This window comes from Achromobacter sp. RT286_PF (assembly GCF_059760425.1).
In genome coordinates this window covers 1-115343 of sequence record NZ_JCBAMR010000012.1, presented here as the reverse complement: position 1 = coordinate 115343, position 115343 = coordinate 1, and the positions used below count along the sequence as shown (strand labels likewise).

General features: G+C 65.2%; 102 protein-coding genes and 1 tRNA gene (1 of these 103 running past the window's edge). 30 read left to right on the top strand and 73 right to left on the bottom strand.

What is annotated here, in order from left to right:
- The 15 genes from AC6LJY_RS12475 to AC6LJY_RS12405 all read right to left on the bottom strand — a co-directional run.
- Positions 1-610 carry the 5' end (the start) of a UvrD-helicase domain-containing protein gene (locus AC6LJY_RS12475; protein ID WP_498136048.1) on the bottom strand. It extends 1454 nt beyond the left edge of the window, so only the first 610 of its 2064 coding nucleotides appear in the window; it begins with the start codon at positions 608-610; the stop codon falls past the left edge of the window.
- A gap of 107 nt (positions 611-717) precedes the next feature.
- Positions 718-2808, bottom strand: a complete 2091-nt coding sequence (locus AC6LJY_RS12470) for a primosomal protein N' (RefSeq protein WP_498136047.1) — start codon at positions 2806-2808, stop codon at positions 718-720.
- Between the two features lie 351 nt (positions 2809-3159).
- A complete protein-coding gene (gene hemE, locus AC6LJY_RS12465; RefSeq protein WP_498136046.1) occupies positions 3160-4233 on the bottom strand; it encodes a uroporphyrinogen decarboxylase in 1074 nt (357 codons plus the stop codon).
- Positions 4234-4343: 110 nt separating this feature from the next.
- On the bottom strand, positions 4344-5207 hold the full coding sequence (locus tag AC6LJY_RS12460; protein ID WP_498136045.1) for a helix-turn-helix domain-containing protein: 864 nt from the start codon (positions 5205-5207) through the stop codon (positions 4344-4346).
- A 196-nt stretch (positions 5208-5403) separates the two neighbouring features.
- Positions 5404-5829: a F0F1 ATP synthase subunit epsilon gene (locus tag AC6LJY_RS12455; protein ID WP_006217064.1), complete on the bottom strand. Its 426-nt coding sequence runs from the start codon at positions 5827-5829 to the stop codon at positions 5404-5406.
- 9 nt (positions 5830-5838) lie between these two features.
- Positions 5839-7242 carry a F0F1 ATP synthase subunit beta gene (gene atpD, locus AC6LJY_RS12450; protein ID WP_046806629.1) on the bottom strand — a complete coding sequence of 468 codons (1404 nt, stop codon included), beginning with the start codon at positions 7240-7242 and terminating at the stop codon, positions 5839-5841.
- Between the two features lie 42 nt (positions 7243-7284).
- Complete coding sequence (gene atpG, locus AC6LJY_RS12445) at positions 7285-8190, bottom strand: F0F1 ATP synthase subunit gamma (protein WP_046806630.1); 906 nt, start codon at positions 8188-8190, stop codon at positions 7285-7287.
- Between the two features lie 98 nt (positions 8191-8288).
- A complete protein-coding gene (gene atpA, locus AC6LJY_RS12440; RefSeq protein ID WP_046806631.1) occupies positions 8289-9830 on the bottom strand; it encodes a F0F1 ATP synthase subunit alpha in 1542 nt (513 codons plus the stop codon).
- Between the two features lie 28 nt (positions 9831-9858).
- Entirely contained in the window at positions 9859-10398 is a 540-nt protein-coding gene (locus tag AC6LJY_RS12435) for a F0F1 ATP synthase subunit delta (protein ID WP_046806632.1), read from the bottom strand.
- A 12-nt stretch (positions 10399-10410) separates the two neighbouring features.
- Positions 10411-10881: a F0F1 ATP synthase subunit B gene (locus AC6LJY_RS12430; protein WP_006227275.1), complete on the bottom strand. Its 471-nt coding sequence runs from the start codon at positions 10879-10881 to the stop codon at positions 10411-10413.
- A gap of 144 nt (positions 10882-11025) precedes the next feature.
- The gene (gene atpE / locus AC6LJY_RS12425; RefSeq protein ID WP_003815363.1) at positions 11026-11268 is read right to left on the bottom strand and encodes a F0F1 ATP synthase subunit C; all 243 of its coding nucleotides are present in this window, start codon (positions 11266-11268) and stop codon (positions 11026-11028) included.
- 118 nt (positions 11269-11386) lie between these two features.
- A complete protein-coding gene (gene atpB / locus AC6LJY_RS12420) occupies positions 11387-12268 on the bottom strand; it encodes a F0F1 ATP synthase subunit A (RefSeq protein WP_046806633.1) in 882 nt (293 codons plus the stop codon).
- Positions 12269-12355: 87 nt separating this feature from the next.
- Positions 12356-12787 (bottom strand): ATP synthase subunit I, encoded by a 432-nt coding sequence (locus tag AC6LJY_RS12415; RefSeq protein WP_104144818.1) that lies wholly within the window; start codon positions 12785-12787, stop codon positions 12356-12358.
- 474 nt (positions 12788-13261) lie between these two features.
- Entirely contained in the window at positions 13262-14818 is a 1557-nt protein-coding gene (locus tag AC6LJY_RS12410) for a DUF1254 domain-containing protein (protein ID WP_219991600.1), read from the bottom strand.
- A gap of 253 nt (positions 14819-15071) precedes the next feature.
- Positions 15072-15848, bottom strand: a complete 777-nt coding sequence (locus AC6LJY_RS12405) for an enoyl-CoA hydratase (RefSeq protein ID WP_008167478.1) — start codon at positions 15846-15848, stop codon at positions 15072-15074.
- Positions 15849-15887: 39 nt separating this feature from the next.
- Here AC6LJY_RS12405 and AC6LJY_RS12400 point away from each other — a divergent pair, with 39 nt between their 5' ends.
- Entirely contained in the window at positions 15888-17660 is a 1773-nt protein-coding gene (locus AC6LJY_RS12400; RefSeq protein ID WP_498136044.1) for a M61 family metallopeptidase, read from the top strand.
- 57 nt (positions 17661-17717) lie between these two features.
- Here the strand turns inward: AC6LJY_RS12400 and AC6LJY_RS12395 are convergent, their stop codons facing one another.
- From AC6LJY_RS12395 to AC6LJY_RS12355, 9 genes are all read right to left on the bottom strand, one after another.
- A complete protein-coding gene (locus AC6LJY_RS12395) occupies positions 17718-18671 on the bottom strand; it encodes a fimbrial protein (protein ID WP_314363177.1) in 954 nt (317 codons plus the stop codon).
- Positions 18668-21277: a fimbria/pilus outer membrane usher protein gene (locus AC6LJY_RS12390; protein ID WP_498136043.1), complete on the bottom strand. Its 2610-nt coding sequence runs from the start codon at positions 21275-21277 to the stop codon at positions 18668-18670. The genes AC6LJY_RS12395 and AC6LJY_RS12390 overlap by 4 nt, the downstream gene beginning before the upstream one ends.
- An 8-nt stretch (positions 21278-21285) precedes the next feature.
- Positions 21286-22083 (bottom strand): fimbria/pilus periplasmic chaperone, encoded by a 798-nt coding sequence (locus AC6LJY_RS12385; RefSeq protein WP_319306452.1) that lies wholly within the window; start codon positions 22081-22083, stop codon positions 21286-21288.
- On the bottom strand, positions 22080-22619 hold the full coding sequence (locus tag AC6LJY_RS12380) for a fimbrial protein (RefSeq protein WP_046805627.1): 540 nt from the start codon (positions 22617-22619) through the stop codon (positions 22080-22082). Before AC6LJY_RS12380 ends, AC6LJY_RS12385 begins: the two co-directional genes overlap by 4 nt.
- 216 nt (positions 22620-22835) lie before the next feature.
- Complete coding sequence (locus tag AC6LJY_RS12375) at positions 22836-23798, bottom strand: tripartite tricarboxylate transporter substrate binding protein (RefSeq protein ID WP_498136042.1); 963 nt, start codon at positions 23796-23798, stop codon at positions 22836-22838.
- A gap of 185 nt (positions 23799-23983) precedes the next feature.
- Positions 23984-24781 (bottom strand): 3-oxoacid CoA-transferase subunit B, encoded by a 798-nt coding sequence (locus tag AC6LJY_RS12370; protein WP_485800992.1) that lies wholly within the window; start codon positions 24779-24781, stop codon positions 23984-23986.
- A gap of 1 nt (position 24782) precedes the next feature.
- Positions 24783-25448 (bottom strand): 3-oxoacid CoA-transferase subunit A, encoded by a 666-nt coding sequence (locus AC6LJY_RS12365; protein ID WP_104144824.1) that lies wholly within the window; start codon positions 25446-25448, stop codon positions 24783-24785.
- Positions 25449-26417 (bottom strand): Bug family tripartite tricarboxylate transporter substrate binding protein, encoded by a 969-nt coding sequence (locus tag AC6LJY_RS12360; protein WP_498136041.1) that lies wholly within the window; start codon positions 26415-26417, stop codon positions 25449-25451. It abuts the gene before it with no gap.
- 228 nt (positions 26418-26645) lie between these two features.
- Positions 26646-27548 carry an NAD(P)/FAD-dependent oxidoreductase gene (locus AC6LJY_RS12355; protein WP_046805623.1) on the bottom strand — a complete coding sequence of 301 codons (903 nt, stop codon included), beginning with the start codon at positions 27546-27548 and terminating at the stop codon, positions 26646-26648.
- Between the two features lie 123 nt (positions 27549-27671).
- Here AC6LJY_RS12355 and folB point away from each other — a divergent pair, with 123 nt between their 5' ends.
- Positions 27672-28031, top strand: a complete 360-nt coding sequence (folB, locus tag AC6LJY_RS12350) for a dihydroneopterin aldolase (protein ID WP_046805622.1) — start codon at positions 27672-27674, stop codon at positions 28029-28031.
- Positions 28032-28033: 2 nt separating this feature from the next.
- A complete protein-coding gene (gene ttcA / locus AC6LJY_RS12345; RefSeq protein ID WP_120153575.1) occupies positions 28034-29023 on the top strand; it encodes a tRNA 2-thiocytidine(32) synthetase TtcA in 990 nt (329 codons plus the stop codon).
- Between the two features lie 46 nt (positions 29024-29069).
- On the opposite strand, the gene AC6LJY_RS12340 is transcribed toward ttcA, so the two are convergent.
- The 5 genes from AC6LJY_RS12340 to apaG all read right to left on the bottom strand — a co-directional run bounded on the left by AC6LJY_RS12340 (position 29070) and on the right by apaG (position 33981).
- On the bottom strand, positions 29070-30038 hold the full coding sequence (locus AC6LJY_RS12340) for a D-2-hydroxyacid dehydrogenase family protein (protein ID WP_046805620.1): 969 nt from the start codon (positions 30036-30038) through the stop codon (positions 29070-29072).
- 64 nt (positions 30039-30102) lie between these two features.
- Positions 30103-30888: a thioredoxin fold domain-containing protein gene (locus tag AC6LJY_RS12335; protein WP_314363197.1), complete on the bottom strand. Its 786-nt coding sequence runs from the start codon at positions 30886-30888 to the stop codon at positions 30103-30105.
- A gap of 209 nt (positions 30889-31097) precedes the next feature.
- Entirely contained in the window at positions 31098-32267 is a 1170-nt protein-coding gene (locus AC6LJY_RS12330) for a UbiH/UbiF family hydroxylase (protein ID WP_219991596.1), read from the bottom strand.
- Entirely contained in the window at positions 32264-33571 is a 1308-nt protein-coding gene (mltA, locus tag AC6LJY_RS12325) for a murein transglycosylase A (protein ID WP_319306440.1), read from the bottom strand. Before mltA ends, AC6LJY_RS12330 begins: the two co-directional genes overlap by 4 nt.
- 35 nt (positions 33572-33606) lie before the next feature.
- Positions 33607-33981: a Co2+/Mg2+ efflux facilitator ApaG/CorD gene (gene apaG / locus AC6LJY_RS12320; RefSeq protein WP_046805616.1), complete on the bottom strand. Its 375-nt coding sequence runs from the start codon at positions 33979-33981 to the stop codon at positions 33607-33609.
- Between the two features lie 139 nt (positions 33982-34120).
- Here apaG and rpe point away from each other — a divergent pair, with 139 nt between their 5' ends.
- From rpe to trpC, 6 genes are all read left to right on the top strand, one after another.
- Positions 34121-34849 (top strand): ribulose-phosphate 3-epimerase, encoded by a 729-nt coding sequence (gene rpe, locus AC6LJY_RS12315; RefSeq protein ID WP_046805615.1) that lies wholly within the window; start codon positions 34121-34123, stop codon positions 34847-34849.
- A 19-nt stretch (positions 34850-34868) separates the two neighbouring features.
- Entirely contained in the window at positions 34869-35576 is a 708-nt protein-coding gene (locus AC6LJY_RS12310; protein ID WP_046805614.1) for a phosphoglycolate phosphatase, read from the top strand.
- Between the two features lie 339 nt (positions 35577-35915).
- Positions 35916-37436, top strand: coding sequence for an anthranilate synthase component I (trpE, locus tag AC6LJY_RS12305; protein ID WP_498136040.1), 1521 nt, complete (start codon positions 35916-35918; stop codon positions 37434-37436).
- A 47-nt stretch (positions 37437-37483) separates the two neighbouring features.
- Positions 37484-38050: an aminodeoxychorismate/anthranilate synthase component II gene (locus AC6LJY_RS12300; protein WP_104144831.1), complete on the top strand. Its 567-nt coding sequence runs from the start codon at positions 37484-37486 to the stop codon at positions 38048-38050.
- 17 nt (positions 38051-38067) lie between these two features.
- Positions 38068-39099 (top strand): anthranilate phosphoribosyltransferase, encoded by a 1032-nt coding sequence (gene trpD, locus AC6LJY_RS12295; protein WP_046805611.1) that lies wholly within the window; start codon positions 38068-38070, stop codon positions 39097-39099.
- Positions 39096-39884: an indole-3-glycerol phosphate synthase TrpC gene (trpC, locus tag AC6LJY_RS12290; RefSeq protein ID WP_314363211.1), complete on the top strand. Its 789-nt coding sequence runs from the start codon at positions 39096-39098 to the stop codon at positions 39882-39884. The genes trpD and trpC overlap by 4 nt, the downstream gene beginning before the upstream one ends.
- A gap of 5 nt (positions 39885-39889) precedes the next feature.
- Here trpC and AC6LJY_RS12285 read toward each other — a convergent pair whose 3' ends face one another.
- Positions 39890-41776 carry a sigma-54-dependent Fis family transcriptional regulator gene (locus tag AC6LJY_RS12285; protein ID WP_498136039.1) on the bottom strand — a complete coding sequence of 629 codons (1887 nt, stop codon included), beginning with the start codon at positions 41774-41776 and terminating at the stop codon, positions 39890-39892.
- A 229-nt stretch (positions 41777-42005) separates the two neighbouring features.
- On the opposite strand from AC6LJY_RS12285, the gene adh reads away from it, so the two are divergent.
- Positions 42006-43535 (top strand): aldehyde dehydrogenase, encoded by a 1530-nt coding sequence (gene adh, locus AC6LJY_RS12280; RefSeq protein ID WP_046805608.1) that lies wholly within the window; start codon positions 42006-42008, stop codon positions 43533-43535.
- 140 nt (positions 43536-43675) lie between these two features.
- Positions 43676-44053, top strand: coding sequence for a DUF779 domain-containing protein (locus AC6LJY_RS12275; protein ID WP_046805607.1), 378 nt, complete (start codon positions 43676-43678; stop codon positions 44051-44053).
- On the opposite strand, the gene AC6LJY_RS12270 is transcribed toward AC6LJY_RS12275, so the two are convergent.
- Positions 44040-44708: a 2-hydroxychromene-2-carboxylate isomerase gene (locus AC6LJY_RS12270; protein WP_046805606.1), complete on the bottom strand. Its 669-nt coding sequence runs from the start codon at positions 44706-44708 to the stop codon at positions 44040-44042. The two genes, AC6LJY_RS12275 and AC6LJY_RS12270, sit on opposite strands and share 14 nt — an antisense overlap.
- A 128-nt stretch (positions 44709-44836) precedes the next feature.
- On the opposite strand from AC6LJY_RS12270, the gene AC6LJY_RS12265 reads away from it, so the two are divergent.
- Both AC6LJY_RS12265 and AC6LJY_RS12260 read left to right on the top strand, forming a co-directional pair.
- Positions 44837-45778 (top strand): LysR substrate-binding domain-containing protein, encoded by a 942-nt coding sequence (locus tag AC6LJY_RS12265; RefSeq protein WP_498136038.1) that lies wholly within the window; start codon positions 44837-44839, stop codon positions 45776-45778.
- Positions 45779-46086: 308 nt separating this feature from the next.
- Positions 46087-48150: an LTA synthase family protein gene (locus AC6LJY_RS12260; protein ID WP_219992580.1), complete on the top strand. Its 2064-nt coding sequence runs from the start codon at positions 46087-46089 to the stop codon at positions 48148-48150.
- A gap of 106 nt (positions 48151-48256) precedes the next feature.
- Here AC6LJY_RS12260 and selD read toward each other — a convergent pair whose 3' ends face one another.
- On the bottom strand, positions 48257-49318 hold the full coding sequence (selD, locus tag AC6LJY_RS12255; RefSeq protein WP_046805603.1) for a selenide, water dikinase SelD: 1062 nt from the start codon (positions 49316-49318) through the stop codon (positions 48257-48259).
- A 158-nt stretch (positions 49319-49476) separates the two neighbouring features.
- On the opposite strand from selD, the gene AC6LJY_RS12250 reads away from it, so the two are divergent.
- Positions 49477-50025 carry a TlpA family protein disulfide reductase gene (locus AC6LJY_RS12250; protein ID WP_498136037.1) on the top strand — a complete coding sequence of 183 codons (549 nt, stop codon included), beginning with the start codon at positions 49477-49479 and terminating at the stop codon, positions 50023-50025.
- A 53-nt stretch (positions 50026-50078) separates the two neighbouring features.
- Here the strand turns inward: AC6LJY_RS12250 and AC6LJY_RS12245 are convergent.
- The 7 genes from AC6LJY_RS12245 to fdnG all read right to left on the bottom strand — a co-directional run bounded on the left by AC6LJY_RS12245 (position 50079) and on the right by fdnG (position 59288).
- Positions 50079-50174: transfer RNA gene (locus AC6LJY_RS12245), tRNA-Sec, on the bottom strand.
- A gap of 13 nt (positions 50175-50187) precedes the next feature.
- Positions 50188-52134: a selenocysteine-specific translation elongation factor gene (selB, locus tag AC6LJY_RS12240; RefSeq protein WP_498136036.1), complete on the bottom strand. Its 1947-nt coding sequence runs from the start codon at positions 52132-52134 to the stop codon at positions 50188-50190.
- Positions 52131-53669 (bottom strand): L-seryl-tRNA(Sec) selenium transferase, encoded by a 1539-nt coding sequence (gene selA, locus AC6LJY_RS12235; RefSeq protein ID WP_498136035.1) that lies wholly within the window; start codon positions 53667-53669, stop codon positions 52131-52133. Before selA ends, selB begins: the two co-directional genes overlap by 4 nt.
- A 4-nt stretch (positions 53670-53673) precedes the next feature.
- Positions 53674-54606, bottom strand: a complete 933-nt coding sequence (fdhE, locus tag AC6LJY_RS12230) for a formate dehydrogenase accessory protein FdhE (RefSeq protein ID WP_104144836.1) — start codon at positions 54604-54606, stop codon at positions 53674-53676.
- 78 nt (positions 54607-54684) lie between these two features.
- Positions 54685-55317 carry a formate dehydrogenase subunit gamma gene (locus tag AC6LJY_RS12225; protein ID WP_046805600.1) on the bottom strand — a complete coding sequence of 211 codons (633 nt, stop codon included), beginning with the start codon at positions 55315-55317 and terminating at the stop codon, positions 54685-54687.
- A complete protein-coding gene (gene fdxH / locus AC6LJY_RS12220; protein WP_046805599.1) occupies positions 55310-56209 on the bottom strand; it encodes a formate dehydrogenase subunit beta in 900 nt (299 codons plus the stop codon). Before fdxH ends, AC6LJY_RS12225 begins: the two co-directional genes overlap by 8 nt.
- A 10-nt stretch (positions 56210-56219) precedes the next feature.
- Complete coding sequence (gene fdnG, locus AC6LJY_RS12215) at positions 56220-59288, bottom strand: formate dehydrogenase-N subunit alpha (protein ID WP_162941140.1); 3069 nt, start codon at positions 59286-59288, stop codon at positions 56220-56222.
- Positions 59289-59516: 228 nt separating this feature from the next.
- On the opposite strand from fdnG, the gene AC6LJY_RS12210 reads away from it, so the two are divergent.
- Both AC6LJY_RS12210 and AC6LJY_RS12205 read left to right on the top strand, forming a co-directional pair.
- Positions 59517-61019, top strand: coding sequence for a DUF1254 domain-containing protein (locus tag AC6LJY_RS12210; protein WP_498136034.1), 1503 nt, complete (start codon positions 59517-59519; stop codon positions 61017-61019).
- Between the two features lie 79 nt (positions 61020-61098).
- Positions 61099-61599 carry an acyl-CoA thioesterase gene (locus AC6LJY_RS12205; RefSeq protein ID WP_046805595.1) on the top strand — a complete coding sequence of 167 codons (501 nt, stop codon included), beginning with the start codon at positions 61099-61101 and terminating at the stop codon, positions 61597-61599.
- Between the two features lie 21 nt (positions 61600-61620).
- Here the strand turns inward: AC6LJY_RS12205 and AC6LJY_RS12200 are convergent, their stop codons facing one another.
- The 8 genes from AC6LJY_RS12200 to AC6LJY_RS12165 all read right to left on the bottom strand — a co-directional run bounded on the left by AC6LJY_RS12200 (position 61621) and on the right by AC6LJY_RS12165 (position 70446).
- The gene (locus tag AC6LJY_RS12200; RefSeq protein WP_498136033.1) at positions 61621-62853 is read right to left on the bottom strand and encodes a T6SS immunity protein Tli4 family protein; all 1233 of its coding nucleotides are present in this window, start codon (positions 62851-62853) and stop codon (positions 61621-61623) included.
- On the bottom strand, positions 62841-64622 hold the full coding sequence (locus tag AC6LJY_RS12195) for an esterase/lipase family protein (RefSeq protein WP_498136032.1): 1782 nt from the start codon (positions 64620-64622) through the stop codon (positions 62841-62843). The genes AC6LJY_RS12200 and AC6LJY_RS12195 overlap by 13 nt, the downstream gene beginning before the upstream one ends.
- A 154-nt stretch (positions 64623-64776) precedes the next feature.
- Positions 64777-65784, bottom strand: a complete 1008-nt coding sequence (locus AC6LJY_RS12190) for a sterol desaturase family protein (RefSeq protein WP_046805594.1) — start codon at positions 65782-65784, stop codon at positions 64777-64779.
- A 2-nt stretch (positions 65785-65786) separates the two neighbouring features.
- Positions 65787-66554 carry a polysaccharide deacetylase family protein gene (locus AC6LJY_RS12185; RefSeq protein WP_046805641.1) on the bottom strand — a complete coding sequence of 256 codons (768 nt, stop codon included), beginning with the start codon at positions 66552-66554 and terminating at the stop codon, positions 65787-65789.
- 58 nt (positions 66555-66612) lie between these two features.
- Positions 66613-67593 carry a YncE family protein gene (locus tag AC6LJY_RS12180; protein WP_082134523.1) on the bottom strand — a complete coding sequence of 327 codons (981 nt, stop codon included), beginning with the start codon at positions 67591-67593 and terminating at the stop codon, positions 66613-66615.
- Between the two features lie 173 nt (positions 67594-67766).
- Positions 67767-68639 carry a DUF2950 family protein gene (locus AC6LJY_RS12175; RefSeq protein WP_082134531.1) on the bottom strand — a complete coding sequence of 291 codons (873 nt, stop codon included), beginning with the start codon at positions 68637-68639 and terminating at the stop codon, positions 67767-67769.
- A 4-nt stretch (positions 68640-68643) separates the two neighbouring features.
- On the bottom strand, positions 68644-70086 hold the full coding sequence (locus AC6LJY_RS12170; protein ID WP_498136031.1) for a DUF3300 domain-containing protein: 1443 nt from the start codon (positions 70084-70086) through the stop codon (positions 68644-68646).
- Positions 70087-70230: 144 nt separating this feature from the next.
- A complete protein-coding gene (locus AC6LJY_RS12165) occupies positions 70231-70446 on the bottom strand; it encodes a TOBE domain-containing protein (RefSeq protein WP_046805592.1) in 216 nt (71 codons plus the stop codon).
- 222 nt (positions 70447-70668) lie between these two features.
- Here AC6LJY_RS12165 and AC6LJY_RS12160 point away from each other — a divergent pair, with 222 nt between their 5' ends.
- On the top strand, positions 70669-71106 hold the full coding sequence (locus AC6LJY_RS12160; protein WP_104144844.1) for a universal stress protein: 438 nt from the start codon (positions 70669-70671) through the stop codon (positions 71104-71106).
- A gap of 64 nt (positions 71107-71170) precedes the next feature.
- Here AC6LJY_RS12160 and AC6LJY_RS12155 read toward each other — a convergent pair whose 3' ends face one another.
- The 4 genes from AC6LJY_RS12155 to AC6LJY_RS12140 all read right to left on the bottom strand — a co-directional run bounded on the left by AC6LJY_RS12155 (position 71171) and on the right by AC6LJY_RS12140 (position 75908).
- Positions 71171-72187 carry a 2Fe-2S iron-sulfur cluster-binding protein gene (locus AC6LJY_RS12155; RefSeq protein ID WP_498136030.1) on the bottom strand — a complete coding sequence of 339 codons (1017 nt, stop codon included), beginning with the start codon at positions 72185-72187 and terminating at the stop codon, positions 71171-71173.
- 12 nt (positions 72188-72199) lie between these two features.
- Complete coding sequence (locus AC6LJY_RS12150; protein WP_104144846.1) at positions 72200-72679, bottom strand: GlcG/HbpS family heme-binding protein; 480 nt, start codon at positions 72677-72679, stop codon at positions 72200-72202.
- A 32-nt stretch (positions 72680-72711) separates the two neighbouring features.
- Positions 72712-74145, bottom strand: coding sequence for an aldehyde dehydrogenase family protein (locus AC6LJY_RS12145; protein ID WP_485858713.1), 1434 nt, complete (start codon positions 74143-74145; stop codon positions 72712-72714).
- A 230-nt stretch (positions 74146-74375) separates the two neighbouring features.
- Complete coding sequence (locus tag AC6LJY_RS12140; RefSeq protein WP_104144848.1) at positions 74376-75908, bottom strand: hypothetical protein; 1533 nt, start codon at positions 75906-75908, stop codon at positions 74376-74378.
- A gap of 224 nt (positions 75909-76132) precedes the next feature.
- On the opposite strand from AC6LJY_RS12140, the gene AC6LJY_RS12135 reads away from it, so the two are divergent.
- Both AC6LJY_RS12135 and AC6LJY_RS12130 read left to right on the top strand, forming a co-directional pair.
- Complete coding sequence (locus AC6LJY_RS12135; protein ID WP_498136029.1) at positions 76133-76876, top strand: sulfite exporter TauE/SafE family protein; 744 nt, start codon at positions 76133-76135, stop codon at positions 76874-76876.
- A gap of 79 nt (positions 76877-76955) precedes the next feature.
- Positions 76956-77681, top strand: a complete 726-nt coding sequence (locus tag AC6LJY_RS12130) for a GntR family transcriptional regulator (RefSeq protein WP_046805637.1) — start codon at positions 76956-76958, stop codon at positions 77679-77681.
- A gap of 114 nt (positions 77682-77795) precedes the next feature.
- Here AC6LJY_RS12130 and AC6LJY_RS12125 read toward each other — a convergent pair whose 3' ends face one another.
- The 4 genes from AC6LJY_RS12125 to AC6LJY_RS12110 form a co-directional block, all read right to left on the bottom strand.
- A complete protein-coding gene (locus AC6LJY_RS12125; RefSeq protein ID WP_104144850.1) occupies positions 77796-78155 on the bottom strand; it encodes a 2Fe-2S iron-sulfur cluster-binding protein in 360 nt (119 codons plus the stop codon).
- Complete coding sequence (locus AC6LJY_RS12120) at positions 78152-78478, bottom strand: ferredoxin (RefSeq protein WP_104144851.1); 327 nt, start codon at positions 78476-78478, stop codon at positions 78152-78154. The genes AC6LJY_RS12125 and AC6LJY_RS12120 overlap by 4 nt, the downstream gene beginning before the upstream one ends.
- A gap of 4 nt (positions 78479-78482) precedes the next feature.
- Positions 78483-78782, bottom strand: coding sequence for a 2Fe-2S iron-sulfur cluster-binding protein (locus AC6LJY_RS12115; RefSeq protein WP_498136028.1), 300 nt, complete (start codon positions 78780-78782; stop codon positions 78483-78485).
- Between the two features lie 73 nt (positions 78783-78855).
- Entirely contained in the window at positions 78856-79587 is a 732-nt protein-coding gene (locus AC6LJY_RS12110) for an iron-containing redox enzyme family protein (RefSeq protein ID WP_006226804.1), read from the bottom strand.
- A gap of 236 nt (positions 79588-79823) precedes the next feature.
- On the opposite strand from AC6LJY_RS12110, the gene AC6LJY_RS12105 reads away from it, so the two are divergent.
- Positions 79824-80039 (top strand): hypothetical protein, encoded by a 216-nt coding sequence (locus AC6LJY_RS12105; protein WP_052946040.1) that lies wholly within the window; start codon positions 79824-79826, stop codon positions 80037-80039.
- 116 nt (positions 80040-80155) lie between these two features.
- On the opposite strand, the gene AC6LJY_RS12100 is transcribed toward AC6LJY_RS12105, so the two are convergent.
- Positions 80156-80587: a ribosomal maturation YjgA family protein gene (locus AC6LJY_RS12100; RefSeq protein ID WP_046805583.1), complete on the bottom strand. Its 432-nt coding sequence runs from the start codon at positions 80585-80587 to the stop codon at positions 80156-80158.
- Between the two features lie 556 nt (positions 80588-81143).
- Between AC6LJY_RS12100 and AC6LJY_RS12095 the strand changes: the two genes are divergently transcribed.
- Positions 81144-82835 (top strand): MFS transporter, encoded by a 1692-nt coding sequence (locus tag AC6LJY_RS12095; RefSeq protein ID WP_498136027.1) that lies wholly within the window; start codon positions 81144-81146, stop codon positions 82833-82835.
- A gap of 16 nt (positions 82836-82851) precedes the next feature.
- Positions 82852-84981 (top strand): site-specific recombinase, encoded by a 2130-nt coding sequence (locus tag AC6LJY_RS12090; protein WP_498136026.1) that lies wholly within the window; start codon positions 82852-82854, stop codon positions 84979-84981.
- Between the two features lie 7 nt (positions 84982-84988).
- On the opposite strand, the gene AC6LJY_RS12085 is transcribed toward AC6LJY_RS12090, so the two are convergent.
- The 4 genes from AC6LJY_RS12085 to AC6LJY_RS12070 form a co-directional block, all read right to left on the bottom strand.
- The gene (locus tag AC6LJY_RS12085) at positions 84989-86026 is read right to left on the bottom strand and encodes a Csu type fimbrial protein (protein WP_223264939.1); all 1038 of its coding nucleotides are present in this window, start codon (positions 86024-86026) and stop codon (positions 84989-84991) included.
- Entirely contained in the window at positions 86026-88335 is a 2310-nt protein-coding gene (locus AC6LJY_RS12080) for a fimbria/pilus outer membrane usher protein (RefSeq protein ID WP_498136025.1), read from the bottom strand. The genes AC6LJY_RS12085 and AC6LJY_RS12080 overlap by 1 nt, the downstream gene beginning before the upstream one ends.
- Before the next feature lie 87 nt (positions 88336-88422).
- Positions 88423-89136: a fimbrial biogenesis chaperone gene (locus tag AC6LJY_RS12075; protein WP_498136024.1), complete on the bottom strand. Its 714-nt coding sequence runs from the start codon at positions 89134-89136 to the stop codon at positions 88423-88425.
- A gap of 11 nt (positions 89137-89147) precedes the next feature.
- Positions 89148-89651: a Csu type fimbrial protein gene (locus tag AC6LJY_RS12070; RefSeq protein ID WP_046805579.1), complete on the bottom strand. Its 504-nt coding sequence runs from the start codon at positions 89649-89651 to the stop codon at positions 89148-89150.
- Between the two features lie 431 nt (positions 89652-90082).
- On the opposite strand from AC6LJY_RS12070, the gene AC6LJY_RS12065 reads away from it, so the two are divergent.
- Complete coding sequence (locus tag AC6LJY_RS12065) at positions 90083-91501, top strand: MFS transporter (protein WP_104144885.1); 1419 nt, start codon at positions 90083-90085, stop codon at positions 91499-91501.
- A gap of 146 nt (positions 91502-91647) precedes the next feature.
- Positions 91648-93246, top strand: coding sequence for a methyl-accepting chemotaxis protein (locus AC6LJY_RS12060; RefSeq protein ID WP_120153536.1), 1599 nt, complete (start codon positions 91648-91650; stop codon positions 93244-93246).
- 56 nt (positions 93247-93302) lie between these two features.
- On the opposite strand, the gene AC6LJY_RS12055 is transcribed toward AC6LJY_RS12060, so the two are convergent.
- The 8 genes from AC6LJY_RS12055 to hutC form a co-directional block, all read right to left on the bottom strand.
- Positions 93303-94067, bottom strand: coding sequence for a carbon-nitrogen hydrolase family protein (locus AC6LJY_RS12055; protein ID WP_498136023.1), 765 nt, complete (start codon positions 94065-94067; stop codon positions 93303-93305).
- A gap of 88 nt (positions 94068-94155) precedes the next feature.
- On the bottom strand, positions 94156-95373 hold the full coding sequence (hutI, locus tag AC6LJY_RS12050) for an imidazolonepropionase (protein WP_498136022.1): 1218 nt from the start codon (positions 95371-95373) through the stop codon (positions 94156-94158).
- Between the two features lie 57 nt (positions 95374-95430).
- Positions 95431-96837, bottom strand: a complete 1407-nt coding sequence (locus AC6LJY_RS12045; RefSeq protein WP_498136021.1) for an amino acid permease — start codon at positions 96835-96837, stop codon at positions 95431-95433.
- Positions 96838-96963: 126 nt separating this feature from the next.
- Positions 96964-98493, bottom strand: a complete 1530-nt coding sequence (hutH, locus tag AC6LJY_RS12040; RefSeq protein WP_046805574.1) for a histidine ammonia-lyase — start codon at positions 98491-98493, stop codon at positions 96964-96966.
- A gap of 44 nt (positions 98494-98537) precedes the next feature.
- Complete coding sequence (locus tag AC6LJY_RS12035; RefSeq protein WP_498136020.1) at positions 98538-99950, bottom strand: purine-cytosine permease family protein; 1413 nt, start codon at positions 99948-99950, stop codon at positions 98538-98540.
- Positions 99951-100046: 96 nt separating this feature from the next.
- A complete protein-coding gene (hutU, locus tag AC6LJY_RS12030; RefSeq protein WP_104144860.1) occupies positions 100047-101726 on the bottom strand; it encodes a urocanate hydratase in 1680 nt (559 codons plus the stop codon).
- 116 nt (positions 101727-101842) lie between these two features.
- Positions 101843-102451: a HutD/Ves family protein gene (locus AC6LJY_RS12025; RefSeq protein ID WP_498136019.1), complete on the bottom strand. Its 609-nt coding sequence runs from the start codon at positions 102449-102451 to the stop codon at positions 101843-101845.
- Positions 102448-103191 (bottom strand): histidine utilization transcriptional repressor HutC, encoded by a 744-nt coding sequence (gene hutC / locus AC6LJY_RS12020; protein WP_046805633.1) that lies wholly within the window; start codon positions 103189-103191, stop codon positions 102448-102450. The genes AC6LJY_RS12025 and hutC overlap by 4 nt, the downstream gene beginning before the upstream one ends.
- 128 nt (positions 103192-103319) lie before the next feature.
- Here hutC and AC6LJY_RS12015 point away from each other — a divergent pair, with 128 nt between their 5' ends.
- Together AC6LJY_RS12015 and AC6LJY_RS12010 are read left to right on the top strand one after the other, a co-directional pair.
- Positions 103320-103610, top strand: coding sequence for a metal/formaldehyde-sensitive transcriptional repressor (locus AC6LJY_RS12015; protein WP_046805570.1), 291 nt, complete (start codon positions 103320-103322; stop codon positions 103608-103610).
- A 27-nt stretch (positions 103611-103637) separates the two neighbouring features.
- Positions 103638-104747 (top strand): S-(hydroxymethyl)glutathione dehydrogenase/class III alcohol dehydrogenase, encoded by a 1110-nt coding sequence (locus AC6LJY_RS12010; protein WP_104144862.1) that lies wholly within the window; start codon positions 103638-103640, stop codon positions 104745-104747.
- 24 nt (positions 104748-104771) lie between these two features.
- Here AC6LJY_RS12010 and AC6LJY_RS12005 read toward each other — a convergent pair whose 3' ends face one another.
- The 4 genes from AC6LJY_RS12005 to AC6LJY_RS11990 all read right to left on the bottom strand — a co-directional run bounded on the left by AC6LJY_RS12005 (position 104772) and on the right by AC6LJY_RS11990 (position 109758).
- Positions 104772-105914 (bottom strand): glycosyltransferase, encoded by a 1143-nt coding sequence (locus AC6LJY_RS12005; protein ID WP_046805568.1) that lies wholly within the window; start codon positions 105912-105914, stop codon positions 104772-104774.
- Positions 105911-106930, bottom strand: a complete 1020-nt coding sequence (locus AC6LJY_RS12000) for a WaaZ-like lipopolysaccharide core biosynthesis protein (RefSeq protein ID WP_498136018.1) — start codon at positions 106928-106930, stop codon at positions 105911-105913. Before AC6LJY_RS12000 ends, AC6LJY_RS12005 begins: the two co-directional genes overlap by 4 nt.
- Positions 106931-107284: 354 nt before the next feature.
- Positions 107285-108331, bottom strand: a complete 1047-nt coding sequence (speB, locus tag AC6LJY_RS11995; RefSeq protein ID WP_485858695.1) for an agmatinase — start codon at positions 108329-108331, stop codon at positions 107285-107287.
- A 23-nt stretch (positions 108332-108354) separates the two neighbouring features.
- A complete protein-coding gene (locus tag AC6LJY_RS11990) occupies positions 108355-109758 on the bottom strand; it encodes a sodium:solute symporter family protein (RefSeq protein WP_120153521.1) in 1404 nt (467 codons plus the stop codon).
- Positions 109759-109939: 181 nt separating this feature from the next.
- Here AC6LJY_RS11990 and AC6LJY_RS11985 point away from each other — a divergent pair, with 181 nt between their 5' ends.
- From AC6LJY_RS11985 to AC6LJY_RS11975, 3 genes are all read left to right on the top strand, one after another.
- On the top strand, positions 109940-111049 hold the full coding sequence (locus AC6LJY_RS11985; protein ID WP_046805565.1) for a YcjF family protein: 1110 nt from the start codon (positions 109940-109942) through the stop codon (positions 111047-111049).
- 198 nt (positions 111050-111247) lie between these two features.
- Complete coding sequence (locus AC6LJY_RS11980) at positions 111248-113332, top strand: putative bifunctional diguanylate cyclase/phosphodiesterase (protein WP_498136017.1); 2085 nt, start codon at positions 111248-111250, stop codon at positions 113330-113332.
- A 127-nt stretch (positions 113333-113459) separates the two neighbouring features.
- The gene (locus AC6LJY_RS11975; protein ID WP_046805564.1) at positions 113460-113672 is read left to right on the top strand and encodes a DUF1059 domain-containing protein; all 213 of its coding nucleotides are present in this window, start codon (positions 113460-113462) and stop codon (positions 113670-113672) included.
- A gap of 27 nt (positions 113673-113699) precedes the next feature.
- Here AC6LJY_RS11975 and ocd read toward each other — a convergent pair whose 3' ends face one another.
- Complete coding sequence (gene ocd / locus AC6LJY_RS11970; protein ID WP_498136016.1) at positions 113700-114752, bottom strand: ornithine cyclodeaminase; 1053 nt, start codon at positions 114750-114752, stop codon at positions 113700-113702.
- A 124-nt stretch (positions 114753-114876) separates the two neighbouring features.
- Here ocd and AC6LJY_RS11965 point away from each other — a divergent pair, with 124 nt between their 5' ends.
- Positions 114877-115302, top strand: a complete 426-nt coding sequence (locus AC6LJY_RS11965) for an Lrp/AsnC family transcriptional regulator (protein WP_498136015.1) — start codon at positions 114877-114879, stop codon at positions 115300-115302.
- The last annotated feature ends 41 nt before the right edge of the window (positions 115303-115343 follow it).

Genomic DNA, 115343 nt, shown 5'->3' with positions numbered 1-115343 from the left:
CTTCGTTGCTGGACAGCAGCAGCGCGGGGATACGGATCAGGTCGTCGAAGTCCACCGCCTGATACGCGGCCAGCGTGGCGGCGTAGCTGCGGTAGATGTTGGCGGCTTCCACGTCGCCCGGCGTGACGGCTTCGCGCGCCGCGTCGTCCGGCTCCAGCAGTGCGTTCTTCCACAGCGAAATGATGCCCTGCACGTGCCGCAGCCGGGCCTTGTCGGTGGTGGCCAGCAGCTCCTGGATGATCGACATGGCGTCGTCGGCGTCCAGGATGGAAAACGTGGGCTTGAGCCCGGCGTTGCGCGCTTCCTCGCGCAGCATCTTCACGCCCAGCGAGTGGAACGTGCTGATGATCAAACCCTTGGAGAGCTTGCGGTCCACCAGCGTCTTGACGCGCTCGTCCATTTCGCGCGCCGCCTTGTTGGTGAAGGTCAGCGCCACCACGTTGCGGCCCATGTAGCCGCATTCACGCAGCAGATACGCGATTTTCTGAGTAATCACCCGCGTCTTGCCGCTGCCGGCGCCGGCCAGCACCAGACACGGGCCGTCCAGGTACAGCACCGCCTCGCGTTGAGCGGGGTTCATACCTTGGGCAATGGATTCGCTAGCGGACATGTTGAGCTTTAAAACGGGCGCAGGCGCCAGGCGCCTGCCGCGCCAGCGCGATAGAGGAAGAAGATCATAGAACAATCGCCTGCATGGCGCATCGGTGTCGGCCGCCTTCAGATCTCAAGCGGATCGACTTCCAGTTGCCAGCGCACGCGCGCCTCGTTGGCGATGTACGGCAGGTGGTGCGACCACGACGCCAGGAATGCTTGCAAGGCCGGCCGGCTGCTGCTTTCGACCAGCAACTGCGCGCGTTCGATGTTCGCCACGCGCACCACGCGCAGCGGCACCGGGTCATACAGCATGATGGCGTCCAGGCCGGGGAAGTCGGCCGCCCACTCGCCTTCGGGCAATACGCGGGCGCGCTCCAGGAACGCTTGGGCGACTTTGAGTTCGCGTGCCTCGGCGGTCAGCAGGGCTTGATAGACAAAGGGCGGCAAGCCGGTGCTTTCGCGTTCGTGCAAGGCGTGGCGCGCAAAGCCCGCGTAGTCGTGGCGCAACAGCGCCTGGTACACGGGCTGCTCGGGGTAACCGGTCTGGATCAGCACTTCGCCGTTGCCCTGATGGCGGCCCGCGCGGCCGGCCACCTGCATCAGCTGGGCGAACAGGCGTTCGGGCGCGCGAAAATCGTGCGCGAACAGCATCGAGTCGGAATTAAGCACCCCCACCAGCCCCAGCCGCGCGAAATCGTGGCCCTTGGCCACCATCTGCGTGCCGACCAGAATGTCGACCTCGCCCGCGTGCACGGACGCGAACAGCGCCTCGGCACTGCCCTTCTTGCGCGTGCTGTCGGCGTCGATACGCAGGATGCGCGCCTCGGGAAACAGTTCAGCCAGATGCTCTTCAACGCGCTGGGTACCCCGGCCCATGGGCGCCAGATCCTGGTCGCCGCATTCCGGGCACGCGCGCGGCACCGGAGCCTGGTAGCCGCAATGGTGGCACTGCAAGCGATGGCCGCGTCCGTCCGTGCGATGCAGCACGGTAAACGCGGTGCAGCGCGGGCAATTGCTGACCCACGCGCACGACTGGCAATGCAGCACGGGGGAATAGCCGCGCCGGTTCAGGAAGATCAGCGACTGTTCCTTGCGTTCCAGCCGCTGTCCGATGGCATCGAGCAGTTGCGGCGACATGCCGTGCTTCATTTGCAACCGGCGCGTGTCCACCAACCGCATGGACGGCAGCGTGCTGGAACGCGCGCGCCCGGGCAGCGTCAGGCGCAGGTAGCGGCCGCGTTCGGCGTGCTGCCAGGTTTCCAGGGACGGGGTGGCAGAGCCCAGCACCACGGGGATGTCCAGATCGTGCGCGCGCCATACGGCCAGGTCACGCGCCGAATAGCGCAGGCCGTCCTGCTGCTTGTAGGACGCGTCGTGTTCCTCGTCCACCACGATCAGACCAAGCTTGCCAAGCGGCGCGAAGATCGACATGCGCGTGCCAAGCAGCATGCGCGCTTCGCCTCGCTGGGCGCGCGCCCAGGCCTGCAAGCGTTCGCCGTCGGACAGCCCGCTGTGCATGACCGCCAGCCCGTCCGGCCCCACCACCACTTCCAGCCGCGCGCGCAGCGCCCCTTCCAACTGGGGCGTGAGGTTGATTTCGGGCACCATCAGCAACACCTGGCGGCCCTGAGCCAGCACCTGTTCGGCGGCGCGCAGGTAGACCTCGGTCTTGCCGCTTCCCGTCACGCCATGCAGCAGCACGGGTTTGAAAGACGTCAGTGCGCCGATGGCGTCCACGGCGGCAAGCTGCGCGTCATTCAATTCGGGGGGCTGGTCAGCCTTGGCCGGCGTGCGCACCGGTTTGCGCTTGCGGTTGTCCAGACGGGTCACGGGGCCACCGGCCGAGCGCTTGCCTTGATACGCCGTGGGCTTGCGCAGCGGCGGCGGCAAGGTCGGCAACATGACCTCGCCCAGCGGCCGCTGGTAGTAGTCCGCCGCAAAGCGCGCCAGCCGCAGCCAGTCCTCGTCAAAGGGGGGCAGGTCGTCCAGCACCTGTTCAATCGGGCGGATCTGCTTGGGGTCGTAGGACGGCTCGGCCGGGTTGTCCACCACCACCCCGATCATCTTGCGCCGGCCAAACGGCACGATCACCCGCAAGCCCACAGCGACGGGCGCATCACTGCGGTAGTCGAACGGGCCGGGCAACGGCACATCCAGCGCCACGCGCACCCAGCAAACGGCTTCGGCGGGCGGGCTTGGCAGCAAATCAGACATGGAGGCGGGTGGGCGTCACGGAGAGGGATTAATCCAAAGGGATGAGGACCAACGGTGGAAGCGGCGTGCGGGCAATGGTGGCCCGGATGCGCCAAGCGACTCCATGGGCGCCTGTGGATAACTTTGGGGAAAAGGCTGGGGCAACATCAACTTTCGGAATAAGCCTGGATTGCCCGGTCGGGACCAATCCAGTGGAAAACTCGCTTTTTCCTTTTTAAATCAACAATCTATGCAATGTTCCAAGATTGTAAACTAGCTTCTAAAGGGTTTTCCCCAAGCAAATTCCTGCTGTGCACAAGTCCTTGCCGGGGCCCTCGAACTTCGGCCCTTGGGACCGAAGCGTCCACTCACTTACCCGCGCAGCGAGCGGCTATGTTGGTGGACTTCTTCAACCAGTTCGGCTACGGCTTCGGGCGGAGTAAAGCGCGAAATCCCGTGTCCCAGGTTGAACACGTGGCCGCCCTTGCCCACCGGGCCGAACGCGTCCAGCACCCGGCGTGCTTCAGCGCGAATGGCGGGGCCGCCGCCAAACAATGCCATCGGGTCCAGGTTGCCCTGGAAGGCCACGGAATCCCCGGTGCGGCGGCGCGCCGCGGCCAGGTCAACCGTCCAGTCCAGCCCCACCGCGTCGCAGCCACACGCTGCGATCTGCTCAAGCCATTGGCCACCGCCCTTGGTAAACACAATGACCGGCACGCGCCGACCTTCGTGTTCGCGAGTCAGGCCGTCGACGACGCGCTTGGTATAGGCCAGCGAAAACTGCTGGAACAGGCCGTCCGCCAGTACACCGCCCCAGCTGTCGAACAACATGACCGCTTGCGCGCCCGCGGCGATCTGCGCGTTCAGGTATTGCAGCGTGGCCTCGGCGTTGATCTCCAGGATGCGGTGCAGCAGATCGGGCCGCGAATACAGCATCGTCTTGATCAGGCGGTAGTCGTCGCTGCCCTTGCCCTCGACCATATAACAGGCAATGGTGAACGGGCTGCCCGCAAAGCCGATCAACGGCACCTTGCCGTCCAGCTCGCGGCGGATCACGCTGACCGCGTCGAACACGTAGCGCAGCTTGTCCATGTCGGGCACCGCCAGGCGGGCCACGTCCTGCTCGTCGCGCACCGGGTGCGCAAAGCGCGGGCCTTCGCCTTCCGCGAAATCCAGGCCCAGGCCCATGGCGTGCGGCACGGTCAGGATGTCGGAGAACAGGATGGCCGCGTCCAGGTCAAAGCGCGCAAGCGGCTGCAACGTGACTTCCATGGCGTAGTCCGGGTTCTGAGCCAGGCCCATGAAAGAGCCTGCGCGAGCCCGCGTGGCGCGGTACTCGGGCAGGTAGCGACCCGCCTGGCGCATCAGCCAGATCGGGGTATAGGGCACGGACTCGCGCAAAAGCGAGCGCAAGAACACATCGTTCTTCAAGCTGGAAGCAGACACGACTATCCTCGTTGATCGGAAGCCGTGATTTTACTTCCCTTGGGCGGCAAGTAGCGGCAAGCCCGCACACAGTGCTTGCCAAGGCGCAAAAGGAGGCACTGGCGCGCCGCTCAGCCACGCAGGCTGCGCAACTGCGCCGCCTGGCGAAACGGGGCGGCGTCGATGCCGTGCTTGCGCATCAGCGCCCAGAAGGCCCGCCGATGCTTGGCGGATGCCCGCGCCGCCTGCGCCACATTACCGCCGTGGCGCGACAGCGCATGGTGGATGTAATCGCGCTCGAACCCGGCCACCACCCGCGACTTCGCCAGGCGAAACGCTTCGTGCGCGGGTAGCCGCCGGGGGTCGCGCAGGTTGGCCAGGCCCTGTTCCAGCACGTCGGGTGCCACGCGCGGCCGCGGCGCATGCGGCGGCACGCCCGCGCCGTCGCCGCGCGCCTGATAGTGGGCGGCCGGTTCCTGCACCTCGGACGCGCCTCGTTGCGACCAAGGCGGCGGCCGGCCGGCCACCGGTCGGCGCAGGCGTCCCAGCCGCACTCGCATGCTTTCCAGGCAGGCAGGCTGCGCCATGAAGTCGGTGGCGCCCAGGCCCAGCAAGTCTTCGATGGCGGGCGCCTTCATATCGTCCATCAGCAGCAGCAATGGCGTCGTCAGGTCCGCGCCTGCCATCGACAGCGCCGTGCGGGCCCACGCTACCGACGAGGGGGCCACCGGCAGGACGCAGCTGTCGTAGCGGCGCAAAGACACCGCCATGCGCGCCAGCACCTGGACGTCCGGCGTCCCGTCGCACGGCAGCGCCGTGATGCACGCCGCTGCGGTTTGCGTGGCGTTTGTGCGCGCGGCGGCAGGCGTGGCATCCATGGGCACCAGATGCAGGCGTATGCGGGGCAAGCCGCTTTGATGACGCGCCACCCAGTCCCGCATGGCGGCCTCGTGGCCGGGCGCCAGCAGCACCCCGCAATCCAGCACTTGTCGCACCGCTTTCCCCTTGGCTTGTCAGGCAAAGTTGAAGGCTACTGTTGCGGATGCGGCCCAGCTATTCGTATCGAACGCATTGCGGTCGCCCCGTCGGCGGCATTGCGGCAAGCCGCTGCCTGCCGCGGCGGGCATGAAAAAAGCGGCCAAGGGCCGCTTTTTTCGATCCGGGCGAACCCGGCGTGTACTGCTTTGCCGCTTAGTGCGAACGACCGCCTTGGCGCAGCTTGCGCGCCGCGATGGCTTGCGCAGCCAGCATGGCGAGTTCAGCTTCGACAACTGCGATGTCAGCCTTGTCCTTGGCGTTCGCCAGGGCCTCTTCGGCCTTCTTGCGAGCTTCCACGGCGCGGGCTTCGTCCAGGTCGGAAGCACGGATAGCGGTGTCGGCCAAAACCGTCACGCTGCCCGGCTGCACTTCCAGAATGCCCCCGGCGACGAAGATGTTTTCCTCGCCTTGGTCGGCACGAACGATCTTGACCGTACCGGGGCGTATGCGCGAAATCAGCGGGGTGTGGCCGGGCAAGATGCCCAGTTCACCCGCTTCGCCAGGCAGCACCACGAACTTCGCCTCACCGGAGAAGATCGCTTCCTCTGCGCTGACGACATCCACATGCAGGGTAGCCATATCGGTTCCTTATTGCAGTTTCTTGGCCTTCTCGAAGGCCTCGTCGATCGAACCGACCATGTAGAAGGCCTGTTCCGGCAGGGCATCGCACTCGCCGTTCACGATCATCTTGAAACCACGGATGGTTTCGGCCAGCGGAACGTACTTGCCGGGCGAGCCGGTGAACACTTCAGCAACGTGGAACGGCTGCGACAGGAAGCGCTGGATCTTACGCGCGCGGGCCACGGCCTGCTTGTCTTCCGGCGACAGTTCGTCCATGCCCAGAATCGCGATGATGTCGCGCAGTTCCTTGTAGCGTTGCAGCGTTTGCTGCACGCCACGCGCAACGGCGTAGTGCTCTTCGCCGACGACTTGCGGGTCGAGCTGGCGGCTGGACGAATCCAGCGGGTCCACGGCCGGGTAGATACCCAGCGAAGCGATGTCACGCGACAGCACGACGGTGGAGTCCAAATGCTGGAAGGTCGTGGCAGGCGACGGATCGGTCAAGTCATCCGCAGGGACGTACACGGCCTGGATGGACGTGATCGAGCCCGTCTTGGTCGACGTGATGCGCTCTTGCAGCTTGCCCATTTCTTCAGCCAGCGTGGGCTGGTAGCCCACGGCCGACGGCATACGGCCCAGCAGTGCGGACACTTCGGTACCGGCCAACGTGTAGCGGTAGATGTTGTCCACGAAGAACAGGATGTCGCGGCCTTCGTCACGGAACTTCTCGGCCATCGTCAGGCCGGTCAGCGCCACGCGCAGACGGTTGCCCGGGGGTTCGTTCATCTGGCCGAACACCATGGCGACCTTGTCCAGAACGTTCGACTCTTCCATTTCGTGGTAGAAGTCGTTGCCTTCGCGGGTACGCTCACCCACGCCGGCAAACACCGACAAACCGCTGTGCTGCTTGGCGATGTTGTTGATGAGTTCCATCATGTTCACGGTCTTGCCCACGCCGGCGCCGCCGAACAGGCCGACCTTGCCGCCCTTTGCGAACGGGCAGACCAAGTCAATAACCTTGATGCCGGTTTCCAGCAGTTCCACCGACGGCGACAGTTCGTCGAAACGGGGAGCCGCTTGGTGAATGCCACGCTTTTCTTCGTGCTGGATCGGGCCGGCTTCGTCGATGGGACGACCCAGCACGTCCATGATGCGGCCCAGCGTGCCGGTGCCGACCGGCACCGAGATCGGAGCGCCCGTGCCCGTGACCTTCATGCCGCGACGCAGACCGTCGCTGGAGCCCAGCGCAATGGTACGCACCACGCCGTCGCCCAGCTGTTGCTGCACTTCCAGCGTCAGGCCCTTTTCAGCGAACGACGAAGACTCGTCGTCAGCCAGGGTAAGCGCTTCATAGATCTTGGGCATGTGATCGCGGGGGAACTGAATATCCACCACGGCGCCGATGCACTGAACGATGGTTCCGTTGCTCATGTCGATTCCTTGCTTGATAGCTTTAGACGGGAGCTGCCTGCCTTAAACGGCGGCAGCGCCCCCTACGATTTCCGAAATTTCTTTGGTGATCGCGGCCTGGCGGGTCTTGTTGTAGACCAGTTGCAGCTCTCCGATGACCTTCTTGGCGTTGTCCGACGCCGCCTTCATGGCGACCATCCGGGCCGACTGCTCCGAAGCCATGTTCTCGGCCACGGCTTGATACAGCAGGCCTTCAACGTAACGCTGCAGCAGGTCGTCGATCACGCTACGGGCGTCGGGTTCGTAGATGTAATCCCAGCTGTAGTCCGACTTCACTTCCGACGTCTTGGCCAGGCTTTCGGCACCCGATTGGTACGGATCATCCAAACCACTGGCCAACGGCAGCAGGCGCAGGAACAGCGGCTCCTGCTTCATCGTGTTGACGAAGCGGGTCGAAGCCACGTACAGCGCGTCGATGCGGCCGTCCAGGTAGGCGTCCAGCTGCACCTTGATCGCGCCCAGCAGGCGGTCCAGTTGCGGCTTGTCGCCCAGTTGCACTTCCTGGGAAACCAGTTTGGCGCCGATACGGGTCAGCACACCCACGCCCTTGTTGCCGAAAGCGGTCGCTTGCACGGCGATGCCGTTTTTCTCGAACTCTTTCAGCTTGCCCAACGTCACGCGAGTGATGTTGGTGTTCAAGCCGCCGCACAAACCCTTGTCAGTCGTCACCATGACCACGCCGACCGCTTTGATTTCGCGTTCGACCAGGTACGGGTGGCTGTACTCGGGGTTGGCTTGCATCAGGTGCGCAGCAATCTCGCGCACCTTGGTGGCGTACGGACGACCAGCACGCATCCGTTCCTGCGCCTTGCGCATTTTGGATGCGGCGACCATTTCCATCGCCTTGGTGATCTTGCGCGTGTTTTGCACGCTCTTGATCTTGGTTCGGATTTCCTTAATTCCGGGCATTGCGCTTTCCTGTGAAGACTGGCCGATGGGTTCCGCTCACGCCTCAACCATCCGGTAAGGACGGGTGAGGCGTTGCAGACGCCTAACCCATCACTTTCTTAAAAAGCACCGTGCTTCTTGAATTCCTGAACGGCGGTGGCCAGTTCGGCCTCGTCGTCCTTGGACAGTTCCTTGGTGTCTTCGATGCGCTGGATCATGGCCGCATGCTTGGCCTTCAACTGATCCTTCAGCGACTTCTCGAACGACAGCACTTGGGCCACGTCCACGTCATCCAGGTAGCCGTTGTTGACCGCGTACAGCGTGACGGCCAGTTCCCACACTTGCAGCGGCTGGTATTGCGGCTGCTTGAGCAGTTCGACCACGCGCTTGCCGCGTTCCAGCTGGCGACGGGTGGCGTCGTCCAGGTCGGAGGCGAATTGCGCGAAGGCGGCCAGTTCACGGTACTGCGCCAAGTCGGTACGGATACCGCCGGACAGCTTCTTGACGACCTTGGTCTGAGCAGCGCCACCCACACGCGACACCGAGATACCGGCGTTGATTGCGGGGCGGACACCGGCGTTGAACAGGTCGGTTTCCAGGAAGATCTGGCCGTCGGTGATCGAGATCACGTTGGTCGGAACGAAGGCGGACACGTCGCCAGCCTGCGTTTCGATGATCGGCAGTGCGGTCAGCGAACCGGTCTTGCCCTTGACGGCGCCGTTGGTGAACTTTTCGACGTAGTCTTCGTTCACGCGGGCAGCACGTTCCAGCAGACGCGAGTGCAGGTAGAACACGTCGCCCGGGTAAGCTTCGCGGCCCGGCGGACGGCGCAGCAGCAGCGACACCTGGCGGTAGGCCCAGGCTTGCTTGGTCAGATCGTCATAAACGATCAGGGCGTCTTCGCCACGATCGCGGAAGTATTCGCCCATGGTGCAACCGGCGTAGGCGGCCAGGTATTGCATGGCGGCCGAGTCCGAAGCCGAAGCGGCCACGACGATGGTGTATTCCATCGCGCCGTGCTCTTCCAGCTTGCGCACCACGTTGTTGATCGTGGAAGCCTTCTGGCCGATAGCGACGTACACGCAGGTGACGCCCTTGCCCTTCTGGCTGATGATCGTGTCGACGGCGACAGCGGTCTTGCCGGTTTGGCGGTCGCCAATGATCAGCTCGCGCTGGCCACGGCCGATCGGCACCATCGAGTCGATAGCCTTGACGCCGGTTTGCAGCGGCTGCGACACCGAGCGGCGGGCGATAACGCCAGGCGCCACTTTTTCAATGATGTCGGTTTCTTTGGCGTTGACCGGGCCCTTGCCGTCGATCGGCTCGCCCAGCGTGTTGACCACGCGGCCTTTCAGTTCCGGACCGACCGGGACTTCCAGAATGCGGCCGGTCGTCTTGACCTGGTCGCCTTCGGAGATGCCGGTGTAGTCGCCCAGAATAACGGCGCCGACGGAATCGCGCTCAAGGTTGAGCGCCAGACCGAAAACATTGTTGGGAAATTCGAGCATTTCGCCCTGCATCACGTCGGACAAGCCGTGGATGCGGGTAATACCGTCGGTCACGGACACGACGGTGCCCTGAGTACGGACATCAGCCGAAGCGCCCAGGCCCTCGATGCGGCTCTTGAGCAGTTCGCTGATCTCGGAGGGATTGAGTTGCATATTGACTCCTGGAATCCTGTTAGTTGCCTTAAGCGGCGAGCTGATCGCGCATGCGGACCAATTGAGCTTGTACGGAAGTATCGAGCACTTGGTCGCCGACAGCCACGCGCACGCCGCCGATCAACGACTGGTCGACGGTGACGTTGGGCTTGAGCTTGAGGCCGAATTTTTGTTCAAGGGCGGCAACCAGGTCTTTGACCTGGGCGTCGCTCAGCTCGAACGCGCTGGTGATTTCCGCCTGCGCCGTGCCCTCGTGACGATTGCGCAGCACCACGAATTGCGAGGCGATGTCGGGCAGCAGCAGCAGCCGGTCGTTTTCAACCAGCAACTCGATGAAATTACGGGCGGCCTGCGGCAATTCGGCCTTGATCAGGCCGGAGAACAGCTCGACGCGCTGCTTATCGCCCAGACGCGGGTCGGCCATGGCCTCGCGCACGTCGGGGTTGGAGGCGACCTGCGACATTTCGCTGACCAGGTCGGCCCAAGCCGGCAAGCCGGCCTTGTCGTCGCGCGCTGCGCTGAAGAGCGCTTCAGCGTAGGGCCGGGCAACAGTGGAAAGTTCAGCCATGACGGTCCCGGATTAAAGCTGCGCGCGAAGCTGGTTGAGCAGCTCGGCGTGGGCGCGGGCGTCAACCTCGCGCTTGAGGATCTGTTCAGCACCCTTGACAGCCAACGCGGCAACATCGTCGCGCAGCGAGTCACGAGCGCGCTGGACTTCCTGCGCGGCATCCTGAGCAGCCTGAGCCACGATACGGGCGCGTTCAGCTTCCGCTTCACGGCGGGCTTGCTCGATCAAGGAGGCGGCTTGCTTCTCGGCCTCGATGATGCGGGCGTGGTTTTCGGACTTGGCAGAAGCCTCGATCAGACTGACGCGCGCCTGGGCTTGAGCCAAGTCGGCTTTGCCCTTCTCGGCGGCGGCAAGGCCGTCGGCGATTTTTTGGCGGCGCTCGTCCATCGCCTTCGTCAGAGGAGGCCACACGAATTTCATCGTGAACCAGCCCAGAACGAAGAACACGAGCATCTGGAAAATGATCGTCGCGTTCAGATTCACGGTCGTTCCTTTAACACCTTGCGGCTCCGACCGCACCCGGAAAGGGGCGTCACGGAGCACTCGATACTTTGCTGGCCGGCGACGGGGCTGTTGCCCACATCGCCGCCAACGTCATGACCCGCCTATTCGCCGGCGGGCGCTGCCTTAACCGACGAACGGGTTGGCGAAGGCGAACAGCATGGCAATACCCACGCCGATCAGGAATGCCGCGTCGATCAGGCCGGCCAGCAGGAACATCTTCGTTTGCAGAGCGTTCATCAGCTCAGGCTGACGAGCCGAAGCTTCCAGATACTTGCCGCCCATCAATGCGATGCCGATGCAAGCGCCGATAGCACCCAAACCGATGATGAGACCGCAAGCGAGGGCAACGAAAGCGACGTTGGTCATGACAACTCCTTGGTTAGAAATCTGAAGTCAAAAATTGAAAAATAAGGGGTACAGCTCAATGCAAGATAATCTTGCTATCCCACGCTGGCCGGGTGGCCAGCGCAGGAAATTCGGGGGATCAGTGGCCTTCGTGTGCCTGGCCGAGATACACCAGCGTCAGCATCATGAAGATGAAGGCCTGCAGAAGAACGATCAGGATGTGGAAGATCGCCCAGATGGAGCCGGCCAGGATGTGGCCGATTCCCAAGCCGATGCTGGCGCCGTTAAAGCCGGTCCAGGCGCCGCCCAGCAGGGCGATCAGCATGAAAATCAGTTCGCCGGCGAACATGTTGCCGAACAACCGCATGCCCAGCGACACGGACTTGGCGGCGTATTCGATCAGGTTCAGCAGCAGGTTGAACGGGGCCAGCACAACGGCGCCCAGGCCATGCGCATGGAACGGCGCGGTGAACAGTTCTTTGACGAAGCCGCCCGGGTGCTTGATCTTGATGCCGTAATAGAACATCAGCAGCAGCACGCCCAGCGACATGCCCATCGGCACGTTCAAGTCGGCCGTCGGCAAAATGCGGTGGTAATAGAGGGGGTCGCCGTGATGCGCACCCAGGCCGGTCAGGCGCCAGATGGAGGGCAACAGATCAACCGGCAGCAAGTCCAGCGCGTTCATCAGGATGATCCAGAGGAACACGGTGAGCGCCAGCGGGGCGATGAAAAGACGGCTTTTGGCGTTGTGGACGATGCCCTTGGCCTGGTCGTCGACCATGTCGACGATCATTTCCACGAAAGCCTGGAAGCGGGTCGGCACGCCACTGGTGGCGCGGCGAGCAGCGCGCCACAGAAAGAAAATGACGATCAGACCCATCAGGCCGGACCAGAACAACGAGTCGTAATTGATGACGTCGAACTGAGCAATTGCGCTCTGTTTTTCACCGGTATTGTTCAGATGCACCAGGTGATGCTGAATATACGCGGACTGAGGCGACACATCGCTGGCAGCAGCCATTTGAATCCTACCCTATTTGCTGTATGCCCGAACCCTTGCGAGCCGGACGATTCCACGATCACGTTTGCCGCTACTTACTGCTCGGCGCTAAGACAACTTGCGGAACATCAAGAGCAGGAGGTAGCCCTTCAATGTGAGTATCAAACCCAGCAGTGCGGCAGGCCAAACCAGACTGTCCTGTGCCACACGCGAAAGCATCCACAACAACAATGCCGTTGCGAATAACTTGATCAACTCACCAGAGAGAAAGGTAAAAGGGTTGGCGCGACCAGCCCGAACGCTGACAACCAGGCGCAATGCAAACAATGCATTGGGTATGAAATACGCTCCCGCCCCCGCCAGCGCCGACCAACCCGCCGCCGCCCCTCCGACAACTCCCGCAATTACTGCCGCTGCGAGCCCCATGGCGCCCTGCGCCGCCAATGCCAACAGGAGACCTCGGCTTGCTTGAGCATTCAGCGCGGCGCGATCCGCGTCGCTAAGCACCAGAACTTTTACTTCATCATCCTGGTCCAACAAATCTCGCTGCTGGTGCAGTTGCGGTTTTTCACCGGGTTTTTCGCCCGTTTTTTCACCATACAACGCGCCTTGCATCGAGCCTTGTGCTGAGCTTTGCGCTGCCTCTACTTCTGACCCGCGCATCTTTTGCATCAAGCATCCCCGCTGCACTACTACCCTGTCAGAACCGGCTTGCCCATGCATGTCAGTGCTTTTCAGCCCCGCTTTTGCATACCCGGCCGCCACGTGTTCTTATCCCGCAAGCGTCAAACCCGCAGAGTATAGCGTGAATCTTTTTGCCCAAGCAAATGAACTTTCGGCCGTTTGTAAGGTGGATGCAACGGCCGCGCAAAGGTGAAATTAGGGACGCGAGCAATGCTTGCTCAACGGCCCCGCAAGCCTTGCCCCACGCGGCCCGCGATAAAAAATCGGCCCTTGTTCAAAGGGCCGATTTTAGTTTCGACAAGCGGTGCTAATACACCGACACCGCGCAGATCAATCTTCCTTGACCGGCGGCGGCGCCCACAGGCCGTCCAGCGCGGTGTCCTGCGGCCAGTACAAACGCATGCTTAACAGGAACGGGCCGTCGGCGGCCGGCGAGCTGATCCAGTTGGAACGCTTCTTCTCACCCGGGTCGCGTCGCTGGATGTAGATGTCCAGCGAACCGTCCGCGTTGTACTTCAGGCCATCGGTGCTGCGCAGCGCGTAGCGGTTGGCCGGGTTCTCGCCAAAGCCGTGCTTGTCGTTATAGACGTGCAGCGACCAAAACGCATTGGCCGGCGGCAGCTGGCCCTTGTCGAAGTGCAGCACGTAGTCTTCATCGGACTTGAGCTGGCGGCCCTTCGAGTCAGACACGGTCACCGGATACAGCACGTCTTCCGGCGTCGGCGCGCCCAAGCCTGCGTAGGCGATGGCGGCGCGGCGCGAATAGTCGGTTCCATAGGTGCCGATGCCGGACAGCACGGTATTCCAGCCGTTGATCGGCGTACCCAGGCGCGCCACGCCATCGGCGATACGGCGACCCGCCAGCGGTTGCGCGTCGGCCAGCGCCTGTTGCACCGTCGGGCTCAGGCGACCATACGAGAACGGTTGACGGCTATCCAGGCCGATGCGGCGCATGCGATCCAGGATGGGCGTGTCGTTGGCGTGCGGCGGGTTGTTGCGCAGCACGTCGAAGAACACCGTGAAGAACGACGCGGCGTCCATGCTGGCGGCTTGTTCGGCGGGCGTGCCGTCCGGAACATTCACCGGCGTCGGCATAGGCAAGCCGCTGCCAATTGGCGCCGAGCCCACGCGCGAACCGGTTTGCGGATACGCGTTGCCGGCGTTGCGGTTGCGGGACGGGGTGGTGGCAGACGCTGCCGGGGCGAGCAGCGGCGACGCGGTCATGCCGGCCTGGATCTGATTCACGGCAGCATAGTCTTGCGGGCCACCGGTTTGGGTCCAGCCGATCAGCCAACCCGTCGAGGTCGGGCTGTGGATGACGTCCATGCCCGTGGGCAGGGTCCCTTGCCAGTTCGGGCCGACGATCGCAAACGACTGCGCGCCGCGGCCGTTGGTGCGCGTGCCGCGCGAGGCGAACACGTCGCTCCACATGTCCAGCGCCGACAGCACCGAGTAACGGCCGCCGGTATCGGGCAGGTTCACGATCAGCGGCGCTTGCGACACGTCGAACCACAGGCTGGAGTACAGCGCATCGGCGCTGGGCCACGGCGTATCGGAGGCGCGCGGGTCCGGGAACGCGGTCTTGTGGCCGAACTGGTTGACGGGCGCGCGGCCATCCAGCGGCGTCTGTACGGCGGTAGCCTTGCGACGCGCCAACTCCATCAGCACCATCGGGTAGGCGTAGACATAGGCGTCGATCGCGGTGTCACGCAATTCCGCTTCGCTCATCTGCGGCGCGGGCGCGGACGAGGCCGGATAAGGCGTTTCGGAAACCAGGCGCAGCGAGGGCTGCGGCGATTGAGCCTGGGTGGCGGTCATGAAGCAGACGCTCAACGCGCCGGCGAGTACCGCGGTCGACCACCGGCGGTTAGCGATAAATGTACGCATGCAAGGCTCCTTCTTGATTTTGTTTGCTAGCGAGCCGCCGCGCGGGACTTGCCAGTGGGGCAAGCCGCTCTGGCGCGGCACCTCTTGATGACGCTTGACCAGCATAGGGAAGAACCCTGCAACAAGGTGCTGCCCAGACGTTTCAAGGCGCAACGTGCCTGCACGCCCTCCGCGCCCATGAAAAAGCGCGCCGGTGCGGGCGCGCTGGGCATCCCGCGACATTGGCGCGGGCGTTTTACTGTCGTAACAAGCCTTAACGGTGTTTAAAGTCCGGTTTGCGCTTTTCCGTGAAAGCGGCCATGCCTTCCTTCTGGTCTTCGGTGGCGAACAACGAATGGAACACGCGGCGCTCGAACAACAAGCCTTCGTTCAACGAGCCTTCGAACGCGCGGTTCACGCATTCCTTGGCCATCATCACGGATGGCAGCGACATCGAGGCGATCACGGTGGCCGCATCCAGCGCTTCTTCCATCAGCTTGTCGGCCGCCACCACGCGGGACACCAGGCCGGCGCGCTCGGCTTCTTCAGCGCCCATCATGCGGGCGGTCAAGGCCAGGTCCATGGCCTTGGCCTTGCCCACCGCGCGCGGCAGGCGCTGCGTGCCGCCCGCGCCGGGGATCACGCCCAGCTTGATTTCGGGCTGGCCGAACTTGGCGGTGTCGGCGGCGATGATGATGTCGCACATCATGGCCAGCTCGCAGCCACCGCCCAACGCGTAGCCGGCGACGGCGGCGATCACGGGTTTGCGAATGCGCTTCAGCGTTTCCCAGTTGCGGGTGATGTATTCGCTGCCATACACGTCCATGTACGACCAGTCTTTCATGGCGCCGATGTCCGCGCCCGCGGCAAACGCTTTTTCGCTGCCGGTGATGACCACGCAGCCGATGTCGGCGTTGGCCTCGAACGCCAGCAGCGCCGCGCCGAGCTCATCCATCAGTTGATCGTTCAGCGCGTTCAGCGCCTTGGGGCGGTTCAGCGTCAACAGACCGACGCGGCCCCGGGTTTCGACCAGCACAAACGACTCGCTCATTGAATGTCTCCAGTAGGAAGTATGAAATAAGATACGAGCATGAAAAAAGACAACGCTTGCCCCGTACTTTACCGCCTGACGCCCTATGACCCGGCCGGACACCGCTACCGGATAACCCTAACGATCGACGCCCCCTCGCCCGACGGCCAGCGCTTGTCGTTGCCGGCCTGGATTCCGGGTAGCTATCTGATCCGCGACTTTTCCCGCCAGATTGAATCCGTGGCGGCGTACTCGGGTTCGCGCCGGGTGATTGTCGACAAAATCGATAACCACACCTGGCAGGCCGCGTCCGTCGACGGCCCCCTGCGCGTGGAATACGTGGTCTATGCCTGGGACTTGTCGGTACGCGGCGCGCACCTGGATGAAACGCATGGCTTTTTCAATGGCACCAGCGTCTTCCTGCGCGTACACGGGCAAGACCACCTGCCTTGCCTGCTTGACCTGGCGCCCCCGCGCGGCATCGACGGCTGGAAGGTCTACACCAGCCTGCCGGAAGCCACCGGCCAGCGGGGCGCGGCACGGCGCCACGGCTTTGGGCTGTACCTGGCGCCCGACTACGATGCGCTGATCGACCACCCGGTGGAAATGGGCCGGCCGCAGGCGGTCAGCTTTACCTCGCATGGCGCCGAGCACGAACTGGTGTTCACGGGCGTGGCGCCCAACCTGGATTTGGCGCGCATCGCGTCCGACGTGAAAAAGATCTGCGACACGCAGATTGAATTCTTCGAGCCGCGCACCAAGCGCGCGCCCTTCCTGGACAGCTCGAACCGCTACGTGTTCATGACCATGATCACGGGCGACGGCTACGGCGGCCTGGAGCACCGCGCCAGCACCGCGCTGATGACGGCCCGCAAAGACCTGCCGGTGCTGGGCCAGCAAGGCCAGGGGGAAGGCTATCGCGGCTTTCTCGGTCTGGTCAGCCATGAGTACTTCCACACCTGGAACGTCAAGCGCATCAAGCCGCAGGCGTTTGCCCCCTACCATCTAGAGCAGCCCGACCTGACGCGTTTGTTGTGGGTGTTTGAGGGCTTCACGTCTTACTACGACGACCTGCTGCTGCTGCGTTCCGGCGCAATCACGCAAACGGAATATCTGCGCCTGCTGGCCAAGACCATCACCAGCGTCGCCCGCACCCCGGGCCGCGCCAAACAGTCGGTGGCGGAAAGTTCGTTCGACGCGTGGACGCGGTATTACAAGCAGGACGAGAACTCGCCCAATGCGCTGGTCAGCTACTACACCAAGGGCGCGCTGGTGGCGCTGGGGCTGGACTTGCTGATCCGCCGTGAAAGCGGCGGCGCGCGCTCGCTGGACGACGTGATGCGTTTGCTATGGGACCGCTACGGCCGCGACTTCTATCAGGGCAAGCCGCAAGGCCTGCCGGAAGACGCGCTGCCGGGGCTGATCCTGGAAGCCACCGGCGTGGACACCCGGCGCTTCATCGCACGCCACGCCTACGGCACGGCCGACGTGCCGCTGGCCGAACTGCTTGCCGATCAAGGCATCACGCTGCACTGGAAAACGTCGGTCAATATACCTACGCTGGACGTGCGCACGCGCAAGCAAGGCGACGCGCTGACGCTTGCCACGGTGCTGGAGGGCGGCGCGGCCCACAAGGGCGGGCTGTCGGCGGGTGACGTACTGGTGGCGCTGGACGGACTGCGGGTGGAAGCGCCGGCGGGCCTGGACATGCTGCTGTCGCAATACCTGCCGGGCGACCGCGTGACGGTGCACGTTTTCCGGCGGGACGAACTGCGCGCCTTCCGCGTCAAGCTCAATGCGCCCGAAGCGCTGGACTGCGTGTTGACGGTGTAGGAAACACGGGCGGGCGCGCTATCGGCCCGCCCCGGTCATTACCCTGGCCACTGATCCCTATTCGTAAAACAGCGTCACGGTGGCGGTGGCATTGATGAGTCCCGCCACCAGCGTGTCGTCCGTCTGGTAATAGCGCGCCACCAGCGGGATAGACAGCCTTTCCTTGTCAACCGTCGTCACGGCGGTTGTCAATGCCGTGCGCGTGCCCAGCGGTTGGACGACGTTGCTGCCCAGATCGCCCTGCAGCAGTTGCACGCCGACGCCGCGCGCCATACCGTCCCCTTGGGCGTTCTTGATGACGTGTTCCGGCGTGCCATCCGCATCGATCCGATAGGCCACCTTGACGCCTTGATCGCATTCAAGATTAATGCCAAACGCCTTCTCCCCGGCCGTGGCGCCGCGATGACCCAGGTGACGGTTGTTGATCGTCAGCAGATCCACCTTTACCGTTTGCCCGTCACGGACCGTGCAACCCATGCTGTTGACCTCGTACGCCACATTGCTGAACTCCACCATATTGCTGCGCAGAGCACCGTAATAAACATCCGCGCGATGCGCGAAGGACACCCCGGACTTGATCGGGCCGGTCTTGATGAGTGTGAAGGTGAATTTCTGCGGCGGGTAATACTGCCAGTTCCGGAGCTGAAACCGAATTCTGGGGTAGTTCATGTACACCCCGCCCTCGTGCGTCCAGAATATCCGCATGCCTATGCCTGGAATGCCGCTTTCATAGACGTCTTTGTAGCCAGGCACGGGCTTGGCGCCCGCCTGCAATCCATACGAAAACCACTCGCCGTTGGTGGTGCAGCGCAGATAGCCGATGCCTTGGTCGATATTCTTGCTGTAAATGATGCTGCCCACGGCCGCGTCACGTGGCGGCTTCATTTCTTTCAAGTCCTGCGCGGTAATGTACGTCGACAGAGATTCGCCAGTACATGCCGCCCAAGCCGGGCGTACCGCGCACATCAACAGGGAGATTCCAAAAACTGCGCGTCGCAACCATGTATTCATGACACCGAATCCTGTAGAGGAGCGGGGTGGGCGGACGTGCACGACAGCTCCAGCTGCGGGTAGTAATGCACGTCTTCGGACGCCGCCTGCTCGTCCACCTGATAAATGGCCTGACATTGCTGATCGGCGGCGGCTCCCCACTTGACCGCCAGCTGCCCTTGGCCCTGCAAGCCGCGCACAAAGGCCCGGCCGCCCTGGCCCACCAGCGTGACGGCATCGATGCCCGGGATGATGACTTCCGCACCCATCGGGATCGTTGCGCCGTGCTCACGCACCAGCTTCAGCAAGATCGGCCGGCCCGCCACGGTGGGGTAGCGCAGCAACACGACTGCCCCCGCGCGCGGCGCCACCTGCTGCGAGGTAATTTCCAACTCGACGTCACGCGACGTGCCTTTAGGGTCCAGCGCAACCTCGTTGCGGCGGTAGGGCATCAACCCCGCCAAGGCACCATAGCCGTTCGCGCCGATGTACCCGCGCGAGCCCGAGACGATGGCCGCGCCGTAGGCGTCGGGCGCCTCAAGCACCGCCATCGTTTCGCCCTGCGCCTGGGTCGCGTTGATGCCGCCGGCGTGGGCGATCAAGGTGCCGCGCATGCCCGCGCCGTATTGGCGATAGCCGTCGCCGCCGCTACCCGACAAGCTGTAGTTGGCGTGCGCCGTGTCGTAGCGCACGCTGCCGCCCTGGTTGCGGCTGCCTTGACCGTTGGTGTGGTTATACGAACCGTAGACGTTGTAGCCAAACTGCCCTGACTCGCCGGCAGATCCGCTGACAGACGCATTGGCGCTGCGCTTGCCATTGCCTTCAAGGTTCATGGACGTACTGAGATACGGCGCATTCGATCCGCGTCCCAGGGGCAGGCTGAGGCTGAGCAGATACTGGTTGCCAGCGCGGCCGCGTTCGTCGCGGGCCCGCACCAGGCTGATATTCACGCTGCCCCAGGAATAGCCATTGGCGTAGCTGGCGTAATAGCTTGTGTCGCGGCGTTGATGCCGGTTCCAGTAGTTTTGCGAAACGCCGGACAGCGTCACGCTGCCCAAGTCATTGCCCAGGGGCTGGCTGATATTGAATTGAAGGCGGCTGCGCTCTTTGCCGCCATACGCCGACGGCCGGCGCGCTTCGCGGATGCGTGCAAATTCGCCAAGGCTCAAGTAATTTTCACTGGAAAAGCGATACGCCACCACGCTGAAGTTGGTGGAAGTAGGCTCCAGCAGCTTGCTGTAACTGAGCCGCACGCTGCGCCCGCTGGCCGTGTCGCGGGTAGAGCCCATCGCGGCGTGAGACTGCGTCAGGTCCGCCGCCAATGCGCCCAGCGGGGTGCTGACCGCCACGCCACCAAGAATTGCCCGATACTGCTGCGCCACGACCGCGCCGCCATAGCCCGTCACCGTATCGGACAAGCCGCGTTGATAGGTGCCCTGCATGAACGAGGGCGGAGCGTTCAGGGTGTCGTCACGATACCGCCCACCCGTTACGCTGAAGCGCGAACTGCCGGGACGCAGCAACTGGGCCACCGACGCGTAGGGCACCACGAACCGCTTGGTGCGCCCGTCGGCTTCGGTCACCGTCACGTCAAGATCGCCGGCGTAGCCTGTGTTGTAAAGGTCGTCGATGGCGAAAGGCCCGGGCGATACGGTGGTTTCGTACAGCAGGTTGTTGCCCTGGCGCACGCTGACCTTGGCCGTGGTGTCGGCCACGCCGCGCACCACCGGCGCAAAACCGCGCATGGAGTCCGGCAGCATGCGTTCGTCGCTGCTGAGCTGGAGGCCCGTGTACGGAACACTGTCAAAAAGATTGCCGGGCGTATAGAACTGCCCAAGCGTCAGTTGGGCACTGGCGGCGGTCACATCACGCTGCGCGTAGGTGCTTAACGCCTGATAACGGCTGCGCTGGCCCGGGCTGGAGCGATCGGTGTAGCTGAACGACCCGTTGTGCCGGAAGCGCCAGTCGCCCAGGTTCAGGCCCGCGTTCGCGCTGCTGTAGAAGGTGCGATCGGTGCGGTTGCCAAAGCGATTGGACGACAGGTTGATACCGTACCCCAGGAAGCCGGCGTTTATGCCCGCGTCCCATTCTTCAGGCGGAACGTAGCCACGCGCCACCGACTTCAGGTAGATCTGAGGAATGGAAAGGTCGGCGCGCAGCTCGGCTATATCCACCTCGAACTGGCTGGCCGGAGGCAGGTCATCGACACCCAGGCAGTCGGTGTCCGGGGCACGCGCGGCAGCGGTGTTCGCGCCGGACAGGTCGACGCCGATGCGCTCAAGCACCGTGGCCGGCAGGCAGGGCTGCATGCCGGCATGGACGGTGGCCGAAGAAGAGGACAAGGGCAAGGGCAAGGGCAAGGGCAAGGAGTCGGGCAAGAATGGCGACGTCGTTTTGATCTGGATGCGCTCGCGACCAATGCGGTTGCCGTTCAAATACAAGTCCAGCTGATAGACACCCGCTTCCAGGGCGTTGCCCTGCTGAAATCGGGATAGATCCACCGTTTGCCCTCGACGGCTGGCAAAGAAGGCGGGGTTGAATTCAACCGGTTCGGTCGCTTGAGCCGTGGCGCATGCCAAGCTAGACCAAAGCAGAAGCCAACGGTTGATGGGGGTACGGCGGGCCATGACGCCGCTTAAGGATCAAGACGACTTTCGCGCCGTACCGTTGCGCCGTAGTCGTTGACCGATTCGAATACCACGGCGCCCTTGGCGCCCGCCGCATTCGGCAGCTTTCCACTGCCCAGTTCCGTGACGGACCGGGGGGCCAGCATGCGGCTGGGCACTGATATTGCCCTGCCGTCCTGTAGCGTCAACGACACGGACGTCAACGACACGTGAAACGCGCTGTCGTTGCGCACCCGCAGCGCCGGGCCATTACCTGCCTGCACGATTTGCCAGCGCAATTGCGCGGCCGCATCGGCGGCGGTGCCGGGCAGGCCGACGGGTCGAAAGAACAATTTGATGCGGCTGCGAAAAGCCAGCTGCATGTGGTTTGCCACCTGCGCGGACGGCAGCGGTGGAACGTCCAGCACGTTAAGCCAGAAGACGGACTCGCGGTCGGCGGGCAAGGTGGATGACGGCGCATAGGCGATGCGCAGCGTCTGCCCCTTGCCGGGATTGATGCGGGCAAGCGGCGGCATGATTACGAACGGCGCGTTCACTTCATCAGGCGTGGCGTCCAGGTCGCCATCGTCGATCCAGGCTTGCACCAGCGCCGGCTGGCCGCCGTCATTGGTCAGCCGCAACGTGACTTCGCGTTCTTGGGCGGGATAGACGACGCGCGTGCCACCGATCACCACGTTGGATTGGGCGGACGGGGGCAGCAGGGTTGCACAAGCCAGGCACAGCAACGCGCAGAAATGGCGAAGCGTGGCCCGGCTTGCGTAGTCCGGAAGCCCCCTGAGCGTGCGCTCAAGGGGAACCGGCTTCATTCGTAGATCAGGTCCAGCAGGACTTCGGTCTGGACCGGGCCGGGCGTGGTGCTGGCGGTGGCCGCCAGGTACTGCGCGTAGAACTCGATCGTTGCGGCATTGCCCGCGATGTTGACCGATTCAGCGCCGTCGTTGGTGAACAGATTGATGGGCTGGTACTTGCTGTTCAGCAGTTGCACCTGTGCGTTGGAGGGGGTGTCGTTCCCGGAGGCAACCGCCCGGTTGATCAGCGCGCCCGTGGTGGGATCGACGTTTCCATCGCGGTTAAAGCGCGTGGTGACCTTGCTGCCGGAGCAGCCGGTCAGATTCAACGTGATGAGCTCGCGTGCGGCCACATCGTTCTGCTTGGCCAGCGCGCTGACGCTGACCGGCTTCAGATTCACCTGTTTGACGCCGCCCTGGCCCACATCCTTGATTTCGCAGGTGGACGATGACACGTAGCCCTCGAACACCAACTTCACATCGGCCGCCAATGCGCCGCCGCACAGCAGCAAGGACGAAAATGCGAGGCCTGCCGCAACAATCTTCTTATTCACCGAACTCTCCGACTGACTTGTCCCCAGGGCGCGCAACCCGCGCGCCCTGGGTCCGCCGCGTAGAGTCAGGCTGAAGCCTTCAACGCATCAACGCAGGGACGAGTGCCATTGTTTCGAATCCGTCGGGCCAGAAATATGAGAAAGTTCTCAAAGCAAAATCGCGGCGGGTCTGATGAGGTCGACGCGCAACACATCGGCCGGCTTCTGTCATCGCCGTTAATTCAGTTTGGCGCCCGACACGGTCACGGCCTGCTTCCACGTTTCCAGTTCACGGTCGATATGGCTGGCAAATTCGGCGGGCGTGGATCCCACGGTTTCATAGCCGTAGCCCGCCAGTTGCTGCTTCAAGGCAGGCACCGCTACCGCGTCGGCAATACCGCGACTCAACGCATCCACGATGCCCGGCGGCGTGCCGGCGGGCGCCAGCACGCCATACCAGCCGTTCACGACAAAGCCCGGCACGCTTTCGGCCACCGTCGGCACGTTGGGCAACAGCGGCGACCGGCGTTCGCCCGTTACCGCGATTGCCTTCAACTTGCCGGCCTGCACCTGCGGCAACGACGTTGAGATGCTGTCGAACATCAGCGACACCTCGCCACCCAGCAATGCCACCACCGCCGGACCGCTGCCTTTGTAGGGCACGTGCATCATGTCCGTTCCGGTCTGATTCTTGAACATCTCGGCGGCCAGGTGGCTGGTGTTGCCATTGCCCGCCGATGCAAAGCTGAGCTTGCCGGGGTGACTCTTGGCGTAGGTGATCAGCTCGGGAATCGTGTTGGCGGGCGTGTTCAACGGCGCGGCCACCAGCATCGGCAAGGTGGCAACGAGCGACACCGGCGCGAAGTCCTTGCGCGTGTCGTAAGGCAATGACGGATACAGGCTGGGGTTGATGGCGTGCGCGGCCAGCACCATCAGCAGCGTATAGCCGTCGGGTTTGGCGCGCGCCAGTTGGGCCGAGGCGATGGCGCCACCCGCGCCCGGCTTGTATTCCAGCACCACCGGCTGGCCCCACATCTTTTGCAATTGCGCGCCCAGGGGCCGGGCCAGCATGTCGGCGCTGCCGCCGGGCGGGTATGGGATCAGCAAGGTGATGGGCTTGTCCGGATAGACGGGCGCGGCGTGCGCGGCGGCCAGCGGTAACGCGCATAGCGCGGCGGCGGCCAACAGGGAACGGATCATCAGCGGTCTCCTTGGCCCGGATCGGGCAGGATGGGTCGGGCGATATGGGTCGAGCTTGGCGCGGTCGGGCTTAACAGGTCGGGCTTAACAGGTCGGGCTGAATAGGTCGGGCTGAATAGGTCGGGCTGAATAGGCCGCGCTTGAGCTGCCGGGCTGCATGTGCGAGGCGATCACGGTTGACGCCATCACGCGTAGCGCGGCGCGCCGGCGGCATCCAGCACGATCACACGCGGCGTCTCGGGAAAGCGCAATGGCGCATCGGTCACCGATCGCAGGTACTCGGGGTCGACGCCATCGGTCATCGCGTAAACGCTCAAACCGGCGGGCGTCACATCGATCACCGCCAGGTCGGTGTAGATGCGCGTGACCACGCCCTTTCCTGTCAGCGGATAGGTGCATTGGCGCAGCACCTTGGGCGTGCCGTCGCGGCCACGGTGATCCATGGTCACCAGCACCTGCTTGGCACCCACGGCCAGGTCCATGGCGCCGCCCACGGCGGGAATGGCATCGGCCGCGTCCGTCTTCCAGTTGGCCAGGTCACCCGTCTCCGATACCTGGAACGCGCCCAGCACGGCATAGTCCAGGTGGCCGCCGCGCATCATTGCAAACGACACGGTGTGCTCGGTGATGGACGCGCCGTCCAGCAAGGTGATGGGCTGGCGGCTGGCGTTGATGAGGTCCGGGTCCACGTCCTTGCCGCTGGCAGCCGGGCCCATGCCCAGGATGCCGTTTTCGCTGTGCAAGAGGATGTCCTTGTCGGGCGGCAGGTAATCGCCCACCAGCGTCGGCATGCCGATCCCCAGGTTCACGATGGACCCATCGGGTATATCGCTGGCCAGCAACTGCGCGATCTGCTGCCGGGTCAGCCCGGTGATGGACCGGGCATATGGGTCGCCTTCATTGCCCTGCTTGCCTTGATGGCCTTGGCTGCCTTGATTGTCCTGGTTGTTGTAATTGCCCTGCCTGGTTTGATTGCCCTGCATGTCAGCCCTCCACCCGCACCACGGATTTGACGAAGATGCCTTGCGTCATGACTTGCTCCGGCACGAAGGTGCCCAGCGGCACGATCTCGTCCACCTGCGCGATGGCGTGGCCCGCCGCCATGCACATCACCGGATTGAAGTTGCGCGCCGCGTGGCGGTACATCAGGTTGCCCCAGCGGTCGCCCAAGTGGGCGCGGATCAGCGCGTAGTCGGCGCGCAGCGGTTGTTCCAGCACATAGCCCACGCCGTCGATGACTTCCTGACGGCGCCCTTCGGCCAATTCCGTGCCGTAGCCGGTGGGGGTATAGAACGGCCCCAGTCCGGCGCCGGCCGCGCGCAACCGTTCGGCCAGGGTGCCTTGCGGCACGCATTCCAATTCGACCTCGCCGGCCCGATAGGCGCGTGCGAAGGCGTCGGAATTGGGCGGGCGCGGGTGCGAGCAGATGATCTTCCTGACCTGCTTGCGGATCAGCAGCGCGGCAATGCCGCGTTCGAACGTGCCGGCGTTGTTCGAGATGATGGTCAAGTCGCGCCGCCCGGATTGCGCCAGGCATTGCAGCAATTCGTACGGCACACCGGCCTCGCCGAAGCCGCCCACCAGCACCGATGCGCCGTCGGGGATAACGGCCACGGCCTGGGCCATGGACGCCTGGATCTTGTCGATCATCTATTGCTCCTGGGCCAGTCCGGCCGTGTCCACGATCTGTTTCCAGCGCGCGCGTTCCTGGTCGATGAAGGCGGTGAATTCGGCGGGTGTGTTGCCGCCCGCCTGGCCGCCCATGGCCTTGAAACGTCCGCTGATGTCGGGGCTTTGCACCACGTCGCGCGTGGCGGCGTAGAGTTTGTCGACGACGTTGGCCGGCGTGCCCGCCGGCGCGATCAACCCAAACCACGCGGTGACCACCATGTCCCTGACACCGGCTTCGGCCATGGTGGGCACGTCCGGCAGTTCGGCCAGCCGCTTGTCGCTGGTGACCGCCAGCGCACGCAGCTTGCCCGACTGGATGTACGGCATGGAGCTGGGCAGGTTGTCGATCATGAAGGTGAACTGCTGGCCCAGCAGCGCCGCCACGGCGGGGCCGGCGCCTTTGTACGGGATATGCGTGCCGGCCACGCCCGCGCGTTGCTTGAACAGTTCGGCGGACAGATGCGGCGATTGGCCCGCGCCGGAGCTGCCGAAGGACACCTTGGACGGGTCGCGCCGCGCTTGCGCCTGCAAGTCGGCCACGCTGCGCACGGGCGACGCTTCGTTCACGACCAATACATTGGGCACCGATATCACCAACGTCACCGGCGCGAAATCGGCGGGCTTGTACGGCAGCGTCTTGTACAGCGCGTAGTTGATGGCGTTGGGGCCGATATTGCCCATCAGCAGCGTGTAGCCGTCGGGCTTGGCGCGCGCCAGCGCCTGGGCGCCGATGATGCCGGCCGCGCCCGCACGGTTCTCGACGATGACTTGCTGGCCCAGCTTGGCCGCCAGCTTGTCGGCGATGAGCCGCGCCGAGATATCGGTGGTGCCGCCGGGCGCGGCCGGGATGATCAAGGTGATCGGCCGTTCCGGCCAGGCGGCGTGAGCCGGACCGGCGATGACGGCCGCCATCACGCCCGCGGCCAGCCAGCGATGCGCTTGCAACATGCTTGTCTCCGAACGCGGTCATGGATGACCAACTTGTCGGGCAAGTGTGTGCGGCGCGCCGGCAAATGCCAATTCTGCAATCTGGAGGACGGGCTTCGCCTGAGCTTAACGCCGAGGTGGGCGCGCGGATCGGGCAAGCGTGGTCCGGCCGGGTGGCGGCTCCGGGAATTCGGGCTGGGGCTGCGGGCTGGGGGCTTGGGCTCAGCCTGCCGCGTTACTCACGAGGGCTTAGTCGCCCGCGCGTTCCCAGCGGCGCTGGATAGCCTTGGCCGCGACCACGCCGTCCGCCATCGACGTCACCACGCAGGGGTGCATGCGGTGGGCGACTTCGCCAATGGCATAGATGTCCGGCACGCTGGTCTCGGCGGTGGCGAAGTCGGTGCGGATGTAGCCGCGTTCGTCGCGGGCCAGTTGCAGGCCGTCGGCAAAGGCGGCCTGCGGTTCCCAGCCGTAGAAGACCAGGATCAGGTCGTACTGCCGGCCGTCCACGCTGCGGTGGGCGGGGTCGACGGTGTAGGGGCCGATGCGCACGCCCTCGCGGCCGGCGCGGGTGACCCATTGCTGCTGGGCGCGCACGCTGCGCGCATACAGGTGCACCATGCGCGCGCCGCGATTGCGCACGTAAACGTAATTCTCGAAGGCGTTGTCGCCGCCGCCCAGCACCGCCACCGACAAGCCGGAGTAGTCCTGCGCGACGATGGGCGAACCCGGGCCGACCAGCACGCCGGGCCACGAGGCGCCCGGCGGATGATCGGGCAAGCCCTTGGCGCGCACGCCCGATGCGATGACCAGCGTACGGCCACGCACCTGTTCCTGGCCGCCGTCGGGGCCGGCCAAGGTGGCCTGGACGCCGCCTTTGCAGGGCAGCACGTCGACAACGCGGGAGTTCATGCGCAGCGGCACGTTGGCGGCGCGCACGCTGGTGTCGATATTGGCGGCCACCTGCTGACCGGTCACGCCCGGCAACACGGCGATCCAGTCGTCGGCGAAGGGGTTGTCCTGCGCCAGGCCGCCCAGGCGGGCGCCGGCCTCGACTAATATCGGGGACAAACCAAGCCTGGCCAGCCACAGGGCGCAGGACGCGCCGGCCGGGCCGCCGCCTACAATGACCGCATCGTGCATGTGTTGCATTTCCACCCTTATTGACCGCGCCGGCGCCTCACGGGTGCCAGGACGTGGCGCAATTGTAGCCAGCGCGCCGCCCCCGATCCGCCGTCCCCTTACAATTCCGGCTGTCCCACCCAGGTTTTCATCATGCCCACACGTCGCATCATCCTTTCCGGGCTTGCGCTCGACGCCCGCATCGGCATCCTCGAACACGAGCGCCGCGCCACCCAGCCCCTGCATGTCGACGCCGAATTCGATGTGGACATCCAGCGCTCGGTCGACGACCACGATATCCACAGCGTGCTGGACTACCGCCGTCTGCGCGAGGCCATCGTCGAGGAATGCACGCAGGCGCATGTGAACCTGATCGAAACCCTGTCCGAACAAGTCGCCGCGCGCCTGTTGGCCGACTTCCAGGAAATCCGCTCGTTACGCTTGCGCATCAGCAAGCCCATGGCCTTTTCCGACTGCGCGGCGGTAGGCGTGGAAATCCAGATTTCGCGTTGATCATGAACGATATTGCACCGCCCCCCGCCGTCCGCTCCCCCGAGGTCCGCTTTCGCACCGAGGCCGAGGAAAAGGCCCGCCACGAAGGCAACAAGCTGACCAAGCGCCTGGCCCGCGAGACGACGCGCGCGCTGTCCGACTACAACATGATCGAAGAAGGCGACCGCGTGATGGTCTGCCTGTCGGGCGGCAAGGATTCCTATGCCATGCTGGACATCCTGTTGCAGCTGCAAAAGCGCGCGCCGTTCAAGTTCGAGCTGATCGCCGTTAACCTGGATCAGAAGCAGCCGGGCTTTCCCGACCACATCCTGCCCCAGTACCTGAAAGACCTGGGCGTGCCCTTCCACATCGAGACGCAGGACACGTATTCCATCGTCACGCGCGTGCTGGAAGAAGGCAAGACGATGTGCTCGCTCTGTTCGCGCTTGCGTCGCGGCATCCTGTACCGCGTGGCGTCTGAACTGGGCGCCACCAAGATCGCGCTGGGCCACCACCGCGACGACATCCTGGCCACGTTCTTCCTGAACCTGTTCTACGGCGGCAAGGCCAAGGGCATGCCGCCCAAGCTGGTGTCGGACGACGGCCGCCACACCGTGATCCGCCCGTTGGCCTACGTGGCCGAAACGGACCTGATCGCCTACGCCGAACTCAAGCAATTCCCCATCATCCCGTGCAACCTTTGCGGCTCGCAGGAAAACCTGAAGCGCAAGGAAGTGGGCCGGATGATTAAAGACTGGGACAAGCAGCATCCTGGCCGCTCGTGGAACGTGTTCAACGCGCTGTCGCGCGTGGTGCCGTCGCACTTGATGGACCGCGACCTGTTCGACTTCGTCGGCCTGAAACCCACCGGCGTGCCGGACGCCAACGGCGACACGGCGTTTGACGCGGTGGACCCGGACGACAACGCGGACGACGCCTGCGGCGACACGCCCGAAGCGTCCGCCGACGCCAGCGGCATCGTCGAGAAAAAAGTGATGTTTACGCGCGGATAGTTGCGTGGTCGGTAGCAGGGGCAGGCACAAACGCCTGCGCCCGCGATCACGCCGCCGATGACGGGTTCAACACCCGAATCGGCTTGCCCGCCTGAAACGCCTTCACGGCGTCCAGCGCGTTCTGGTAGAACGCTTCGAAATTCTCGCGGCTGACGTAGCCCAGGTGCGGGGTCAGGATCACGTTGTCCAGGTCGCGCACCGAGTCGGTGGGCGATAGCGGCTCTTCGGGGTAGACGTCCAGGCCCGCGCCGGCCAAGCGGAATTTGACCAGAGCGTCCATCAGGGCCTCGTTGTCGACCAGGCCGGCGCGCGACGTGTTCACCAGATAGGCGGTCGGCTTCATCGCGGCAAGCGCCGCGGCGTCCACCACGTGACGGCTGCGCTCGGACAAGATCAAGTGCAGGCTGACCACGTCGGACGTGGCAAAAAGCGTGTGCTTGTCGACACGCTTGACGCCCGCCGCCTCGGCGCGCTCGTCCGTCAGGTTGGGGCTCCAGGCCACCACGTCCATGCCGAAAGCCAGGCCCACCTTGGCCACGGCCGCGCCCAGCTTGCCCAGCCCCAACACCCCCAGCCGCTTGCCGGCCAATGGCTCCGGCATGGCGGTTTGCCACATGCCGCGGCGCATGGCCGCGTCTTCCGCGGGCAGGTGCTTGAAAAGCCCCAGGATATGCGCCCAGGCCAGTTCGGCCGTGGCGGTGTTGGCGTCGGCACTGCCCGGCGCGCCGCACACGACGATGCCCTGTTGCGTGCAAGCCTGCATATCGATGGCGTTGTTGCGCATGCCGGTGGTGATCAACAGGCGCAGCTTCGGCAGCGCGCGAATGCGCTCGGCCGGAAACGGCGTGCGTTCGCGCATCGCGACGATCACGTCGAAGGGTTCCAGCGTGGCCTCGACCTGTTCGACCGGAATGAAGTTGTTGAAGATCTGCACCTGGGCGTCACCGCCCAGCGAGGTCCAATCCGCATAGCGCCGTGCTACGTCGTGGTAATCGTCGAGTATTGCGATTTTCAAGTGTCTTCTCCGGGTGGCAAGGCGGCTATCGCGCCAGCCACCCGGCCGGTGCGATCAGCGCCGGTCAGTTCAAGCGTTCTTTCAGTTGGTCCAGCGGAATGGCGCCGCTGACGCGCGAGCCGTCGGCAAAGAACAGCGTGGGCGTGCCGCGCACCATCAGGCGGTGGCCCAGTGCAAGCAGCTTGTCTTCAGGCACATCGCAATTGGCGGCGGCCGGCTTCTTGTTGCGCACCATCCAATCGTCCCAGGTCTTGCCCTGGTCCTTGGCGCACCAGACGTCGCGCACCTTGTCCTTGGAATCGGGCGACAGAATCGGGTACATGAAGGTGTAGACGGTGACGTCGTTCAGGTCTTCCATCGTCTTGCGCAACTGCTTGCAATAGCCGCAGTTGGGATCTTCAAAAATGGCGACCTTCTTTGCGCCGGAGCCCTTGACCTGCTTGATGGCCAGTTCCAGCGGCAGCTGATCAAACGTGACGGCGCTGAGCTTTTCCTGCGCCTCGCGGGTGACATCGCGGCGCGTCATGGCGTCTATCAACGGACCTTCCATGACCCAGGTGACTTTTTCGTCCGTGTAGAGCAGGTCCATGCCCAACTGCACTTCAAAAATGCCGTAAGGCGTCAGGCGCACGGCGGTGACGTCCATGCCGGAAAAGCGTTGTTCGAAGCGTTCCTTGACGGCGTCGAGCTGCGGCGTCGACACGCTTTTTTCGCCGTTGGCGGGTTTGCCGACCGACTCGGTGGAGACGGCCTTGCCTTGGGCCGGCGCCTGCGCCAGAGCCGGGACGGACAAGCCCAGCCCGCCGGCCAGGAAACAAGCCGCCAGCGTGGCGGAGATGCGGAAAGTCATGGGTGCTCCTGTACTTATCGTGTTCTTTGGGGGAAAGCGTAACTCATCCGGCAAGGAGCCGGGCCGGACGACATGCCGGTTGGACGCGGAAAGGCGAAGTGTCGTTCAGACGCCCGGCACGCTTCAAGGTTCCAAAAGAAAACCTCAAAGCGCGGGGCTGACCACCCGTGCCGGATCGCCCGCTGCGGGGCGTGCGCCTCAACGCCGCCTCAATTGGCCGATGCACCCGCGATCAGGCGGCGTTTGACCAAGGGCGCGCGTTCCACCACATGCATCCCCGCGTTTCGCAGCCACACCAGCGGCGTCGCGCGCGAGGCGAACAGCTTGTGCAGGCCGTCGGTAGCCAGGCGCATCGCCAGCACCGGTTCGGCGCGGGCGCGCTGGTACCGATGCAGCACGCGGATGTCGCCCGCCGACCGGTAGGACTCGCGGCCAGCCACGGTGCGGGCCAGCGCCTCGACGTCGCCCAGGCCCAGGTTCAGGCCCTGGCCCGCCAGGGGGTGGAGCCGGTGCGCGGCGTCGCCGGCCAGCGCGATGCCGGGCGCCACCATCTGCGCGCGTTCCAGCGTCAGCGGAAAGCCGTGCAATTTGCTGCGTACCTTCAAGCGGCCCAGCCGGCCCTCGGCGGCGTCGGCCAGCAAGGTTTCCAGCCGCGCAGTTTGCTGTTCGGCCGGCAAGGCCAGCAGCGCCTGCGCCGGTTCGCTGCGCATGGACCAGACCATCGACACTTGCGGGCCGTCGGCGGTGTCGGGCAGCGGCAACAGCGCCAGCACCCCGTCGTCACGGAACCACTGGATGGCAGTGCCATGGTGGGCGTGTTCGGCATCCAGATGCACCACCAGGCCCGTGTCGTTGTAGGACACGGTGTCGTGCTTCAAGCCGGCCGCCGTGCGCAGCGGCGAGGCCGCGCCGTCGGCGCCCACGAACAATTCCGCCTGGATGCGCGCCCCGCTTTCGGTATCGACCGCGCCATCCTGATAGCCGGTGCAGCGGTCTTCCAGCCAGGGGATGCCGAACATCCGCACCGCCTGGATCAACACGCGCTCGATCTCGCCGGATTCGACGATCCAGGCCAGTTGCGGCAACGCCGCCTGCCAGGCGTTCAGGTTGACCTGCCCGTCGGCGTCGCCGTGGATTTCCATGGCTTGCACCGGCATCAGCCGGCCGGCGGGCATGGCGTCCCACACGCCCAGCTCGGCCAGGAAACGCTGGCTGGCGGGCGAAATGGCGTAGACGCGCGGGTGGTAATGGTTGGGATCGGCGGCGGGCACGGATGAACGCGGCGCCAGCACGGCAACGCGCTGGCCGCGCCGGGCCAGCGCCAGGGCGGTGGACAGGCCGACGATACCGGCCCCGCATACGACGATTTGATGGCTCATCTTGCCGAGGGCTCCCCAGCTTGCTTGGGCCACAGCACCCACATCTGGCCCCGTTGTTTCATGCGGCCCGCCTGCTGGCCGGCTTCTTCACCGTAACCCCAGTAGAAGTCGGCGCGCGCGGCGCCCCGGATGGCCGTGCCCGTGTCTTGCGCGAAAACCAGCCGTTGCAACGGTCGGTCGGAGGCCGGGAAGGTCGTGGCCAGGTACACCGGGGTGCCCAGCGGCACGAAGGTGGCGTCCACGGCGATGGATCGCTTGGGCGCCAGCGGGATGGCGTAGGCGCCCTTGGGCCCCTGTTCGGGGTCGATGACCGGCTCTTCGCGGAAGAACACCACCGCCGGATTCGCGTTCAGCATTTCAGGCACGCGCTTCGGATTGCGCTGTGCCCAGGCGCGGATGTTCTGCATGGACGCCTGATCGGCGCTGAGTTCGCCCCGGTCGATCAGCCAGCGGCCGATGGACACGTAGGGCTGGCCGTTATGGTCGGCGTAGGCCACGCGGATGGTCTTGCCGGCGTCGGGACCGTCGGTCAGCTGGACGCGGCCCGAGCCCTGCACTTGCAGGAAGAAGTTATCCACCGGGTCATCCACCCAGACGACGACCGGCGGCTTGCGGCCCGAGGGGGATTCGATGGCGGCGCGGGTGTCGTAGGGCACCACGCGCTTGCCGTCCAGCTTGCCGCGCACGCGTTTGCCGGCCAGGTCCGGGTAGACCGAACCCAGGTCGATGGTGAGCAGGTCGGCCGGCACGGCGTACAGCGGCCATTGGTAGTTGCCGCCCTGGCGGCGCGATCCGCGCACCAGCGGCTCGTAGTAGCCGGTGACCGTGTTGGTGGCCGGCTTGCCGTCGGCGGCGTTCAGGCGCCACGGCTGCAAATACGTTTGCAGGAAGCGGCGCACGGCTTCGCCGTCGCCCGCCGCCGGCGCGCGGGCCGGGTCGATGGCCGCGGCGCAGACGGGCTGCCACGCACGCGGCGTCGCACGGGCTGGCGCGGCCAGGTTGCCGCTGGTCGGGCGCATCAGCCCACGGCAATTGCGCAGGAACAGGGGCCAGAACTGGGTCAGGTCGTCGGCAGACCAGCCGGGCATTTCGGACCAGGTGCCGGCCTTGAACTTGCCGGCCAGCGCGCGCGGCGGGGTGTCGGGCAACGCCGACAGCGACGGCACCACCAGGGGGCCGTCAGCCGCCGGAGTTCGCGAGCCGGGGATGGTGCTGGTTTCGCCGGGGCCGGAAGGAATTTCCGACGGCGTGGAGCATGCCGCCAGCAAGATCGGCAGCAGGGACAGGCTGAGAATGCGCTTCATGAGCTAGGAAAAAAACGAGCGACGGGCGGGGCCATTCAATGCAGGGTGCGAGGCATGGCCAGGACGAATTCGGAGATCGGCACTTCGAACGGGATGCCGTTCTCGCCGACGCAGTGATAGGTGCCGCGCATGGTGCCCACGGGGGTGGGCAGCGGACAGCCGCTGGTGTATTCGAAGGTTTCGCCGGGCGCCAGCAACGGTTGCTGGCCCACGATGCCCAGCCCGCGCACTTCCTGCACGCGCTGGTTGCCGTCGGTGATGACCCAATGGCGGCTGATCACCTGGGCGGGATGTTCGCCGGTGTTGGTGATGCGAACGGTATAGGCAAACACGAATTGCTGTTCGCCCGGATCGGACTGTTCAGGCACGAAGCGCGGAGAGACAGAGACGCTCAGGTCGTAAGGTTTCACAGTCCTTCCCTGTGTGGCTGGACGCGGGGGCCGGAGATCGGCGCCGGGCGTTCGGGAGACGTTTGGACAACGCAGAATTGGGAGCCGTGGAACCGGGCCTTTCCCGAACCCGCGCCTCAAACTGCAATAATGGCACATTATGCCCTCCCCGATCCCGAACATCATGTCTACCTCCACGGCCTCCACCCGCATCACCCCCAGTATCCTGTCGGCTGACTTCGCCCGCCTGGGCGAGGAAGTCCGCAATGTCGTCGCCGCCGGTGCCGACTGGATACACGTGGACGTGATGGACAACCACTATGTCCCCAATCTGACCATCGGCCCGATGGTGTGCGCCGCCATCCGGCCCCATGTGCAAGTGCCGATCGACGTGCATCTGATGGTCGAGCCGGTGGATGACCTGGTCCCGATGTTCGCCAAGGCAGGCGCCGACTACATCAGCTTTCACCCGGACGCCAGCCGCCACGTGGACCGCACGCTGTCGCTGATCCGCGAAAACGGCTGTAAGGCCGGCCTGGTGTTCAACCCCGCCACGCCGCTGTCCTACCTGGACTACGTCATGGACAAGATCGACCTGATCCTGATCATGTCGGTGAACCCGGGCTTTGGCGGCCAGAGCTTCATTCCCGGCACGCTGGCAAAGTTGCGCGAAGCACGCGCCCGGATCGACGCCTGGACGCAGGCCGGCGGCCAGGAAATCGTGCTGCAGGTGGACGGCGGCGTCAAAATCGACAACATCGCCGAAATTCGCCGCGCGGGCGCCGACACCTTCGTGGCCGGCTCGGCCATTTTCGGCAAGCCCGACTACGCCGGCATCATCAAATCCATGCGCGAACAGATCGCCATCGGCGAAACCACCGCCGTCTAAGCCACCAGGAAACCTCGACATGACCGCTTTTCGCGCCGCGCTGCTGGACCTGGACGGCACCCTGCTGGACTCCATCCCCGACCTGGCGTTCGCCGCCAACGCCATGCGCGTCGACCTGGGCCTGACCGTGCTGCGTGAAGACGTGGTTGCCACGTTTGTCGGCAAGGGCGTGGACAACCTGGTCCGCCGCAGTCTGGCGGGCAGCCTGGACGCACCCGACCCGTCGGCCGAGGAATTCGCCCGCGCCCGCGACTCCTTCTACCGGCACTATCACCTGGTGAACGGCGAACGCGCCCAGGTCTATCCCGGCGTGATCGACGGCCTGAAGCACATGCGCGACCAGGGCCTGAAACTGGCGGTGGTCACCAACAAGCCCACCGAATTCACCCTGCCGCTATTGCAGCGCACGGGTTTGGCGGGCTTTTTCGACGCCGTGGTCTGCGGCGACACCTGCGTGCGCCGCAAGCCCGACCCCGACCAGGTGCTGCACGCCTGCGAACTGCTGGGCGTGGCGGTGACCGAGGCCGTCACCATCGGCGACTCGATCAACGATGCCCAGGCGGGCCGCACGGCCGGTACGCAAGTGCTGGTGGTGCCTTATGGCTACAACGAAGGCCGGGACGTGCGGGAGCTGGATGTCGATGGTATAGTTGACACGCTTGTCAACGCCGCTCAGTGGGTTGCGCTCTGGAACCAAAACCAGAACGCCGCGAAAATCGCTTCCTGAATCGCTTCCTGAATCGCCTCCTGAATCGCCTCCTGAATCGCTTCCTGAATCGCCTCCTGAATTGCGTCGGCAAACCTGAACAACCGAACACTGCACCTCATCAAGACACACCCGGATCAATGAACGCTTACCCCCAGAACCAAATGCTCGGCGCCTCGTGGCGCTGGTGGCGTTTGTCTTCCGGGTGGCGATGATCCCTCCCGGCCCTGGACGCGTATGCCGCCTAGTGCCGTAGCTGTGTAAACACAGAGCCAAGCCCGGAACCAGACACCTGGACCGGGCTTTTTTGTTGTGCGCCCGGTCTGAAAGCAAACCAAAAATCGCTTACGAGACCCCGACATGACCGAAATCGAATTCAAGGCCCTCGCCGCTCAAGGCTACAACCGCATCCCGCTGGTGGCCGAGACCTACGCCGACCTGGACACCCCGCTGGGCATCTACCTGAAGCTGGCGCACGCAGGCCCCTTGGCCGGCCGCATGACCTGCCTGATGGAATCGGTGGTGGGCGGCGAGCGCTTCGGGCGCTATTCCTTCATCGGCCTGCCCGCCCGCACCGTGATCCGCGCCAGCGGCACGCTGACCGAAGTGCTGCAGGACGGCAAGATCGTGGAAACGCACGAAGGCGATCCGCTTGCCTTCATCGAGCAATACCAAAGCCGTTTCAAGGTGGCGCTGCGCCCCGGCATGCCGCGCTTTTGCGGCGGCCTGGCCGGCTACTTCGGCTACGACACCGTGCGTCACATCGAGCCTTGCCTGGGCCCTGCCGTCAAGCCGTTCCCGGCCGGCATGGAGGACGGTACGCCCGACCTGATGCTGATGCACGTGGACGAATTGGTCATCGTCGACAACCTGGCCGGCCGCATCTACCTGATGGTGTACGCCGACCCCAGCCAGCCCGAATCCTACAGCCGTGCCCAGCAGCGCCTGCACGATCTGCGCGCGCGCCTGCGACGCCCCGTGGAAATTCCGTACAGCCACGCCAGCATGCAGACCGAAGAGCGGCGCGATTTCAAGAAAGAAGACTATCTGGCCGCCGTGCACCGCGCCAAGGAACACATCGCCGCCGGCGACCTGATGCAGGTGCAGATCGGCCAGGTCATCGCCAAGCCGTTCCGCGATTCGCCGCTGTCGCTGTACCGCGCGCTGCGCTCGCTGAACCCCTCGCCCTATATGTACTTCTGGAACTTCGGTGACTTCCAGGTGGTGGGCGCCTCGCCCGAGATCCTGGTGCGCCAGGAGCGCGTGGTGGACAACGGCGTGCCCAAGTCGCAGATCACCATCCGCCCGCTGGCCGGCACCCGCAAGCGCGGCGCAACGCCCGAGGAAGACGCGGCACTGGCCGCCGAATTGAAGGCCGACCCCAAGGAAGTGGCCGAACACGTGATGCTGATCGACCTGGCGCGCAACGACGTGGGCCGCGTGGCCGAGGTGGGCTCGGTCAAGGTCAGCGACACCATGGTCATCGAACGCTATTCGCACGTGATGCACCTGGTGTCCAACGTGACGGGCAACCTGAACCCCGGCATGAGCAGCATGGACGTGCTGCGCGCGTCCTTTCCCGCCGGCACGCTGACGGGCGCGCCCAAGGTGGAAGCCATGAAGATCATTGACGAACTGGAACCCGTGCGCCGTGGCATCTACGGCGGGGCTGCCGGCTACCTGAGCTATGGCGGCGAAATGGACGTGGCCATCGCCATCCGCACCGGCGTCATCAAGGACGGCACGCTGTATGTGCAGGCCGCCGCCGGCATCGTGGCCGACTCGAATCCCGAGGCCGAATACGCCGAAACCGAAGCCAAGGCCCGCGCCGTACTGCGCGCCGCCGAACAGGTCCAGCACGGCCTGGACGAACCCATCTGATCCCGGCCCGGCCCCGCCGCACGCCCCCCGCCCGCACGGAGAAAAAAATGCTGTTGATGATTGATAACTACGATTCGTTTACCTACAACCTGGTCCAGTACTTTGGCGAACTGGGCGAAGACGTGCGCGTGGCGCGCAATGACCAGATCACCCTGGAAGAGATTGCCGCGCTGAACCCGGACCGCATCTGCGTGTCCCCCGGCCCGTGCTCGCCCGCGGAAGCCGGCATCTCGGTGGCCGCCATCCAGGCCTTTGCCGGCAAGAAGCCGATTCTGGGCGTGTGCCTGGGCCACCAGGCCATCGGCGCGGCCTACGGCGGCGACATCGTGCGCGCACAGCAAATCATGCACGGCAAGACGGTGCAAATTTCGCACACCGGCACCGATATCTTCAACGGCCTGCCCACGCCCTACACCGTGATCCGTTACAACTCACTGACCATCGACCCCGCCACCCTGCCCGACTGTCTGGCGGTGACCGCCACCGCGCCCGACGGCGACATCATGGGCGTGCGTCACAAGACCCTGCCGCTGTACGGAGTACAGTTTCATCCCGAGTCGGTGCTCAGCGAACATGGCCATGCCCTGCTGCGCAATTTTCTGAACCTCGCCTAAGACAAGAAGGACGCATCGTGACCATTTCCCCCACCGAAGCCCTGACGCGCTGCATCGAACACCGCGAAATTTTCCACGACGAAATGCTGCATCTGATGCGCATGCTGATGCGCGGCGAGATGTCGCCGCAGATCGCCAGCGCGCTCTTGATGGGCCTGCGCGTCAAGAAGGAAACCATCGGCGAAATCACCGCCGCCGCGCAGGTCATGCGTGAATTCGCCACGCCCGTGGTCACGCCCAATCCGCAAGACCTGCTGGATATGTGCGGCACGGGCGGGGACGGCAGCCACACGTTCAACATCTCGACCACCGCCATGTTCGTAGCGGCGGCGGCTGGCGTGCCGATCGCCAAGCACGGCAATCGCAGCGCGTCTTCGTCCAGCGGCAGCGCCGACGTGCTGGAAGCGCTGGGCGCCAACCTGGTCCTGTCGCCCGAGGAAGTGGCCGAATGCATCCAGGCCACCGGCATCGGCTTCATGTTCGCGCCCGCGCATCACGGCGCCATGAAGAACGTGGCCGCCGTGCGCAAGGAATTGGCCGTGCGCACCATCTTCAATATTCTTGGCCCCCTGACCAACCCGGCCGGCGCCGCCAACCAGTTGATGGGGGTGTTCCACCCGGACTTGGTGGGCATTCAGGTGCGCGTGCTGGAACGCCTGGGTTCGCGCCACGTGCTGGTGGTGCACGGCAAGGACGGGATGGACGAAGCGTCGTTGGGCGGGGCCACGCTGGTGGGCGAGCTGAAAGATGGTCAAATACGGGAATATGAAATCCATCCCGAAGACTACGGGCTATCCATGATGTCCAACCGGTCCATCAAGGTGTCCAATCGCGAGCAGTCACGCGAACTTGTCATCGAGGCGCTGGAAAATGTCGAGGGCACGGCCCGCGACATCGTCGCCCTGAACGCAGGACTTGCCATCTACGCCGGCAATAAAGCCGATTCCATTCCCGAAGCCTTAGCGCTAGCATTTGAAATGATCGCCACCGGCGCGGCGCGAGCCAAGCTGGAAGAATTCTGCGCATATACCCGGAAATTCCAGAAATGAACGATATTCTTGCGAAGATCCTCGCCGTCAAGGTCGAGGAAGTCGCCGCCGCCCGCCAGATGCGCAGCGAAGCCGAAGTCCTGCGTGAAGCGCAGGCGCGCCAGGACGTGCGCGGCTTTGCCCAAGCCATCGAAGACAAGATCTCGCAAGGCAAGGCCGGCGTCATCGCTGAAATCAAGAAAGCCTCGCCCTCCAAGGGCGTGCTGCGCGACACCTTCGCCCCCGCCGAAATCGCCTCGTCCTATGCCGTGCATGGCGCCGCCTGCCTGTCGGTGCTGACCGATGTGCAGTTCTTCCAGGGTTCGCACGACCACCTGCGCCAGGCGCGCGCGGCGTGCTCGCTGCCAGTGCTGCGCAAAGACTTCGTGATCGATTCCTACCAGATCATCGCTGCGCGCGCGATGGGCGCCGACTGCGTGCTGCTGATCGTGGCCGCGCTGACGCCGACGCAATTGCGCGACTACGAAACGCTGGCGATGGAACTGGGCATGGACGTGCTGGTGGAAGTGCACGACGCCCGCGAACTGGACGTGGCGTTGACGATGAAGACGCCGCTTCTGGGCATCAACAACCGCAACCTGCGCACCTTCGAAACCAGCCTGAAGAACACGCTGGACCTGCTGCCCAACATTCCGGCGGGCAAGCGCGTCGTCACGGAAAGCGGCATTCTCAAGCCCGAAGACGTCAAGCTGATGCGCGACAACAACGTCAATGCCTTTCTGGTGGGCGAAGCCTTCATGCGCGCCAAGGACCCCGGCGCGGAACTCGCGCGTCTGGTCGGCTAGGGCCGCTATCGCGGACGCGGCACAACCAGATTGCCCGCGCGCCGATACACGGTGCTGCGGTGCACACCCAGCGCGCGCGCCGCTCGGCTGACGTTGCCGCCATGCGCGGCCAGCGCATCCCGAATGGCGGTATCGGTCATCGATTGCAGATCCGCCGCGCCGCTGTCCGCCGTGGGCGCGTCCTGCGTGGGGCAGGATGTGGCGGATGACTGCAACAGCTCGGCGGGCAGCATGTCGACATCGACCACGCCCGACGGACCGGCCAACACATGCAAGGTGCGCAGCACCGCCACCAATTGCCGGTAATTGCCCGGCCACGAATACCCGGCCAGCAGGGCTTCGATTGACGGTGGCAGCACCGGCCCCGGGCCTTGCGCCGCCCACAACGCGCGCAGCAATTCCAGGCGGTCGGCGCGGGCGCGCAGCGGTTCCAGCGTGACCGTATATTCGGCAATGCGGAAATACAGGTCCGGGCGCACCGGCGCATCGGACCCTTCGTGCGCCAGCGGGCGATGGGTGGCGCACACCAGCGCAAAGTCCACCGGCACCGGCCGCGCCGCACCCAGCGGCGACACTTCACGCGTTTGCAGCACCCGCAGCAAGCGTGATTGCAGCAGCAGCGGCATGTCGCCAATTTCATCCAGGAACAACACACCGCCATGCGCCTGGCGCAGCAAGCCCTTGCTGCCTTGCCGGCGCGCCCCGGTGAAGGCGCCGTCTTCGTAGCCGAACAGTTCGGATTCAATCAGGCTTTCGGGCAGCGCCGCGCAATTGACGGCCACGAAAGGCCCCGATGCGCGCTTGCCTCGCGCGTGTACTTCGCGGGCGAACACTTCCTTGCCGACGCCGGTTTCGCCTTGCAGCAATAGGGAAACGCCCGCGTCCGACAAATGCACCGCACGCGCCAGCGCACCCAGCGTGGCGGCATCGAAGCTGGGCGCCGTCGGCCGGACGGTGGCGGCGGGCAGAGCCGGCGCCGTGGGCTGCGGCGGCCGCGAACGCGGCTGACGCAAGCGCGCGTGGTAGCCGGCGCCCGATCGCGCCAGCACCCGGCCGGACGCGTCGGGGCAGCGTTCCAGTTCGCCGTCGAACACGTCGGCGTAGCGATACACGCCCAGTGCGGTCGGGGCCAGACCCAATGCCTGCAACGCACGGCGGTTCGCGCCAATCAGCAGATCGCCCTGAAATGCCAGCAAGCCTTCGCCGGGCGCGCCCAGCCCGGTCGGGTCGTCGTGCAGACGCAGCACCGCGTAGTGTTCATAAGCCTGTTCAAACAGGCGGTGTTCGATGACGTCGACGGCCGCGCGCACCAGCGCCAGCACGTCGGGGCGGACATCGCGCGCCTGGCTGGACAAATCCAGCACGCCCAGCGTGCGCCCTTCGCTGTCGGTGATGGGCACCGCCGCGCAGGTCAGGATGCGATTGGGTTCGAAATAATGTTCCGCGCCATGCACGGCGATGGGTCGGCCTTCGACCAGAGCCGTGCCGATGGCGTTGGTGCCCGCCGCCGCTTCATCCCACGGCGCGCCCGGCATCAGCGCCACGCGCGATGCGCGGCTGGCAAAACCGCTATCGCCGTCGCTATCCAGCACCAGGCCCTGGGCGTCCGACAGAATCACAAGACTGCCGCTGCCGCCGGCCTGGCGGCGCAGGTAGGACATGGCGGGTTCAGACAAGCGGCGCAGCGCTTCGTTGCGCTGCTGGGCCTCGCGCAGTTCGCCTTGCGTCATGAGCTCGGCACGCCGCACGCCGCGCATGTCAAAGCCCAGGTCGGCGCATCGGCGCCAGGACCGCAGGATGGGCTCGGCAACGATGCCGCCGGGCACGGCGCCCTGCTGGTTGAACAGCAGGCGCGCTTGCGTCAGCGCGTGCTGACGAGATTGACTGGCCATGCTTGTCTCCTTGGACAGGCGCTTCTGCGACACCTGTTCCGCGACAACGTCGCAAATAACGACATCTCGAAGGGGCAAAACTGTTGCACGCCCGACAGGGCGCGGCGAAGTCAACTTTCGCACGCGAGGGCGCGCGCTGTCCAGCGGGGAAGCCCGCACGTTGGCATGTTCCTTGCTTGATACCAGGCAGGCAGCTGACTGCCGCTATCCCACAAAATCGGAGACAAGCATGGACATCGCGACCCGCATCACCCCGGACACGTATGGCACCCGTCTGGACCTGAAAACGCAGTACGACAACTTCATCGACGGCAAGTGGCAAAAGCCGGCGGATGGCGAGTACTTCGACAACGTCACGCCCGTCACCGGCCAGGTGCTGACGCGCAACGCGCGTTCGAAGGAGCGCGATGTGGACCTGGCGCTGGACGCCGCCCACCGCGCCGCGCCGAAATGGGGAGCGACCCCGGCCGCTGAACGTGCCCGCATGCTGATGCAGATCGCCGACGTGATGCAAGCCAACCTGGAACGCCTGGCCACCGCCGAAACCTGGGACAACGGCAAGCCCATCCGCGAAGCGCGCGCCGCCGACATCCCGCTGGCCATCGACCACTTCCGCTACTTCGCCTCGTGCATCCGCAGCCAGGAAGGCGGCCTGTCGGAAATCGATAGCGACACCGTGGCTTACCACTTCAACGAGCCGCTGGGCGTGGTCGGACAGATCATTCCGTGGAACTTTCCCATCCTGATGGCGGCGTGGAAGCTGGCGCCCGCGCTGGCCGCGGGCAATTGCGTGGTGCTCAAGCCCGCCGAGCAGACTCCGCTGGGCATCCTGCTGCTGATGGAACTGATTGGCGACATCCTGCCCCCGGGCGTGCTGAACGTGGTGACGGGCTTCGGTTTGGAAGCCGGCAAGCCGCTGGCCTCCAGCAAGCGCATCGCCAAGATCGCCTTCACCGGCGAGACCACCACCGGCCGGCTGATCATGCAGTACGCGTCGCAGAACATCATCCCCGTCACGCTGGAGCTGGGCGGCAAGTCGCCCAACATTTTCTTTGCCGATGTGGCGGCGCAAGATGACGACTTTCTGGACAAGGCGGTCGAGGGCTTCGTGATGTTTGCGCTGAACCAGGGCGAGGTGTGCACGTGCCCAAGCCGCGCGTTGATCCAGGAATCGCTGTACGACAAGTTCATGGAACGTGCGCTTAAGCGCGTGGCCGAGATCAAGCAGGGCAACCCGCTTGACGGCGACACCATGCTGGGCGCACAGGCGTCCACTGAGCAACTGGAAAAAATCCTGTCTTACCTGGATATCGGCAAGCAGGAAGGCGCCGACGTGCTGGCGGGCGGCTCGCGGGCGCAGATGCAAGGCGCGTTGGAAGGCGGCTACTACGTGCAGCCCACGGTATTCAAGGGCCACAATAAGATGCGCGTGTTCCAGGAAGAAATCTTCGGGCCGGTCGTGGCGGTAACCACGTTCAAGGATGCCGACGACGCGCTGGCGCTGGCCAACGACACGCTGTACGGCCTGGGCGCGGGCGTGTGGTCGCGCGATGCCAACACGTGCTACCGGATGGGGCGCGCGATCAAGGCGGGCCGCGTGTGGACGAACTGCTATCACGCCTATCCCGCGCATGCGGCGTTTGGCGGATACAAGCAGTCGGGCATCGGGCGTGAAAATCACAAGATGATGCTCAACCACTATCAGCAGACGAAGAACCTGCTGGTGAGCTATTCGCCCAAGAAGCTGGGTTTCTTCTAACGCGAAAGCGTGTGCAACGCGCGCCGGGCCTTCGGGCCTGGCGCGCGGGAACTTCGGAGCGCAAGATCGCCGGCCCGCCGGACCGCCGGGACGCCGGGACGCCGGGCCGCCGGACCGCGGCCCCTACACAGGACACCGAAATGGAAGCACCCACCCCGCGCGTCGTCGCCACCGACCAAGCGCGCCAACTGATTGACACCTTGCGCGCCAAGCACGGCCCGCTGATGTTCCACCAATCGGGCGGCTGCTGCGATGGCAGCTCACCCATGTGCTATGCCCAGGGCGAATTCATGGTCGGGGGCTCGGACGTGCTGCTGGGCCAGCTGGAAGGCTGCCCGTTCTACATGGGCGAGGACCAGTTTGCGTACTGGGAGCACACCCAGCTCATCATAGACGCGGTGCCCGGGCGCGGCGGAGCATTCTCGCTGGATAGCGCGGAAGGCAAGCGCTTCCTGCTGCGATCGCGCCTGTACTCGGACGAGGAATGGGCGCGCGTGGCGCCCGTTACGAAGGGCTGACGGAATTGTCCTGGTCACCCAAGGCAACGTCGCCGGCGCCTACCCGATCGCGCGCCCATTGCAGCGCGTCTTCCAGGCGATCATTGCCCCAGAACATTTCGCTGCCCGCAAAAAACGTGGGCGCGCCGAACAGGCCCAGGTCCCGCGCGCGGTCCACCTGACGACGCAGCGCTTCCTTGGCGGCTTCGGACTTGCCGCGCGCGATCAGCGCATCGGCGTCCAGCCCCAGGTCTTGCAGCAGGCCATGCACCACGTCTTCGGACTGGATGTCCAGGTCGTCCTGGAAATTCGCGCGAAATACCGCCACGCAGAAATCGCGGCACCACGGTTCATCCTGGCCCAGCAAGGCGATGCGCGCCGGCAGCACGCTCATGCGCGGGAACAGTCGCGGGCGGTTGTAGGTAATGCCGTATTTGTCGGCCAGGCGGGCAATGTCCCGCATCATGTAGGCGCCCTTGCCCGGGAACAGGCGAAACGGAGAATCGTTCCAGCCCTGGGCCTGGAAAATCGGCCCCAGCAAAAAGGGGCGCAAGTCCACCACCACGCCCGCGCTTTCCGCCAGCGCCTGCACGCGCAAGATGGCCAGATAGCTGTAAGGGCTGGCGAAATCGAACCACATCTGCATGCGGGGCGAGTCGGGCAAAGACGCGTTCATCAGGCAACTCCGACAGGGCTGGGGCTGCGACCAAGGCCCGGCTGGCCCTTGTCGCAGGCTTCTATTGAACGCTGCGGGCGTACTATTGCTCAAGCAACATTTCCGCCCGATACGCATGAGTTTCACGAATGTCATATCCGCTGGCAAAACTCCCGCCGCTTGATCTGGTACGGGGCTTCGTCGCTGTGGGCCGCCGCATGAGCATCACCCTTGCCGCGCAGGATCTGCATGTGACGCAGTCCGCCGTCAGCCGCCAGATCCGCGCCCTGGAAGCGCATTTGGGCGTACCGCTGTTGGTGCGCGGCTTTCGCAGCGTGTCGTTTACCTCTGAAGGCGCGCAGCTATTTCGCATGGCCGACGTGTGGCTGAGCCAGTTGGGCGACCTGACCGAACAGCTGCGCGCGCCCGAGCGCCGCACACCGGTCACCGTTACCACGACCATCGGCGTGGCTTCCCTGTGGTTGCTTCCGCGCCTGGGCGCCTTCCAGGCGGCGCACCCGCATATCGACGTGCGCGTGGCTGCGGACAACCGCCTGATCGATATCGACCGCGAAAGCGTCGACATCGCCATCCGCTACAGCCTGCGCGACAGCGTCCCGGATACCGCGGCCTGGATGTTCGGAGAGTCGGTGGTGCCCGTGGCGCACCCGTCGCTGAACGCCCGCGAGCTGGATGCGCGCGAGCTGCAACGCCATGTGCTCCTTGAATTCGACGACCCGACCCGGCCCTGGCTGCAATGGTCGGAATGGCTGAATGCGCGCGGCCTGAACCGGGCGCGCGCCAAGGGCATGCTGCGCTTTAATCAATACGACCAGATCGTGCTGGCGGCGCTGGCCGGCCATGGCGTCGCGCTGGGCCGGCTGGCGCTGATTGCGCCGATGCTGGCCGACGGGCGCTTGCAACCGGTGGGCGGGCAGGCCGCCTTGGCCACCGAGCACGCCTATTGGCTGGTCCGCAACGCGCGGCGCAGCACCGCCGACGCCGATGTGGTCGCCGCGTGGCTGATGCAACAGGCGGCGACGACGGCCCGCGACCTGTCCGGCGAATCCGCCCCCGGCTCTGCCCGCTGACCACCGGCCATCCGACCCCGCCACGGTTCGTACACGCCACTCACAAAGCTATACAAACCTTTGTACATTTCGGGTCCCGCTCGAGTACAGTTCGCGCTGCATGGCGAACAGCGGCCATAACCCGAACCACGAAAGCCGCCTGTTCGATCCCAGCCACTGCGGCGCGCCTTGTGGGATCCCCGCGATCCCCGCAACCCGGAAATCGGGGCCGGAGTTCCATCATGCATTCATCCCCTGATGGCCCATCAAGCCCGGGCCAGGGACGCTTTGTTGCCGCAACCCCCGTTTTTCGCCTGGCCCCCCCACTGATGCAGATAAAGCGTTTACGCCTGACCGACACCGACACCTGGCAAGACTGGTTTCACAACGTGCAGCGCGCATTCCTCGTGATCCTGGCGCCCTGGCTGGTCAGCGTCCTGGCGCAGTTCATCGGACGCAGCTATCTACTGGTGAAGTACGCGCCGTCGGCCACCTATTCCGCGCTGCCACAAGACGTGGGGCGCACACTGGGGATCGGCCTGCTGTTCGACATCAAGGTCACCAGCATCGCGTTTTCGGCGTTGCTGTTGATGGCGATGCTGGTGGCCGGCAGCCGCCCCCTGTATGCCCGCTGGCTGCGCCTGACGCCGGGCGTCGGGGCGGCCATGGCCGCGTTGATTGCCGGTTCCACCGTGGTCAGCGTCTGTTACTTCGCCACGTTTTCCCGATCGATCGATATCTTCGTGTTCGGCATGATCGACGACGATACCCGCGCCATCCTGATGACGCTGTGGCACGGATACCCGGTGGTGCAAGCAGGCGTGCTGCTGTCGGCGGTGCTGGTCTGCACGTGGTGGCTGGGGACACGCTGGCGGCGCCGCGTGCTCAGCCTGCCGTTGCGGCGGCGGGCGCTGCTTCCCACCGCGCTGCAATTGTTGTTCATCGTTGCCGTTACTGTGTTGGCCTGCCGAGGGTCCCTGGGCCGGTTTCCGCTGAACAAGGACGACACCAGTATCTCGACCATGCGCTTGTTGAACGCCATTGCGCCCAACGGCATCTCTGCTTTCTCGTGGGCGCTGCGCGAGCATGGCAACGACAAGCGTTTCCTGCCCGCCACCGCCGCCGAAGGCGAAGCGCTGTACGCACGGTTTCTTGGGCACCCGGTAAAACCCGACCTGACGCCCTTTAACGCGGTGACCGGCGCCAACCCGGCAGCGCTGGCGCGGCCGCCGCATGTTGTGCTGCAAGTCATGGAAAGCATGGGTCACCACCTTAATGCCTATGACCAACCGGGCCGCGATCTGCTCGGTGCGCTGCGCCCGCATTGGGAACAGGACTGGCGCTTTGACCGCTTCCTGTCGGAAGGCAACGGCACGATCGATTCCCTGGCGCGCCTGCTGGTACGCAGCCCGGTGCCGGCCATCGGCCAATCGTCGGCCGCCGACGACACCTTCGCCAGCAATGCCTTCGCACCGTATCTGGCACGCGGCTACCGTGTGTTGTTCGTGACGTCCGGCGCGGCCACCTGGCGCAACCTGGGCACCTTCGCCACGCACCTGGGCGCCCACGAATTCATCGACCAGCAGACCTTGCGCGCCAAGTATCCCGAAGCCCAGGCAGGCACGTGGGGCGTACCGGACGAATACATGTTCCGCTACATCGAAAGCCGCCTGGCCGATGCCGATCGGGATGGTCAGCCGCTGTTCATCGTTGCGTTGTCCACCACGCACCATCCCCCGTTCATCGCGCCCGACGGCGCGCAGCGCAGCGGCCTGGATCTGGCCGATGTGACGCGCCAGCCGTACTTCAAAAGCTGGAGCTCGGTGCAAGACGCGTTCTACACGCTGCGCTACGCCAACGATCAGTTGGGCCAGTTCCTGACGCGCGTGAAGGCCTCGGCCAGCGGCGCCCGCACCATCATCGCGGTCACGGGTGACCACAACATGCAGGGCCTGAATTACCAGGACGCGCGCGAAGCCGCGCTGGCCCGCGCCGTGCCCTTCTACCTGTACGTGCCGCAAGCGTACCGGGGCCAATCGGTGTTCGACCCGGCCCGCGTGGGCGGCCACAAAGACATATTGCCCACCCTGTATCAGCTGAGTCTGCCCGCCACGCCTTACTACCGCACGGGCTGCGATCTGCTGGCGGCGCAGCCGGACCCGGTCTGGTGCTTTGGTATCAACGACCCGCATCTGACGATCACGCAAGACGGTGCGTACCGGCGCGACCGCCCAGGCAAGATCCTGCCCTGGGCCAACGCGCAGGGCCTGGCGCTAGGCGCCGAACAACCAACCACGCCGACGCAGCGCGCCCAGCAAGAGCGGTTGGCCGCCTATCCCAAGCTGATGCTCTGGCAGATCAATTACCAGGTGCAATCGCAAGCCCGGCCGTAAGGTTGCACTGCCGCGCCCGAAAACCGGCGCGGCGCGGCATGCCGCAGCGCCAGGCTGTCACGATCAGCCCAGCGGCGGCTCGGAACCGCCCCTGACCGATGCACGGTCAGCCAACCTGCACTTGCCCGTCGCCCGCGATCATCTCGCCCACGACGGTTGCCTGGTCAAAGCCCTGCTCACGGAATAGCGCCAGCACCGCGTCGGCCACTTCCGGCGCGCAGGACACCAGCAGGCCGCCAGAGGTTTGCGGATCGGTCAGCAACGCGCGCTGCGCGTCGGTGACGCCCGCGGACAGCTGCACGGCGTTGCCGTATGACGCCCAATTGCGGCCCGATGCACCCGTGATGACGCCCTGAGAAGCAAACGCTTCCACGCCGGGCAGCCAGGGCAACGCATCCAGGTCAAGGCGCGCGGTCAGTTTTGCGCCGCGCGCCATTTCCAGCGCGTGGCCCAGCAAGCCAAAGCCCGTGACGTCGGTCACCGCGTGCACGCCGTCCAGCGCGGCCAACGCGGCGCCGGGCCGGTTCAAGCGGGTTGTCGTGTCGATCATGACGCGGTAGCCGGCTTCGTCCAGCTGGTTCTTTTTCAGCGCGGCCGACAAGATGCCCACGCCCAACGCCTTGCCCAGGATCAGCACGTCGCCCGCACGCGCATCGGCGTTGCGCTTGACGCGGCTGGGATGCACCAGGCCCATCACCGCCAGGCCATAGATGGGTTCGACCGAATCAATGCTGTGCCCGCCCGCCACCGGAATGCCCGCTTCGGCGCAGACCGATTCGCCCCCGCGCAGAATGTCCGCGATGACGCTGTGCGGCAGCACATTGATCGGCATGCCCACGATGGCCAGCGCCATGATGGGCGTGCCGCCCATCGCATAGACGTCCGACAGCGCGTTGGTCGCGGCGATGCGGCCGAAGTCGTGCGGGTCGTCAACGATGGGCATGAAGAAATCGGTGGTGGCGATGAGCGCCTGCTCGTCATTAAGCCGGTACACCGCCGCGTCGTCGGCGGTCTCGGTGCCCACCATCAGGTTGGGGTAGCTGGCGGCGGGGCCGAAACGCTTGAGCAGTTCGGACAGAACGCCCGGCGCGATCTTGCAGCCGCAGCCGCCTCCGTGCGAAAGCGAAGTCAAACGCGGCACTGCCGCGGACGCTACATCGTGGGTCATTTCAGTCTCCGGATCTCAATCGAAAAAGGATAGCATCGCGCCCGCCCTTCGCCCTATGATGTTTCGGCGACGCGCGCGGTGGCGGTATGCCGGGCAGGACCCGCGCGACGCCCGCCATCCAAGCCCGTTTCCCTTTGACCTTTGCGAAGGACGCCGTCTTGATCAGCCGCCGCCGCCTGCTTCAAACCGGCCTGTCCGTGGCCGCCCTGCCATATCTGCCCAAGCTGGCACGCGCCGCCGATGACGCCGCGCTCAAGGCCGCCACCGGCCCCGATTGGGCGCCATGGACCTTGCCCACCCCCGCCCTGGTACTGCCCGACCTTTCCGGGCGCGAGCAAAAGCTGTCGGCCTGGCGCGGCAACGTGGTCATCGTCAGCTTCTGGGCCACCTGGTGCGAGCCGTGCCGCGACGCCATCCCGTTGATGTCCACCATGGCCAAGCGGCATCGTGAAGAAGGCCTGCGGCTGGTGGCCGTCAATGTGGGCGAAGCGCTGGGCAAGGTTTCGACCTTTCTGGCCAAGTCGCCGGTGGCCGGCACGGTAATGCACGACCGCAACAGCGCGGCGTCAAAGAAATGGGATGCCATCGCCTTGCCGGCCAATTACCTGGTGGACCGAGGCGGGTCGACCCGATATTGGCATCTGGGCGAGCTGGACTGGAAGTCTGAACAGGTGACGGCCGTGGTGACGCGCATGTTGCGGCGGTAGACGCGCAGGGGCGTGCGTGGATGAAGCCGTGGCGGGGGGTGTGGCGGGAGGTGTGGCGGAAGGCAGCAGGAGTCGAACCTACCTGGGAACGTCTGACGCCCCCAACTGGGTTTGAAGCCCAGCCGTGCCGCCGGGCACGGATGCCTTCCGCAGCGAAGGTGCCTATGATACCGGCTGCGGCGCCTCTTGCGTCGAAGCAAAAGCGCTGTCGCCGCGCAGCACATGGGTGTCGCGCACACGCCGCGTGTAGCCCACGCGATCAAAGAATTCCAGGATCTGGATGGCGCGCTTGCGTCCCAGGCCCGTGGCGTCGCGGAACACCGCCGCGTTCAGGCCGCGCGCCTGGCTTGCCAGGTCCGCCGCGATGCTTGCCAGCACATGCACCTGATCGCGGTGATAGAACAAGTCCTTGACCACTTGCGCGACTTCGCCGCGACGCAGCAGCTTGCGCAGCAGCAGCCGCACGCGCTCTTCGGGTTCGGCCAGCGCGCGCGCCACGTCGCGCACCCATGGCGGGTCGAACGCGCCGGCATTCAATAGCGGCAGCACACGCGCCGCCAGCGCATTTTCGTCGTCGGCGAGCGTGGACGTGTGCGACGGCAGGTGCAGCCAAGGGCCGTTGCGCGAAAGGCGCCCATCGCGTTGCAGCGCGTCGAGTACGGCGGTCCACAACGCATCGGGGCCCACCGGCATCGCCATGCGACGCAGGCGTGCACTGTCCGGGCCGGGCTCGTCCGGCGCGCCGTGGTGAAAGGATGCCAGCGCCTGTTCGACGCGGGCAAGCAGCGCCTGCCAGTGCGCGGCCAGGATCAACGTGCGGGGCGCCTGCGCGTTGCGCGTTTCGACCCACAGCGCGCCATGAGGGGCGGCGATGTCGCGCACCGGCATGCCCGTCAGGCGTTGCAACGCGGCTTCGTCCAGGCCCAGCGGCGCGTGCGCCAGCACCGGTGGCAAACCGCCGCCATCCAGCATGTCGGACAAAGCCTGCAACGCTTGCATGCGAGCGGCGGCGCGGCGCTTGCGGTCGGGTGCGTTGGGGTCCAGCACGCGTCCGCCACCGACCGTGCGCGTGGCCTGCGCGTTGCGCACGATGTAGCGGTCGCCCGGCATGGCGCACACGGGCTCATCGAACACCAGTTGCACCCAGCCGGACTGCCCGGGCGCCAAGGTCTCGGCGCTGATCGGCACCACGTGCGCCACGTGCCGCGCCGCGCCGATGTGCACGTGCAACGGCGCCCATGCACGCAAGGGCGCGTCGGCGGACGGCAGCAAGGTCAGGGCCACATCCAGATGGCGCGACGGCAAAAAACAGCGGGCGTCCGCGATCCAGTCGCCGCGCGCGATGGCATGCTTGTCGATGCCCGCCAGATTCAGTGCGCAACGCTGGCCCGCCGCGCCGGTTTCACTGGGCCGGTTCTGCGCATGAATGCCGCGTACCCTCACGCGTGTGCCGGCGGGCATCAGGCGCAGGTCGGCCGCCTCGTCGCCGGCGCGCGCCACGCCCGAATGCGCCGTACCGGTGACCACGGTGCCGTGGCCAGCCAACGTAAACACGCGGTCCACGGCCAGCCGGAACAAGCCGGCCGCGTCACGCCGTTGCAGGTCTTGCGCCTGACGGTGCAGATAGTCTTTCAGCTGCGCCGTGCCAACGTCGTCGGTCTGCGTGGCGCTTACGGCATGGACCGGCGCGCCATCCAGAAACGTGCCCGCGGCCAGCGCGGCGATATCGGCGCGCACGGCGGCCAGGCGTTGGGCGTCGGCGCGGTCGGCCTTGGTCAGTGCCACCGCGCCGCGCGCGACGCCCAGCAGCGTCAGGATGGCCAGGTGCTCGCGGGTCTGGGGCATGACGCCGTCGTCGGCGGCCACCACCAACAGGCCGAAGTCGATGCCGCTGGCGCCGGCGGCCATGGTGTGCACCAGCTTTTCGTGACCGGGCACGTCGATGAAACCCAGCACGTCGCCGTTGTCCAGCGGCGTGTAGGCGTAGCCCAATTCAATGGAAATGCCGCGCGCCTTTTCTTCCTTGAGCCGGTCGGTATCTACGCCCGTCAGCGCGCGCACCAACGTGGTCTTGCCATGGTCGATGTGTCCGGCGGTGCCGATGATCATGCCAGCGGCTCCGCCAGTTGCGCGGCGAAGGCGGCTTCGTCACGGGCTTCAAGGCAGCGCAGGTCCAGCCACAGCGCGTCGTCGGCAATACGGCCGATGACGGGCGTGGGCAGGCCGCGCAGCCGGGTTTCCAGCGTGTCCAGATGGCGGCCGGGGCGCCCGCTGCCGGTGTAGCGCAGCGCAAGGCCGAAGCTGGGCAACTGGTCCACCGGCAACGCGCCGCTGCCGATCTGGCTGAACATGGGAACGGCCTGCACGGCGTAGTTCGCACCGACCGCATGCGCCAAAACGCCGCGCAGCCGGTCGGCCAGCGGCTGGATATCGCGTTGCGGCCGGGTCAACAGGCGTAGCGTGGTGAGCCGCTGCGCCAGGAATTCGGGCGCGCGATACAGGTGCAGCACGGGTTCCAGCGCCGCCAGCGTCAGCTTGCCGACGCGTAGCGCGCGCTTGAGCGGGTTTTTCTTGATCTTGCGGATCAGGTCGGCGCGGCCGACCAACAGGCCGGCTTGCGGGCCGCCCAGCAGCTTGTCGCCGCTGAAGGTGACCAGGTCGGCGCCTGCCGCGATGGTGTCGCGCACCGTGTCTTCGCGCGGCAGGCCGAACTGCGTCAGGTCCACCAGCGTGCCGCTGCCCAGGTCTACCGTGGCCGGCAAGCCCTTGGCATGCGCCAGCGCCGCCACCTCGGCCACGCCGACGCTCTTGGTGAAGCCGGTGACCGCGTAATTGCTGCAATGCACCTTCATCAGCATCGCGGTGCGCGGCCCGATGGCGCCGTCGTAGTCGGCGGCATGCGTGCGGTTGGTGGTACCCACTTCAACGAGCTTGGCGCCGGCGCGTTTCATGATGTCGGGGATGCGGAACGCGCCGCCGATTTCAACCAGTTCACCACGCGACACCACGACCTCGCGCCGGTCCGCCAGGGCGTTCAGCATGAGCAGCACGGCGGCGGCGTTGTTGTTGACGACGGTGGCGGCTTCGGCGCCCGTCAGTTCGCACAGCAGGTCGTCGATGAGATCGTCGCGATCCCCGCGGCCACCGGTATCCAGATCGAATTCCAGATTGGCCGGCGTGGTCAGCGCGCGCAGCACCGATGCCACCGCTTCGTCGGGCAGCAGCGCCCGGCCCAGGTTGGTGTGCAGCACGGTGCCGGTCAGGTTATAGACCGCGCGCAGGCGGGGTTGCGCGGCCTTGTCCAGCGCCGCCGTCAAGCGGGCCGCAACCATTGCCGCATCCAGATCATGGCGCCTCAAGCCGCCGGCCAGCGCGCGTTGACGCAAGACATCCAGGTCGCGGCGCAATGCAGCCACAACCTGGGTACGGCCGTGCGTGTCCAACGCCACACGCATCGCATCCGCATTCAACAGGCGGTCCAGCGGCGGAATGTCGGACGCAGCAGCGGCAGTATCGGCAGCGGCAGTGTCGGCGGCGGCGGTTTCAGCGGCGACAGTCCCGACGCCGGCAGCCCCGGCGGCGGCGGTTTCAGCAGCGGCGGTCTCAGCGGCGACGGCGCTGTCTTCTGACGGAAGCTCGGCCATGCGGCTAGTCCTCGTTGCCATGCCACAGCAGCGGGTTGCCGCTGGCGCGCGAATAACCCGCCTCGCCCACCAGCACGTCCAGCATCAGGCTGGCCAGGTCATCGGCCACGGGTTCCACGTGCAGGTCCTTGTCCTGGTAGAAGATCTTGCGATAGGTGTGGCAGTGGTCGCAGGTTTCGGCCTTGATGGCGGGCGCGCGGCCGTCGATGGCCTGGTACGCCACCGATTCCACGTCTTCGCAATGCGTGCACTTGACGCGCACCATGTGCCATTGCGTGGCGCACAGGCTGCAACACAAGTAGCGGTAGCCTTCGAACTGGCCGCCCACGCGCACTACGCTGGCCACCGGCAAGCTGGCGCAAACGGGGCACACGCCGAACGGGCTGACCACGGGCAATTGCTTGGCGTCGAAGCGGCTGGCCAGATCGGTCCAATAGACTTGCAAGGCTGCCATGACGAAGGGCGCGGCCGCGCCGTCCACGCCCTGGTCCTGTTCGGCCAACACGGCTTCGGCCAGGTCTTCGAGGGATTCGGGGTCTTGGTCGATTGCGCGGCGCAACGCAGTACAGACTTCGACGGCTTCGGCAGGCACCCCCGCGGTACGCGATACGTCATCGACCAGGCGCGCCAGGATGCCGCGCCACATCGGGTCGCGCGGCCAGCCCACCGCCTGTAGCGGCGGCATGCCATGCGCCTGCGCCAGCGACAGCCGATCTTCGGATACGCCGGGCGCGGCGCAGTCCTGCAGGGCGCGATGCTGGGCGTCGACCAGATGCGCCATCAGCAGCAGGTAATCGGCCACCGGGCTATCCGACGCCAGTTGCCGCAGGCGCGCCGCGCGCGTTGAAAAAATCGAGCCGCGTTCAGGCAAGCTGACGCGGGGGATGACATTGTGGTCTAGCGCTTCGATTTCACCGCGCGGAAGAATTCGCTGCAATTGCGTCTCCAAAAAAACAAACACGGCTGCCAGCCTTCGAAGAAGGATAGCAGCCGTGCGATCAGGATAAAACCGGCGCTACTTCCGGATCTGTTCGCGGAACCAGGCGCGATGGTGCTTCCACGCCCAGCCCGCCGTGACATAACCGCGCAGCATGGCCGTCAACGAGCCCTTGACCCAGATCGCGGCGTAGATGTGCACGATGATCGAGCAGATCAGCACCAGCGCACTGACGGCGTGCACCACGGACGCGACCCGCACCACCCAGATCGGGAAATAGAACGCGAAATATTCGCGCCAGATCACGATACCGCTGGCGAACAGGCCCAGCATGCACAACACCAGCACGTAGAACAGCAGCTTCTGGCCGGCGTTGTACTTGCCGACTTCGGGCAGCTTTTCTTCGCGGTTCTCGACCACGTCGTTCAGCTGCTTGAGCCACTGGCGATCAGCGCGCGTCATCAGGTTGTGCCGCCACATGTGGCCGGCGAACACGACGAAGCAGACGAACATCACCACTCCGATGATGGGGTGCAGAATGCGCGTCCAGGGGCCGCCGCCGAACAGGTTGGTCAGCCAGTACATCGACGGGTGAAACAGCGCCAGCCCGGACAGCGCCAACAGAATGAACGTGAAGGCGATGATCCAGTGGTTGGTGCGCTCACCCGGCGAATAGCGCTTGATGCGGCGGTGACGGTGGTCTTCAGTCATGGCGGATCTCCTCTTCGGCGCGGCGCTCGTCTTCCTCCGACACCTCGTTACGGCCCACGCGGGCGTAGTGGAAGAATCCCGCCAGGGCGGTCAGGGCCATCGCGGCCACACCCAGCGGTTTGGCCAAGCCCTTCCACAGCGACACCATGGGACTGATCTTCGGGTCCTGGGGCAGGCCGTGATACAGCCCGGGCTGGTCGGCGTGATGCAGCACGTACATGACATGGGTGCCGCCCACGCCTTGCGGGTCGTACAGCCCGGCCTGGTCGAAACCGCGGGACTTCAGGTCCACGATCCGTTCCTCGGCATGCTGCTTCATGTCTTCCTTGGTGCCGAAGACGATGGCGCCGGTGGGGCAGGCCTTGACGCAGGCCGGCTCCTGGCCAACGGCCACGCGGTCGGAACACAAGGTGCACTTGTACGCCTTGTGGTCTTTCTTGGAGATGCGCGGCACGTTGAACGGACAGCCGGTGATGCAGTAGCCGCAGCCAATACAGTTTTCCTCGTGGAAGTCCACGATGCCGTTGGTGTATTGGATGATGGCGCCCGGCGAGGGGCAGGCCTTCAGGCAGCCCGGGTCCTCGCAGTGCATGCAGCCGTCCTTGCGGATCAGCCATTCCAGGTCGCCGGCGGGGTTCTCGTATTCCGAGAAGCGCATGACGGTCCAGGAATGCTCGGTCAGGTCGGCCGGGTTGTCATAGACGCCCACGTTGGTGCCGATCTCGTCGCGCAGATCGTTCCATTCCATACAGGCGCTTTGGCAAGCCTTGCACCCGATGCACTTGGAGACGTCGATCAGCTTGGCGACCGAGCCCGTGATGGGTTCACGGATACCGGGCGGCGGCGTGGTGGTGGCCGAGCGCCGCTTGATGTCTAGGGATTGCATGGACATGTCGGTTCTCCTAGGCCTTCTCGACCTTGACCAGGAACGACTTGAATTCCGGTGTCTGGGAATTGCCGTCGCCCACGAATGGCGTCAGGGTATTGGTCAAAAAGCCGGGTTTGGCCAGGCCCACGAAACCCCAGTGGATCGGAATGCCCACGTGGTGCACCGTCTTGCCTTCGATGGTCAACGCGCGCAGGCGCTTGGTGACCAGCGCCACCGCCTTGATGTAGCCGCGGTTGGACGACACCTTGACCCGCGACCCGTTGGCAATACCCAGTTCCTTGGCCAAGGCATCGCCGATCTCGACGAATTGCTCCGGCTGGAGAATCGCATTGATGCGGACGTTCTTGGTCCAGTAGTGGAAGTGCTCGGTCAGGCGGTAGGTGGTGGCCACGTACGGGAACTTGTCGACCGTGCCCATCGCGGCCAGGTCGTCCTTGAAGACGCGCGCGGCCGGGTTGCTGGTCACGCCCTTGGCCTTCGGGTACAGCGGGTTGTATCCCAACGGCGTTTCGAAGGGTTCGTAGTGTTCCGGGAACGGCCCTTCGGCCATGCCCGCCCGCGCGAAGAAGCGCGCCACGCCTTCCGGGTTCATGATGAACGGCCCCATGCCGCCGTCGGGGTTTTCGTCGCCCTTGAAGTCGGGGATGTCGGCACCGGCCCATATCTTGCCGTTCCAGCCGATCAGCTTGCGGCGCGGATCAAAGGGCTTGCCCGCCACGTCGCAAGATGCGCGGTTGTACAGGATGCGGCGGTTGGCCGGCCACGCCCAGGCCCAGTTCAGGGTCTGGCCGATGCCGGTGGGGTCGCTGTTGTCGCGCCGCGCCATCAGGTTGCCGCCGGGCCCCCAGGCGCCAGCGAAGATCCAGCAGCCGCTGGCGGTGGAGCCGTCGTCGCGCAGTTCCGCAAAACCCGCCACCTGCTCGCCGCCCTTGCGGGTGACCTTGGTGGGGTCCTTGGGGTCGACCAGGTCCACCAGGGCGCGCCCGGAGTATTCCTTGGCCAGTTCCTCGGCGGTGGGGTTCTGCGGGTTGGAGTACGGCCAGGACAGGTTGACGATAGGGTCGGGATACGTGCCGCCTTCGTCCTGGTACATCTTGCGCAGGCGCGTGAAGATCAGCGACATGATTTCGATGTCGCTCTTGGCTTCGCCCGGAGGCTCGGCGCCCTTCCAGTGCCATTGCAGCCAGCGCCCGGAGTTCACCAGCGCGCCGTCTTCCTCGGCGAAACAGGTGGTGGGCAGGCGGAAGACTTCGGTCTGGATCTTGGACGGATCCACATCGTTGGCCTCGCCCGCGTTGCGCCAGAATTCCGAGGTCTCGGTGACCAGCGGGTCCATGATGACCAGGAATTTCAGCTTGGCGAAACCATCATTCAACTTGGCCTTGTTGGGCGCCGCCGCCAGCGGGTTGAAACCCTGCGCGATGTAGCCGTTCATCTTGCCCTGGACCATCAGCTCGTAGACCTGGAGCATGTCGTACAGCTTGTCCAGCTTGGGCAGGTAGTCGAACGCCCAGTTGTTTTCCGCCGTGGCGGCGTTGCCCCACCAGGCCTTCATCAGGCTGACGTGGAACTTGTTGTAGTTCTGCCAGTAGCTGAGCTGGTTGGGACGCAGCGGCTTTTGCGTACGGGTCTCGATGTACTTGGCGTAATCCTGCTCGGGTTCGTTGGGCAGCGTCATGTAGCCCGGCAGCAGGTTCGACATCAGGCCAAGATCGGTCAGGCCCTGAATGTTCGAGTGCCCGCGCAGCGCGTTCATGCCGCCACCGGCGATGCCGATGTTACCCAGCAACAGCTGCACCATCGCGCCGGTGCGGATGATCTGCGAACCGATGGAATGCTGCGTCCAGCCCAGCGCATACAGGATCGTGCCCGCGCGGGTGGGGCTGGCGGTGGACGCCAGCATTTCGCACACCTTCAGGAACTTGTCTTTCGGCGTGCCGCACACGCGCTCGACCATGTCTTCGGTGTAGCGCGAATAGTGCTTCTTCATCAGTTGGTAGACGGTGCGCGGATGCGCCAGCGTCGGGTCCGTCTTGACGAAACCGTCGTCGCCGCGCTCGTAGTCCCAGCTGGCCTTGTCGTAGGAACGCTTGTCGGCGTTGTAGCCGGAATACAAGCCTTCCTCGAACGTGAAGTCCTCACGAACGATGAAAGAAAAGTCGGTGTAATTGCGCACGTACTCGTGCTGGATCTTGTCGTGATCCAACAGGTACTTGATGACGCCACCCAGGAAGATGATGTCGGTGCCGGTGCGTATGGGCGCGTAGAAATCCGCCACGGATGCCGAACGCGTAAAGCGCGGATCCACAACGATCAGCTTCGCCTTGTTATGGGCTTTTGCTTCCGTGACCCATTTGAACCCGCACGGGTGGGCCTCGGCGGCATTGCCACCCATGATCAGCACTACGTCCGCGTTCTTGATGTCGACCCAATGGTTCGTCATCGCTCCACGGCCAAACGTCGGGGCAAGACCTGCCACCGTCGGGCCGTGTCAGACACGTGCTTGGTTATCGAACGCCAACATCCCCATGCTGCGCACGGTCTTGTGCGTAACGTAGCCCACCTCGTTGCTGCTTGCAGAGGCGGCCAGCATGCCGGTGGTCAGCCACCGGTTGACTGTCTTGCCGTCCGCGGTCTTCTCGACGAAGTTCGCGTCGCGGTCGGCTTTCATGAGTTTGGTGATGCGGGTCAGCGCGTCGTCCCACGACATCCGCACCCATTTGTCCGACCCGGGCGCCCGGTATTCCGGGTACTTCAGGCGGTTGGGGCTGTGGATGAAGTCGATCAGCGCCGCGCCCTTCGGACAGAGCGTGCCGCGGTTGACGGGGTGATCAGGGTCGCCTTCGATGTGCATGATGCTGGCGCGCGCGTTCTTGGCGCCGTCGCCCAGACCGTACATCAGCAAGCCACAGGCGACCGAACAGTAGGGACAGGTGTTGCGCGTTTCAGTCATGCGCGCAAGTTTGTACTGGCGCACTTCAGCCATGGCCGTGCCGGGGGCTACCCCGAGCAATGCCAGGCTAGAGCCTGCCAGGGTGGCACCTGTCACCTTGAAGAACTGGCGGCGATTCATGTTGACCATGAAGCACTCCTCTCCTGGTGAATGACGAAAGCCGGTGGCTTGCCCAACGCGGAAAAGCCCTACAACTTCCAAGGATATTTCAATAAGTATATTCGCAAGACCAAGTCGCGCGCCACGGAAAAAGCCCGGCTAACGCCGATTTGGCGGCGAAATGGGAGTTGTTCGCAGATTTTGGAGTGTCTGGCGGCTGCTACATTCCTCGTTCACGCTTGACCGTTGGAATGCCCGATGCGCCGTTTTGTTCCCTTGGCTTTGTGCCTGGCCTGCCTGGCCGGGACGCCCGCCTCCACCGCACTGGCCGCGCCCGCAGCCGCGCGGCTCACACCGGCCGCCACCGCAACCGAAGTCGCCCAGCAAGCGGCCATGGAAGGCTATCTGTACTTCTATCCGCTGGTGACGATGGACTTGAACCGGCGGCAGTTCACGCATCCGTCGCGAGGCGCCCAGGGTGCGGCCGCCAACACGTTCCTGCATGGTCGCGGCCTGCCCCCGGCCGGCGAGGCGGCCCCGTGGACCAACCCCGACATGCTGCGCAGCACCGGCTGGATCGACCTGACGGCCGGCCCCGTCGTGCTGTCGGTGCCCGACACCCAGGGCCGGCTGTATTCGTTGACGCTGGTGGACATGTGGACGGACGCCTTCGCCATGCTGGGCAAGCGCACCACCGGCACGGGCAAGTCCAACACCGTGATCGTGCCGCCCGGCTGGACGGGCACGCTGCCCTCCGGCATGGCCCGCATTGACGCACCGACCCCGCACGTCCTGGCCAAGCTGCTGATCCAGGCAGACCGGCCCGCCGATTTCGCCGCCGTGAACGCCTTGCAGGACGGCTACGCGCTGACGCCGCTGTCACAGTGGAACTTGCCGGCGCAGTCGCAGCGGGTGAAGTCGGACCCCAATCTGGACCTGAAGATAGCAGTGCGCGAGCAGGTGGAATCCATGCCGACCGACGCGTTCTTCACCTACGCCGCCGAGCTGCTGCGCAAGAATCCGCCGCACGCAACCGACCAGCCGATGCTGGCCAAGCTGCGCCAGGCAGGCCTGATTGCGGGCCGTCCGTTTGATTTCGACAAGCTTGACCATCCCGCCAAACAAGGCATGCGACGCGGACTGCGCGCGGCGCGTGAGCGCATGCAGGCCGCCGCGGGCGCCTCGCTGCGCAACCTGAACGGCTGGCAACAGGAAACAGCCAGCGTGGGCGTGTATGGCAACGCGTACCTGCGCCGGGCGCTGGCCGCGCAAGCACAACCGGGCGCCAGCCTGCCCGAGGATCTGGCCGTGCTGCTGCTGGCTGCCGACAACCAGGGTGCCCCGATCGACGGCGCGCATCGTTACTTCTTGCACTTTGAAGGCGGGCAGCTCCCGCCCGCTGGCGCGCTGTGGTCATTGGCCGCTTACGACAGCCAGGGCATGCCCGTTGCCAACATGCTTGGCCGTCATACCCTGGGCGACCGTCAGCCGTTGCGCTACAACGCCGATGGCTCGCTGGACCTGCATTTCAGCCAGACGCCGCCCGCCCCCGAGGACCAGGCCAACTGGCTGCCGCTGCCCGCATCGGGCGCCGTGACGATGTTGTTGCGTATGTACGAACCGCAGCCGGTTTTGTTGGACGGGCTGTGGATGCCGCCCGCCTTGGTGCGCGATGATCCGCAGCCGCCGGCGCAAGTGGATTCGGATGTGGATGTGGAGCCCGCCGCCAGCGCCGCCCAGCCTTCCGAGAAGAAACCCTAGCACGTGGCCGGATGACGGCTCGGTGACAGGCGCCTGCCGCTACCATAGGCGTTTTATTTTTCAATGATGAGCGCCCGCCATGGACGACGCCTTTAGCCACCAACTGTCGATGACCATCCTGATGACGCCTGACATGGCGAATTTTTCAGGGAACGTACACGGCGGAACCATCTTGAAGTACCTGGACCAGGTGGCCTACGCCTGTGCCAGCCGCTACGCCGGCCAATACGTGGTCACGCTGTCGGTGGACCAGGTCGTGTTCCGCGAACCCATCCACGTGGGTGAATTGGTCACTTTCCTGGCGGCGGTGAATTACACCGGGCGCACGTCGATGGAAATCGGCATCAAGGTCGTCACCGAAGACATCCGCAAAAAGCTGGTGCGCCATACCAACAGCTGTTATTTCACGATGGTGGCGGTGGACGACAACGGCGCACCCACCGCCGTGCCGCCGCTGGCCCCGCGCAACCTGGAAGAAAAGCAACGCTTCGAAGCCGCGCGTCTGCGCCGCGAACTGCGCCAGGAAATGGAACGCCGCCACGACGAAATCAAACGGGAAACGACGCACGACGCGCCGTAACGGCTGGCGGACCGGCGGGGGCTATTTCTCTGTGCCGGGTTCGCTGGCGATAAAGTCATCCAGGGCTTTTCGGGCCGCTTCCGCCTGGGCGGGGGTAGGTCCACGCGTAGCGCTTTGCGGCTCGACCCGGGGCGGAGCAACGGCCCCGTAACGCGGGCGCAGTGAACGCATAGCGTGATCCCAGATTGCCAGCGTCTGATCCTTGCTCAATGTGGAGTCAACAGGTGGACGGGGCCTTTTTCTTTGCCACAACGGAGGATCGCCCCGAGGGACAAAGTTGGGCAAAAGCCAATTAAGCAACTTGTCCGGTGTGATCTCCGGGTTGGCGTGCAGTCGGGGCACGCCGCCCGCGGTCAGGCGGAAATTAACCGATGGACTCGCCAACGAACGGCTATCCCGGTAGTTTTCAGCCACAAACAAGAACCCGCGATGGTCTTTCGTTTCATACCGCATCAGGTATTCCTCCGCGGGATTCCCCGCCAGCGTGGTATGCCCCTTGCGCACCACATCGGGGTCCCAGACGCGAAAGGCTTTGAAGTCGCGGACCATGCGTTCGATGAGGCGAGGCGACTCATTGCGCGCGGAGTCACTGAAGTAGATTTCCAGTTTGACGTTCGAGCCTCGCGCCATGAAGCTCACGATGCCCATCTCGTGGTCGTGCGTACCCCGGATGATGACGGGGCCCAGCGAAAGGCCCGGGCCGGCCGCTTCGGCTTGCTTGACGCCGACAACTTGCGCAGCGAGCTCAAGCAGGCGCGACTCGACCTGTGCATTGCTGCCCTCGTACGAGTTTGCTGCCAGCTTGACGTGCGTGCCGATCACCAGCAGATGCAGTTCATAGGTTTGCGAACCCGTGCTGCCCAGGCTCCGGTGAAATTGGAACAGCCACTTCCCCCGCGCCAATTCCTCCGCACAGAGAAGCACAGACTTGCCGGTTTCAGAACTGTTGACGGCGCCGATGCGGCGGGCGCGTTCTGAAAGAGCCTCGTCAAACTGAGCCAACGTGATGTCTTGCCCCAGAATATCGATTTCAACGCTCGTATGATCGGCCCCTCCTCCGTAGTAGAGCTTCGCGAACGCCCTGGAAGGCGGCCCCCAGTCGTCGGGAAGTTCGATCAGTTGCCTGCCTACCGCCCACGTTCGCATGGGGCCGGTAATCTCGTTCACGGCGAATTCCTCCTTTGAATGAAATAGGGCCATCACGCCGGCGGCGAGCCCGGCCAACAGACAAAGCAGCGGGATCAAGCGGCGCATGATGGACGCTTGGCTTGAGCAGCGATCTTGATGAGGCTATACAGCGTGAAGTGCCGGGTCTGCATCACTTTGAATGCGCCCTCATGGTCAAAGCCCGTGGCGCTGACTTGCACCCGCACTTGGCCTTCGCGCGCCTGCGCGGCCGGCGCCTGGCCTGAACTGACCGGAACCGTGCCATCACCGATGCCGTCCTGCATTTCGCAGTGCAGTTCCCAATGGCTGACTTCCATGGATACGGTTAGCCGGCCTGCTCTGACCGGCACGTGTTCCACGGCGCGACTGCCGCCAACGTACAAGGGGCTGGATCCTTGATCTCGCACCTGCGCCATCTGCATGGTGGACACAACGAAGGCATCCGGGGGCACGCCCAAAGGCCGATTCAGATCGCCCCGTCCGGCTCGCATTTGCCAGGTAATGGTTTCGAAACTCGGCTGTTTGGCGTCAGCCCCGTAATACACGTAGGTGTTGGGGTGATAGGCGGCATCTATCCTTTCGTGAAACAGCTTCGCCAGTTCGATATTTTCCGCGTAGTCCTTCCACTCGGCGGGAGCCCCATCCTTCGGCTTTAACCACTCTTCGCGCAGCAACGCCCACCAGCGATCACGGCGCAAATAGATTTCCTGGTAAGGGTCCGCCTCAGGACGCGCAGGCATGGCGGGCGCGTGGTCGGGGTCTCGAAGGCGTAACCATCCCGGCGAATAGTTCTTGGTGGGCAGCAATTGCAGTGCACCCGGCGACTGGGCGAATACCGCTGTGACGTCCTGGCCGGTCACGCCGATCACGGCGGCGGCCATCGCGCTTTCTTGCTGCATGCCCACTTTGCAGCGCCGGTATGCCACCGGGGCGCCATGGGTCGGCATCACGCCGTGCACCACGCCTGCAATGGCTTCGCTCATGCCGGGTAACTGCGCGCAACGCCGTGCCACCAGCCCGCCCATCGAGTGTGTGACCAGGATGACCTGCTGGCACTCGGACCCGTACTGACGCCTGATTTCGTCGATACGCTCGGCCAGCTTGTTTGCCGCCACGTTGTTGTCCGCCAGCCAGTTGTAGCCAAACGCGTGCACCGGCATCCGGTATGCGGCGCGGGCGGACAGGTCGTCCGTCTTCAGATGCGGCAGCTGGCGCAGCAGGTGTTCGCCCAGGCCTGCCAGGGGCACCTCCAGCCCGGGCTTCAGGCGCGGCTGCAACGAGGGGTCGTCGGGCACGTCCAGGTGCATGGACTTCAGTTGGAATTCCGGCCACTCGTGCGGCCGATAGGAGCTGTTCAGCGAGTCTTCGAGCCAGAGCAGGAACGGGTGATAGCTGCTTTCGCCGACTTCGCCCCAGCCCCGTTCGCGATAGCGATCGATAAGCGCCTGTTTGCTTTGCGTGGCCGAATCGACGGAAGGCACGATCACCGAACCCACGCGACGCTCGGGCACGGCGCCGGCGTCATCGACGGTCACGCGGTCGGGGTGCAACACGGCCTGACGGGTCCCCGCGGGAACGCCGTTCCAACGCCGGAACAAATCAACAGGTTTGCCAGCCAAGCCTGCATCCAGGCGCCAGACGGGTTCGGCTTCTTGCCCGTCATCCGGCACGGACTTCAGATTCGAGCCCATGATGCCCGGAACGAATACGACCGGCAGGATAGCGTCCGGCGGGATCCGCAGGATGACCGGATCGCACTGCTCGGCGGGCGTCAGGGTCCACTGAAACACGGGCTGGCCCCGGGCGTTGTAGGACATCGGGGCGAAGCGCTGCGCGGGCGCTGCGGTATCGGTCACGGCGGGCTCCTGAGGGGCACGCGCGTGGCCTTGGCGGATTGCGTGGCGCTGCGCGAGCGAATCACTTGACCCGCAACAGTGATGGCGATCCAACAAAAAGGCTATTGGAAGAGTCTGATTTCCGGTTCAGATTGCTAAGAACCCGCGTGGCGAATCAGGCCCGCTCCGCCGCTCCGGGCGGTGGCGGCGGCGCCGAGGCCGGTTCGCGGTCTCGGCCAACCATGCGTTTCAGCCCCAGCCATTGCTGCGACCAGAACCCGCGGCCGTAGTCGCGGCCGCCCAATTCGGCCTGCTGGTCGTGGATGCCCGTGGGGCCATAGCCCACGCCAAAACGGGCGGTGCGAAACAGCACGTCCCAGATGGGGAACAGCGCGGCAAAGTTGTAGCCGCCGACGGGGCCGGGCGTGGACGCGTCGTAGGCGATGGAGTGGTGATGCCGATGGAAACGCGGACTGACCAGCAGGCGTTCGCCCAGCGCGCCGAAGTGCATGCGCAAATTGGCGTGCGAGAAGCTTTGCGCCAGCTGCGTAATGGCCACCACCGCCACGAACTGCGCCGGCGGCACGCCCACCAACTGCGACACGAACACAACCAGCACGTCGCGCAGCATGTCGTCCAGCAGGTGGTTGCGGTCGTCGCTCCAGATGGTCATCTGGCGCTGGCTGTGATGCACGGCGTGCAGCGCCCACAGCCAGCCGAAGCGGTGCTGCGCACGGTGGTAGACGTAGTCGACCGCGTCGAACAGCAGCAGATAGATGATGAGGCTGACCCAGGCCTTGTCGGTCACGCCCGGCCAGTACTGGTCCAGCTGGAAAGGCGCAAAGCCCCACACGTGCAGCTGGCCGAAGACGCTGTCCCAGAACGGGTCGATGGTGAAGAACAGCGCCAGGCGGAAAACGCCCAGGCGGTGGATCAGCGTGTACAGCACGTCGATGCCGATCTGGCGTCGGTCGGTCACGGCTTCGACGGGCCGCAGGCGTTGCAGCGGGCCGAACACCAGCACCAGCACGGCAACCTGCACCAGACCGACCAGCAGCCACATGGTGGCGTCATAGCCGTCCTCGATGAAGTTGCTCATCCCGAGGTGAAACAGCGCGGGCTGGATCAGCGTTTCGAAGAGCCATTGCTGGCATGCCCCGAAGAATTGGCTAAGCGTTTCCATGATCAATGATGCGTGGCGATCCAGTCGCGGTAGGCCGGATGCGTGTCCAAGGTGGCAAAACAATAGCCCTTCTGCTGCAAGCCCACAATCAAAGGCTCCAGCACGGCGGGCGCCCAGGGGTCCTGGCGTGACCAGATGCCCAGGTGGGCAAGCAGGATATCGCCGGGCTTGATGGTGCGCAGCGCCTGGTCCAGCAGCTTGGCGTTGGGGAATTTATCGCTGGGCAGTTCATCGCCCAGGAAGCCGGCGGGCGACCAGCCCACGTGTTCGTAGCCGCAGGCCTTGGCGGCCTGGAGCAGGGCGGGCGACGTCTTGCCGCCCGGTGCGCGGTACAGCGGCAGCATCCTGGCGCCCGTCATCTGGTGAAAGCGGGTGGCCGAACGCTTGATTTCGGCGCAGTACTGTTCGGCCGTCCATTCGGCGCGCTTGCCGGTGTCCGGCCCCGCGCTGGGCTTCACGCGAAACTTTCCGCCCGGCAGGTCGGCCTGCCAGTAGACGTGGTCGTAGGTATGCGATCCGAAAGCATGCCCTTCCGCCGCGCGCGCCTTCCACCACGGCGCCCAGACGTCGTCCAGGCTGGAGCCGTCGGTCTTGGTGCGTTCGTTGGCCAAAAAGAAAGTGACCTTGACGTGATGGCGGTTAAGCACATCGGCGATCAGCGGCGCGACCCCCATGTGACCGGTGTCCAGGGTCAGGTAGACGGGCTTGTCGCAGGTGCCCGGCGCCGCAGCATTCGCCACCGGCACGGCACACGCCAGCGCCAGCGTCATGGCCAGCAAGCGCACGCCAGCGGGCGCAGCGGGCGCAGCGTGGGGAGGGTAGCCCCCCCTATCGGGTCGGCGCATGGTTCAGCGTCCAGACGCCGTGCGGCGACTTGCCCACCGGGACCTGGTTCACGACCTTTTTCTGCTCCAGGTCCACCACCGTCAACTTGCGCGCCCAGCGCGAGGTCACCAGCAGCGTCTTGCCATCGGCCAGCACATCCATGCAGTCCGGGCCGCCCGGCACCGCGAAGGTGTCGGTCACGGTCAGCGACAGCATGTCGATGCGGCTGATGGAATTGGCGGTGCGGTTGCTGACGAACAGGTGGCGCTTGTCGCCCTGCGCGCGAAACGCGTGCGCGCCCGCAGCGGTGGGAATGCGCTTGACCAGCTTGGCCGGGCCCTTGCTCACGTCATAGGCTTCCACGAAGGAATCGCCCGTCAGCGCCACCAGCAGGGTCTTTTGATCCGGCGTCAGAAACACGTCGGCCGGCGTCTTGCCCACCGACACCGTCCACTTGGGCGTTTGCGTCGCCAGGTCGATGGCGATCAGCTGGTCGCTGTCCTGCAAGGTGACGTAGGCCGTCGTGCTGGTCTTGTCGATCATGATGTGGCTGGGCGTCTTGCCCGCCTGCACCCGCTTGACCAGCTTCAGCTCGGCGCCCTTTTGCTGCGGCTGCCACGCGTAGATGTCGATGTGGTCCAGCCGGTTGGCGGCCGTGACGAACCACTTCATGTCCGGCGAAAACTGCAACTGGTAGGGGTCGACGATGTCGGTCAGCGTGCGCTGCACTTCGCCCGTCTTCGGGTCCATCATCGTGATCGTGTTGCCCGTGGCGTTGGCCACCATCAGCGACTTTTCGTCGGGGGTCAGATACAGGTGGTGCGGTTCCTTGCCGGTAGGCACCCGGCGCAGTTCCTTGTAGGACACCGGGTCGACGATGCTGACGTTGGCGTCCAGGGAATTCAGGACGAAAATCGGGGCGGATGCCGCCGCTGCGCTAAGCGCCATCCCTACGCCGGCCAGGGCGTAGCGGACAAAATGCAAGGGGTTCAATTTCAAGGTCCGGCAAAAGAGGATCGGGCACCGATCCCAGTGCTCGCCATTTTAGGCACAGCCACCTTTCAAAAGGGCAACAAGCGGGGCTTTGGCGGCATTCGCTTGCGCCTGTTGCGACTTGGCAACATCCCCGCCGGCCCTGCCCCCGAAATGCCAAAAAGTCATTTGGCGCCAACGGGTTGCGCGTCGGCGTCCACCCACGCGCCGGCAGCGATATCGCGTTCCCGCAGCGCCTGCGCGCGGCTGGCGGAAGCCGGCCCCAGGTCAGACTCCAACACCCCGCCTTGCGGCCCAATCACAAAGGTACCGATACCGGTCTGCCCGTATCGCGCGGGCCACGCAACAATGCGGTAAGCCGTGCTTTCGGAGCCGGGCAGGATCTTGTAGCGATAACCAAAATACGCGTCCTCGGCCGGCACCTCGGGGCCCATCGCCAGCGCATCGGGACCAAACGCCTGGGGCGGGGCGCCCGGCACTTCGGGCCAGTACAGGCCGTCCATGGCACCGGGGCGGCTGATCAGGCGGCTGGCATAGCGGCCCTGCCCCACGCCCTGTTGATACCGCGTCTGGGCCGCTTGCAGCTGTTGCAGCGTCTCGATGGCGGCCAGTTCGTTGCGGCCGATCGCGCGGCGGGTCAGTTCGGCCTTGCCCGCCACCGGGTCGAAGCGCCAGCCCTTGCCGACCTGGGCGATAGGCACGGGCATCGTCCAGCCAGAATCGCCCACGGCCAGCCAGGAACGGCCGCCATCGGCGATGACTTCATGTTTTTTTGCCCACGCCGACAGGAAGCGATAGATGTCGTCTTGCGAGACGCCGCCCGGCACCAGCTGTTTGTGATTGGGTCCCAGCACCTTGGCCATGGCCGATGAATCGCTGGTGGCCAGCGCGTCGGTGAAGGCGTCAGCCGCGGCCTGCGCGGTCGGATACACGCTTTGCGCGGCCGTCGGCGCGGCAACGCAAAGCGCCAACAGCGACACGGCGCCCAGCGCGCGCGCACGAACCCAGGCATTCGTCATGAAAGCTCCCTTGTTCATGGTGCTACCTCCGGCCGCCGATATGGCCGCCACCGCCACCGCCTCGATGCCCGCCGCCGCCGCTTGCCCGCTGACCACCGCCCCCGCCCCCGCCGCGATTCATATCGCTACGGTGGCTTTGCTGGCGCATGCGGTCGCCGTTGCCCGCGTCGCTTAACGCGTTGCTGGTGTTCGTTGTCCGGGCGCGATCGCGAGCCGCCGATTCGTCCGCGCGCTGGCGTTGCGCCGCGGCCTGGCGATCGTTGGTGGACACGCTGGACGAACGGGGCGTGTGCGAGCCTGCGCCCTGTCCGCCGGTGCCGGCGCCTGAGTGATTCTGCGCGCGGTTTTGCCCGCGATCCTGCCCCCGGTTGGCCGCGCCCTCGCCACTGCGGCCCGCCGCGCCCTGGCCGCCCCGGTTGGCGGCGCCCTGGCCACGGCCGGCGTCGCCATGGCCGGCGATGGGTTGTCCGGTACGCCCTTCAAACGATTGCGCCGCGCGGTCACGTGCCGCCTCGCGGGAACCGGCAGCGGGCGCCGCGCCGGCCGCGCGCGCGCCCTGCCCCTGACCCGTTCGCTGGCCGGATTGCCGGTTCTGCACGCCTGCCTGGCGCTGGCTGTCAAAACGCTGCCGGCTGGCCGAATCGGCATACGGCGTATTGCCGCGATTTTCAGGGTTGTGCTTCCACGACACGTTGTTGTTACGGGCGTTGTCGATGCGCTGGTTCACATTGATGTTGTTGTACCGGTTCACATCGATATCGACATCGTTGTGTCCCCAGTCAAAGCCGCCCCACATCGAATTGACGGCCGCCACCCCCAGGCCGAAGCCGATGCCCGACACCAGTGCCGTCCCAAAAACGGACCCCGGCGGCGGCGGGTAGTAATAAGGCGGGTAGGTAGGATAGGCCCAGGCCCCGTACACCACGCTGGGGTTGTAGCTGGGCACGTAGACAACTTGCGGATCGGTGGGCTGGATCACCACCACGGTCTTTTCGTTCGTGGTGCTGGAGGTGACCGTCTGCTGTGGCGTGCTTTTCAGGTTGCCCGCCTTTTGTGCCTGCGTACGCAAGCGCTGCACGGAATCCATCACCGCATCGGGCTGCGCCAGGAAGGCATCGCCCACGGATTTCACCCAGTCCGGCTGGCGCCCCATCATGTCCATCACGGACGGAAACGCCACCAGGGATTTCACGCTGGGATCCCAGGGCTCGGCCTCGACGGCCTTGACCGCCTGGTCACCCGATTCCGAGGTATGGGCCGCCGACCATTTGGCCGCGGCGGCGATGTCGTCGGGGTACGTGGACCCCATGAGGATTTGCGACAGCAAGGAATCAGGGTACAGCGCCACCGGCGCCATCAACTGATCCAACTGCCCCTTGTCCAGCTGGGTTTGGGCCACCGCCGGCAAACAGACCGCCAGCCCCAGGCACAACCAGCCAATGAACCACCCTTGCAGTCGACGCATGAACCGTTCTCCGTGAGGCAACGCATGAAGCTGAAAGCCACGAGGGAACTGCCGGATATCGCGATGACAATATATGCCTAACGCCGGGGCAAGGGAATATTTTTCAGTACGGCCGATCAGCGCGGCCGATTCGCTGCGGCGAATTCATAGCTTCGCGACGGACACCTCGGTCGCCTTGACGAATGCCAGCACCTCGGTGCCCACCTGAAGGTCCAGTTCCTTCACGGAACGCGTGGTGATCACCGACGTGACGATGCCGGCGGGGGTGTCCACGTCGACCTCGGACACGACCGGCCCGAGGATGATCTCTTTGATCTTGCCGCGAAACTGGTTGCGGGCGTTGATGGATTGAATAGTCATGAAGGGTCCCGGCCTGAGGTGGAAAGGTGAAAGGCGAAGAGGCATTCTTTCACCCTGTTCGGATGCGGAAAAATACTTAGTCGGCATGACGTTATGCCGGTGGGGCGGGCGCGCGTAACGTCCCCTTCGCATCCTCCTTTCGCGGGACTGGATAGCGCGCAACGGCAGGCCTATACTGATTTCGCCGTTGCTCGACATTCCTTTTCCTAAAGGAGAGGCAACATGTACAGGCATTTGCTCATCGCCGTGGATGGTTCGCTGCTATCCGAATCGGCATTCAAGCGCGCCCTTGTCTTTGCCAAGGAAATGGGCGCCACCATCACGCTCATTCGCGCCATTCCCGAAGACCATCTGCTGGTCTATCAGGCCGAAATGCTGGGCACGACACAGGCGCATCACACCGACCAGGCTCGCAAGAACGCGGAAGGCTACCTGGAAGGGCTTGAGATGGAGGCCCGACACGCGCTGGTGCCGTGCAACATCGTCGTGATGGTCAACGACCATCCGCACGAGGCCATCGTGGAAACCGCCAAAACGCAGGGTTGCGACCTGATCATCATGGGCTCGCACGGGCGGCACGGCATGACCGGCTTTCTGCTGGGCAGCGAAACGCAGCGCGTGCTGGCCAAGACGCGCTTGCCGGTGCTGGTGTTTCGGTAGGTGGGCGCGGGTCGGGCGGGGTCGGGGCCAGGGCCGGCTCTGCATCAAGGCCCCGGGCCCGGCGTCACGCCGCCGGTTCCAGCGCGTGCTGGAAGGTGAAGCTGTCGGCGTAGATATGGTCCAGGCTGGCGCCGCGCCCGGCGAACAGGTGCTTTGCGTTCTGCACCATCGCGGGTGCGCCGCATAGGTAGATGGCGTGTTCCGAGAGGTCTGCGTGGTCTTGCAGGACAACGTCCTGCACATGGCCGCGCCGGCCTTGCCAGCTTGCGTCCGCGCGCGACAGGACCGGCACGAAATTGAATTCATACAGGCGCCCTGCCCAGCCCGCAATCTCGTCTTGCAGGTACAGGTCCGCCTGGGTACGCATGCCCCAATACATGGTGACGGGCGGGCAGTCTTCCTTGTCCAGCAACGATTCCAGGATGGCCTTGATCGGTGCGATCCCGGTGCCCGTGGCCACCATGATCAGCGGGCGCCAGTCCTCCTCGTGATAGCTGAAAACCCCCAACGGAGCGTCGATCGTCAACGCCGCCCCCGCTTGCGCCTGGCCCAGCCACTGGTCGGTATAGCGGCCGCCCGGAATGCGGCGCACGTGGAAATCCACGTGCCCGTCCACCGACGCCACCGCCGACGCCATCGAAAAGCTGCGCGTTTCACCGTCGGGCAGCAGCACGTTCATGTACTGCCCGGGCACATAGTCCAGCGGGCCGTCGGGTAGCGCCAGCGTCAGGTGCAGGATGTCGTCCGTATAAGGATGGATGCCGTGCACGGTGGCCGACAGCCGGCGCGGCTCGGGAAACACCTGGCGGCTGCTGGCCACGCTGATGCAAAGATCGCTTTGTGCGCGCGCCTGGCATGCCAGCGCGTAGCCTTCGGCCGCTTCTTCCGGCGTTAACGCCATCGGAAATTCTTCATAGCCCACCGCGCCCGATTCCAGCTTGATGCGGCAGGTGCCGCAACCGCCGAACGTGCATTCGTGCGGCAGCTTTACCGCCGCGCGTTCGGCGGCTTCCAACAGGGACTCCTCGGCGCCGGCGACGAAGGCTTCGCCGGTTTGAAGAATATGCACGCGGTATGCCATTGCAAGCCTCGCTTATTTCTTGATGTCGGCCTGCACCAGCACTTTCATGCCGCGCGGCTCCAGCAGTTCAGCCAACGCCGTCAATGCCGCCAGGCCCGCCTGTGTGTCCTGTTCGCCATTGCCGCCGCTCAGACCGACGCCGCCGATCACCTCGTCGTTGACCACAATCGGGAAGCCGCCCACGAACACGGCAAACTTGCCGTCAAAGCTCCATTGGATGCCGAACGCTTCGTTGCCGGGCAGCGCCGGGCCATTGGGCGGCGTGTTGAACAAATGCGTCGAACGCTTGTGCCCGGCGGCGGTAAACGCCTTGTTCCAGGCGATCTGCGGGCCGGTGATGCGGGCGCCGTCCATGCGTTCCAGCGCAATGGGATAGCCGCCGTCATCGACGATGCAAATGGATTCCAGCACGCCGATCGCTTCGGATTTGGCGATGGCCGCGCGCACCATCAGGCGCGCCTCTTCCAGTTCCAGGCGGTAGATCTGTTTCATGTTCGTAGCCTTTTTCAGTGTTTGCCGCGCGCTCAGCCGGCGCGGTAGATGGTTTTGATCTGCGTGTAGAACTCAAGGCCCACCCGGCCCGACTCGCGGAACGTGGACGTGCTGGAATGCTTCAAGCCGCCGAACGGGGCATTGATCAGGTTGCCGGTGGTGGTGCGGTTGATCTTGACCGTGCCCGCCTGGATGTCGCGCGCGAAGCGGTGCGCGTAACGCGCGTCGGTGGTGGCGATGGCGGCGGACAGGCCGTACTCGGTGTCGTTGGCCTTGGCGATGGCGTCCTCGTACCCGTCGACTTCAATCAGTGCGATGACCGGCCCGAAGATCTCCTCGCGGGCGATGCGCATCTGCTGCGTCACATCGGTGAACAGCGCGGGCGTGACGTAATAGCCGTGGTCAAAATCGGGGCCGGCAAGCACGTCGCCGCCGCACAGGTGCGTAGCCTCTTGCTTGCCGATCGCCACGTAGCTCAACACGTTGTCCAGCTGCTTGCGGGTGGCCAAGGGGCCCAGGTCGAAGTTGCCCTTCAGGCCATTGCCGATGGTCAGCGCCTGGATGCGCGCCGCCAGCTTATCGGTGAACGCCTGCCGCACCTTGGCATCGACCAACACGCGGCTGGTGCCGGTGCAGGCCTGGCCGCTTAACGAAAAACCGCCCTTGACGGCCAGGTCCACGGCGCGATCCAGGTCGGCGTCGGCCAGCACGATCAAGGGGTTCTTGCCGCCCAATTCCATCTGCGTGCGCGTGGTCAGCCCGGCGCTGCGGTGGATCTGTTCGCCCGCGGCCGTCGAACCGGTGAATGAGATCGCGCGCACGGCCGGCGCGCCGGTGATGGCCGCGCCCACGGCACCTGCCGGCCCGATCACCAGATTCAGCACGCCCGCGGGCAAGCCCGCCTGCACGAACGCTTCGGTCAGGCGGTAGCCCGACAGCGGCGCGTCGGATGACGGCTTGAACACCACGGTATTGCCGGCGATCAGCGCGGGCGCGATCTTGCGGGCAGGAATGGAAATCGGAAAGTTCCACGGCGAAATCACCGCGGCCACGCCCAGCGGCTCGCGCTGGCTGTAGACCACCATGTCCGGGTCGTCGTTGACGAAGGTTTCGCCGGTAAAGCTCTGGCCCTCAACCGCGTAGAAGCGGATCGTCTGCGCCGAACGCAGCACTTCGTCCTTGGCCAGGTTCAGGCCCTTGCCCTCTTCACGGGTCAATTCGCGGGCAAAGGCGTCAGCGTGGTCTTCCAGGTACTGGGCGGCGCGAAACAGAATGGCGGCGCGTTTCGAGATCGGCGTGTCGCGCCATGCGGCGAAGGCGTCATCGGCGGCTTGCACCGCGCGCCGCGCATCATCGGCGTCCGACACGGGAAAGTTGCCCACGATGTCGCGCGTGTCGGCCGGGTTGATGTTCGGCGCCGTACGCCCGGTGGCGCTGGGCACCCAGGCGCCGCCGATATGGTTCATGAATGTCTGCTGCGAAAGATCGTCCACGGAAGCGCTTCCTTTACCGGTACGGGGGTGGCCCGAGTGGCCCAGAGAGACCGAGCGGCTCGGCGGTCAAGCCGGGCATTTCGGGTAGCTGTGAACATTGTATACTTTAATCATCGTCTAGCGATCCGTGATAACCCCAACGAGCGGGCATGAAAAAGGGGCCCGGCGGGCCCCTTTGGGTCGGTATCAGCTGCTGTGCACGGCTAGCGCCAGATCAATACCGCGCAGATCGTCGAGACGAACAGCGCCAGCAATACCGGCAGCAACAACGCCCGCACCAGCGACAGCACGTTGACCCGGGCGAACCCGGCCACCGCAATCAATGACGACCACGCGATCAAGGTGCCGCCGCCCGTCCAGACAGCGCCCATCTGCCCGACCGCCGCCAGCGTGGCGGGGTCCACGCCCACCACCGGCCCCAACGCGCCGGACAGGGTGCCCGTCAATGGCAGGCCGGCAAAACCGGAACCGTCGATGCCGGTGATCATGCCCACCAGCAACACGCCGAACGCCACCAGGAAGTGGTTTTCGGGAATCAGATGCTGGCCCGCCGAAATCACTTCGAACAGCAGGCCCGGGGCCTGGGCCTGCGGGATACCCAGGATCTGCGCGGCGGTTTCATTGGCGCCGATGAAGAAAAAGCCGGCAATCGGCAGCACCGATCCCATGGCCTTGAAGGCGAAGACAAAGCCGTCCGTCACATGTTCCGGGCACACGTCCAGCATCTTGCGCGGCCCTTCGGCGGCCAGCGTCACCAGCATCATCACGACAAAAGCGACGCCACCCACCAGCGCCGCCGCATCGCCGCCGCGCAGGGCGGGCAGCGTCGGAAACAGGCGGGGCAGGACCATCACCGCGATCACCGCCAGGAAGGCCAGCGGCGTCACCACGGCGAAGGTCTTGGACCAGCGCACGCGGCGGCGTTCTTCGTCGTTGACGACGGGGCCCTGCGGCAACGCCGGGTCGGCGCCCATGGTGCCGCGCGCCAGTTCGGCCTTGTCGAACGAGCCGGACTGCTCGATTCGCGCCAGGCTGCCGTCTTGCGCGCGCGCCTGCCAGGCATCCAGCAACGCGGCGTTGGCAGGCACGATGTGCTTGCGGATCAGCAGGTAGGCCGTTACCAGCGCCACGGCGCCGGTGATCAGTGACAACACCAGCGCACGGTCGGCCACCACCGCCGCGCTGACGGCCGCGCCCGCCGCCTTGGCGCTGATGCTGGGCGCCACGCCGATCACGTAGTCCGACGACAGCGCCATGCCCTGCCCGGCGATGGCAATGGCCATGGCGCCAGCCAGCGGCGGCAGGCCGGCCGCGATGGCGGCGGGCAGCAAGATGGCGGACACCAGCGGCACGGCGGGTGTCGGCCAGAAGAACAGCGAGATCACATACGTACAGAGGGCGATGATGATGAACGACGAATGCCCGCCCCGCATGATGCGCCGAAACGGCTGCACCATGCGCACGTCCGCCTGCAGCGTCTTCAGGGAATTGAGCAGGGCGGTCATGAACGTGATGACCAGAAAGATGTTGAACAACTCCTTGGCGGCCACGAAGCTGGCCGAGAAGATACCGATCAGCGCGCTGATCGGATTGCCGGTGATGGCCAGCACCACCAGAAAGGTGCCAATCACCGATGGCACCACCACATTGGCCCGCAAAATCATCGTCAGGATGATGGCGGCCACGCTGATCAAATACATCCAGTGAGCAGCTGTGAGCACAACGTCCGCTTGCATGCGTGATTCCCCTTGTGACGTGGCTGTTGGATCGCCACAGTCGGTATACTATATTTCGTTGTGCGCCATACCAATCGAAATATGCGGCGCCTAGGGAAACCGATAATTCTGAAAAATGGATGAATAACGGCGTAAAAACAAGGGAATACCCGTGGTTTTGCCGCCCGGTCCAAGCGTGACAAAATTCCCTCTCTGACTATCGTATACATAAAAGGCTGTAGCCCATGCCAGCGACCTTGCCTTACCCCGATCTTTGGCAGTACGCCGCGATGGCCGTGGTGGTGTTCGGTGCGGCGGTGGCCCAGGGCGTGGGCGGCATCGGCTTCGCCATGTTTGCCGCACCGGTGGCGGCGATCTTCTTCCCGCAGTTGGCCCCCGGCCCGCTGCTGACGCTGGGCGGCTTCATTTCGCTGCTGACGGCGCTACGCGAACGGGCTTGCATCGATTGGTCGTCGGTGTCGTATGCGCTGGTGGGCCGTGCGGTAGGCACGTTGATCGCCATCTACGCCATGGCGCGCTTTGCGCCGCAGACGCTGGGCGTGTTGTTCGCCGGCATGATCCTGATCGCGGTGGGCCTGAGCGCGGCGGGGCTGCGCTTTACCGCCACGCCGGGGCGCGTGTCCGGCGCCGGCGTGGCCTCGGGCATCATGGGCACGATGACTTCGGTGGGGGCCCCACCGATCGCCATCGTGCTGCAACACACGGCGCCGCCTCAGCTGCGCGCCACGCTGGGCGTGGTGCTGTTCCTGGGGTCGATCTTTTCGCTTGCCATGCTGGCGCTGGCCAAGCGGTACACCGGCTATCACGTCGGTCTGGCGCTAAGCCTGGCGCCGTTTCTGCTGGCCGGTTTTGCGGTCTCCAACCGGTTGCGCACGCTGCTGCCGCCCCACGCCGTGCGCGTCGTTCTGCTTGCCGCATGCGCGCTGGGCGCGGTGGGCGTGCTGGTCAAGGCCTTTTGGGGCAACTGATGCGCGCTTTTTGCCACGGCACCTTGCTACACCCGGTAATACAATGGAGACTGTATCCATTAATCCACACATGCTCGCCATGACCACTTCGCCTGTCAGCCCGCAAGCCGCTGAAACGCAGTCTTCCGCTCCGCTGAAGATTGGCGAGCAGCATCCTCAGTTGTTCGCCGTGATCCGCGACAAGCTGCGCGAACGCATTCTTAGCGGGGAATTCACCCCCGGAGACCGCCTGGTTGAAGGCCGCCTATCTGAAGAAATGGGCGTCTCGCGCATCCCCGTGCGCGAAGCCTTGCGCGCCTTGGCCGCCGAAGGGCTGGTCACCATCGAGCCGCGTCGCGGCGCCTCGGTATCCGTGCTGTCGGACGCCGTGGCCTATGACATGGTGGAAGTGCGTGCCACGCTGGAGGGGCTCAATGCCAAGCTGGCGGCACAGCGGCGCGATGCCAAGACGGTGGAACGCTTGCAGGCCTTTCTGCGCGAAGGCACGGAAGCCGCGCGCAGTGAACAGCTGGACAAGTTCCTGGCGCTGAATTCGCAGTTTCATGAAATGCTGGCCACCATAGGCGGCAATGTGGTGCTGACGGATTTGATGCGGTCGCTGCGCGATCGCACGGCGCTGCTGTTCGCGCCCAGCAACATGCACCGCGCCAAGGCCAACTGGGATGAGCATTCGCAGATTCTGAATGCCGTGATTGCCGGCAACGGCGACCTGGCCGCCTTGCTGGCCAGCCAGCACGTGCACAACGCGGCCAAGGCATACACGGACACGCAGCAACAACAACAGCACCACGACGCGGCGGATTAACGCGGCGCGCAAAATCAACGCGGCGCCGCGGTTTTTTACGGGCTGGGATACGCCTGTGAAACCTGGACAATGTGCGCTCGCAGCCGACGCTGCGACGCGCGTCACTCCTTAGCTTCAGGCGGAGGGCACCGGCGCGTCGACCGGGTCCGCGCCCACGCCCACCACCACCCCCTTGCCGTTCTGCACCACCCACGAGACTTTGACGTCGCCGTTCACAAATGTCTGGCACGCCATGCGGTAGCCGGCTTCAAAGTCTTCGGGGCGCAGATGCTTGCGCTCTTTCGGCTTGACCGCGTCGGTGTTCTCCAGCCCCTCTTCGATGCGGCACTTGCAAGTGCCGCACAAGCCGCCCCCGCACTTGAACGGAATGCCGCCCTTTTCCTTGAGCGACACGCGCAGCAGGTTGCTGTTCTCGGGCGCGGTGGCAACCTTGCCGCCATTCGATAGAAATGTGATCTGAACCATGGGTGTCAATGCTCTGCAACAGCGGCGGCGGGCCGCAGCGTCAAGGTGGATTCCATGCTGCCGAATCGCGTCAGGTGCGCAAGTTCCTTGCGGGCGGCCTCGACCGACGAGAATTTTTCAAGGAACTTGGACGGCACACGGTTGACGACGTAAGGCGGCGTGTCTTCAGTGACGATCAGGCGCGTCTCGCCGTGCAGCCGGGCAATGCGAAACACGGCAAGCGTGCGCCCGTAGAAGACGTAGTCGTAGGTTTCGATGATGTCGACATCGGCGCCCACGTCTGTGTGGAACACGCCGGGCTTGGTCGTCAGGATCACGTAGGAGGCGTCCATCGCGTTATGCCTCCGCGTCCTGAACCAGTTCAACATCATGGTTCAACCACAGCTGGCACACCAGCCGGTAGCCCTGGTCGATGCGGTCGCCCAGTTGCTTCTTTTCCTTCCAGTTCACCGGGGGAAGATGTTCGGCGCCGGCCAGCACTCGGCACGCGCACTTGGCGCACTTGCCCATGCCGCATTCGTAGCGCAGATGCGGATACGGAAACTGCTTGATGCCGGCCCGCACCACCAGGTTGGTGTTGTCCTTGACCACATCGGTATAGGTCTGGTCGCCTTTATGAAATACAACGGTAGGCATGAGTCTGTCGTCCTGGAGCTGCGGGTGGGGCGCGCCAGCGATGCAGCGCGCCCCGATAAATGCCGGGTGTGAATCAGGCGGCCAGGCCGAGTTCGGGCAGCTTGATCTCGTGCTGCACGTAGTCGGTGTACAGCGCCGTGGTGTACAGCAAACGCATCTGGGCGCCGATTTCGCAGATTTTCAGGCAGCGCTGCTGAAGCTCGACCGTGTTGGCGTGTTCCAGCACGATCTGATAGCCGCGTTCGCCGTGGATCTCGTCCGACACGATGTGCAGGTCGAAGAACTCCACTTCTTCATCGGTGAAGCCGTACTTTTCGCGCAGCGTCGGCGTCTGCTTGCGATAGATGGACGGCACCTGGGATTCCAAGCCCACGACCAGCCCGGCGACGGCCACGATGGGGTCTTCACGCATGGCCACGGCATAACACCAGCTTTGCAGCGCCCGCGTGGTGGGCGACATGTTGTCCGGGTTGGTGACGCGTTCGCGCGTGGTGCCGCAGGCTTCGGCAAAACGGATCAGAAGATCGGTATGGCGGTCGCCGCCGATTTCCTCTTCGTACATATTGGCCAGCAGGAAGTCTTTGGCTTCGGTGTAGGTATCGGGCGTACGGGCGTAGAGGTATCCCAGGTAATCCGCGAACGGACCGACATAGTGATAGTGGTTCTCGGCCCAGCGCGACAGGTGCTCGCGGCTGAGCTTGCCTTCAGCCCAGGCTATGGAAAAGGGCGACGCGTTGGCGCTCTTGCCCTTGATCGCGTTTTCCAACGCGGTACGGAATTCATCTCGGTTCATCAGTTCTGCCATGACGCGCTCCAGTCCAGTGGGAGGGATTCCAGGCTGGTTTAGCCCGGGCATGAAGAACATTGTATACCGTCTACTGTTTTGGACTGCTAGGGCAATCCCGGAGAAACCCAGGGAAAAAAGGGGCAGACCCTTGATATCAACGAGTTGACGGCGCACAACAGGCGCGGCAAGCGAACTGGACGATGCGGGGCGCCGCTAGTACAATGAATACACTTTCAATGCAATACGGAAATACCATGAATACCCGCCATCCTCTTGGAGACGCTCCCATCGGCCAGCAGCTGCTGGCGCATTACGCCCGCCGCGATGCGGTGCGCCACGCCACGCCGCTGCTGCCCAAGTCCTGGGCCGAACTGTTCGCGCCTTTCCGCAACGCACGCCTGCAACCGCTGCGCCCGGCAGCACCCGCGGCCCGTCGTAACGACGACGAGCCGATGTATCAAGCCGGGTAATGGTCTTGGCAGCCCGGCCGGCAAGGCCGGGCTTGTGATGTGCCGGGGCGGACGCTGCTGAAGCGGTCGGTCATCCCGCCGGGGTGCCACGCCCGGGCCGGTGCCCCGGCGTCCGTCTAGCGGCGCGCGCGCAAGCTTGCACGCAGGCGCGCGTCCTGTAGCGACGCGGCGTGTTGGCGGCGCTGGTTAGCGCCCGCCAGCAGCAACACCACGACGAAGCCCACGGTATAGGCCAGCACGTCCCACCAGTCGGGCACACTGCCCAGCACGACCCGCAAGACCGGCTGCTGCAACTGCCAGCCGTACAGCCGCGCCAGGTACTGACCGAATTCCACCGCATACCCCGTCACTAGCGCCGCAATCGCCAGCGGCAAGACCTGCGCGCGGATGAACGTGCGGTACACCAGGTAGGCCCAGCCCACCGCGATCACATCGCCCAGGAACCCGCGCAGGAACGGGTACGGCGCGCCATACAAGGCGATCAGCGCCAGCAGCGCGGTAACGGCAAGCAGGGCGGCGAACGCGCGCCCGTTGAAAGTCAGGGTCATGGGAGAAGAAGCAGTTAGAAGCTAGTAACAAGCACGGGCACGCAGCAAGCAGTAGGCAGTACAAAGCACGCAGTACAAAGCGCATAGCAGACAGCAGACAGCAGACAGCGCACAGTACACACGCACAGCCGATAGCCGGTAGCAGGCAGAAGCCGGCCCCGGCGGCAGGCAGGCAGCCCGAGATCCAAGAAAAGAGGGCCGGCAACCGGACCCCGGGCAGCGTACTCGATATCCCCGGGAAAACCCGGAAACAGCAGCCTTTCATGCGTCACTAAAAGTTATCCCGGCGCCATGGTCACACCACCGCGCTCTCGACGGCGCGGTCAAGCCGTGCCGCAATGCGCTCTGCAACGCCGCCATTCGCCGGCCGCCTCGCAAAGTTATCCCGCGTTGTCCACCGCTTATCCCCCGGCTGTCCACCGCAAATCCACCGGCTTACCCACAGTGTTATCCACTGCCCGGGCCTCTTGCACGGCGGCCCCGATTCAGGCGTACCATTGATCACCCGTGCAACGCCCGGCCTTCCGGGCAGACCAAGACGCGCCCCCGAGCCCCTATGCTCCAACCCGTCTCGCCCTCCGCCGATCTGCCGCCGAACGCGCCCGCCGCGCCTGCCGCGCCCCTGACCGTCAGCACGCTTTCCCCATTCGCCTTTCCCGCGTTCCGCATTATCTGGATCGCGAACCTGTTCGCCAATCTGGGCACCTGGGCGCAATCCGTCGCCGCCGCCTGGATCATCACCACCGAGCAAAGCAGCCCGTTGATGGTTGCCATGATCCAGGTGGCCGCGGCGCTTCCGCTGGTGGCGCTGTCTATCCTGACCGGCGTGCTGGCCGACAACTACGACCGCCGCAAGGTCATGCTGACCGGCATGCTCATGGAGCTGGCGGGCGGCGTCTTTATCACCATCCTGGCGTTTGCCGGGCTGCTGCACCCCATCACGCTGATCGCCTCGGTGTTCTGCATCGCCATCGGTAGCGCCATCGTGACCCCGGCGTGGCAGGCGGCAGTGGGCGAACAGGTCCCACGCGAACACGTCGGCAGCGCCGTGCTGCTCAATAGCGTGAACTACAACGTGGCGCGCGCGGTCGGCCCGGCCATCGGCGGCCTGTTGCTGGGCGCCATGGGCGCCCCCTGGGTCTTTTTGCTGAACTGCGTTTGCTACGGCGCCCTGGTATGGGCCATCTGGCGTTGGCAGCGCGAACTGCCCGAACGTCGCCTGCCCCCCGAAGGTTTGCTGGAAGGCGTCGTCGCGGCGCTGCGCTACACGCAGCATTCCACGGTGACGCGCGTGGTGATGTTGCGCTCGTTTGCATTTGGCTTGTCCGCCAGCGCGTTGTGGGCCTTGCTGCCGCTGCTGGCGCATGAACATGAGGACGGCAGCGCGCTGCTTTACGGCTACATGCTGGGCGCGCTGGGCGTGGGCGCCATCCTGGGCAGCGCCGTGGTGCGGCGCGTGCAGGCCGCCTGGGGCGCGGGCGGCTTGGTCACCGTGGCCGCCGCGTTGCTGGCCGTGTGCCTGGCGGCGCTGGGCCTGACCCACACGCTGTGGGTGGCGTTTCCGGCGCTGCTGGTCTCGGGCAGCTGCTGGATCGGCGTGCTGGCCACCTACAACACCACGGTGCAGATGTTGGTGCCCGACTGGGTCAAGGCGCGATCCCTGGCGCTTTACCAGACCGCGATCTTTGGCGGGCTGGCGGCGGGTTCGTTCATGTGGGGCCACTTCGCGGGCACCATGGGCGTGTCCGGCGCGCTGACCACGGCGGGCATCATGCTGGGCATCACCGTGGCGCTGCTGTACCGCTCGCGCTTGCCCGAACAGCTGGACACGCAGTCGCTCGCCCGCGTGGACAACGCCGAGCCCGCCATGGCCGCCGCCGGCTTCAACACGCAGCATGGCGCCGTGCTGGTTGCGGTGGAATACCAGATCAATCACGAAAAACTGCGCGCGCTGATTGCCGCCGCGCACCCCTTGCGCTTGCTGCGCCTGCGCAACGGCGCGCAGCAGTGGCAGCTGTTTCGCGACCTGGAGCGCGAAGGCGTGTGGCGCGAAGTGTTCCTGGTGGAAAGCTGGATGCAGTACCTGCGCATGATCGACCGCATGACGCTGGCTGACAAGATGGTGCTGGACGAAGTGCGGGCCCTGCATGGCGGCGACAAGCCGCCGGTGGTGTCGCGCAATGTCAGCTACCAGGCCATGAATGAAGCGCAAGGGTTCTCCTTGCGCCGACACCCCGAAGCCCCCTGAATCGCGAGGCCCGCCCATGCTGACATCCCTTTGGCGCAACTGGCGGGCCGCGCGGCACGGCGGCCCGCAGCTGGACGTCATCCTGGCCAGCGCCGACCCCGGCGCGCCGCTGGCCGACCGCAATATGTGGATAGTGGACCTGTGCCGCTGGCTGGATCGCCCCAGCCCACCGGCCGCCGCCGTGGGAGATGCCCCGCGCGCCGCCACGCTCCCCACCACGCACCACCCGCAGCACGCCCGCCTGCGCTACGTATTGCAGGTGCTGGAACGCGACCCCGAACGCGCCGCGCGCGTGGCCGCTACGCTGCGCTCGCTGGTGGCCGATAACGACCCGACGTCATTGCTGTGCGACACGGGCGTGGCCTCACACCCGGGGTTCTGGGGCGAATTCTGGGACCGCGCGCAAGCACGAATGTTGCCGCCCCCGCCCAATCGCCCCGACATGTTCGGCCTGTTCTCGCTGATCTTCCGGCGCACCGGCGACGCGGCCTGGATCGAATCCCTGGATGACGACACACTGGCACGCATGCGGGCGTTGTATCGCGCGGGCGAGGACGCGGCAATGCACGCGGCCGATCTGCCGCAACACCGCGACGCCACCGGCGCCGAACCGCTATCGCCCAGGCTGGAGCAGGCGCTGACCAGCAGCATCCAGGTGCTGGTCAGCCAAGTGCGCGCGACCGGCCTGAGCCAGGACATCCGCACACGCCTGCCCGGTCGGGTTGAAGAATCGCCCTTCTTCGCCCTGGCCGCCGCATCCGCCGAGCTCTGCGCGACCACGCCCGCCACGCCGCGCGACGTATTCGGCCGCCGCCTGAACGTGTTTCGCGCGCTGCTGGACAGTTGCCGCGCCGCCACGCAAGGCGTCTACGACGAGCTGGAAAAGAACGGCGTATCCGTCGAAGTCGTGTTCCAGATTGAACGCATGAAGCTGCGCCTGGCCCGCATCGAACTGCTGCTTGGCGTCTGGGTGGACCCCACCCAGCGCCACAAGTTCGTGCACCTGACCGCCGAGCTGATCCGGTCCACCCAGGCGCGCAGCAGCATCCGCCACCTGGCCGCCTTGTCCTTCGCGCAGCTGGCGCGGCGCGTCATGGAGCGCACCGCCGAGACCGGCGAACACTACATCGCGCGCGACACGGTGGAATATCTGACGATGCTCAAGGCGTCGCTGGGCGGCGGCTTCGTCATGGTGTTCACCGTCTATCTGAAGTTCTTTATCGTGTCGCTGCATCTGGACAAGTTCATCGAGGGCCTGCTGGCCTCGTTGAACTATGCGGGCGGCTTTCTCGTCATTCACTTCGCCCACTTCACGCTGGCCACCAAGCAGCCCGCGATGACGGGCCCCGCGCTGGCCCACCGCCTGGACGACGCCTACACGCCCGAAGGCCGCGACGCCTTCCTGGACGACACGCTTGCCATGATCCGGTCCAACGCGGCCGCCATCCTGGGCAACCTGGCGGTGGTGTTTCCGCTGGCATGGGCGGTGCAGTGGATTGCGCTCAACGCGCTGGACCGCCCGCTGATCAACGCCGAGAAAGCGCAGGAAACACTGGCGTCGTTTTCGGCCTGGGGGCCGACCCCGCTGTACGCCGCCGCTACCGGCGTGCTGCTGTGGCTGTCCAGCCTGATCGCGGGTTGGGCCGACAACTGGTTCGCGCTGCATCGCGTGCACGACGTCATGGCCTATAACCGGCGCGCGCGGCACCTGCTGGGCGAACGCGGCGCGGCGCGCTGGGCGGGCTTCTGGCAACGCAACATCTCGGGCATCGCCGGCAACGTGTCGCTGGGCCTGATGCTGGGCCTGGGGCCGGCCATCGTGGGCTTCTTCGGGCCGCACGTCGAAGTGCGCCACGTGACGCTCAGCGCCGGACAGCTTGGCACGGTGATCGGCACGCTGGGCTGGCAGGTGGTGCACACACAGATTTTCTGGCTGGCCGTGGCGGGCACGGCGCTGACCGGCATTCTGAACGTCGGCGTCAGCTTCGCCCTGGCATTCAACGTCGCGCTGCGTTCACGCGACCTGCGCCGCCGCGACCGCGATTCGCTATCTGCCGGCGTGCGCCAACGCATCTGGCAACGGCCCGCCACCTTGTTCTGGCCCGTCAAGCCACGGCCTGCCCCCACGCCCACGGCCACCCCCTAGGCGGGCGTCAGAACGTGATGGTGGCGGTGACAACGTCCTTGTAGTTACCCGGCCGGGGAGTAGGCTGGGGCGGCACCCGGCCGTACACCGTGAACGTTTGGTTGGCGCCCGTGCCGGTGCCCACGCGCGGGGCGCCGCCCGAAGCGTCGCCCCAAATCGTGGCGTAGCTGCTGTCCTGATAAAGCTGATAGCTGACCGTGTCGGCCGCCGTCGCGTGCTTCATCTTGCGCGCCAGCACGTTGCCCGCTACCGAACCGCCGTTCAGCGCGATCGAAAATGCGTTGTTGTTGGTGCACTTGACGGTGATGGCGCTGGTGGCCGTGGCCGCTGTGCTCAACACCCCCTTGGGCGGAAACGCCAGATCCGTCGCGTTGATCGTGCAATTTTTCTGTACCTGCGCCGTCACGGTCAACGGAATGGAGATGCGCTGCGTGACCGTGGACAGCGGGCAATTGCCCAATGCGCCCAGGCCGAACAACACGTCGACCGTAGCCGTGTTGGGGTAGGTTTCGGAATACGTCGTGTTGGCGTTATTTACCGTCGAGACCAGCGGCTGGTTGCCCGGCACCTTGCCGTAGAACTTGAACGTGGTCGACACCGGCCCGCCCAGAACCAACAGCGGCCCGGTCAGCAATACCGATGTCGGGCCGGAACTGGTCGAAGCGCCCCACACCTGCGTGCGCGCGGTGTTGGTGTACAGGTTGTAGTTCATCCGGTTCGTGCCGGCCCCCAAGGTACGCGGGTTGTTCGACGTACTGGTATTGCCCAGGCCCAGGTTGAAGCACACGCGCGCAAACAGGCCCAGGGCGGTAAAGGTGCAGGTCACCGTGACCTGCCCACTATCGTTGACGGTATCGGCCGGCAGCAGCGGGTTGACCGCGCCGAAATCCATCGTCGATGTCGTGCCCGCGCCCAACGTGCAGGAACTGGCCTGCGCCAAGCTGCCATAGGCCATGGCCAACGCCGCGCTGGCGGACAACAACAGCCAGCGCAGCGGCAACCGCGCCGCCCCCTGCGTCGGCCCCATGCCGCGCCGCCGCGCCATCACGGCCGCGCTCCTTGCAGCGGCCGGCACGGATACGGCCCCAACGTTGGCAGCGGGTGTTCTTCGTCGCGCACGTAATCGAAGTCCACCAGGCAAGATACGCCAGCGCCACGCACCCGTAGCTGGTTACTGGCCTGAAGGTCTTCCACGAACGCAATTCCGTCGTATCCCACCACGGAACGCTTGCCGCTTTCCACCTGCACGACTTGGGCGCCCACGGGCACCGGCGCGCCGTTCGGCAATTGCAGGATGACCGAGGCCGCCGCGTACTTTTCCACCTGGAACTTGGCCAGCACCCCGGCGCCCGCCTGCGGCACCACCACGGCCTTCGTGGTGTCCAGCTTCACGTCCACGGGCAGGTCCTCCGGGTCGATGGCCAGGCGATTGGTCTGATAGGAATTCAAGTCCGGCACCAACAGATAGCCGCTGCGGTTCGTCCTGCCCAACTTTCTGTTTTCGTGCAGCACCGCCACATCGGGCTCGCCGTCGGTGGAGACCAGCGCAAAGCTGTCGTTGATGCGGCGCGACGGCAGCACCGCGCCGTCCATGATGGCCAGCGACCCGGATGCCTGCGCGGCGGCCGTCGTCGTGCCGCCATAGTCCTGCACGATGCCCGTCAGCTGGCCGTAGCGGCCCAGAAACTGGGCCTGCCCCTGGTTGTATTGCATGCTGCCCGACCGCCCGTTCTGCAACGCCCACCCCCAGCCGCCTTCGTACGCCACGCTGCTCTGCGCGCCCACGCTGTAGGTGTCCTGCCCGGCCTGCCGACCTGCCGATGCGGTGGCTTGCGTACGATCGCCCAGCATCAGCGACAGGCCAAGGTAGACACCGCGCGAACCGTCCTCGGCAAAATCGTTGTAGGCGCTGGCCGTCAGCACCACCCGGCTGTGCAGATTGACCGTGTACGACACCGACCCGAGCTTTGCCGCCGGCACCTGCGGCATGCGATAGCCGATGTAGCTCAACGCCACGCTTTGCGCACTGGTCAGGGGCAGGGACACGGTGACGCGTTCGGTCTGGCGCGGCACCGGCGCGTCTTCGCGCGAACCCAGGTCGCCGTAATCGCCCAGCGCGCGCGTGGCCTGCATATCGATGCTGAAGCTTGGCCGCACGTACTGGTACCCCAGGCCGATCTGGCCTCCGGAATAGCTGCCCGCGCTGCCCGCCACGGACCCGCTCAGCACGCCCGCCTGCCCCAGCTTCACCAAGGCGCCCGCGCCCAGGTTGGCCAGGCCGGCGCCCGCTTCCGCGTGCCCTTCCACGGTCAGGTCGTCGCTGACCCCGTAGCGCCCTGACGAGGTCAGCATGGGTTTGTCGTCATAGTCGAACGAGCGCACGCTGAACTGGCGGCGCACAAAGCCCGCTTCCACCGACCAGCTGGACAGGCCGGACGCCAGCATGCGCGTATCGATATACAGCGGCACCGAGGTTGTCACCGTGCGGCCCAGCGCGTCGCGAGTGATCAGCGTGGCCTGGCCCGCGCCCGTGATGCCCGGAATCTGGTTCACCACAAAGGGCCCGGGCGGCACGTTGCCGGAGAACTGCTGGACGCCATTGACGTACAGCGCAACGGACGAGGGCACCACCGACGATGCGCTCAACGACGACACGGGAAACGTCACCAGGTCGGGCCGCAGCGCGAAGTTCCGGCCCCATTGCACGCCGGCCATTCGCACCGAACGCGACCAGTTCAACGACGACGTGATGGTGTCGCCCAGCCGCAGCGTGCGCATCGTCTGCTGGTCTGATCGCGTCCAGAAGGTGTCATAGCGCACGTAGCGATCCGCCGCGCCGCCCAGATACGCCGTGCCCGTATTGCTGAACAGGCCGGTCGGATCGAAGTAGCGCTGCTCGGTAAACAGCGCCAGCCGATAAAGCGAATCGGTTTGCGCATACGCGTCGTAGTTCAGCAGCAGCCCGCGCCCGGAGGTGGCCGGCGGCGTTTGCGTGGCCCCGGCCGCGCCCACTTCATAGGGCACGCGCAACGAGTCGGGCAATTGGATGTCCACCGATTGCTCTGCCGTCCGGTACGCGTAGCGCACGCCGGCAATGCTATCCAGCGCGATATCGCGGCCGTCCGGCAGGCCCAGCGTGGACAGGTCCACACCCACCGACCGCAAGGCGCCCGCGCTGGCCGACAGCCGGCCTTGCACGTCGCGAAACCGAATCAATTGGGACGTATTGACGCCGTTGATACTGACCTCCAGATACACATCACGCTCGGCGATATTGCCGAAAGACACCAGTTGGTCGGGCGGGTCCGCCGCCATTGCCGGCGCGCACAGCAGGCAAAGTGCAAGCCGCCACATGCGTCGTCCCCGCCCAAGACAAGCGCGTACTGCCATGGACTGGCCTTCCTCGTCATTGCCCCTCGCGCAGCCGCGCGCGATGCGCGGTCATTCGATGCGCGGGGCGACGGTGACGTCGTCACCATTGATCAGGGCTTTGATCCGCACCGGGCCTGGCGCGGCCTGCTTTGCGGGAATCCGCCATTCACGGGCGCGCTGCGCCAATGCGTAGCCCAGCAACCCGTCGACTTTCGCCACCGTCTTGCCCGCCCCGTTAACGATCTGCAACGCCGCGACTTGCGCGTAGCGCGAGCCGGTGTTCGATAACAGCAACACCCAGGCGTCGCCCTCTTTGGCAACGCGCCAGGCCAGCTCGGGTTGCGGCGACGCCGCCGCCCCCGCCACGAACACCGGCACGGAATATCGCAGGCGCAACACCACGCCGTTCATGCCGGGGGTGGAAGGGTCGGGGATCTCGTCGATGATGACGCGGTAACTGCGCTGCACCGGCTCCAGTTCGCGCGAGGCGCGCACCAGCCGCACCAGTTGCTCGCCGCCGGGCGGCACCTGGATGATCGGCGGGCTGGCCTGGATATCTTCCGTGGGCGTCAAGACATCGTCGCCATTGGCCTGGTCCCACCGATAGGTGCGCACCTGACCGTAGATCGGTGTGGCGCCCGGGTTGCGCAGCATGACGGCGCTGGCCCCCTGCTGGGGCGCAAGCTCCACCAGCACCGGCGATATCTGCAAGGCCGCCGCCAGCGCGCCCGGCGTCCACGCCGCCAGGCACAGCACCGACACGGCCGCCGGCAGCGTACGCATCAGGGCGCGCACTAGAAGTAGACCGTGGCAGTGACCGTGGAAGAGTAGGTGTCTGGCGCCGGGGTGGTTTGCACCGGCACCGTGCCGTTGACAACCAGTGCCTGCGCGCTGCCGTTGCCCACGCCGCCCACCCGGTCCGCTACCTGGGCGTCGCCCCAGACAACGGTGGGGCTATTCGGCTGATACAGCTGATACGCAACCGTGGCGGTATTGGAGCCCGTGCCTTGCATAAACCGCGTCGTGCCGGTGGAACCGGTGCCGGTGCCGGAACTTAAGCCCACGGTATATGGCGTGGTATTGCTGCACGTGACGTTCAGCGTGGTATTGCCGGTTATCGCGGTATTCAACACACCGTGGGTGCCAAACGCCAGATTATTCGCGGCAATCACGCAGTTGGCGGTAATGGTCAGCGTGACATTGAAATTCGCGGTGGGACCGGCTTGCGCATTTACCACCCCCGGTAAACCCACGCCGCACGCGGACAACGCTGCTACATACAAGGACAAGCGCTTCATAGGAAACCTCCCACCCAAATAGTTGCACCATCAAGAAAATCGAAATTAATCGTACGTGCAATATCGCATACCCAAGCAGAATAGTTTCAAATTCGCCTGCGCATTTTGCCCATTGCGACAAAATGGAATGCAACGCAGCGGTGGCGTTGCGAGACTTTCCCTATGAAAATCGGCCGATTTCTCGGACATACATTTCGTTGTAAATACGCGCTGAATTTCGTTTCTGCATGTGACTCTCCGGATATTCAGCACATGCAGCAAGTATTAATCCCGAGACGCCTCGGCGATTATTTGGCATGGTCGATCGCCGGCATCAGTTTGATTACCGATGCGCGGGGCGGCTGGCTGACCAAGCGTTGAATCCCGATGCCGCATTAGAATCAGTGCTCCTGATGCCGGACACGTCCGCCCGCACGCCCTCCCTGACGCCCATGCTCCCGTTCTCACGCAATACCGTTTACCCGGCCGGCGCCGGCCTGCCCGCCTCGGAACGCCTGGGCGCCTTGTTGGCCGTCATGTTGGCGGTGTGCATGGCCAGCCTGGATACGGCCATCGCCAACACGGCGCTGCCCACCATTGCGCGCGACCTGCAAGCCAGCGATGCCGGGTCGATCTGGGTGATCAGCGGTTATCAGTTGGCCATGGTGGCCGGCTTGCTGCCCGCCGCCGCGCTGGGTGAAATCCTGGGCCATCGTCGGGTGTACATGGTGGGCTTGGTGGTGTTCACCTTGTCGTCGCTAGCCTGCGGGCTGGCGCCGTCGCTGCCCACGCTGGTGGTCGCGCGCATCTTGCAGGGGCTGGGCGCGGCAGGCGTGATGAGCGTGAACGGCGCCTTGCTGCGCTTCATCTATCCGTCTTCGATGCTGGGCCGTGGACTGGGCCTGAACGCCATGGTGGTCGGCCTGTCGTTCGCCGCCGGGCCGACCGCCGCGTCAGCCATCCTGCTGCTGGGCTCCTGGCACTGGCTGTTCCTGATCAACGTGCCGATCGGCATCCTGGCCGCCGTGCTGGGCTTGCGCGGCCTGCCGGAAACCGCGCGCGCGCCGCATGGCTTTGACGGCATCGCCGCCACCCTTTGCGCGCTGACGCTGGGGCTGTTCGTACTGGGCTCCAATGAACTGGCGCACGCTGCGCCATGGCCGCGCGTCACGCTGGAATGGGGCGGCGCCGTTGCCACCCTGTGGTTGCTGATGCGTCGGCAAGCCGGGCACCCCGCGCCCATTCTTGCCGTGGACCTGTTGCGCCGCCCGCTGTTCGCCCTGTCGGCGGCCACCGCCGTGTGCGCGTTCGCCGCGCAGGCACTGGCCTTCGTGTCCCTGCCCTTCATGTTCCAGACCGTGCTGGGCTATAGCCAGGTCCACACCGGCTTCCTGATCACGCCGTGGCCCGTCGTGGTCGCCATCATGGCGCCCATCGCGGGCCGTTTGTCCGACCGGTATCCGGCGGGCATCCTGGGCGGCGTCGGCCTGGCCATGTTGGCGCTGGGGATGGTGCTGATGGCGCTGCTGCCCGCCGCCCCGACGGTCTGGGACATCTGCTGGCGCATGGCCATCTGCGGCGCGGGCTTCGGGTTTTTCCAATCGCCCAATCTGCGCGCCATCATGACGTCCGCCCCGGCTTCGCGAGCGGGCGGCGCCAGCGGCATGATCGGTACCGTGCGGCTGTTGGGCCAGGCGACCGGGGCGGCGCTGGTGGCGGCCTGTTTTCACGTGTCCACGACCCATGGCGCGGTGGCGGCGTTGTGGCTGGGCGGGCTATGCGCGGCGCTAGCCTGCATCGCCAGCTTTTCGCGTCTGCGCTTCGACGCGTCCGAACCCATGCAGGCGCCCACGCCGCACCCTTCGAAATAACGCCAAGTCGCAAGATTGTTGCGGTATTTATCGACATATTCGTCGAATGGCCAGACATATTCGTAAGTTGTGCAACAGTCGCTAAATATCGCGGCAGCGGGGTCGTTGTTGTCTATGCAGCACTCGCTGTATTTGGGACGACACGCATGACACAGTTTTTGAAAGACATCACCATCCGGCGCCTCATCCTGTGCACCCTGCTTGCCATCAGTGCACTGGTCATCGGACTTTCAGCCATCAGCGTCAACGGGTTGCGCAGCGCCGGGGAAGCGCTTGCCGACAGTAGCGAACTGCTTCACGAAGTCTCAGCCCTGTCTCGGGTCAACGATCAAATCATGCGCGCACGGCTGCGGCTGTCCCGGCAACTGGAATACGCGGCCGAGGGCAAAACCGCCCAGGCAGCGGAAGAAGGGCGCAGCATTGACGCCGCGCTGGACGAAGCCCGCAAGCAGCAGGCCATCTTCATCGAACTTGCCCGCGACGACGCGCCCGCCGCCATCCTGCAACCCATGCAGGCCGGCTTCGACGCGCTGGTCAATGGCGGCATCGCCGTGCAGCGCCAACACCTGGAAGCCGGCGACGTCAAACGCGCACGCGAACATGCGGCCGGGGCCGTCGTGAGCGCCAGCCGCGCGTTCGGCAAAAGCATCGAAAACTACGAGGCCTACGCCAAGGACCGCGAAACGCAGCTGTGGGCAGACGCCGCCGCCAAGCGCCGGCAAGCCTACACCGGCATGGGTATCGTCCTGGCGATCTGCCTGCTGTTGCTGGCCTTGGGCGACCGCTATGTGGTGATTTTCGTGCGGCGTCCCCTGGAAACCATCAAGGCGCACTTTCGCCGCATCGCCAGCGGCGACCTAACCACGCCGCTGGCACCCTACGGCCGCAACTGCGTGGGCCAGATCATCCCGTACCTGCAAGACATGCAGGAAAGCCTCGTGCGCACCGTGCATGCCGTGCGCGAAGGCGTGGTCGAGATCAACGCGGGTTCCAGCGAAATCGCCGCCGGCAACCAGGACCTGTCCAGCCGCACCGAACAGCAGGCGGCCTCGTTGGAACAAACCGCCGCCAGCATGGAGCAACTGCTGTCCACGGTGACCAGCAACGCCGAGAACGCGCGCCAGGCCAACCAGATGGCGGTTGTGGCCAGCCAGGTCGTGCAGCGCGGCGGCATGGCGGTGAAGGAAGCCGTGAGCACCATGCGCGAAATCGCGCAGGACTCGGGGCGTATCGAAGACATCGTCAGCGTGATCGACGGCATCGCGTTCCAGACCAACATCCTGGCGCTGAACGCCGCGGTCGAGGCCGCGCGCGCGGGCGAAGAGGGCAAGGGCTTCGCGGTGGTGGCGGCGGAAGTGCGGTCGCTGGCGCAGCGCAGCGCGGGCGCGGCCAAAGAGATCAAGCAATTGCTATCGGCCTCCAGCGCCACCGTGCAGGCGGGGTCCACCCAGGTCGAAACGGCCGGGCGCACCATGCAAGAAATCCTGGACACCATCGAGCGGCTGACGCTGCTGGTCAACGACATCGCCACCGCCTCGCAAGAGCAGGTGACCGGCATTGATCAGGTCAACACCGCCGTCAATCAGATGGACCAGGTGACGCAGCAAAATGCCGCGCTGGTCGAAGAAGCCGCGGCCGCCGCCACGTCGCTGGAAAACCAGGCGCAACGTTTGCAAGGCGCCGTCAGCGCGTTCCGGCTGCCGACCTTGATCGAAGACCGACGGCACATCGCCATCGCAGCCTGAGCGCGGCGCAGGGCCGCGCTCGCAATCGCAACGGACCGGCTATTCCAGCGGACCGCTTATTCCTTCACGTAGCAGGGATACTGCGATTGCTGCGCCCGCGACCGCGCCGGGTCCACGTCGACGACCACGATCGACTCCGTATCGGTGGACTGCGCCAGCACTTCGCCGTCCGGCTGAAATGCAAACGCCCGGCCGCCGAACACCTGGCCCTGCGCCGTGCGCCCGGCCCGGTTCGAGCTGACCACATAGCAGCCCGACACCAACGCCGCCATCGCGCCGGCCGTCATCCAGCGGCCGACGGACGCGCCGCTGGCGCGCGGCACCACGATCAATTCGGCCCCCTCGCGCCCGTAGCGGCGCGACCGTTCGTTGAACATCAATTCGGTGCACAGCTGCACGCCCAGGCGGATGCCGCCCACCTCGAACACCTGAAAGCCGTCCATCGCGGGGCGAAACCAGGTGGCTTCGAAGAACCCGGGCTCTTCTGGGAAGAACTGCTTGTGATGCAGCGCCGTGTAGCGCCCGCCCTGCAAGGCGAACGCTTCGTTGGCCAGACGGTCGCCGGCGGGCACGGGGCGTGACGAAACAACGGCGGGCACCTGCAACGCGGCCAGCGCGGTCAGCCCCGCTTCGTGCAGGCGCACCGACTCGGCGGCGCGCGCGGCGTCATAGGCAGCCGAGGCCGCCAGCCACGGGCCGAAAGGCATTTCATTGGTGACAAGCAGGTCCGGCGCCAGCTCGGCCACTCGGTCGGCGATGCCCGCCCACGTGGCGCTGTCCGGCATCAAGTCCACCGGCCCTTCCATCATGCAGATCCGCATACGTTCCCCTGATGCACGGCGCGCCCGGAATCAGGCGCGACCGAACGACATCGTAAAACGCCAGGGCCCGCCATGGTGCATCGGCTGCTCAGTTCAGCGCCGCCACATTCACCACCGCGCCGTGGCGGATCACGCGCTTGGGCAAGTCACCGCCGATCCAGTACGCCAGCTCGGACGGGTGCGCCACGTCCCAGGCGACAAAGTCGGCCACCTTGCCCGCTTCCAACGAGCCATGCGTGACGTGCAGCCCCAGGGCGCGCGCCGCGTGCAACGTTGCGCCGGCCAGCGCTTCTTCGGGCGTCATCTTGAACAGCGTGCAGGCCATGCTCATCATCAGCCGCAATGACAACACGGGCGACGTGCCCGGGTTCAGGTCGGTGGAAATTGCCATCGGCACGGCATGGCGGCGCAGCAGATCCAGCGGCGGCAACTGCGTTTCGCGCAGCGCATAGAAAGCGCCGGGCAGCAGCACCGCCACCGTGCCGGACTGCGCCATGGCCAGCACATCGCTTTCCGTCAGGTACTCCAGATGGTCCGCCGACAAGGCCCCATAGCGCGCGGCCAGCGTTGCGCCGTGCAGCGACGACAATTGTTCGGCATGCAATTTGACGGGCAGGTCCAGGTGCACCGCCGCCTGGAACACGCGTTCAACCTGTTCCGGTGAAAACGCCAGATGCTCGCAGAAGGCATCGACGGCATCGATCAGCCCTTCGGCCGCCAATACCGGCAACATGCGCCGCGCGACCTCGTCGATGTAGTCGTCGGGCCGCCCGGCGAATTCGGGCGGCAAGGCATGCGCGGCCAGACAGGTGGCCTGCACGGTCATCGGCAGCATCTGCCCCAAACGCCGCGCCACGCGCAGCATCTTGCGTTCGTTGGGCAGGTCCAGCCCGTAGCCGGATTTCACTTCCAGCGTGGTGACGCCATCGCGCAGCAAGTGCAGCGCACGTTGCCGGGCGCTGGCGTACAGCGCGTCTTCGGATGCCTCGCGCGTGGCGCGCACGGTGCTGGCGATGCCGCCGCCCTGCGCCGCGATCCGCGCGTAGTCCACGCCTTGCAGGCGCTGCTCGAATTCCGTGCTGCGGTTGCCGCCAAAGACCAGATGCGTGTGGCAATCGATGAGCCCGGGCGTGACCCACGCCCCGCGCAGGTCATGTTCGTGCACCGCATCAACCGGCGGCAACGCCGCCTCCTTGCCGATCCATTCGATGCGGTCGGCATGCGTCACGATGGCCGCGTGCTCAATCACGGAATAGGCCCCGTCCACCATCGTGGCGGCGTGGCAATGTCGCCAGACCTGTCTCATGCACTTCTCCTTAAAGCCGGCGCCGCGCCGCGCAATGCGGCAGGGCGCCGTGTTCGTTCAGTCGGACCCTTGCGGCACCGGTGCGGGAAGTCCACCGCCCGGGCCGCGCGGCAGCACCAGATAGCGGTACGCCACGCACAGCACCGCAATCCAGACCGCGCCTACGACCAGCGCCATCTGGGTACGCGGAAAGTATCCCAGCACGCCGATCACAAACACCAGGAACACAATCGCCAGCAGGGGGCCAATCGGCCAGAACGGCACGGGAAACTTCAGCGCCGCGACCTCGTCGGGATTCATCTTGCGCCGCATCGCCACCTGCGACAACAGAATCATCAGCCAGACCCACACGGTGGCGAACGTGGCGATCGATGCGATCAGCACAAAGACGTCTTCGGGGATCAGATAGTTCAGCAACACGCCCAGCAGCAGCGCAACCGTCATGACCACCACCGTCATCCATGGCACGCCCGAGCCCGACACCGCCGCGAAGCCACGCGGCGCCTGCCCCTGCCGCGCCATGCCGTACAGCATGCGGCCCGCACCGAAGATGTCGCTGTTGATGGCCGACACCGCCGCCGAGATCACGACGATGTTCAGGATGGTGGCCGCCGACTTGATGCCCAGCCCGTCAAAGATCTGCACGAACGGGCTGCCCTGGCTGCCGATCTGCGTCCACGGGAAAATGGACATCAACACGAACAAGGTCAGCACGTAGAACAGCAGGATGCGCAGCGGCACGGCGTTGATGGCGCGCGGGATGGTGCGGCCGGGGTCCTTGGCTTCGCCCGCCGTGATGCCGATGATTTCAATGCCGCCAAATGCGAACACCACCACCGCCAGCGACGCAATCAGCCCGCCCACGCCATTGGGCATGAAGCCGCCGTGCTCCCACAGGTTATGCACACCCGTCGCCGCGCTTTCCACGTTCAGCCCAAAACCGAACAGCATGATGCCCAGCCCACCGGCGATCATCGCGATGATGGCGCCCACCTTCAGCAGCGACAACCAGAATTCCAGTTCGCCAAACACCTTGACCGAGCACAGGTTGATGGCGCCGATGAAGAACACGATGGACAGCACCCAGATCCAGCGCGGCACATCGGGATACCAGAAGCCCATGTACAGCCCGAACGCGGTGATGTCCGCCAGGCACACGATGATCATCTCGAACGCGTAGGTCCAGCCGGTCAGAAAGCCCGCCACCGGGCCCAGGTAGGCGGTGGCGTAGTGCCCGAAGGAACCAGACACGGGGTCCTTCACGGCCATTTCGCCCAACGCGCGCATCACCATGTACACGGCCGCGCCGGCGATCAGGTACGCGATCAGCACCGACGGCCCGGCCTGCTCGATGGCCTTGGCCGACCCGTAGAACAGCCCCGTGCCGATGGCCGAGCCCAAGGCCATGAAGCGGATGTGCCTGGCGTTGAGTCCCCGTTTGAGATCCTGCGTTTGCGTTTGCATGTTGCGTCTCCGTCCTTGTTATAGGTATAGGCGTACAGGGTCAAACGCTGTGCGAGCGGCTTCTATGGACGCTTCGGCACAGCGCGGTGGTGGCGGCCCCGTGCAGGGCGCCGCAACGGTTGAAAATCAAAGGCTGGGCAGCAGCCCCGCCGGCATCAGCCCGTTCAGCACCTGCGCCGAGATCAAGCCGCTGGCGGCGGCGATATCGGGCGCGAAGAAGCGGTCTTCTTCGTAGTGCGGCACTTGCTCGCGCAGCACCCGGCGCGCCTGCTCCAGTTGCGGCGAGGTCTTGAGCCCTACACGGAAGTCCAGGCCCTGGCACGCGCCCAGCCATTCAATGGCCAGGATGTCGCGCACGTTTTCCGCCATTGCCCACAAACGCTTGCCGGCATTGGGCGCCATCGACACGTGGTCTTCCTGGTTGGCCGACGTGGGCATGCTGTCCACGCTGGCCGGATGCGCCAGCGCCTTGTTGTCGCTGGCCAGCGCGGCAGCCGTCACCTGCGCAATCATGAAACCCGAGTTGACCCCGCCCTTGGCCACCAGGAACGGCGGTAATTGCGACATGTGCTTGTCCATCATCAGCGCAATGCGCCGTTCGGACAGTGCGCCGATTTCCGCCAGCGCCAGCGCCAGGTTGTCGGCCACCATCGCCACGGGTTCGGCATGGAAGTTGCCCCCGGAAATCACGTCGCCCTGCGCCACGAACACCAGCGGGTTGTCCGACACCGCGTTCGATTCAATTTGCAGCACGTGCGCGGCGTGGCGGATCTGCGTCAGGCACGCGCCCATTACCTGCGGCTGACAGCGCAACGAGTAGGGGTCCTGCACCTTTTCGCAGTCGGCGTGCGAATGGCCGACCTCGCTGTCCTGGCCCAGCAGGTCGCGATACACGGCGGCCACCGCAATCTGGCCCGGCTGGCCGCGCGCGGCGTGGATGCGGGCGTCAAACGGCACGCGCGAACCCAGCATGGCTTCCACGCTAAGGCTGCCGCACACCAACCCGGCCGCCATCATGTCTTCGGCTTCGAACAGGCCGCGCAGCGCATAGGCGGTGGACACCTGCGTGCCGTTCAACAGCGCCAGCCCTTCCTTGGCCGCCAGCGTCAGCGGCACCAGCCCGGCGCGCGCCAGCGCTTCTTGCGCGGGCAACCATTCGCCTTGATAGCGCGCGCGGCTTTCGCCAAGCAGCACGATGGACATATGCGCCAGCGGCGCCAGGTCGCCCGAGGCGCCCACCGAACCCTTCAGCGGAATGTGCGGATAGACGCCCGCGTTGACCATGGCGATCAGGCTGTCGATAACGTGGCGGCGGATGCCGGAATAGCCACGCGCCAGGCTGTTGATCTTCAGCACCATGATGAGGCGCACCATGGCGTCATCCAGGGGTTCGCCCACGCCCGCCGCGTGCGAACGCACCAGCGAACTTTGCAGCGCCTGCAAGTCTTCGCGCGCGATCTTGGTGGAGGCCAGCAGGCCAAAGCCCGTGTTGATGCCGTACACCGTGCGGCCTTCCGCAATCAGGCGTTCAACCGTGGCCACGCTGGCGTCGATGGCGTCGGCCGCGCCGGCATCCAGCGTCAGCCGTACGGGTTCGTGGTACACGCGCCGCAAGTCGGACAAAGTCAGATGGCCGGGCTTCAAGTGCAAATCCATGGGGGTCTCCTACGCCGGTTGCCCGGCTTGATGCAATGTTGTTGTCAGACCGGACGTTGTGCCGGCTCGTGCGCCGCAAGCCGCGAATCGCGGCGGGCGAATAGGTAATAGAGAATGCTGGGTACGATCAGGCCGATGATCCACGACACATCCACGCCGCCCAGCCGTTCGACCATCGGGCCGGTATATAGCTTGGTCGAGATGAACGGCATCTGCACCAGCACGCCAAACGCGTACACCAGGATGCCGGGCAGGTTCCAACGCCCGTAGCGCCCGTTCGGGTCGGACAACGCGGCCACGTCGTAGCGGCCACGGTTGATGAAGTAGTAGTCCACCAGGTTCACCGCGCTCCAGGGCACGAAGAAGGCCAGCAGGAACAGGATGAAGGACTTGAACGCGTTCAGGAACGAATGCTGGCCCACCAGCGCCACCGCCGTGGCCGCGCCCACGATCAGCACCACCGCCACCGCGCGCTGGCGCCGCGATATCTGCACGTGCCCGCGAAAGCCGCTGACGATGGTCGCCATGCACATGAAGCTGCCGTAGGAATTCAGCGTCGAAATCGTGACCTTGCCGAAGGCGATGCTGAAGTACAGCAGCGCCGCCATCGTGCCCGTGCCGCCCAGCCCCACGATGTACGCCACTTCGCGCCCCGCGAATTGGCCGGCGGACATCGCAGCGGCCAACACGCCCAGCACCATGGCGATCTGCGCGCCCAACACCGAGCCCAATCCCACCGCCAGGAACGTCTTGGCCGACGATGTCGAAGCCGGCAGATAACGCGAATAGTCGGCCACGTAGGGGCCATAGGCGATCTGCCAGGACGCCGCCAGCGACACCGCCAACAGGAACGGCCCCCAGGCGAAATGCCGGATTTGCAGCAACTGCGCCACGTCGCCCACGGCGACCACGCGGCTGAACAGGTACACGAACGCGATCAGCCCGAACACGGTGGCAACGCGCCCGATAAGGTGAATGACGCGGTAGCCGAACAGCGTGGCCACCACGATGACCGACGCAAAGATCAGGATGCCCACAGTATCGCTGACGCCGAACAACTGGCCCAGCGCCTGGCCGGACAGCACCGTGCCCGTGGCCGTGAAACCCAGGTACATCAAGCACACCAGCACAATCGGAATCGCGGCGCCGTAAACGCCGAACTGCACGCGGCTGGAGATCATCTGCGGCAAGCCCAGCTTGGGTCCTTGCGCCGCGTGCAGCGCCATCACGACACCGCCCAGCACCTGCCCGATAAACAGCCCGATCAAGGACCAGAACACGTCGCCGCCCAACACCACCGCCAACGCGCCGGTGACGATCGCGGTGATCTGAAGGTTGGCGCCCATCCACAGCGTGAACTGGCTGTAGAGCTTGCCGTGCCGTTCGGACGGCGGAATGTAGTCAATCGAACGCCGCTCGATGAGCGGCGCGGAACCGGCCTCGCTGTCTTGCGCCATCGCATTGCCTCGTGAGTGACGTGGGGCGGACCGATGCGGTCATGGCCCCACGCGGGTTGGCGGGATCGGGGGGGGTGCGGAAGGGTTGTGCCGCGCTTAGCGCTGGGCGTTGACCATGGGCAGGTTCAAACCCTGCTCTTTCGCGCAGTCGATGGCGATGTCGTAGCCGGCGTCGGCATGGCGCATCACGCCCGTGGCCGGGTCGTTGGTCAGCACGCGCGCAATGCGTTCGGCGGCCTCATCCGTGCCGTCGCACACGACGACCATGCCCGAATGCTGCGAGAACCCCATGCCCACGCCGCCGCCGTGATGCAGCGACACCCAGGTGGCGCCGCTGGCGGTGTTGAGCAAGGCGTTCAGCAGCGGCCAGTCGGACACGGCGTCCGAGCCGTCGCGCATGGATTCGGTTTCGCGGTTGGGGCTGGCGACGGACCCGGAATCCAGGTGATCGCGGCCGATGACGACGGGCGCCGATAGCTCGCCCGAACGCACCATTTCATTGAATGCCAGACCCAGCTTGGCGCGCTGGCCCAAGCCCACCCAGCAGATACGCGCCGGCAAGCCCTGGAAGCTGATGCGTTCGCGCGCCATCTCCAGCCAGCGGTGCAGGTGCGCGTCATCGGGTATCAGTTCCTTGACCTTGGCGTCCGTCTTGTAGATGTCTTGCGGGTCGCCCGACAGCGCGGCCCACCGGAAGGGGCCCACACCGCGGCAGAACAGCGGGCGGATATACGCGGGCACGAAACCGGGGAAGTCAAACGCGTCTGCCACGCCTTCTTCCTGTGCCATCTGGCGGATGTTGTTGCCGTAGTCGAAGGTGGGGATGCCCTGGCGCTTGAACGCCAGCATCGCCTGCACGTGCACGGCCATCGATTGCTTGGCGGCCTTGATGACGACGGCCGGTTCGCGCTTGGCGCGTTCGCGATATTCGGGCCACGTCCAGCCGGCCGGCAGATAGCCGTTCAGCGGATCGTGCGCACTGGTCTGGTCGGTGACCATGTCGGGCTTGACGCCGCGGCGCACCAGCTCGGGCAGCACGTCGGCAGCATTGCCGCACAGCGCGATGGACACGGCGCGGCCTTGCTCGGTGTACGTCTTGATGCGCGCCAGCGCGTCATCCAGATCGGTGGCCTGCTCGTCCACGTAGCGGGTACGCAGACGGAAATCGATACTGGCCTGCTGGCATTCGATGTTGAGCGAACATGCGCCCGCCAGCGTGGCCGCCAGCGGCTGCGCGCCGCCCATGCCGCCCAGCCCGGCGGTCAGCACCCAGCGTCCGGCAAGATTGCCGCCGTAGTGCTGGCGGCCCGCCTCGACGAAGGTTTCGTACGTGCCCTGCACGATGCCCTGGCTGCCGATGTAGATCCAGCTGCCCGCCGTCATCTGGCCGTACATGGCCAGGCCCTTGGCGTCCAGTTCGTTGAAGTGTTCCCACGTGGCCCAATGCGGCACCAGGTTGGAGTTGGCGATCAGCACGCGCGGCGCGTTGGCGTGGGTCTTGAAGACGCCGACCGGCTTGCCCGACTGCACCAGCAACGTTTCATCGTCGTTCAGCTGCGTCAGCGATTCGACGATCTTGTCGTAGCAGTCCCAGTTGCGAGCGGCGCGGCCAATGCCGCCGTACACCACCAGTTCTTTTGGATTTTCAGCGACGTCCGGGTCCAGGTTGTTCATCAACATGCGCAGCGGCGCTTCGGTCAACCAGCTTTTGGCGGTCAGCTGGTTGCCACGCGGCGCGCGGATAACGACATCGCGATATCGATTCGATTGGTCCAAGACAGTCTCCTTGATCGGTTCTGCCGCGCGCGTACCCGCAGCGCGGCGATTGCCCGCATCATAGGATGCCTATGCTTGTATATACAAGATAGGACGAGACGAATTTTGGTAGGGGTTTACCCCCAATGAGCCAAGGGATGCAGCTCGATCACGCAAGCGTTCACAGCGCCGTTGCCGGCAAGGCGATACGAGGCCAGGGCTTGCCGCCCGTCCACATGCAGGCAGTCGTAGCGCGCAGGCAGCGCATGGTCGACCCCGTCCACGTTCAACGTCAGGGCGTCGCCGGCGTTCAGCACCAGCAGGCTGTGCGCATCGCTATGAAACGCCCATGGCCCGGCGCCGGACGCCCATTGCAGCCGAGCGTGATAACGCTGCGGCTTGTAGATCAGGTTGAAGTCGCGGATCGGCCCGTCCAGCAAACGGCACTGGACCTGCGCGTCTCCCAGGAACGCGTAAGGCTGATACGGCATCAGCGGCGCCTGTGCCTGGCCGTCAACAGTCAGTTCGATGCCGCTGCCTTCCAGCACGGTGATGATGCGCTGATAGCCCGCGAACGCCGAAAAACCGCCGTCTTGCGCGACGTCGGCAATCGACAGGCGCCAGTCGAACGCGGCGGTGCTGCCGCCAGGGTTGCACGCGACTTCCTGCGTGGTGCCGCCGCCGTTTTTCCACGGCATGCGCGGGTAGTCGGCAGCGCGATACAGGCGAACGTTGGGCGGATTCATGTGGTGAACTTGCCTTCCAGACGGTGGCGCGAGCCGGGGTGGATCAGCCGCGCCAGCGTCACCGCGCGGTCGCCGGACCACGTGCGGCGACGGATCAACAGGCACGGCTCGCTGCGTTCGATCTGCAACAGCTGGCATTCGCGCGGCTTGGCCAGGATGGCCTCCACAACGTGTTCGCCTTCGCTAAGCGGTGCCACGCGCGTCAGGTATTCGTACGGAGTGTGCTGCGTGAAGTCCTGTTTCAGGTAGTCCGGCGCCAACCGCACATTGACGTAGCGGTCTTCCAGCTGAATCGGCACGTCGTCCTCGAAATGCACGATGACGGAATGGAATACGGGTTGGCCCACGCGCAGGTCCAGCGCCAGCGCCTGCTCGGACCCGGCCGGCTCCTCGGCCAGGCGCACCACGCGGCTGTGGTGCCGATGGTTGCGCGCGGCAATCTCGTCCGCGATGTTGTTCACGGCAAACAAAGCCGAGCGCGCCTTGGGCTGCGCCACGAACGTGCCCACCCCCTGCATGCGCACCAGCAAGCCCTCGGCCGTCAGCTCGCGCAGCGCGCGGTTGATCGTCATGCGGCTGAATCCCAGCTCGTCGACCAGTTCGCTTTCCGAGGGCACCCGGTAGTGCGCGGGCCACGCGCCCGTGCGGATCTGCTGCGCAATCATCTGCTTGACCTGCGCATACAGCGGGGCGGGCAGCGCATTGGCCTGGACGGGTAGTCGGGGGGGAGAAGAAGCCACGGAATGATCCTGGAGTGGGCGCCACACGGCGGTGAAAAACGGCTTGTAGTATAGACAGGTACACATGTCTTGCGAATGACCCCGCGCTTTTCGTATACTCCCCCCCTGTATCGTTTTCGGAGCCTGCCGTGCCGCATTCGCCGGAAGAAAAAAAACGTGTCGTTACCCGCTTGCGCCGTATCCAGGGGCAGGCGTTAGCATTGGAACGCGCGGTCAACGAAGGCACGGAATGCGGCGCGCTGCTGCAACAGCTGGCCGCCTTGCGCGGTGCAGCCACCGGCCTGATGGCCGAGGTGCTGGAAAGCCATCTCCGGGAAACCTTCCTGCAATCCGCCCAGGGCGGGCCGCAACACGCCGGGATCGACGCCGAGGCCGAGGTCGACCAGCTGATGCGCATCGTCCGTTCCTATTTGAAGTAATCCCCCCGACATTCGTGGAGCAAAATTATGAAATCACGCGCAGCAGTCGCATTCGGACCCGGCAAGCCGCTGGAAATCGTTGAGATCGACGTCGCGCCCCCGCAGCGCGGCGAAGTGCTGGTGCAGATCACGCACACCGGCGTCTGCCACACCGACGCGTTCACGCTCAGCGGCGACGACCCCGAAGGCCTGTTCCCCGCCGTGCTGGGCCACGAAGGCGCGGGCGTGGTCGTGGAAGTGGGCGAAGGCGTGACGTCGCTGAAGCCGGGCGACCACGTCATTCCGCTCTACACGGCCGAATGCCGCGAATGTAAGTTCTGCCTGTCCGGCAAGACCAACCTGTGCCAGAAGGTGCGCGCCACCCAGGGCAAGGGCGTCATGCCCGACGGCACCTCGCGCTTCAGCTACGAAGGCAAGCCGCTGTACCACTACATGGGCTGCTCGACCTTCAGCGAATACACGGTCGTCAACGAGATCTCGCTGGCCAAGATCAACCCGGCCGCCCCGCATGAAAAGGTTTGCCTGTTGGGCTGCGGCGTGACCACCGGGCTGGGCGCCGTGCACAACACCGCGAAGGTCAAGGAAGGCGACACCGTCGCCGTGTTCGGTCTGGGCGGCATCGGCCTGGCCGTGATCCAGGGCGCGGTGCAGGCCAAGGCCGGCCGCATCATCGCCGTGGACACCAACCCGAACAAGTTCGTGCTGGCCAGCGCCATGGGCGCCACCGACTGCATCAACCCGAAGGACTACGACAAGCCCATCCAGGACGTCATCGTCGAACTCACCGACGGCGGCGTGGACTTCTCGTTTGAATGTATCGGCAATGTGCACGTGATGCGCGCCGCGCTGGAATGCTGCCACAAGGGTTGGGGCGAAAGCATCATCATCGGCGTGGCCGGCGCCGGCCAGGAAATCAGCACGCGCCCGTTCCAGCTGGTCACGGGCCGCGTGTGGCGCGGATCGGCCTTCGGCGGCGTGAAGGGCCGCACGCAACTGCCGGGCATGGTCGAAGACGCGATGAGCGGCAAGATCGACCTGGACCCGTTCGTCACGCACACGCTGCCGCTGGATCGCATCAACGAAGCCTTCGACCTGATGCATGAAGGCAAGTCGATCCGCACCGTGATCCACTTCTAAGGATCACGCGGCAACGCCGGGGCGTCAGGACGTCAGTTCAAACTGGCGGTCGGACGCCCCGCGTTCTTGGTACACCTGCTCGGTCTGCCCCACGAAATGCGCCAGCGAGAACTCGCGCAACGCGGTGTTGCGCGCTTCTTCGCCCATCTTCGCGGCGATGGCGCGATCGTTCAAGAGGGTGGACACGGTGGCCAGCACGCTGCTGACGGAACCGGGCGGCACCACCCAGCCGTTGCGCCCGTCGGTCACGTTCTCGGTCAGGCCGCCCACCTTGCTGACGATGACCGGCTTGCCCGCCGCCATCATTTCGCGGCACGCGAACGAGATCGTCTCCAGACGGGACGACAACACAAACCCCACATCCAGTGCCGCCAGGAAAGGCCGCACGTCGTCAAGCAAGCCCGTGAACACGACTTGATGCGTCATGGCCAGGTCGGCCACGCGCTGGCGCTGTTCGTCGTCGGGTTCCTTGCCGGCAATCAGGATCACGACCTGATCGCGCTGGTGCTCGGGCAGCAGCGACACGGCGGTCACCATGTCCAGCCAGTTCTTGTACACGGCAGTGCCGGCGTTGCTGCCAATCACCAGCCGGCGCTGCATGGCCTTGGGCAACAGCGCGGCGCGCGCTTGGGCGACTTCGTCAGGGGTGGCCGGTCGATACTGAAGCGTATCCACGCCGTTGTGCACCACGCGCAGGTCTTCATCGCGAAACACCGAATCTTTCATCCGGCGAAACGTGTGGCCGCACACGCAGATGACGCGGTTGGTGCCCCACTTGGCGCGCATGCGCACACCCAGGCTGTTGGCGCTGCGATCGGTATGCTGCGTGTAGACAATGAACGGGCGCTTGGCGCCCATGCCCACCGTGGCCAGCATGCACAGGCGATGGTCGGCCGAGCCGTTCACGTGGATCACGTCGAACTGTTCGCGGCGCAGCAGCGCGCGCAGCCGCCGCAACGCGCTTAACTGCTGAAACGGGCGGCCCTTGAATTCCAGGTCAACGGAGTGCACGCCGGGCAAGGCGTGGGCTTCGGCCAGCAGGCGGCTGCCAAGCGGCGCGGCCACGGTAATCTGGGCGCGTTGGCGCAGCATGCGTGCCAGGGACATGACGTAGGTGGTGTGCCCGCCGCCATCGCCCTGGTGAAAGTTGGTGTACAGAATCTTCATCGTGATAGGCCCGAGAACCGTTGCGGGGAAGGCGGGGATTCCCCTTGTTTGAGCAAACAGCTCCAGTGGCGCTTTTCAAATATGTCCTCGCCCAGGCGGCTGTTCAAGGACAGGTTGTAGACCTGAACGCCGTGCGCGCGCAGCAGGCGGCTGGCCTGGCGGAACGCCGGTTCGATATGTCCGGCAAACTGGCGGTCCAGCGCGGTGGCCAGCTGCGCGCCCGGGCTTTCGTAAAAGCGCGGGCCGGCCGTGGCGGTCAGGTCCAGGCCGTGCAGGTACAGCGTGCGCGCGCCCATCCAGGCCAGCAGTTGCAAGGCCGTGTAGGCCACCGTGCCGCCGCCGAACAGGCCGCGCGACGGGTTCAGGCTGAAGCCATGCGCGTGCTGCGGGTGATGCGCGTCGAACAACACCAGCTCGGGGTCGCGCGCCAACCGCGCGGCGAGGGCATCGGGTTGCGCGCGCGGTTGCAGCGCACGCTGGTGCACTTCCTCGAACAACGCAATGCGGCACCGAACCGCCTTGGCGTCGAACAAGTACGAAATCCACCGGTACACCTCGGGCGTGACAAACAGCAGCAGGTCCTGCGACAAGACCTCGGCAACCAAGTCGCGCCGGCGCTTCACAAAGCCCGCGTCCAGCATCGCGTAGTAATCGAAGCGCAACGAGGGATGCGCGCGCCGCAGCGCAATCGACCCGTTCACGCCCATCACGTTGCCCAGTCGGCAACGCGCATAGTCGATGTCAGCAATGGAAGGGCCGCTAAGGATCAGGTGGGCGTCGCCGGTGATGTCTCGCGGCACGTCGGCCAGGGGCAAGGTAGCCGGGCCTTGCACGCCGAGCACGTTGCAGGACAGCAAGCGGTCGTGGTCGCGGGCATCGCGGCGTACTTTCACCAGCGGCCACAAGGTTTCGTTATGCCGATAGGCGCCGGCTCGCGTATAGCGGTAAAGATAGCGAAAGCCCTTGGTCAGCGGGCGCGACCGGAGCAAACGGGGAACGAGGGCAAATCGGGTCATGAACGGTGCCGCTGACAGCGCGGCGAAACCTTACGAGGCGCTGATTCTACGAGGGCGCCATGCCCGCCAACGCGTCCGAAACATTTGTGATGTAACAGCATGGCAGGGCATTCGATCGCGCCCTTTTTTTTGCGCGCACGCTCCGTCGTCGTGGCCGTCCCATATGGCGAAACCCGCGCCAGCGCTGCCTCCCAGGGCATTGCGCGCGCGCGCGGCCCCTGCGCACCATTAGCGTGCATGCTTACCGTGACGAACGCACTATCGGCGGCACCACGCCGCAGAGTGTGCGTTCGTACCTTCCATTACCTTTTGCGCCAAAGCGAAAGGGGAATGCAAGAAAGTGCGCGCGCGTCGTCAGCCCGCGTGGCGCACGCTGACCAGGCTCAGGATCTCGAACAGCATCTGCGCCCCCGCGTGCGCGGTGTTGGCCGTGGCGTCATAGGCGGGCGCCACTTCGACCACGTCGCCCCCGATGATGTCGATACCCGCCAGCGCCCGCAGGATGGCCTGCGCTTCGCGCACGGTCACGCCGCCCACCTCGGGCGTGCCCGTGCCCGGCGCAAACGCCGGGTCCAGGCAATCGATGTCGAACGAGACATACACCGGCGTGTCGCCCACGACCTTGCGCGCCTGCGCGACCACGGCATCCACGCCCAGGCGGGCAATGTCTTCCGCGTGGATGACCGTCATGCCGGACTCGTACGAGAATTCCCAGAGGTATTCCGCCGCGCCACGGATGCCGATCTGGATGGTGCGCGTGGGGTCCAGCACGCCGTCCAGCACGGCTTGGCGGAACGGGCCACCGTGGTGAAAGCGGCTGCCGTCGAACGGGCCGCCCGTATCGCAATGCGCATCGAAGTGGATCAGCGAGACCGGCGCGCGTCGGCCCAGCGCACGCAGGATCGGCAGGGTAATGGAATGGTCGCCCCCCACCGAAACCGGAATGACCCCCGCCGCATGGATCTGGGCGTACGCGGTTTCGATATCTTCATGTGATTGCTCCAGGTTGAAGCGGCTGCGCATCGGCACATCGCCGATATCGGCCACCCGCAGGTCGTGCGTGGGCGTGCAGCGCAAGACGTGGTGGTAGGGGCCGACGCGTTCGATGGCGCGCAGCGCGCGCGGCCCAAAACGGCAACCGCTGCGGTTGCTGGCGCCCAGGTCCATCGGCACGCCGGTCAGCGCCACTTGCAGGTCGCCGAAGTCGGGCGCTTGCCAGTCGATGGGGCGTGCCGGGGCGTCCAGCAAGGTAGGCATGCCCGCATAGGGCGCGCTGCGCGTGCCGCTGCCGTCGATGATGTTGACGGCCACTTCGCGAAAATGCGGGTCGTGGATGGTGGCTTCGTTGGCGCCGCCAAAGCGGGCGCGCAGCGCCGCAAGGCGCTCCGGGGTAAAGCGCATGATGTGCTCCTGAAATAAAAGGTTCATTTGGCGTCGGCTCGCGGCACGGGTGTATCGCCCCAAGGCGCGCCCGCCCGCCCCAGCAGGCTGATCAGCACAAAGCCGGCGGCGCTGGCCGCTAGCGCCGCGTAGACCGGTGTGTTGGCCGCCAGGCCGTCCTTGACCATGAACGCAATGGCCGCCGCGCAACCCAGCAGCATCCCCGCCATTGCGCCGGCGGTGGTGGCGCGGCGCCAGTAGATGGCACCCAGCAACGGCACCAGCATGCCGCCCACCAGCAGGTTGTACGCGCAGGTCAGGGCGCTCATGACGTCATCGACCACCAACGCCACGCCTAGCGCCGACAGCGCGGCCAGCAGCGTGATCAGCCGGTGCACGCGCACGTCGGTGAACGAGCGCCCGCCCCGCAGCGCCGGCAACAGGTCTTCGGCCAGCACGGTGGACGTGGCCAGCATGGCGGCGCTGGCCGTGGACATCATGGCCGCCAGCGCCGCGGCGATGACCAGGCCGCGTATGCCGTCCGGCAGGCCCGCCTGCACGATGGCGGCGAACGCATGGTTGACGTCGGGCAGATCGGGCAGCAGCACCTTCGCGGTCATGCCGATCACCGCGCCCACCAGGCCGTACACGATGCAGTACAACCCGGCGGCGGTGCCCGCCACGCGCGCCACGCGTTCGTCACGGGCAGTGAAGACGCGCTGCCAGATTTCCTGGCCGATCAGGATGCCCAGGAAGTAGATGACGAAGTAGGTGATGATCGTGCCCCAGCCGATGTTCGTCAGGCTGAAACTGGCGGCGGGCAGCTGCGCCACCAGCTGGTCCCAGCCGCCCACCCGTATCAGGCAGATGGGCAGCAGCACGAACATCAGGCCCACCGTCTTGATGATGAATTGCACGATGTCGGTCAAGGTCAATGACCACATTCCGCCTAGCGTGGAATACACCGCGACCACGCCGCCGCCGACCACGACCGACACCCAGAACGGCAGGTCGAACAGCACCTGCATCACCGTGCCCATGGCGATGACGGACGTGGCCGCCAGCATCAGCGCATACGCCATCATGACCAGCGCGCTGACATGCTTGGCGCCCGCCGTGAAGCGCCGTTCAAGAATCTGCGTCACCGTGAAGATGCGCAGCTTCAGCAGGGGTTTGGCCAGCACCCGGTTCAGCACGATGATGCCCAGCCCCAGCGCCCCGCATAGCCAGAACCCCGAAATACCGTATTGATATCCCAGCCGCACCGTACCCACCGTGCTGGCCCCGCCCAGCACCGTTGCCGCCATGGTGCCCATGTACAAACCGGGCCCCAGGTTGCGGCCCGCCACCAGATAGTCTTCCTGGGTTTTTGCCCGCCGCATGCCGTACCAGCCCAGCAGCAGCATGCCGCCCAGGTAGAGCATGACGACTCCTATGTCCAACGCCATTTTCAAGGTCTCCTTACCGCAGGGCAGCCATATGGTTATGGGATCCGTTGCGCCTGCCCACGCACCGGATTCATCAAGCAACCCGGATCTTCGGTGAAGTGGCAAGAAAAATATCGCGGTTGCCGCGAATGTCGGACTCATCTGATATCGTTGCTCAATCCCTTTCCAGTTATTACCGCTCATGCCGCCCCTACGCCCCGATTCGCCCGCCTTGCAGGACGCCATCGCCGACGCCATCAGCACGGCCACGCGCGGCGCGGGTCGCGTCAACATCCTGATCGCGGGCAAGACCGGCGTGGGCAAGAGCACGCTGATCAACGCCGTGTTTCGCGGCGATCTGGCCAAGACGGGCGCGGGCAAGCCCGTCACGCAGACCACCCAGGAATACACCAAGCCCGGCCATCCGCTGACCATCATCGACACGCGCGGCCTGGAAGTGGGCGACTACGCGCGCTCGCGCCAGGCGCTGACGGACTTGATCCAGGAACGCTCGGCGTCCGACGACCAGGACAAGCACGTGCATGTGGCCTGGCTGTGCATCCAGGACAGCAGCCACCGCGTGGAAGACGCCGAGATCGAACTGGCCGACATGCTGGCCACCGCCGGCATCCCGGTGGTGGTGGTGCTGACCAAGGCGCGCAAGAACAGCCCCTTCGTTGCCGAGGCGCACAAGCTGCTGCCGCGCGCCAAGCAGGTAGTGGCCGTGCGCGCGCTGCCGGAATGGATCGAAGAACTGGACGCGGAACTGCCGCCGATGGGCCTGGACAAGCTGATTGAAGTCACGGCCGAGCACATCCCCGAGGGGCAGCAGCGCGCCTACGCCAATGCCCTGTCCACCCGCAACAAGAAGGCCCTGGAAGTAAAAAAAAAGCGGGCTGAGATAGAAGTGAACGTGGCTGCCGGCCTGGCCGCGTCCGCCGCCGCCGCGCCCATTCCGTTTTCGGACGCGTTTGCGCTGGTGCCGATCCAGGTCGGCATGATCGCCAAGATCGGCATCACCTTCGGCATGGAGCTGGACACCACCGCCATCACCACGCTGGTCACCTCCACGCTGGGTGCGTCGGCGGCCACGCTGATCGGGCGGTCGGTGGTATCGGGCATGCTGAAATTCATTCCGGGCGCGGGCAGCGCCGTGGGCGGCACCATCGCCGCCACCACCGCGGGCGCCATCACCAAGCTGCTGGGCAATGCGTACGTGGCCGTGCTGTACGACTTCTGCTTGAAGAACCCGGGCAAGGACATCGACATCGGGATGATCGCGCAGGCGCTGCGCCAGCGGGTAAAGCTGTGACCTGCCGCGCCACCCCATGCAATGAATCGTGTTTCTACGACAACATTCGTTAGATTCACGCCTTTTCAGGCCCGCGCCTTAACTATTGCCAAGACGGCGACGTAAAGCCGTAGATCCCTCATTCCATTCGCGGGACAGCCCACGCGTACGCCGGCCAGGCCCGCCAGACGCGGGCGCTTCCCCCCGCCCCCTCATCCAATGATCATCGACAATTCCGACGTCATGTACCGGCACCTTGTGCAGGGTGTCGTCGACTACGCCATCTACATGCTGCATCCGGACGGCACAGTCGCCAACTGGAACGCCGGGGCGCAGCGCGCCAAGGGCTACACCCAAGAAGAGATCGTCGGCAAGAACTTTGCGTGCTTCTACACGGCCGCCGACCAGGCCGCCGGCTTGCCGCAACGCGGCCTGGCCACGGCGCGCGAACAGGGCCGCTTCGAAGCCGAGGGCTGGCGCGTGCGCCGCGACGGCACGCTGTTCTGGGCCAATGTCGTGATCGACGCCATCCGCGACGACCAGGGCGAGCTGATCGGCTTTGCCAAGGTCACGCGCGACGTCACCGAACGCCGTGAACGCGAACAGCAGCTGGTGAAGGCCAAAGAGCTGGCCGAACACTACAACTCGGAATTGACGTCGCTATCCAGCTTCCTGGATGCCGTGGTGTCGCACATCCCGTCGTGCGTGCTGGTGATGGACGCCGTGTCGCGCAATATCCTGCTGGCCAACCGTCAGGCGGAAGCGACGTTCGGCGTCACGCGCGCCCAGATGCTGGGCAAGACGGCGCAGCAGTGCCTGCCTGAACCCGTGTGCGAATTCCTGGACCGGCTGACGCACGACGCGTTGCGATCGGACGGCGCCCTGCGTGAAGCGGAAGAAGAGCTGACCACCGCGCGCGGCATGCGCACCTTGCGCACGCGCACGCTGGTTTTCCACAGCAACGACCCGCGCTCGCGTTACGCGCTGCTGATCTCCGATGACGTCACGGACGAGAACGCGGCGCATGCCCAGGTGCGCTACATGGCGCATCACGACACCCTGACCGGCATGCCCAACCGCCGGCTGTTCCGCGAGCAGCTTCTCAAGGCGCTGCACCACTGTGCCGACGACCGCCGCACCGCCGTGCTGTGCCTGGACCTGGACAATTTCAAAAGCGTGAACGACACGCTGGGCCATCCCTGCGGCGACGAGCTGCTGCGCCTCTTGGCCAAGCGGCTGCCGAAGGTGCTGCGCGAGCAGGACACGCTGGCCCGCCTGGGCGGTGACGAATTCGCGGTGGTGCTGCCCAACATCGGCCAGCAGGACGACGTGCGCAAGATGGCCGAACGGCTGATCGACGCGGTGCGCCAGCCCTTTGAAGTGGACGGCCATACGGTGCCGATCAGCGTCAGCATCGGTATCGCGCTGGCCGAGACGCCCGAATACACCGCCGACCACCTGCTGCGCTACGCCGACATGGCGCTGTACGAAGCCAAGCGCAACGGCCGCAACCGCATGGCGTTCTTCCGGCCCGAGATGGAGGCCGCCGCGCTCAAGCGCCATGAAATGGAAATGGACTTGCGCCAGGCCATCATGGGTCAGCAATTGCAGTTGTATTACCAGCCCATCCTGGACGTCAGCCACGTGCGCATCGTCGGGCGCGAAGCGCTGATGCGCTGGCAGCATCCGGCCAAGGGCCTGATCATGCCGGGCGACTTCATTCCCATCGCCGAAGAAACCGGCCTGATCCACGAGCTGGGCGCCTTCACCCTGCACGAGGCCTGCGCCGAAGCCATGCGCTGGGACGACCACGAAACCGTGGCCGTGAACCTGTCGGCCAGCCAGTTCACCAACAGCGCGCTGGTGTCGCTGGTGGAATCGGCGTTGACCAAGTCCGGCCTGCCGGCGCGGCGGCTGGAACTGGAGATTACCGAATCGGTGCTGCTGGCAAACTCGGCCTCCAACCTGAACACGCTCAAGCGCTTGAAGGCGCTGGGCGTGAAAGTGGCGCTGGACGACTTTGGCACGGGTTATTCGTCGCTGGGCTATCTGCGGTCGTTCGATTTCGACAAGATCAAGATCGACAAATCGTTCACCCAGGACGTCGAATCCAGTAAAGAAGCACTGGCCATCATTCGCGCCATCAACGGCATCGGACGCAGCCTGGACATTCCGACCACTGCCGAAGGCGTGGAAACCGCCGCGCAGCTGGACCGGCTGACACAGGAAGGCTGCTCGCACTTCCAGGGTTACCTCTTGGGCCGCCCGGTGTCGCATGACGCACTGCCAGAAGAAAAGCCGTAAGCGCCCGGGTCTATACTTTTGGAATCATCGGGTGCGCTGCGACGCGCCAACTGCCCGATGCCCCGCATGCCGCGCGTCGGATGTGCCATTACGCAAGCGCCCCTGGGCGCTGCGCAAGGAGACAATCATGACCCGCAAATACATCGACTGCCGTGAGTTTCCAAGCGAGATGAATTGCTCGGTAGCCCTGGCCGCGGATTCCGACGACGAATTGCTGGAAGCCGCCGTGCAGCATGCCACCACCGTGCACAAGCACGCCGACTCGCCAGAGCTGCGCTCGCAGCTCAAGACGATGTTCCACGACGGCACGCCGCCCACTGACGCCCCGCGCGCCGCCTGATCGCGCTTTGCTGATGAATCGCCGGGGCTATGGCTGCCCCGGCGCGGCCTTCACGTCAGTGGCCGCGCGCACCACATCGAACAGATTCTTGGGATCCTGCAACCGCGGCGCCACTTCAATGCGAGCGCCGATGCCAAATCGGACGGCGCTGTCGCGCAACCAGCGCAAGGCCGAAAAGTCTTCCAGCGCAAAACCCACCGAATCGAAGATAGTCACATCTTCGGCGCTGCGGCGGCCGGCCGCCTGCCCCGTCAGCACGCGCCACAGTTCCGTCACCGGAAAATCCGCGGGCATCTGTTGCAGGTCGCCTTCAATGCGCGTCTGCGGTTCGTATTCGACAAAGACAGCGCCCCGGCGCAGCACGTCGGCATGCAGCTCGGTCTTGCCCGGGCAGTCGCCGCCCAAGGCGTTGATGTGCATGCCGGGTTCAACCATGTCGGCGGTCAGAATGGTGGCGTAGGCCTTGTCGGCGGTCACGGTGGTAACGATGTCCACCCCCTTAACCGCCTGCGCGGTGCCGTCAAACGCGACCACGCGCAGCGTCGGGGCGACGGCGGCCAGGTTGGCTTGCAGCTTGCGCGTCGCAACGGCGTCCACGTCGTACACATGCAACACGTCGATACCCAGCACATAGTGAAATGCCAGGGCCTGGAATTCCGCCTGTGCCCCGTTGCCAATCAACGCCATCGAGCGCGAATCGGGCCGCGCCAACGCGCGGGCCGCCAGCGCCGACGTGACGGCGGTGCGCAGGGCGGTGGTCAGGGTCAGTTCGCTGATCAGCAGCGGTTCGCCCGTGCTGACTTGCGCCAGGGCGCCAAACGCCATCACGGTGGACAGGCCGGTTTGCGGGTTGTCGGGGTGGCCGTTCACGAACTTGAAGCTGTACAGCTCACTGTCGGCGGCGGGCATCAGTTCGATGACGCCGGCAGGGGAATGACTGGCGACACGCGCGCACTTGTCGAATTCTTGCCATCGCAGAAAATCGGCCAGCACATAGTCCAGCAGATCGGTGAAAACCTTGCGCGGGCCGTATCGGGCCACGATGGTGGCAACGTCCGACGTCGTGAGCAATGTCGTCATTTTTTTCTCCCCAAGTTATGGAAAGGAAATTCTGGCCGATGCCCAAATCAATTCATAGTGACAACTTTCCACACGAAACGCTAAGATTCTGGCGATTCGACAGCCAACATTAGCACTTTGCACAATGGACACGCTAGACCAAAGCTTGCTGGGCCTGCTGCGCGCGAACGCCCGCCTGTCCATCGCCACGCTGGCCAAGAAGCTGGACGTATCGCGCGGCACCATCGACAACCGCATCCGCAAGCTTGAAGAGCGCGGCATCATCGTCGGTTATACCGTGCGCCTGCGCCCCGAGTCAGAAACGGACGACATCGTGGCGTGGATCAGCATCGCCGTGGAAGGCCACGAAACCCGCAAGATCGTGAACCTGCTGATGGGCGAACCCGCGGTGGCGGGCCTGCACGACACCAACGGCCGCTGGGACCTGCTGGCGGAACTTCGGGTGCCCACCATCGACCAGTTGTCCGAAGTGCTGGACAGGCTGCGCACCCTCAAGGGCATCTCGGCCACCGAGACCAGCATCCACCTGAAGACATTCAAAGCCATCTGAACGGACTGGGGCCGAGGCGGGCAGGGGCGAATGCCCCGGCC

What these genes read in the sequence shown, in the direction of transcription:
- AC6LJY_RS12150 (WP_104144846.1), bottom strand. Translation starts at nt 72,679, where the DNA reads ATGAAACAGATCTACCGCCTGGAACTGGAAGAGGCGCGCCTGATGGTG.
- AC6LJY_RS12355 (WP_046805623.1), bottom strand. Translation starts at nt 27,548, where the DNA reads ATGCAACACATGCACGATGCGGTCATTGTAGGCGGCGGCCCGGCCGGC.
- hutI (WP_498136022.1), bottom strand. Translation starts at nt 95,373, where the DNA reads ATGAGACAGGTCTGGCGACATTGCCACGCCGCCACGATGGTGGACGGG.
- AC6LJY_RS12410 (WP_219991600.1), bottom strand. Translation starts at nt 14,818, where the DNA reads ATGCGTACATTTATCGCTAACCGCCGGTGGTCGACCGCGGTACTCGCC.
- selA (WP_498136035.1), bottom strand. Translation starts at nt 53,669, where the DNA reads ATGGCCGAGCTTCCGTCAGAAGACAGCGCCGTCGCCGCTGAGACCGCC.
- AC6LJY_RS12400 (WP_498136044.1), top strand. Translation starts at nt 15,888, where the DNA reads ATGAAAAAAGACAACGCTTGCCCCGTACTTTACCGCCTGACGCCCTAT.
- AC6LJY_RS12225 (WP_046805600.1), bottom strand. Translation starts at nt 55,317, where the DNA reads ATGACTGAAGACCACCGTCACCGCCGCATCAAGCGCTATTCGCCGGGT.
- selD (WP_046805603.1), bottom strand. Translation starts at nt 49,318, where the DNA reads ATGACCCACGATGTAGCGTCCGCGGCAGTGCCGCGTTTGACTTCGCTT.
- AC6LJY_RS12335 (WP_314363197.1), bottom strand. Translation starts at nt 30,888, where the DNA reads ATGACTTTCCGCATCTCCGCCACGCTGGCGGCTTGTTTCCTGGCCGGC.
- mltA (WP_319306440.1), bottom strand. Translation starts at nt 33,571, where the DNA reads ATGAAGCGCATTCTCAGCCTGTCCCTGCTGCCGATCTTGCTGGCGGCA.
- AC6LJY_RS12455 (WP_006217064.1), bottom strand. Translation starts at nt 5,829, where the DNA reads ATGGCTACCCTGCATGTGGATGTCGTCAGCGCAGAGGAAGCGATCTTC.
- AC6LJY_RS12270 (WP_046805606.1), bottom strand. Translation starts at nt 44,708, where the DNA reads ATGAACGCGTCTTTGCCCGACTCGCCCCGCATGCAGATGTGGTTCGAT.
- AC6LJY_RS12200 (WP_498136033.1), bottom strand. Translation starts at nt 62,853, where the DNA reads ATGCGCCGCTTGATCCCGCTGCTTTGTCTGTTGGCCGGGCTCGCCGCC.
- AC6LJY_RS11990 (WP_120153521.1), bottom strand. Translation starts at nt 109,758, where the DNA reads ATGGCGTTGGACATAGGAGTCGTCATGCTCTACCTGGGCGGCATGCTG.
- atpG (WP_046806630.1), bottom strand. Translation starts at nt 8,190, where the DNA reads ATGCCCGGAATTAAGGAAATCCGAACCAAGATCAAGAGCGTGCAAAAC.
- AC6LJY_RS12010 (WP_104144862.1), top strand. Translation starts at nt 103,638, where the DNA reads ATGAAATCACGCGCAGCAGTCGCATTCGGACCCGGCAAGCCGCTGGAA.
- AC6LJY_RS12170 (WP_498136031.1), bottom strand. Translation starts at nt 70,086, where the DNA reads ATGCGTCGACTGCAAGGGTGGTTCATTGGCTGGTTGTGCCTGGGGCTG.
- AC6LJY_RS11965 (WP_498136015.1), top strand. Translation starts at nt 114,877, where the DNA reads ATGGACACGCTAGACCAAAGCTTGCTGGGCCTGCTGCGCGCGAACGCC.
- AC6LJY_RS12000 (WP_498136018.1), bottom strand. Translation starts at nt 106,930, where the DNA reads ATGACCCGATTTGCCCTCGTTCCCCGTTTGCTCCGGTCGCGCCCGCTG.
- AC6LJY_RS12205 (WP_046805595.1), top strand. Translation starts at nt 61,099, where the DNA reads ATGGACGACGCCTTTAGCCACCAACTGTCGATGACCATCCTGATGACG.
- AC6LJY_RS12365 (WP_104144824.1), bottom strand. Translation starts at nt 25,448, where the DNA reads ATGATCGACAAGATCCAGGCGTCCATGGCCCAGGCCGTGGCCGTTATC.
- speB (WP_485858695.1), bottom strand. Translation starts at nt 108,331, where the DNA reads ATGCGCTTTACCCCGGAGCGCCTTGCGGCGCTGCGCGCCCGCTTTGGC.
- AC6LJY_RS12025 (WP_498136019.1), bottom strand. Translation starts at nt 102,451, where the DNA reads ATGAATCCGCCCAACGTTCGCCTGTATCGCGCTGCCGACTACCCGCGC.
- AC6LJY_RS12045 (WP_498136021.1), bottom strand. Translation starts at nt 96,837, where the DNA reads ATGCAAACGCAAACGCAGGATCTCAAACGGGGACTCAACGCCAGGCAC.
- AC6LJY_RS12190 (WP_046805594.1), bottom strand. Translation starts at nt 65,784, where the DNA reads ATGGAAACGCTTAGCCAATTCTTCGGGGCATGCCAGCAATGGCTCTTC.
- AC6LJY_RS12390 (WP_498136043.1), bottom strand. Translation starts at nt 21,277, where the DNA reads ATGGCCCGCCGTACCCCCATCAACCGTTGGCTTCTGCTTTGGTCTAGC.
- trpC (WP_314363211.1), top strand. Translation starts at nt 39,096, where the DNA reads ATGAACGATATTCTTGCGAAGATCCTCGCCGTCAAGGTCGAGGAAGTC.
- ttcA (WP_120153575.1), top strand. Translation starts at nt 28,034, where the DNA reads ATGAACGATATTGCACCGCCCCCCGCCGTCCGCTCCCCCGAGGTCCGC.
- atpA (WP_046806631.1), bottom strand. Translation starts at nt 9,830, where the DNA reads ATGCAACTCAATCCCTCCGAGATCAGCGAACTGCTCAAGAGCCGCATC.
- AC6LJY_RS12470 (WP_498136047.1), bottom strand. Translation starts at nt 2,808, where the DNA reads ATGTCTGATTTGCTGCCAAGCCCGCCCGCCGAAGCCGTTTGCTGGGTG.
- AC6LJY_RS12300 (WP_104144831.1), top strand. Translation starts at nt 37,484, where the DNA reads ATGCTGTTGATGATTGATAACTACGATTCGTTTACCTACAACCTGGTC.
- AC6LJY_RS12035 (WP_498136020.1), bottom strand. Translation starts at nt 99,950, where the DNA reads ATGGCGCAAGACAGCGAGGCCGGTTCCGCGCCGCTCATCGAGCGGCGT.
- AC6LJY_RS12130 (WP_046805637.1), top strand. Translation starts at nt 76,956, where the DNA reads ATGACCACTTCGCCTGTCAGCCCGCAAGCCGCTGAAACGCAGTCTTCC.
- AC6LJY_RS12115 (WP_498136028.1), bottom strand. Translation starts at nt 78,782, where the DNA reads ATGCCTACCGTTGTATTTCATAAAGGCGACCAGACCTATACCGATGTG.
- AC6LJY_RS12110 (WP_006226804.1), bottom strand. Translation starts at nt 79,587, where the DNA reads ATGGCAGAACTGATGAACCGAGATGAATTCCGTACCGCGTTGGAAAAC.
- atpD (WP_046806629.1), bottom strand. Translation starts at nt 7,242, where the DNA reads ATGAGCAACGGAACCATCGTTCAGTGCATCGGCGCCGTGGTGGATATT.
- selB (WP_498136036.1), bottom strand. Translation starts at nt 52,134, where the DNA reads ATGATCATCGGCACCGCCGGACACATCGACCATGGCAAGACCACGTTG.
- AC6LJY_RS11985 (WP_046805565.1), top strand. Translation starts at nt 109,940, where the DNA reads ATGCCGCCCCTACGCCCCGATTCGCCCGCCTTGCAGGACGCCATCGCC.
- atpB (WP_046806633.1), bottom strand. Translation starts at nt 12,268, where the DNA reads ATGGCTGCTGCCAGCGATGTGTCGCCTCAGTCCGCGTATATTCAGCAT.
- AC6LJY_RS12160 (WP_104144844.1), top strand. Translation starts at nt 70,669, where the DNA reads ATGTACAGGCATTTGCTCATCGCCGTGGATGGTTCGCTGCTATCCGAA.
- AC6LJY_RS12165 (WP_046805592.1), bottom strand. Translation starts at nt 70,446, where the DNA reads ATGACTATTCAATCCATCAACGCCCGCAACCAGTTTCGCGGCAAGATC.
- AC6LJY_RS12060 (WP_120153536.1), top strand. Translation starts at nt 91,648, where the DNA reads ATGACACAGTTTTTGAAAGACATCACCATCCGGCGCCTCATCCTGTGC.
- AC6LJY_RS12085 (WP_223264939.1), bottom strand. Translation starts at nt 86,026, where the DNA reads ATGGCGCGGCGGCGCGGCATGGGGCCGACGCAGGGGGCGGCGCGGTTG.
- AC6LJY_RS12105 (WP_052946040.1), top strand. Translation starts at nt 79,824, where the DNA reads ATGAATACCCGCCATCCTCTTGGAGACGCTCCCATCGGCCAGCAGCTG.
- hutH (WP_046805574.1), bottom strand. Translation starts at nt 98,493, where the DNA reads ATGGATTTGCACTTGAAGCCCGGCCATCTGACTTTGTCCGACTTGCGG.
- adh (WP_046805608.1), top strand. Translation starts at nt 42,006, where the DNA reads ATGGACATCGCGACCCGCATCACCCCGGACACGTATGGCACCCGTCTG.
- fdxH (WP_046805599.1), bottom strand. Translation starts at nt 56,209, where the DNA reads ATGTCCATGCAATCCCTAGACATCAAGCGGCGCTCGGCCACCACCACG.
- AC6LJY_RS12375 (WP_498136042.1), bottom strand. Translation starts at nt 23,798, where the DNA reads ATGATCCGTTCCCTGTTGGCCGCCGCCGCGCTATGCGCGTTACCGCTG.
- AC6LJY_RS12310 (WP_046805614.1), top strand. Translation starts at nt 34,869, where the DNA reads ATGACCGCTTTTCGCGCCGCGCTGCTGGACCTGGACGGCACCCTGCTG.
- AC6LJY_RS12080 (WP_498136025.1), bottom strand. Translation starts at nt 88,335, where the DNA reads ATGTGGCGGCTTGCACTTTGCCTGCTGTGCGCGCCGGCAATGGCGGCG.
- AC6LJY_RS12100 (WP_046805583.1), bottom strand. Translation starts at nt 80,587, where the DNA reads ATGACCCTGACTTTCAACGGGCGCGCGTTCGCCGCCCTGCTTGCCGTT.
- AC6LJY_RS12385 (WP_319306452.1), bottom strand. Translation starts at nt 22,083, where the DNA reads ATGAAGCCGGTTCCCCTTGAGCGCACGCTCAGGGGGCTTCCGGACTAC.
- AC6LJY_RS12145 (WP_485858713.1), bottom strand. Translation starts at nt 74,145, where the DNA reads ATGAACCATATCGGCGGCGCCTGGGTGCCCAGCGCCACCGGGCGTACG.
- AC6LJY_RS12095 (WP_498136027.1), top strand. Translation starts at nt 81,144, where the DNA reads ATGCTCCAACCCGTCTCGCCCTCCGCCGATCTGCCGCCGAACGCGCCC.
- AC6LJY_RS12395 (WP_314363177.1), bottom strand. Translation starts at nt 18,671, where the DNA reads ATGAATACATGGTTGCGACGCGCAGTTTTTGGAATCTCCCTGTTGATG.
- AC6LJY_RS12260 (WP_219992580.1), top strand. Translation starts at nt 46,087, where the DNA reads ATGCAGATAAAGCGTTTACGCCTGACCGACACCGACACCTGGCAAGAC.
- AC6LJY_RS12185 (WP_046805641.1), bottom strand. Translation starts at nt 66,554, where the DNA reads ATGACGCTGGCGCTGGCGTGTGCCGTGCCGGTGGCGAATGCTGCGGCG.
- AC6LJY_RS12175 (WP_082134531.1), bottom strand. Translation starts at nt 68,639, where the DNA reads ATGAACAAGGGAGCTTTCATGACGAATGCCTGGGTTCGTGCGCGCGCG.
- AC6LJY_RS12435 (WP_046806632.1), bottom strand. Translation starts at nt 10,398, where the DNA reads ATGGCTGAACTTTCCACTGTTGCCCGGCCCTACGCTGAAGCGCTCTTC.
- trpE (WP_498136040.1), top strand. Translation starts at nt 35,916, where the DNA reads ATGACCGAAATCGAATTCAAGGCCCTCGCCGCTCAAGGCTACAACCGC.
- AC6LJY_RS12065 (WP_104144885.1), top strand. Translation starts at nt 90,083, where the DNA reads ATGCTCCCGTTCTCACGCAATACCGTTTACCCGGCCGGCGCCGGCCTG.
- AC6LJY_RS12285 (WP_498136039.1), bottom strand. Translation starts at nt 41,776, where the DNA reads ATGGCCAGTCAATCTCGTCAGCACGCGCTGACGCAAGCGCGCCTGCTG.
- AC6LJY_RS12265 (WP_498136038.1), top strand. Translation starts at nt 44,837, where the DNA reads ATGTCATATCCGCTGGCAAAACTCCCGCCGCTTGATCTGGTACGGGGC.
- atpE (WP_003815363.1), bottom strand. Translation starts at nt 11,268, where the DNA reads ATGACCAACGTCGCTTTCGTTGCCCTCGCTTGCGGTCTCATCATCGGT.
- AC6LJY_RS12005 (WP_046805568.1), bottom strand. Translation starts at nt 105,914, where the DNA reads ATGAAGATTCTGTACACCAACTTTCACCAGGGCGATGGCGGCGGGCAC.
- AC6LJY_RS11980 (WP_498136017.1), top strand. Translation starts at nt 111,248, where the DNA reads ATGATCATCGACAATTCCGACGTCATGTACCGGCACCTTGTGCAGGGT.
- ocd (WP_498136016.1), bottom strand. Translation starts at nt 114,752, where the DNA reads ATGACGACATTGCTCACGACGTCGGACGTTGCCACCATCGTGGCCCGA.
- AC6LJY_RS12155 (WP_498136030.1), bottom strand. Translation starts at nt 72,187, where the DNA reads ATGGCATACCGCGTGCATATTCTTCAAACCGGCGAAGCCTTCGTCGCC.
- AC6LJY_RS12370 (WP_485800992.1), bottom strand. Translation starts at nt 24,781, where the DNA reads ATGCAGGGCAATCAAACCAGGCAGGGCAATTACAACAACCAGGACAAT.
- AC6LJY_RS12120 (WP_104144851.1), bottom strand. Translation starts at nt 78,478, where the DNA reads ATGGACGCCTCCTACGTGATCCTGACGACCAAGCCCGGCGTGTTCCAC.
- AC6LJY_RS12405 (WP_008167478.1), bottom strand. Translation starts at nt 15,848, where the DNA reads ATGAGCGAGTCGTTTGTGCTGGTCGAAACCCGGGGCCGCGTCGGTCTG.
- AC6LJY_RS12075 (WP_498136024.1), bottom strand. Translation starts at nt 89,136, where the DNA reads ATGCGTACGCTGCCGGCGGCCGTGTCGGTGCTGTGCCTGGCGGCGTGG.
- AC6LJY_RS12140 (WP_104144848.1), bottom strand. Translation starts at nt 75,908, where the DNA reads ATGCAAGCGGACGTTGTGCTCACAGCTGCTCACTGGATGTATTTGATC.
- AC6LJY_RS12090 (WP_498136026.1), top strand. Translation starts at nt 82,852, where the DNA reads ATGCTGACATCCCTTTGGCGCAACTGGCGGGCCGCGCGGCACGGCGGC.
- AC6LJY_RS12210 (WP_498136034.1), top strand. Translation starts at nt 59,517, where the DNA reads ATGCGCCGTTTTGTTCCCTTGGCTTTGTGCCTGGCCTGCCTGGCCGGG.
- AC6LJY_RS12070 (WP_046805579.1), bottom strand. Translation starts at nt 89,651, where the DNA reads ATGAAGCGCTTGTCCTTGTATGTAGCAGCGTTGTCCGCGTGCGGCGTG.
- folB (WP_046805622.1), top strand. Translation starts at nt 27,672, where the DNA reads ATGCCCACACGTCGCATCATCCTTTCCGGGCTTGCGCTCGACGCCCGC.
- AC6LJY_RS11975 (WP_046805564.1), top strand. Translation starts at nt 113,460, where the DNA reads ATGACCCGCAAATACATCGACTGCCGTGAGTTTCCAAGCGAGATGAAT.
- AC6LJY_RS12135 (WP_498136029.1), top strand. Translation starts at nt 76,133, where the DNA reads ATGCCAGCGACCTTGCCTTACCCCGATCTTTGGCAGTACGCCGCGATG.
- AC6LJY_RS12055 (WP_498136023.1), bottom strand. Translation starts at nt 94,067, where the DNA reads ATGCGGATCTGCATGATGGAAGGGCCGGTGGACTTGATGCCGGACAGC.
- AC6LJY_RS12330 (WP_219991596.1), bottom strand. Translation starts at nt 32,267, where the DNA reads ATGAGCCATCAAATCGTCGTATGCGGGGCCGGTATCGTCGGCCTGTCC.
- AC6LJY_RS12275 (WP_046805607.1), top strand. Translation starts at nt 43,676, where the DNA reads ATGGAAGCACCCACCCCGCGCGTCGTCGCCACCGACCAAGCGCGCCAA.
- rpe (WP_046805615.1), top strand. Translation starts at nt 34,121, where the DNA reads ATGCCCTCCCCGATCCCGAACATCATGTCTACCTCCACGGCCTCCACC.
- AC6LJY_RS12360 (WP_498136041.1), bottom strand. Translation starts at nt 26,417, where the DNA reads ATGTTGCAAGCGCATCGCTGGCTGGCCGCGGGCGTGATGGCGGCCGTC.